Below are 89,684 nucleotides of genomic sequence, written 5' to 3'. Positions count from 1 at the left end.
TTCCGAACACGGAAGTCAAGCCCCTCATCGCCGATGGTACCTGGCCTACGGGCCCGGGAGAGTAGGTCGCTGCTGGATTCACGCCCCGCTTGCCGTAAACGGCGAGCGGGGCTTTTTCTTTTTACAGACCGCTCGGCCCTTATGCAGGCAGGTGCCCGTGGCCGGGCCTCGCTCTCGCCGCCACGGCCTGTCAGTACAGGCCGCTTGCGGCTCACAGCCCCTTGAGCTTAACGCTCGAGGGGCCCTTTCTTTTTTTATACCCTGAAAACAGTTATATTTGCTCCTATATGCGGCCGGTTAATTTGTTTTGTCTTCTACTTCTTTTTCTTCTTGTGGCTTGCAAGGAAGAAAAGGAATTTCTGACTGCGAATCCTGGCGAAATTGTTCTGGATGTCAGGGCCGATAATTATTCGTTGAACGGTAGGGTTCTCGGTAGAACTGCTTCCGATTTTTCTGATGACGATTTGCTGATTGAGCACTTTGACAAAGAACTGAAAAAGGCTCAAGAAAATTTGGGTGAAGAAGTCCTGCAGATGCTGACAGGTGTAGAGAATCCCGTAAAACGCCAGCAGATCTTTAATGATTATCCGTTAGTCAAAATACATTATGATAACAACGTTACCTATGATGTATTCTATAAATCTTATTCAACCATTTCATTCCATTTTCATTCGTTTCAATTAGCATTTGGATCGAATTATAAGGATATCTGCAAGTTGCATAAACCCCATGAGAGTTATGTGCTTTATTCTCATGTATGCAAGAAAATGATTGATGCAAGAATTTCGGATCGTATTTTCCGAACCAAACAGTTCCGAAGCATGCTTATGAATCATGAGATCACCAATGATGATTTAAGATGGTGTGCGGCTGCTGATACAGCACTCTCGCTGACTGTTTACAGAAAAGACGGAAAACTTGCCTACTTGATTAATTGGAATGAAAATGGACAACCCGATGGATATAGAATGGACTCCTTCCCCAACGATTTTTGTTTCTGCGAGTTTATGGGAAAAATGGCGGGTCGGAGGAATCGTGTGACCTTACGTGTTCTGGACGATATTTTACTGGAGGATTTTGCTCCGGTTATTAAGAAATTAAATCAATATGGTTACATGATTGAATTTAAATCGTTGTCCCATTGAACTTTAGGGCCGCTTTTTTTCTATCCTTACCTATATGAAATCGACGTTATCGTTTGTGCTGCAGTTGCCGCCATCGACGGCTTATGCAAAGCTTGAATCTGTTGTAGAGAATTTGCTTTCGGGCATCTGCATGATGCTTGATTCCGGAAAGGTGAAGTTTTCGCTTTTCATGGATGGCCCGACGATTGAGGTGGCGAACAAGGTTGCACGCCCGCTGATGTTTGGCAAGCTGCGCCACGCCATCGAAGAAGGTTCCCTTGAACTTTTGGGCGGCGGTTTTTACGATCCCATGCTTCCCTTGTTCCCTACGGAACTCCAGTCCATGCAGCTCAAGAAGCATGGCAAGCTCCTGTGGAAACATTTCGGCATTGAACCTTCCGGTTATTTCAATTCTTCCATGGTCTGGGAAATGGAGATGACTGAACTTTTGGCCAAGCATCGCTTTGAATATGCGCTTGTGCAAGAAGCTTCTCTCCAAGACGCCCTGGGCCGCACGACTCCGGTTTCAGGTTGGTATTCTATCGAAGACAAGGGCTCCTTTATGCGGGTGGTCCCGGTTTCGCAGAAGCTGTCCGATGCCATTGCTAACGATGACTTCCAGTGGGAACAGATTGCGGAACCCTATTGCCGTGAAGGCAAGTCTGCCGTGGTGGGCTTGAACATTCCTCCGCAGCCGGGTGACATTATTCCGTTCTTTGAACGCTTGATTGAATTTGTGGAAATGAACGAGATTTCCACCAAGACGGTTGCAAGTCTTGTGGCGGATCAAAGTTCCGAAGGCCGTGTCAGCTTCCTGTTGTCGTCGGGGAGTAAAATCGGTTTGCCTGCGGCCGCCAAGACCTGTCGCGAGCTCTTGATTAGAAGGCCCGAAGTCAACTTGTTGCACAAGATGTTCTTGTCGCAGTTCCACCGTGCAGCGGCATTCCTTAAGGGCCACGAACGGGATGACTTCTTCGAAATGCTTTTGCCAGCCATGTCGCCCATTTATTACCGCGACATGCAGGACTCTGAAGGCATGCGTACGCCCATGGTCCGTTGGTGGGGCTCCCGCTTTTTGTTGCAGGCGGCAAACCGTTTGACCGATCTTGTTTCCTTTGACGGAATCCGCTTGGATATCGCGGACTTCATGCTTGACGGTAGCAAGTGCATTTGGGCCGAGAACCATTCTTATTCCTTCTTGCTTGACTATGTGGCGGGCGGCATCTTGAATGTCCTGAACGCCAAGGAGGCCGAAAACTCGGTTCTTGGGGCCTGGCGAGATGACGGAAACCCTGCTGTGGGCTTTGTGGACTTCATGATTCCCAATGTGGAGTTGAAGGCCGAAAAGTTGGACCAAATTTTATCGGACCGCGAAGGGGTGCTTTCTGCTCCTTATGATTACCAGATCAAGCGTCACGATGCCGGTACGGACATAGCCCTGCTTTCGGAACAAAACGCGACGCTTGGAGCCGAGACTTATTCCCTCCATGTCGAAAAGAATTTCGGCCTTTCATCTACGGGTTCGGAGTTCTCGGTAGAGTACAAGCTTACGAACAATTCTCCTGCGACTATAAAGGGATTCTTCGGTACGCTTCTTGATACGGGGCTTCTTGCTTGCGGTTATACCAGTAAGGATATTCTGGTCGATGGAACTCCCTTGAAGTTTAACTTCCGCGATCCGCTCATTTTCCCGGACGCCTCGAAATTTGAAATTTCGGATATGGTGACCAGTTCCAGGATTGAACTGGTATTCGAGAAAAAGACTTCGCTGTTGATTTCTCCCATATTCGGAGCGTCTTCCCTTGCGGCACCTGAGGCCCTGCAGGGAATCCGCGTGTTCCCGTTCCAGAAGGTGAATCTTGAAAGCCAGTCCGAATGCACGATGCAGCTGACGGCCAAGATTTCCAAGAGGTAACCGATGAAACCAGACTTGATTGACATACAGGTGGAATCTCGCGGAAACGACGTGGAACTTTCCTTGTCCGGTTCCCTTGGCTTAGTCCAGCTTACGGCGGTTAAAGAAAAACTGGACATGCTGGTAGAAGGCCCTGGGTGTTTCTACTTCTTGAATTTGCAGAACGCCCATTTTACAAGCGACCGCTATCTTGATGTTTTCTTGGAACTGCTGAATCGGGTCAAGTCGCAGAAGTCCGCATTGATCTTGATTTTTGATTCAGCCGAACTCTACGATTATTTCTCGAAGTATCTGAACATATTCGAAGTCTACGAAAACCGCAAGGCCTACAAGAAATCGGGAACCAAGAAGCAGTTGCAGCAGATTGGACTGCACTACGGACTCCGCTCGGGTATTACGGTGAGTTCGGGTGTTGCGGTTGCGCTTATTTCTTTGATCCTGGGGTGGATGATTACCTTGTTCGTGATTATTTCTACCCAGGGACATGACTTGGCCGATAAACAGGCTCAGATTATTGCACTCCAGAACCAGAAGGATCGCTATATCAAGGAAATCGACAAATTGGAATCGTCGATTGGCCCTTTACGTAAGCTCGGCGTGGTGCAAGATACGACAAGGCTCAGTTCTTTCGGTTTAATCCAGGATTGGGTGAGTTACTTGGAATATCTAGAGAATACAAGGCGTGAAAAGTAACGTTCGCATATCCAAGCTGACCTTTGCCGTAGCCCTGGTGTTTTGCTTCGGGGCCTTGGGGCTTTTTGTGTCTTATTGGTTTGCGCGCCAGGCTGAAATCAGGCAGCTTGTTGAGCAGGAGGCGGCACTGCGTGCCGATCTTGAACAGTTGAGCGCTTGGGGCAAGTGGACCATTGACTATGTCAAGATCAGCCGCGCCCTTGATTACCTTTCGAAGGGTCGCTTGACTGAAGAACAGCGTGAAATGCTCACGGAGCAGATTTGGCAGATTTCCAGGTCCTATGCCACGGACCCCCTGCTTATTTTGGCGGTGGTGGCACAGGAAAGTCGCGGAAACCCCAATGCCCGTGGCCGTAAACAGTCGGGCGCTTATTCGGGTGCACTGGGGCTTATGCAAATCAAGCTTGAAACGGCCAAGAAGATGAGTGCCCATTTTGGCCTTCAAATCGAAACCGAAGAAGACTTGCTGAAACCTGAAATCAACGTGACTGTAGGAACGGCCTATTTGATTCGCCTGATTTCTAAGTATGGTAACTGGAAAGATGCCCTGATTGCATACAACTTAGGACATTCGGCGGTGGACCGCATGCTGGAATCGGGGAAACCGCTTCCGACCAAGTATTACGAACACGTGATTTCCAAATACCGCAAGCTGACGGAGCTGGAATTTAAAACAAGCGACCAACAGCCGGTATATGACGACCAATGGCAAATGGAATAGTGTCAAATTTGCTAAATTTGCACCATGTTCCGAATTTTGATAGTCCTTTTGATGGCGTCTTTTGTGCTTGCCGGCGAAATCCGGTATAGCTTGGAACAATTTGTCGAAGAAGGTTTGACGAATGACCCCCAGGTGGCAGAACTTAAATTTGGCACCGAGGCCAAGAAAGATCAGATCCGCAGGCTGAAATCCGAAGCTATTTTGCCGACTTTTTATGTGGGCATGATGGTGGGTCCCGCTCCCGGCTTGAAGAATGAATTGCAGGACGGCGATACGGTGGAAGTTTATGACTTTACCAAGATGGGCCCGTTTTGGGGTGTCCAGGCTCGATTTGTGCAACCCCTGAATTTGGGACAATATCGTGCCGGTAAAATGGCCCTGGAAGCTGATTTGCAGCAGAAGACCTTCGATATCGAAAATCAGGTCCATAAGAAAGACGTTGAACTGCAGACCTATTATTACAATTACCTTTTGGCCAAGGAAATGATCCGCATTGCGGGGGATGCCAAGTCGAAGGTGGATGAGGCTTACGAAAAGCTCGAAGAGGCCCTGGACGAAGACGACCCCAATGTGTCCCAGATGGATCTTTTGAACCTGAAGGCTAAAATGCATACCGTTAAGGAAGGCGTTTCTGAAGCCAATTTGGGAATGAAGCGCGTGATGCTGGCCATTCGTTTTTCGTTAAAGATGAACGAAAATGATACCTTTGTGGCTGAAGACTCGGTGCTGGTTCCGCGAACGGAACCCCTGCCCTCCTTGGATGAAGTCCGCAACTTGACCTTGAAATACAATCCGGAATTGCGTCAGCTTGCGGCTGGAATCCGTGCCCGTCGAATCCAGATGGATTTGGCCGAGGCGAAACTCGCTCCCGAATTCTTCGTAATGGGCGAAATTGAATACGTCAAGAGCTGGGCCGGTAACAGAAGCGTCTTGCAGAAGAACGCCTTTGCCGAAGACGCGGTGAACAAGCTCGATGGTGTTCTTGGCGTCGGCGTCCGCTACAATTTGAATTTCTGGAAAAACTGGGAAGGATACCGTTCTGCCCGCACGGACATGCGCGGTCTCCAGCTTAAGGAAGCCTACGCTTCGGAAGGCCTGATGGCCAAGGCCGAAGAACAGTATTATCTGGTGGTTGCAGCAAAAGAAAAGCTAGATGCCATGAAGGAAAGCCTGCGTGCATCTGAAGGTATTCTGAAGGGTGCGGCCATGCAGTACGATTTGGACAAGTCCAAGACGGGTGATTTGGTTTCGGCATATACGCAGAATATCACGATGCAGAAAGATTACTATTTTGCGGTATGCTCTTACAATGTGGAATTTGCTCAGCTGATTGCTAAGATAGGGATGTCGCTGAAGGATTTCCACTCGATTTATATGAATCAGTGAGTAAAAAGGAGAACAATATGCTCAAGAAAATTTTAATTGCTGTCGCCTGTGCCTCGTTGGTTGCCTTTGCGGCCGAGGACCCCGTGACAACGATCAAGAAGAAGGATGCTGAACTTCAGACACTTCTGAAAAAGTCTAGCCGAAATGCGAAGGAAACGGAACGTGTCAAGAGCTTGCTCAGCGATTCCTTTGACTTTGCCCTGCTTGCCAAGAAGACAATTTCTTCCAGCGATTGGAAGGCTCAGGATGCCACCGCCCAGGAAAAGTTCGTGACGGAATTCCAGCGCATGGTCCGTAACTCTAGCGCAAAGCGCCTGGAACTCTACCGCGCCGATTCTACCATCTATGAACCCGCCAAGATGAAGGGCGACAACGAAGCCCGCGTGGTAGCCCACCTTTGGAACAAGGGGAAGGAATCGGTTCTGGAATACAAGATGAGCCTGGTAGACGGCAAGTGGATGGCTTGGGACCTGGTCATCGACGATCTTTCTACTGCACGCAATTACAAGGATCAGTTCTCGCAAATTCTTAAGAACAAGAGCTTTGCGGAGTTGATCGATATCATCAGCAAAAAGGCTGACGAATCGGAGAAGTAATCGCTTTGATTTGGTTCTGGGGCGTACTTTGTGCTTTGGCGCTTGTCGCCCTGTTTTTCCCGTTTGTATTCTGGATGGATTTTACGGCGGGACTTGAAGGCGTGAAAGTTCAGATTCGCCTGTTCAAGAAAAACCTCTACACCTACAAGAAGAACTTTAAGAAAAAACAACCTTCTCAAGAAGAGGAGGTTGTTTCTGTCGATAAAGAAGAGGAGGAGGCCGAGGCTGTTGCACCGGCCCCCGCACCGAAGGTAGAGAAGTCTGAAGCTCCGAAACCTGAACCGGAGCCGGAACAAAAGGCTGAGCCGGAAAGCAAGCCGGAATCTGAGAATAAGCCGGCACCAGCAAAGAAACCGGAATCGGCTCCCGAAAAGCCGGTAGAAAAGAAGGATGAACCGAAGCCTGTAGAAAAAAGGGACGAGTTGAAACCTGCGGATAAGCCGGCAGAGAAAAAAGAAGAGCCTAAACCGTCGGAAGAAAAATCTTCTGATGCCGATGAGAAAGAAAAGCGCTCGCTGACGGATCAGGAATTCTGGACTCTACTCTTGACGCCGGAATTTGATTCGCGTGCCTGGTGGGCAGTGCGCCATGCGTTGTCTGCCTTGTTTAGGTTGTTCAGGATTCGCTTTATCGATTGCTTTGTAGAAGGAATTCGCTTGCAGGAATACGAAAACATGGGCTATGCGGCTGCATTGAACGGGTTCCTCAAGAGCTTCCCCTACATCGGGGCTTGGGACTTTCGTATGGATTGGACCCGCGACCATGAACCGAAGGCGGAAGGTCACATGCGGGTATCGGTGAATCTGTGCCGCACGTTGGGTTTGATTCTGGCAATCCTCTTTTATGGAGGCATTGTTGCCTTTACGTTCTGGCGTCGCAGGGCTCGTATCCTTAAGACGGGCGAACTCCCGGAACTTGGATTTATCCGCAACAAGATTGTGAAAATGATGTCGGAGGATGATTAATGCCTGCTTTGACTTTGGACAGACTGCTGGCCTCGATTGGTTTTGGCTCTCGCAAGGAAAGCCGTGCCCTTGTACGTATGGGTATGGTGGAACTGGACGGCAAGGTCCTTGACGACCCGTTTATGGAATTCAAGGTAAGGCCTGAGTTCATCACGGTGAACGGCGAAGAAGTACCTACTATCGAAAAGCTCTACATCATGATGGACAAGCCGCTGGATGTGGAATGCAGTCACAACGCCCGTGACCACCAGTCGGTGTTTGAACTGTTGCCGGACCGCTTTACGGCCATGGGAATTCAGACCGTGGGACGCCTGGATGCGGATTCGTCGGGCTTGTTGCTGTTCTCGAACCAGGGGGACTTTATCCACAAGGTGGAAAGCCCCAAGAAGGGTTACCTCAAGCAGTACCGCGTGACGCTTGCCAGGCCCTTTACCGAAGAACAGAAGGCCGAGCTGTTGCGTGGCGTGATGCTCAAAGACGAAAGAAGGCCGGTGCTTGCACGGGCCTTGGAGGTTGACGGGGATTCCGTCTTAATTTCGATTGGCGAGGGATTGTACCACCAGGTTCGCAGGATGTTTGCGGCTGTGGGCAATCATGTGGAAACGCTTAAGCGTGAAGCCATCGGCCCAGTGGTGCTGGACCAGACCCTGGGTAAGGGCGGATGGCGTTACTTGACGGAAGAAGAAGTGGCGTCGCTGACCTGAGTTTCCTCAGATTCAAGCTTTGCGTTCGCACCTTCCACCAAGGCTTCCAAGGAGTTGATCTTGTCCTTGATGTCGTTGCTGAACTTGAACGAGGGAACCATGCGTTCTTCGATCAAGACGGTTTCACCGGTGCGGGGATTGCGGGCCGGGCGAGCCTTGCGGGGCTTGCAGGCAAAGGTGCCGAAGCCACGAATCTCGATGGTGTTGCCTTCGATCAGCTTTTCGCCCAAAAGGTCGAGAAACTGCTCGATGACGGTCTTAATATCGTTACGCACAAATCCGGTGGACTTGGCGATCTCTTGAATCAGTGCTTGTTTAGTTATATTTGCCACGGCTTAAATATAGGTTTATCAATGAGTTAGCGTACCGGTCTGAATAAAATTAAACAATTTTTTCGGGCTCTAGTTGCGGACTATTTGTGGATAATTGTGGTTAAAATGTTGAAAAGTTTCAGGCTTAGAAATTTGGAAGTGTTTCCGAATACCATACTTAGCCCCATGGATGGGGTGACGGACGCCCCATTCCGTAGACTTTGCCGCGTTTTGTCGGGAAATCGCATGGGACTTCTGGTATCGGAGTTTGTTCCGACGGACGGTGATGCCGTTTTTTGCCTGGATGGCCACAAACAGCTGAAGTTTTTCCCCGAAGAAAGGCCTTTCGGGGTGCAGATATTTGGAAGGTTCCCTGACCGAATGGCCGCTGCCGCCAAAAAGATTGCCGAAAACCTGCACCCGGAGTTTATCGAGGTGAATGCTGGGTGCCCGGCGCCGAAGGTGGCGGGGAAGGGGAGCGGTTCTGGGCTCTTGCGCGATTTGCCGCGCCTGCAAGAGATCTTGCACGATGTCCGAGCCGCACTGGATGCTTCTAGCGTGGATATTCCCCTGACGCTCAAGTGTCGCATAGGCTGGGATGACGAAAGCATTAACGTAATGGAAACGCTGAAGATCGCCGAGGGCGAAGGCGTGGAAATGCTCACGGTGCATGGCCGTACCCGCTTGCAGGGGTACAATGGCCTTGCCAACTGGGAATGGATTGGCAAGGTCGCGGCCGCGGCCAAGATTCCTGTGATTGGCAACGGTGACGTGAACAGCGTGGCTGTGGCACGCGAACGATTGGAAACCTACGGCGTATCGGGAGTGTCCATAGGCCGCGGCGCCATGCACAACCCGTGGCTTTTCGGACAAATTGCCGATGCCTGGGAAGGCAAGCCCGCTCATGAAATTACTGCCGAAGAAGCCTTGGATGTGTTCCCGCTTTACTACAAATTCAAGCTCGAAGATGGCTCTACCGAAATGGGTGCCCTTGGTCGCTTGAAGCAGCTTGCCGCAAGACTTTGCAAGGGTTTTGATGACCCTGAAATGCAAGTGCGACAGACTTTGCTTACCGCGCAAACACCGCAAGAATTTTTCGAACGCCTCGAGGTGTTGAGAAATGGTGTTGTGAAATTTATGCGCTACGATCCGAACCGCTTGGTGAATCTAAACGGAGCCAAGGAAACCGAACTGAAGTTCGGGGACCAGTTTGTTGGTAGGTAAATATTTTTTTATCTAAAATTTTTTGGATAAACTGTTTTGTACAAAAACGTGTTTTTTATGATATATTCGCCAAATACAGAATAACTTGTATGGTGGATGTATGACGGCTGTTGCCTAATATAAAATGATTCTATGGAGTGAAATATAATTTATACGAAAAAAGAAAACTTGTAAATAAAATATTTGTTTGACAACAGAAAAAAAATAAGCTATTGTTAAAAAGCTTTTTAAGGGATAGGTCTATGGCAATAGTCAGCGTAAGAATGGAAGACGAAACAAAGAAAAAATTTGAAACATTCTGTGATTCCGTTGGAATCACTGTTTCAGCGGCAGTAAACATGTTCGTGAAAATGACAATCCGTGAAGATCGGTTGCCGTTTGACGTCAAGGGTCATTCATTTGAACCGCTGGGAAAAGTAATCCAGACAAAGGATGTTGGCTAGAAATTTTCTTGCTTAATCAATAAAGAAAGCCGCCCTGTGGGGCGGCTTTTCTTGTTTATCTCAAGAAAGCCCCTTCGACTTTGTATGAAAATCCGTTCTGATAAATGTAAAATTTTTACAAAAAATGGTAGATGAACTTTTAGGATGCTGAATGTAAGCTGTTTACTTTTGAATAATATTGTTTGTCTATTGTTGTACGCTGTCAATTACTTGTATTATGCATATTTCTTTTGATTTTTGTTTGAATAACTAATTGTTACTTTGTTGTGTAAATTTTGTGTTAAGTAAATGCTAGTTTACTTGTGTTTTTGTGTTTTTATTATTAATTTATGTGTGAAATTTAATACGAGGTAAAAATGTCTAAGACGCCAATTGCTAATGAAAATGATTTGATTCCGCTGAAAGATGAAATGCTTAAAGATTCTGGCTTGAAAAAAATTATCGAGAGTAGGGCGGAAAAGCTTAAAATAGAAGGAGAATTGTCAAAATTATCTTCTAATGATGTTGAACAAATTCTTCGTAGTAGTGCTACGGAAATAGAAAAATATCGAAAGAGTACAAGTACTCGATTGCCTTCTGATTTACTTGGCGAGTGGAAACGTGTGAGAAAGTATTTGGGAAAAAAATCCTTTGCACAGGAAAATCGTAAACCTCAGGAAATTTCGGCATCGCTAATTCCTATTAAGGGAATTAGCAAGAGGATGATTGAAGAACTTAGTGAATGCCGTATTTTTGATATTGTATCTTTATTGACGCGTTGTAAAACAAAACGACAGCGCGATAATATCGCAACAAAGTTGGATATTTCTGTAGATTACATTAATACGTGGGTTAAACAAGCGGATTTGTGGCGTATTGATGGTATGACTACGGATCTTGCCTACTTGCTTGCCCAAGCGGGTGTTCGTAGCATTCAAGATTTAGCTCGTTTGGATGCAGAAAAAACATTTGCTATTCTTAAAGGTCTTCAAAAAACGCAGCCTGATTTTATACTCTGTGATCTGAATACTCTAAGAAGTGTTATTGAGGCTGCTCAAGGTGCTGTTGCTATTGTTGCAAAGAACGGTGATGTTGAAGATTGTAATCCCTACGGTTTTGAAGACGATGCTCCTGAACATATATATGCTGATGAAAATCTGTCTAGTAATGAGTCTGTGAGCGGTGAAGAGCAATCTCTGGAATTAGATGAAGACTTGTTTGAATTGGATTGTGTTCTTCCGCTTCCTCGCTTAGTGAGCGGTAAGGTGTGTCTAAAAAGTGCTGAGGATGAGGGCGAAGGAATTCCGTTTACCGGTGTAAAGGTTGAAATTGATGGTGTGGTTAGTCCTGCAGAAGATAAAACTGAAGAAGTTGAAAATCCAAATTGTATTACTGATGCAACGGGTAAATTCATTATTACTCTTCCGGAACGTTATAGTTTTAAAGAAACTGTAAAAATTATAGTTTCTAATTCTCGTGGCCGACAAGAATTTATCAAAAATTCAACAGAGCTGATTAATTCCATGATAGAATCTAATATGGTTGCTTTGGTGCAAGAGATTCTGTCTAAATGGAAAATAGAACATCTCGTCACTGAAGAAAGTGCGTTGCGTAGTTCGTTAGAGCAAATCGTTGATGATAAAAAAGGTGATTTGGTCCTTTTTTATCAGAATACCAATTTCCCTGTAGAAACGGTTTGCGAGTCTTTGAAATCGTTGACAACGTATGTAAGTGATGGGAAGTCGTTTAGAAAGGGAATTCAAGAGATCTTTGAAGAAATTTTGAAAAAGGCGACGCTCGAAGCTAGGCTGGAAGGTGTTGATTCTTCAAAGGGCGATGACGGTTTTGTTGTTGTAAGGGAAGTGTTCTTTGAAAAAGAAGAAAAAATTGCCAAGGCTTTGCCGAGTGTAAAATTGATGGGTGATGATGAACATCCTGTAATGCTTTCGTCTGATACGGCTCCTTCGAGAATGTTTTCTTATAGTATGTTACAGCGGTTGATTGAGCCAGATTTGTCTATTGGAAAACGAGATTCTTTAAAAAAACCAGTTGATGTTGATGGCTTTAAAACGTCGCTTTATTCAGATCCCGACAAACTTCCTCAAATGTCGTCATTAGGGCTGGGGTATCAGTTGAATATGCACCAGGCTTGGGTACCTGATGGCTTTGCGCTGGGTGATTTGCTCTATTCCCTTATTTTGGCTCCGGGCGAAGAACAGCGTCTTGTTGTTCGAGAAAATACACAGAGTTATGAAATTACTGATACGGCAGAAGGAGTAGACTCTGTTAATGAAAGTTATCAAAATAGTCAAACGGATGATACTTCTGCTGCATACGAATATGGCGTACAGCAAATGATGGAAGCTGGCTCTAGTTATAAAGCTCAAAGTAGTAGTTGGGGTATAGGGGCTAGCGCTTCGGGAGGTTATGGCGGATTCTTTGGCTTAGGAATAAGTGGTAGCTACTCAAAAACGAAAAGTAGTGGATCTTCGAAAGCGCATCAGAATAATTCTCAAAACGAAGCTTCCTCTGCAGCGCAACGCTTTCAACAGTGCATTAAAACTGCGTCTAATCGAATTTCTCAGGCAAAACGTGTGAGTGTTAGCTCTGCTACGAGTGAACAGTCTGATTCTGTAGCAACAAAAATTATTGCGAATCATAACCATTCTCATGCAATGACGATTCAGTATTGGGAAGTTATGCGTCGGTATCGCTTGGAAACCGCTGTAGACAGTGTTGATTTGGTTCTTTTCGTTCCTTTGAAGATGATCAAATTCCTTGGGGATGAAAAAAATTTGATTTTCCCGGAAGAAGATATGGCATCTTTTAATAAAGCTCGCTTTAAGAAAAGATATTCCGTGCTTTTAAAACATGCAAATACTCTAGAGCGCGCTTTGCCGTATAAATATCGTTCTGGGTTGCGTTTGATTCAGTCGTATGCCGCTTGTCCCAAGTGGAAATTCGAAGCTGCGGAATCGGGCGCGAAGAATTTGACTCTGTCTTTTTATGGTAATTTCCTTTCGTTTGATGATTTGACCGCTACAATTGTATTGAAAAATGGTAAGGGATCTGTTGCTGGAGAAGTTGATTATCAGCGTCAAGAGTTAAGTACATGTTATGAAACTAGAGATGCGTTGAAGGATGGCATTAGACGGTATAGAAATTCTAGCGGGAATGTCTCTGTGAGATGTTCTTTCTCGCTCCCGCAAAATGTATCTGCAGAAGAGATTGCGTCTATTAATATTGGCTATTCTTGTGAGTCCCTAAATTATACATTGTATAAGAACTTCAACAACTTGTCTCCTTCGGAACAAGAAGCGTGGGAGAACTATGTTGACAAACAAATGGATTTTGCTAAGGATGATAATAAGAGTTCGCGAGATTTGAGGCGAATGGCTCATTATATGGAAGCTCTTCCTGAAGCGTTTAGGAATCCTAATGTTTATCTATCCTCCAGCAATTTGAAATCTCTTGGGCGGCCCTCTATAAGAGGCTTGAGCTTGAGCTTGGATGGAAAACCGCTTCAAACAGCGTTGTCTTCATCTACGCTCTCTTGGAATACGAGAATTACTGTATATAGTGATGAAAAAACTCTGAAAAGGTCTGAATTCCAGAAGATGGAAGAAACTTTGCATCATGTTGTGACGGGTACATTGAGGTATTCTCAGGCGGTTTGGGCCGCTCTTAGTAGTGATGAGCGAGCTATGATGCTTGATAAGTATACCGTTCAAATGAACTTCGGTAAGCTCGAGAAAAAAGCTGAGGGTGACGAAGAACCGAAAACGAATGGTTCTGGTAATAATGGCGTTGGAATTCCTCTACTTAATTGTGTGAATATTCGCAAACTACTTGGCTTCTACGGGAATTGTATGTTGTTGCCTTTTACATTCCCTGAAGAACTTGCGGAACAACTTGGCCGATCGGCTGCTGATGTTCAGGAACAGCTATATAGATTCCATACGAATAGTTTCCGAGCTCCGACGACAGTTATTTCTTTGCCGACTAAGGGTATGATTGGTGAGGCTGTCCTTGGCCAGACGAATGTAAGTGAAGTTATTGACTTGACTAGGTTCTGGAACTGGCAGGATTCTCCGATTGATAAGATGGAAATTGATTCTAGTTATCTTAATGGAAGTGATTATTTGGCGGGGAAAACGACAAAGGATATCTCTGCATTGGATTTACAGGGCGTAACTCCGACGACTCCGGTAACTGCGGCTGATTTGGTTACTGCTTTGGTTAATAAGCAAACTCCGAAATTTGATAATATTACGGGGCTTGATCAGTTGAAGGATATCGTAAATGGTGTGACAAATGCGTCTGCGACGGGTCGAGATAATATTATTAACAGAACTAGTGAAATGGCTACCGCTGCTTTGACGGCTGGTTTGGACCAGAAAAAGGCTGAGATAAATGCTCAGAAAGAAATTGAACTAGAAAAACTAAAGAACGGTTCTTCGGGTTCCTCTGGAGGAAACTCTGCAGGAGGCTCGGGCTCAAATAATTCTGGCAATGGAGGTGGTGCAGGATCCAGCGGTGGTTCTGGTTCTAATAATGGTTCTTCAGGCTCGTCCGGAGAAAGTTCTGCAGGAGGCTCGGGTTCGAATAATTCTGGCAGTGGAGGTGGTGCAGGGTCTAGCGGAGGTCTAGGAACTAGTGGTAGTGCAGAGAATTGTTCCAATTCTAATGATGATTCTGTTAGTGGATCGTCTAATGGAAATTCTGGCAACGGATCTTCAGCAAATAATGATGGAAGCTTTGGCAATGATTCTGGTTTAAATGATGGAGATGAATATGAAGAAGGTCCTTTGTGTGGAGATTTAATTTATGATTTTGAAACGGGTTTGGCCGTGGAAGATGTAGGTGATAAAGATTTGTGTGTTGAAAGTGATTCTTCGATTTTGCGCATTATTCAACAAGTGTGCGATAAAGTCTCGAAAAATCCTGACAGCAGTATAGATGATGTGGTTGCATCATTTTGTTAGAATAACAATGGCATTTATTTTATAAAAAAGGATTATGCAAAATGATAGAAATAGAAAAAATGAGGACTGAAGATAATGAATTCTTTGTATCTCTTACTCAAAAAGACCTCGCTTCTTTAGGGGACTCTGGAAAGATGATTTTTCCAGAGAATAGAATAAATAAAATAAAGCAATCGAATGCTAAGATTGATGTAGATCAGGATCCTTATATTGATGATAAGGGTAATAAATATTACGGAGTAGATTTTTATAAACAGTGTAAGGTTATAGAAAAAAAATATCTTGATGAAGATGGCAACTTAAATGTTTCCCCTAATCCTAATAAGGACTGCTTTGATTTCATAAAGGTTAGACCTCAATTGGGGCAGAAAAAAAATAGTGGGACTGTATGGGTTGATTGGGAAGACTATTATACTAAAAAAGAAACAGAAAAGAAATCAATATGCGTTCATTATTCTGTGGGGCATGCCAAAGGCAGTATTCGTACATTGTTTTTTGAAACGGAAAAGAAAAAACTGACTAAAAATGGAACAGCTTCAGAAAAAAAAGTTATGTATCGAGTTTCTTCTAATTATGTCATAGATAGTAATGGCAGAATATATGAATTATTTGATGATAAGTATTGGTCATCCCACCTTGGGTTTGGGGGGGACCAACTAAATAAGCAAACCATTCCTATTGATTTTGCTAGCTTAGGTTATTTGAATGAAGAGAATAGAGGAAAGAATTTCGATAAAGACGACATTTATGAAATGGAATTTTTTGGTGAAACATACACACTTTCTGATGAATATACTAAGAAAAAAAACTTTATTAAGCTTACTAAAGAACAAATAAAGTCTTTTCGTTTTCTAGTTCGGTATCTTATAAAAAAACATCCTGCGCTTTTGACAAATAATGAGTTGCTATGGCATACAGGACCTTTTTCTATGGATGATATCAAAAATGAAGCAAAAAGGCTAAAGGAAGCTTTGGCTTTTAAAGGTGTTTATACACATGCTAGTGTAAGACCATTTAGTAAATCAGATTACCCTCAAGATGTTATGAATTTGCTCAAGTATAATTATGAAAATAATAAAGAAGATGATTCAACTTTAACAGCATATATTGTTAGATATATAAAAATTGGTTCTCTTGTGCAATTTGTAAAAAATGTAATAGAAAAAATGCAGGATGTATATAAACAGAAAAATGGGTGATAAACTATGGTAGATTATCAAGAATTAGCGTCAAAGCTTATTGAACAGGAAACTTCCGAAGAGGTTCGTGCGCTAAAACTCAAGATTCTTCAGCGTATTGCTGAAGAATCTGAGGTGAAACCGACTCGTATTCCTGCTCCGATGAACATCACGGAAGTTGGTGGATATTATAATCTTCTAGCTAAGCTAGAGAAGGAAAAGACGGAAATGCAAATGAAAATGATAGCTTCGGCACTAGGGTTGCCTGTCTAGGCCGCATGGGCCGAGGTCGCAAAGCAGCAAAAAAAGGACTGGATGTCTTTTATGATGGAATAGGCTAGGCCTTCTGTTACGGGTCATTAAGGCTTGAAAACGGAGCTGTAAAGTTGTCGGTGGATGCTTAATTCCTTAACGAATCGATCGTTGCATACACAGAAAAGAAAGAAAAGTTGTTGTTTCTGTTCGATAGCGTTGAGTGCTGAAATGAGATGATTTTATAGTGTCACCGTGGATAAGTTTTGAGAAGCCCGGTACGGCAGATAGGAATAGGACGAATCGTCGGCGAAGATATGAAGGAACTGGAGGTGCCCAACCTCCCTGCGGTTATTAGTATATCTAATTTAACCGATAAAGCGACGCTATTGCGATTAATCTGCAATCACCCTAACAAAATATGCCTTAGTCGAATGATCTGGGTAACTTGGTTAACACTGAGAATCGAGACGCTTTCGTTATCGTTAAGGTAAGGCTAGACTTTGGTTTCGGTTTGTCCGATAGGTGCCGTGGAATTAACTACGCGCTGAAATCTGTTATGGGAAGATGAGATGCCGAGAGGCAAAGGATTAATTGTTCCGCGTAGACTGCAAGGTGGTAGGCTCGGAAGCAGCAATCCATTAAACAGTGCGTAATAGCAAACTTGCATAGCGTTGACGGCGTCGCGTGAAGACCTCACCCTGGAACAGAAAACCCGCCGAGGGGGAGGGGCGTTTATCGCCTCCTCCTTTTTTGTATAAAGAAAACCACCCGCTAGCGGGTGGGTCCTTTTTTTTGAATTATAAATCAAAAACCCACTCGCAAAAAAATTGCGGGTGGGTTCCTTTTATGGCTACTGTGCTAATTAGATGAACTCGGCTTTAGTTTTTAAGATGTATGTCAACTTGCCGGTGTTTCCTTCGTTTACGTTAGCTTCGCTATAGTAGGTATTGTCCCAAGTTACCATCATCCAGGGGTCAAGTCGATTTTCGTTGTCAAAAATGACATCGATTCCTGTCATGGGGGAGTAATAGGTGTCTTTTGTGTAACACAGATAAATGTATTCGCCCTTGGCACCTTCGTTTAGATTAACGTTAATGCGTGTATATGATGATGTTCTGCCTTGGTAGTTTATTGATTTTGAAGTCCAAGTCAGTGGGGTGTTGCTTTGAATGAGAATTATATTTGTAATCGGGGTTGCCGTACTAGAGTAACTATAGTTACAATAGATGTACTTTCCTCCGCAACCGGCATTTAAATCCTTGTCGATGAGTACTGCTGATGCGGGGACTAGTCTTAAGGCTTTTGCCCTTGTAGATTCTGAGGCCATGCGAATTTCTGATATGAATTCTCGATTGGCAACGGGGAGCGAAATGTTTATGCTGTTGTTTCCAGAGACGGAAACGTTAGTGGCGTATTTTTGCCATTTTGAAACGGAGTCAAGACTCTTGCATGCCCAGATAGAATATGTGCCACTCTTGACAGCTGAAGTGTAGAAATGACCGTTCTCGTCTGTCTTCAGGGTGATATCTTGTTTTCCGGCTGTGCACATATGTGATTGCCCGCTGCCGGCTTTAATTCTGATGGTGACGTCCTTAAGAAGGTTTCCGGTAGAAGCGTCTCTTACAATGCCTTGGAGAGAATATCCTCTTGAAGTTGTTATGGATTGGAGTGTGATTGTTGGCAAAATGCATCGTTTAGAACAACGCTGTGAAGTTAGGTTGATTGTTGTGCTGTTGCTTTGATATCCGTCTGCTTCGAAAGTTAATGAATAGGTATAACCTCGATCGAAAACGAGTTCAAATCGTCCATCCGATGATGTGTAGGCGGTCCTATAAACGGAAGTGTTGTTCTGTTTTTTCATGGTAACCTTTGCGTCGACAATGGGGTTGCCAGAAGTGTCTTTTACGTATCCGCTCAATGTATAGGAAAGACCGTCGTCGCCAACAAGGATGACTTCGACTTCGTCAAATGCTTGGGCGACAACTTTGACCTTCTGTGCGGTAATTTTCATTGTCCTAGCGGCTTTTAAAACGGCTGAGCGGAAGTCGAGGAAATTGCAGAATGGAGTGAGGTAGAATAGGGACTTGTAGAAAATGGTTGCGAGTTCTTCGGAATTGTTTTTTGTGGGCCAATTCTTTTGCATAATGTAAGCTGCATGAGATAAAATGCAACTACAGGTGTGAACTTCGGTAGACGTCATTTCTGAATATTTCGACGGATCGCCCATTGCTTTGGGGTTGTCGAAACGGCGGATTGATCCGATGGTTAATTCTTCGCCCATGGTGTCAAGAATGCCGTCTTGGATAAATTCGCCAAGAATGTCTGCAACGGCTTCGTTAATACCGCCAGATTCTCCTGTATAGCAGCTGCTTGCTTCCCAAATGCTGTTTTCTACGGCGTGTGTGAATTCGTGGGCAAGAACATCGACTGGGCGGGCAATGCTACTTCCGTTGCCGAGGCAGATTTCTACCCAGTTGGAATATCCGGAAGAGTAAAATGCATTCGTATAGGCACTGTTGCCGGGATGATAATTCACGACTATGTGAATGGGGAGACTGTTTCCGTCGGCGCTTCTTCTTCCAAAAACATTGACATAATAGTCAAATATTTTGATCATGTTGTTCATTGCGGTGATGGCGGCGGGATGTTGATTTCCGATAATGCTCGCGTCGTTGCCGGTTGCAAATATTTCTGCACCTACGCGGTCTCCATTTGCACTGCATTCGCGAACGGAAATGCCTCTTCTTACGTCGTATAATTTACGTGTTCCATTGTTTGCGTAAACAGGATAATTGATTCTTGTAGAAGCAAGAGACATTCCTGAGCATATGATTTCCTGACCGAAATCAATTTCGGTGGCGTAAGAATGTTCTATGGCGCCTGTTTTGGCGTTTACAAAGTAAACGTTTTGCGGTGTGCATATTTTCCAGCAAAGGATGCCTTTTTCTGAAGCGTTAACATAGTAGAAAAGGCCTTCAGAACTGAATTCTGCAGCTTTTTCTTTTTTCTGGATTGCTGCTACGGCGTCGTTTTCGGTGATTGTGGCTTTGCTTTCGTCTTGTATCGGCGTGTACAGACCGCTTAAAGATTCCATGTTTCCTTCACCGTCGGTGGATAAGACAAGCTGTCTACCAAAAACGGGAATGTCTCGGTGGTACTGTTGTAAACGGAAAAATTTTGTTTCGGGGCCCAGGTTGGTTGTTGAAACATTTTTTTCTTTGAATTCTTGTTCGGCGTTTTCAAACCCCATCAAGTTGTGAATGTTGTTCAAGGCGCTGATGGCTTTTTTTGATGTTGTAATCTTGGTGTCTACAATTTTGCCGTTAATGAAAGAGGGTCTCTTTTTCCCGTTCAGAACGACATCAAAAAGGCCGTCTTTGTTGATTTTCTCGGCGTTGAGTTTTTCTTCTGCAGCGGATTTTGCTTTAATGGTCGGTTTAATCTTGGTGAACTTTGGTGTTTCGAAAACGCCTTTCTGAACTCGAAGAATTTTTGATGTTGATTCGTTTGTATTTGCCATGTGATTATCCTTTTTAAGGGTGGTTTAATTTGTTGATACTAGTGTATGTTTTTTCAAACAAATTTGTATCATTTGCATGTAAATATATAATGAGAAATATGTATGTGACTTATAACATTTTACTTTGCTGTAATTTTTACATACAAACAAAATTAATTTGTGTGACCTTGTATGAATATTTCTTGAATGTCTGTCTAATAAAGCCTTTATAATGTAGTGAGATGTATTTTATTGTGTGATTCTTTTTGGGGTTGTCGAAATGAAAAGATTTTACAAAGGGATGCCTTGCCCCGATCGATTTTGTGATGCACAAAGAGCTTTGATTGGGTCTTTGTCGTAAAAGAGCCTTTTTACCCCCCAAATATTCCAATTTGGACTAATTTATAGCCTCTTTTGGGGGCTTTTTTTAGGTGCAATTGTTGCAATTCCCTAGGATTCTTATATATATTAATGTCAACTATTGTTCTTAAGAAGGGAAAAATATGAAGAACAAAATATTTGCCTATAAGGATGCGGTGGCATTCGAAAACGAGTTGTTCTTGTTTAGCAAGTGGTGCAAGGAACACGGCTCGCCTAAAATTTGCTTCCAAATTCACTCGACAATATTGGAACCGGAAAAATTGAAGCCCGTTTGGGACATTCTGGAGCGCATTTTCCCCGATGTCCCGTGGTTCGGCAATTCGACCAGTGGAAACATCGTTGACTGCGAACAGACGGTCGACATTTCGGTGTCTGCAATTATTTTCGAAAAGCCAACGACTAAGTTCTCTGTTTTCCAGTATGACTTTTCAAGGGAATCGGTCGGTGGCATTGCTAGCCAGATTGTGGCGGAGGCTGACCGGAATCCTTGGGTGAAGGCCGTTGAAATCTACCATTGCATTTCTCCCTTCTCGACAACGGCCCTTTGCGAGGGGCTCGATGGCTTGGCTCCGGATATCCAGGTCTTTGGCGGTATCGTTTGTTCGCCCGATATTACGAGCCCCAATTCCTGCGTATTCTCGTCGGTGGGCGGCTTCTCGAAATCTGCCTTGTTGGTGGTGTTCTATGGCGGTGCGGATCTTCATGTTGAATCCCGTAAGATTAGCGGTTGGAAACCTATCGGCCGTAACTTCCATGTGACCCGTTCAGAAGGCAATATCCTTTATGAATTGGGCGGTATTCCTGCCTACGAGGTATATAACAAGTACCTGAATATTAAGAACGACAGCAATTTCTTCTACAACGCCCTTGAATTCCCCATGCTTTATGAACATAACGGGGTTTCCATTGTGCGTGCTGCGGGCGCCAGCAATCCGGATGGGTCCCTTACCATGTCTTCGGATATTGACGAGGGGTCCATTGTCCGCTTGTCTTATGGTGAACCGCAGTTGATCGTGGAAAAGATTAAGGCCGAAAGTGAAAACTGCGAACAGTTCGCTCCCGAAGTGCAGCATATTTTCTCTTGTGCGGCACGTAAGGCTTTCTGGAGCCAGCGTGAACCGACCTACGAAATTTCACCCTTCAAGGGCTTGGCCTCCAGTACCGGATTCTTCTCCCATGGCGAATTCCTGCGTGAAAAGGGCCACTTGAACCAGCACAACATTACGCTTGTGTTCGCATCTATGCGCGAAGGTCCTGTGGTTAAGCACGAATATGGCAAAATCGAAGACATCCAGGAAGGCATGTCTACCCGTTTGCCGTTGGCTGCCCGTATGGCGACCTTCATTCGCGAGACTTCTTTTGAACTGGAACAGATTAATAGCAAGCTTCGCGTGATGAACGAACACCTGCAAGATGTGGCCACCACCGATAGTTTGACCGGCCTCGAAAACAGACTGGCTTTTGATGAACTTCTCAAGACGATTAGCCAGGAAGACCCCGACGCGGGTACTTGGACCATGGTCTTGATGGACGTGAATGGTCTTAAGTATGCGAACGATACCTTTGGCCACCAGGCTGGTGATGCGCTGATTGTGGCTGCTGGTAATGCGATTAAGGAGGCTTATGGCGCCTCGGGTAATTGCTTTAGAATCGGTGGCGATGAATTTGCCGTGGTGACGCGAGCTCCGCTGGATTCGATGTTCCTGCTGTATACCAATTTGCAGAAATGCATTGAAGAGTACAACAAGAACGCTTTGTATCATCTGTCGATTGCGGTGGGCGAAAGCCGCCTGCGCAGTGATTCCGGTGTCCGCAAGTCCATAAGCGACTGGAAAATGGAAGCCGACTTGAATATGTACCGCGACAAGGTGCGTTATCACAAGCCGGTCGAAAACAACGAAAATCAGAATCTCAAGGATTTGATTTCTTGCCTTATCTCGGTGGAAGAAGCCAAGGATTCCTATACGGCGCACCATTCCGACCGTGTGAAGGCCTTCTCTGAGCAAATCGCAAGGTTGCTGGGGCTTTCGGAAGGTTCCGTCTCGTTGATTACCCATGCTGCACACTTGCACGATATCGGCAAGATGGGCATTAGCGACAACGTGCTCGGTAAACCCGGTAAGCTTACGGACGATGAATTCTCGATTATCAAACAGCACCCGGTAATTGGTGCGAAGATCTTGATGCAGTCCAACTACACCCACGAACTGGTGCAGATCGTATTGCATCACCATGAACGTTATGACGGCAAGGGGTATCCTGAAGGTCTGAAGGGCGAAGATATTCCGATTGGTGCCCGAATCATCGCTATTGCGGACTCTGTCGATGCGATGACGAGTAAGCGCGTTTACCGCGATGCCTTGTCGCTGGATTACTGCCGCAAGGAAATCGAGAAGAATCTGGGCGTGATGTACGACCCCGCCATTGGTAAGGTTGTGCTGGAACACTGGAACGAGGTGGCTGACTTGCTGATGAAGCTGCAGAGTGGCCGTCCGAAGGTGGTTTAGCCCTGATTGATAAATGATTGTCAAAAACGCAGGCTCGGTGGAGTCTGCGCTTTTTAATTAGCCTATTCCCGTGACGGTAAACACGGAATTTTGAACTTTAAATCGGAGCTTTTATAGTTCCGTTGCAGTTTTGGTGTAAACAAAGTATATTTTTGCTATGAAAATCTATAAATTACTCCCTATCTGTTCTCTGCTTTTCTTTGCTGCCTGCGGCAACGATTCTTCTAGCGCCAGCAGCGATGACCCTGAATCTTCTTCCAGCGAAGAGTCTTTGGATAATTCAAGCTCGTCGTGGATTGCTTCGAGTTCTTCGAACTCTCGCAATGACGTGGATGTGTCTTCAAGTTCTCGTAAAGAGGAAAAGTCGTCTTCTTCTAAGGGTGAAGTGTCTTCAAGTTCGCAAAAGAGCGGGGCTCTCACCGACCCACTGAAAATTTTCAAGACGCGCAAGCCGAAGGCCGAAGTTTATACTTGCAAATCGTCTGAATTGAACTGGGAAGAAAAATTTGACCAGCAGGATTGGATTTGCTCCTTCAAGTACGACGGTGACGAAGGCTTTGTCTATGTGCAGAGTTCGCCCACCGATTGCGAAGCGCGCTTTAGCATGATTCCCGTGATGAGTGTGGATACGGCTGCTTTCTATGTCAATGGAGAATACGAAACCTTGAAAAATGTGACCTACGAATGGGGCGGAAACCACCACAACGATTCGTTCCGCTTTAGCTACAAAGGCAAGGTCTTCGAGTATTTCCATTCGTCCTATGGCTGGGGCGGCCGCAGCTGCCAGGAGATGGACTGCTTGAAGGTCTATGAATCCGACGGCGAAACTTTGATTGAAGATGGCTGCGGAACATTCAACGATAACATCAGCCAGTCGAGATCGCTGCCGGTTGTGTGCCGCTTTGCCAGTGTAGAAGATGGCTCATTCGACAGCTTTACGGATACCTTTGAAATCTGCATGGGTGATTTCCGAATTCCTGATCCGGCGGAATAATTTGGGAAGGGCGTATTGAACTTTGTTTGGGGGTATACTATGAAAACCTATAAGTTGCTGACGGTTTGCGCCTTGATGCTTTTGATGGCCTGTGGCGATGATTCTTCTGGCGGAAGCAATGCTGAAAATGGCGAGGAAAAACAGTCGGGAAAAGTGCTGACGGATCCGCTGGAAATTTTTGAAACGCGCGTTCCGAAAAAAGAAGCCTATACCTGCGACTGGTATGGCTCCCAGGTGGTCTTTGCCCAGCAGGATTGGATTTGCAGCTTTAAGTACGCCGACATGGACGGCTACGTCTATGTGCAGGGGACGCCTACCGGCTGTAACATCATCATGTCGCCCATGCCCGTGATTAGCGTGGATACCGCCGTTCTGTATGTCAACGGGAAATACGAGACCTTGTCGGATTTGACCTACGACTGGGGCGGCAACCACCATTTTGACAGTTTCCGCTTTACCTATGACGGCAAGGTCTATGAGTACAGTCGCTCTACCATCAGTTCTATAACGATTCACCCTTGCCATGAAATAGACTGCCTCAAGGTCTATGAATCTGATGGCGTAACGCTTGTGCTGGATGGCTGCGGACTGGCCCAGGACGATATCAGTAAGGCTCGCCAGTTGCCTATTGTATGCCGTTTTGCCGATGTAGAGACCGGTACGTTTGGCGATTTTACCGATACGTTTGAATTCTGCCCGGATGACTCCCGTTTGATGGGGCTTGCAGAATAGTTTTTCGGAATAAGGCGATGCGTTTGCGAAACTTTTTGTCGGTTCATTTTTTTGCCGTGCTGGTGGCGGCGCTTTGGGCATGTTCCAACAGCGACTCTTCTGTAGACCCGAATCGCCATGATGACCCCGACATAGTAGACCCTGATACGCTGCCGGTCTTTATTCAAGGCGATGCAGAATGGACGGGTTTTTACAAGGAAGATGGCTACGAGGCTTTCCGCAAGTTGGCGTATCCGTCTAAGACGGAACTGGGTACAAGTTATTTGGTGAAGTTCATCATCACCGATTTCAACTCGGATAGCGCCGTGGTTCATTTTATGAACACGAGGGCGTACCTGCTGCATTACGATTTTGCGAAGAAGGTGCTGCACGACCCGAGTCCGCTTGCGGAATTCGAAAACGAAGCCTACTATGACCCGGCGAAGAATACGGTCGCGGGAACGCTGGTGTATTACCCTTCGGTGGATTCCATGGTGGCGCTTACGTTCTTCCCGACGGACTGCATTGTGCCTTCCCAGGTGGCGGCGGTGCAGCAGCTGATTGAGAGCCGCATGCTGTTCCTTGCGCCCAAAGCATCCGAAGCCTCGAAGAACCGCCTGTTCTATATGCCGTCTGGGAGTGCCGCGGAGAAGGCTGCCGCCGAATATGATGCCGAATTTAAGAAGGCGGATGTTCCTGTGTACACGCACGCGCAGCTGTTCGGTGACATCGCGATGCAGATCATGAATACGGGAACGGCTTACGGGACGCTCCGCAAGTTGACCGCCGCCGAACTTGACACGGCGATTGTCTCTTCGCACGACATCTTGATTTTAGAGACGCTCCCGGCAGAGATTCCGCTGGTTGCCGCCACCATCAGCAAGGATGCGCAGACCCCGCTTTCGCATGTGAACCTTGCTGCAAAGGCACGCAAGACGCCGAACATCGCTTTCAACGGAAATGACCTGCCCGACAGTTTGCTTGCGCTCTGCGGAAAGTTGGTGAAGCTTGAGGTCAAGGCGAATTCCTATAAGGTGGGCGTTGCAACTCTTGAAGAGGCTCAGGAGTTCTGGAAAAAGAATGCGCGAACCCCCATCACTTTGACATACGATTTGTCCGATTCGGGGTTGGTTGACTTTGCCGATCTCAATTTCAATTCGTCTAAATCCGTGGGCGTGAAGGCGGCGAATTTGGCGGAACTTCACAAGTTGCTCCCAGACAATTCTCCCGATGGTTTTGCTGTGCCGTTCTACCATTATAGTCACTTTATGGATTACGCCCGGGTGACTGAGGAATTGTGTGAAAAATCCTTCAGCGATTGCGGCAAGGAAGGCCGTGCGTCAGGCGTTTGTAAGCAGGTGAAGAATGCCTGCGTGGAACAACTTGCCGAGCCTGCCGATGCGAGTGAGCCGAAGGGGGCATCGCTCCGCAGCTACATTGCCAACATGATTGCCCGCGATGACTTTGCCGTCGATACGCGCCTGCGCGAAGCGGTTCTCGACAATATCCGCTACATGTTCAAACATATTCCTGTGGACGATGATTTTGGCGATGCGCTCGATGCCAAGGTGCGTAAGCTTTATGGCGTTGCCGGAGTACGTTTGCGTTCCAGCACCAATTCCGAAGACTTGAGCGACTTTAACGGGGCAGGCCTTTACAAGTCCGTCAAGGCGACGACCCGCGAAAAGGATTTGCCGTCTGATGAAATTCGCAAGGTATGGGCATCTGTGTGGAGCTTCAAGGCCTTCGAAGAACGCGAACTCTGGAATATCGATCATATGTCGGTGCAGATGGCGGTGGCTGTTCACGAGGCTTTCCCCGACGAAGTGGCGAACGGCGTCATCATTACGCAGAACATCGCGGACTACTCTGTCGCAGGAATCTACGCGAATATCCAGGTTGGCGAAACCTCCATCACCAATCCTGAAGGCGGTGAACTGCCGGAGATTATTTCGATCATTCCGTCGACCAAGGGCGGCGTGCAGAGCGTGCTCCTGCAGCATTCGACGCTCAGTCCCGATTCGCTGATTCTTACCGACCGTGAAATATTCGAGCTTTACCAAATTGTCCAGAAGATTCAGAGATATTTCGCTAAACTCTACAATGAGTATCCCGATGCGTTTGCTCTGGATATTGAATTTAAGGTGATGGGCCCGGAACGCAAGCTTGTCTTTAAGCAGGTCCGCCCCTACATCATTTAAATTGAGAATCAGTTTGCAAAAAACGCAGGCTCAAACGAGTCTGCGTTTTCTAATGAGTCATCCAACCGCAAAGCGGCGGGATCCATACGTTTTATATCTGCGCTTGAAAATTAGCGCACGACCTTGCGGTCTTCGGCTGTCATTTCGAGGAACTGGGCGACGGTCATCTGACCCTTATCCCCTTCCTTACGCTTGTTGACGGAGATAACGCCTTCGGCCTGTTCCTTTTGGACTCCTACGGAGTCCCAACCGCAGCGGCTCGGCAATGCCCACGCAAGCGTGGTCGCTGCTTTCGCCTTGGGCGGTTGTCACCAACGAAAAAAACGTAGGCTCGAAGGAAGCCTACGTTTGCAAGTTTCATTTGTCTATTGACTAGCGGACGACTCTTCTATCGTCTTCGGTCATCTTCAAGAAGTCTGCGACCTTCATGTTGCCCTTGTCGCCTTCCTTACGCTTGTTGACGGAGATAACGCCTTCGGCCTGTTCCTTTTCGCCGACGATGATCTTGTACGGAATCTTCTGGAGCTCGCACTGGCGGATCTTGTAGCCGAGCTTTTCGTTGGATTCGTCAACTTCGACGCGGACGCCGGCGTTCACGAGTTCCTTTTCCACCTGCTTGGCGTAGTCAGCGAACTTTTCAGAAATCGGGAGCACGCGGGCCTGAACCGGAGCGAGCCACAACGGGAAATCGCCCATGAATTCTTCGATAAGAATACCGAGGAAGCGTTCGATGGAACCGACGGCTGCACGGTGCAGCATCACCGGAACATGCTTCTGGTTGTCCTTACCGACATATTCGGCACCAAGGCGCATCGGCAAGTTGAAGTCCACCTGGATGGTACCGCACTGCCAGTCACGACCGAGACTGTCCTTCAGCGTGAATTCGAGCTTCGGGCCATAGAAGGCGCCTTCACCCGGGTTCAGAATGTAGTCGAGGCCAGCGAGCTTCGTAGCGTCTTCGAGGGCTGCTTCAGCCTTGTCCCAAAGTTCATCGGAACCCACGCGCTTTTCCGGGCGGGTTGAGAACTTCACGACGATTTCGTCGAATCCGAAGTCGTGGTAGATTTCTTTCACGAGGGCGCAGAAATCAGCCACTTCGCTTGCAATCTGTTCTTCGGTACAGAAGATGTGGGCGTCGTCCTGCACAAAGCCACGCACGCGCATCAGGCCGTGCATCGTACCAGCAGGTTCGTAACGGTGGCACTTACCGAATTCGGCAAGGCGCATCGGAAGGTCACGCCAGCTGCGCAGACCCGTGTTGAAAATCTGAATGTGGCAGGGGCAGTTCATCGGCTTCACAGCCATTTCCACGTCGCCAGCGAGAGTCTTGAACATGTTCTCGTTGTACTTGTCGGCGTGGCCGGACTTGATCCACAAAGTCTTGTTCACGATTTCCGGAGTGATCACTTCGAGGTAGCCACGACGGTCGATCTTGCCGCGGATGTAGTCCTTGAGGGCGTTCACCATCTTGGTGCCCTTCGGGTGCCAGAACACCATGCCCGGAGAATGGTCTTCGATATGGTAGAGGTCCATTTCCTTACCGATCTTGCGGTGGTCGCGCTTTTCGGCTTCTTCGAGGAACTTCAAGTAAGTTTCGAGGCCTTCCTTGTCGGCAAAGCAGGTACCGTACACGCGGGTCAGCTGGTCGCTGTTCTGGTCGCCATGCCAGTAAGCACCGGCGAGGCTCAGCACCTTGAAAGCCTTGAGCTTGCCCGTAGAGGGCACGTGAGGACCGGCACAGAGGTCTTCCCAGTTCTTGCCCGGTTCGCCAGTCACGTAGAAGCTGAGGGTGCCGTCGCTGCCTTCGCGGGCGAGAGCGCGTTCAGCGTTATCCGTCTTGTACTTGTCGCCTTCGGTGCGCTTCAGGCCTTCGGCGGAGCTCACTTCGCAGCGGGTAAACGGACGGTCTTCCTTGATGATTTCCTTCATGCGCTTTTCGATGCGCTCGAAATCGGACTGCTGGATCGGTGTGGGAGTCATCAAATCGTAGTAGAAACCCTTGTCGATAGCCGGACCGTAGGCAAGCTTGGTGCCCGGGAACAGGTCGCAGATGGCTTCGGCCAGCACGTGGCTGCAGCTGTGGCGAAGCAGCATCAGAGCATCGGGGTCGTCGTTGCTCGGGGTGATGATGCGGATAGTGCCGCTTTCGGTGAGCGGGCGGGAAAGGTCCAGGACCTTGTCGCCGAGCTTGACGCCCAGAGCTTTGCGTGCGAGACCTTCAGAAATGCTCTTTGCAATTTCGAGGCCGGTGGTGCCCGATGCTACGGAACGTACGGAGCCATCGGGGAAGGTGAGTTCGATTTGAGACATAATAATTTCCTTTTTATGGGCGGTTCTCGCCCGGTTCCCCAGAAATACGACATCTGGCGGTGAGGCCAAATGTAGCTAAAGACTGAGGGCGTGGCAACCTTATTAGCTCAATAAGTCTTTTCCGATTTGCTGGAACTTTTTTTGTAGGAAAAGGGGAAAGCCTTCCCCTCGCTCCAGCCGCATCGTCATTCCGGCCTCCGAGCCGGAATCTCCTCGCGTCTTCCGCTACCCTTTCGCCTAGGGGCGTACCCCTAAAACCCCCGTTGCTGAAGATTTCTTCAACGCTTCGATTATCGGGCGGTACGTCTCCGGGCATTCAATCTGCATAATGGTTGTGACTTTGTTTCCGGCATCTTTGCTAGACGCTCCACAGAGGAACAATTTTTCGCGGGGCAATCCGTAATCCAGGAAAATATAGCGGTCGTGAAACTTGCGGTTGGGACGATCGATATTCAAAGAAACGTCGGGTCTTGCTTTCTCAAAATCAGCCTTTATTGCAGGAGTAATCTTTTCGTCGCCCCATTCCTCGCTGTAGATTGTCACACTTACACCATTCGCGATACCCCGTAACAAGTCCAAAGTCTTTACTCCCACGTAGTTATCGATAATCGTAATGGACTTTTTCGCTATGCCATAAATCTTCATGTAGGCGACATCGGCTTCGAGTTTTTGCCCGTCAAAAAATAAGAAATGCTTGTAGGTCGTGGGATCGATAAAGTTTTCCATAACTTTCTGCAAACTGAGATCCATTTGCCCCAAACGGTCTTGAACGTTGTGCAATTCTCCGGAAAGTTCTTTGATTCCGACAGAATGATCTGCGATATCCCTCGTATTTTGCACAGTCTGCATTGCGATTTCCGCAATACCCGCATTTCCTAGCAACTGCTGGTTATCCGCAATAATATAATCCTTCATTTTCTTGAACAGACGGATGAGGGCAATACTTTGACTTACTGCCAAATCACCTTTGAGGATAGAGATGAGCATATAAATGCCCTGCTCGGTAAATGCATAGGGGGCGTACCGTTGCCCGCCCCAACTTGAGGTGAAAATTTTGCACCTCAAGTTTTCCAATTCTTTACGGGATAGTTGAAACCGGAATTCCTCAGGAAAACGCTCAATGTTGTTTTTGACCTGCCTGTTGAAATCCTTCGTGCTATACCCGTAAATCTCCGCCAAGTCGGCATCGAGCATCACCTTGACCCCACGAATTGTGTAGATTCGTGATTTTAGCAGATTTTCGTCAATTAAAGAGAATTCGGGCTTGCCTGCACCTGTTGAAACGATCGTTTTGGATTTTCCCATAGATATTCCTATGGAACGCATGTCCACAAACTGAGCCTTGCTCAGTGCGGTTCTTCACCGCGGGCCCCTGTCGGGGGATATATAAAAGAGCCAGGATTTCTAGACTCAAGATAAATATACAAAAAACACCCCTTTTGTCTTCCCTGCTATACGAAACTTGGCGATTTATCGCCCTAGTTGAGTTATCCACTTTGTGGACGAATGACGGGGACCTCCTTTTTTTGCTACTATTCTTATATACATAGCTTTGGACCGAACGACCCAGAGCGACCGGAAATTTTGAGATTCGTCTCTTATTCTCGAACCTGAAACTACCACTTTCAATCAACACGAGAGTAAGGCGAGCGCTCACGTCCCAATTGGGGCGTGGGTCGTTTGTGCTTATTGTGTTGAAGGGTGTGGTAGCCCGCAGGTTCGATAAGCGCCGCGACTCCACGCCTTTTTTCTTTGGATAAAGCCGATTGGACTGAATAGGGACCTCTCGTAGATAAGGATGCCCCTATGGCTAGAATTGAAATTGTTCAATCGATTGACACTTCAAATTTTGAAGCGGCTAATGCCGAAGAATTGAAAAAGCAAATTGTCCATCATTTTGCCGAAAAGGGTTGTCCTCCTACCGTTGAAGTTATTTCTGATACTTCTGTTCGCATTGTTTTTGATACGGACGCTCTTGAAAAGGCTGAAACAAATTTTCAGAAAGCGTCGGCCTGTTGTTCTGAAGGTCGGTTTAATGCCGCTAAGGATTTGCTGCTGAAGGCGATTAAGGCTTGTCCCGGCTTTTCGGAGGCGCACCGTTTGTTGGGACAGATTCTTTATCAGCAGGGCGAAATTGATAAGGGCATGGATGAAGTTCTTGAAGCCCTCTTAATTGATCCCAAAAATATGTGGGCGCTCATCATGATGGGTAACATTCTTGCGAACGCCAAGAACAACGTTGAGGCTGCAGACAAGTATTACAAGAAGGTGTTGGATTATTATCCTGATAATGCTATAGCGCTAAATAATGTGGCGGGCACGCTTATCCGGAAGAATGACTATGATAATGCTATCCGCTATATGGAGCGGGCTTTAGAGTTGGACGATTCCTATACGAACAGCTATTATGGAATTGCTTTAGCGTATTATCAGAAAGATGAACTAGATAGGGCTTTTGATTATGCGAGTCGTGGCGCTGTAAAGGGTGTTAATCGAACTGAGGACCCCGGCGTACGACAGGAACTGCTGAAGTTGCTCTTGACTATAGCAAGGGATATCGTTGACTCTACGGATTATGAGTCTAAGGTCTTTGATGTTGCCAAGCAATTAGAATCAAATTTTGGTGTTACCATCAAGTTTGAAAAAGATGATGAGCAGGATACATTGGCTCATCTGGAATTTGCGGACTTCCATCATCGCAAGGAACATGTGGTCAAGTACAAGAGTGATGGCAATTATTGCCACTACATGCTGCACGAGTTGATGCATCTCGAAATGATGCTTTTTGCACAGAAGGTTGGAAAACTGCAAGCGATTGGCTTTAACCAGAAGAATTTTGACGAATTCCAGCGAGATTACAAACGCCATTTCGATGATGTGCGAAAGAAACTCGGATCTGTAAAAACTGAAGAATTGGCGAAGCACCTTTTCCAAGGAATGTCTTTGCAGGTTATGAATGCTCCGTTGGATCTCTTTGTTGAACAGAGAATATACGACAAGCCTGAATTTAGGCCGCTCCAGCTTCATTCATTGTTTGCTATGGAATCAAGTAACATTGATGCTGTAAAGCAGACTGCGAATGTGTCTGAATTTCCTCAGTTTGTTAAGGATACTAATAAACTGATGAACATGCTTCAGTCCTTGATGCTTCGCAAATTGTATGGTCTTGATTTCGTGAACTACTACAAGCCTTCTTCAAATATGTTGAGCAAGGCGAATGAGTACTTCAAGGTTTTTGAAAATGCGCTTTCTTCTTTTAATGCCGGCGATGAATATGCCGTTTTCGAAAAGATTGCGACTTCTGCCGGTTTGATAAAATACTTCACGCTTTCAGGCGTAGAGAAAAGTGAAATCAAGACCGAAGCAGACCGTCGGCAGGATGAATTCAACGAAACTCACAATCCCGCAAACGCAAATCCGATTATCACTATGATGATGTCTTCGTATATGGTCGGTGCGCTGGAATACTTTGAGGGCTTGCTTCCGGAAGATATTGAAAAGGTTGCTTTTGAATGCGCTATGGTCGGACAGAATGGAATTAGTCCGGCGCAAAAGAGCGGCTATAAACTGAACAATGTCCCTGGTAAGGACTTTGGTGGTTATGAGTTGCTGGCCTATTACTATGTAAGTTGGGCCATTTCCCACCCGGAAATGCTAGACAAATTGAAATTACCGTTTGATGATGCTTATGCTTTGGCAAGAAAACAGTTTGATGCCATGAGAGGTCGCTAATGAGTGATTTCGAGAGCATGAAGGCAAAGGTAAAACAATTTACTGTTGATCGCGATTGGGATCAGTTTCATAACGGGAAAGACTTGGCGATTGCCCTATCGGGTGAAGCAGGGGAATTGCTTAATGCTTTCCTTTGGAAAAAGCCCGAAGATGTAAAGATCGAAAAGGTGAAGGAAGAACTTGCCGATGTGTTCAATTACGCATTCCTGATTGCAGACAAGTACAATCTTGATATTGAAGAAATTATGGACGGAAAGCTGAAAATCAATGGCGAAAAATATCCCGTTGGTAAGGCTAAGGGGACTGCGAAGAAGTATAACGAATTGTAGGAAGGAAATATGCCTTATAATCGCGTAATTTATAATGCTGAACAATCTGATTTTTTTAAAGATGTTCTTCTCAACCGAGTTGCGGACAAAATGTTGGACGCCGCGGCAGCATTAAATGTTTTTCCTAATCAATCCGAAATAGCATCGTGGCGAAATAACGCTCCCAGAATAAAAGATTTGATTGAATTGTCTGGTATACAAAATACATATGTCACATTTGAATATCTTGTTCCTTATTATAAAAAACGCATTGACTGCGTGATATATGGTCGTGGGTTAGATAATAAAGGAAATGTTGTTCATATTGAATTAAAACAATGGTGCAATAAGGGTGTAACTCCTGCTCCATCGGAGGGCAATTTTAGCGTTATAGATGATGAAGTGTTAGATGAAGATGTTACATATTGGGTTAATGCTGTAACTGGTGGGGGAAATTATACTGTACCACATCCATCCCAACAGGTTCGTGGTTATGACAACTATTTAAAAGGGTTTGTCAAAGTATTAAGTGAAAAAGAACTTGGCTTGACTGGCGCAGCCTATTGTTACAATTACAAACGTAATGGGGCGTCTAATGCCGCTTTGTATGATTCCCGTTATAAAGATCTTTTGGCGCAATATCGCACTTATGCTGGTGATGAAGTTGAAGAATTGGCAGATTTGTTGAAATCGATATTGGGTAATGGAGACGGATTAAGCGTATTTAATAAAATGATTAATTCGCCAATTCATGCATCTAAGAAATTACTTGATTCTGCTGCCAATTTAATTCATAAAGGCGATACGGAAGCGTTTTCCCTTATTGATGATCAGATTGTTGCTCGTAATATCATTTTGGATAAGATTAAAAGATTAAAAACATTTGATAAAAAGGCTGTCATCCTAGTGAAAGGAGGTCCAGGAACGGGGAAAACTGTAATTGCTTTACACTTGCTGGCGTTGATAGCTGGAATGAAGGGCGAAAATATAGAAGTTCATTATGCGACAAAATCAAAGCCTTTGTTGGAAGGTGTAAAATTTAATTTGCCGAGGGGGTCCTCTGCTAAGCTGTTGTTCCATAACGTGACTCAATACATTCCTGCGATTTGTGAAGAAAATGGAATAGATGTCTTATTGGTCGATGAAGCTCACCGAATGACGAAGTCTGCAAATACTCAATTTACGAAGGCGGTCAATCGTACTGATTTGTTGCAGGTTGATACATTGATTCGTGCTGCCAAGATTACGGTGTTTTTTATAGATGATAAACAGGTCATTCGAGGCCTTGAAATTGGATCTACGGCATTAATTCGAGAATATGCGAAAAAATATAATGCTTTAATTGAAGAGGTCCAGCTGAAGTCGCAATTCCGGTGCAATGGTTCTGATAATTATTTGAATTGGTTGGAGCAGGTGCTATATAATGAACCTGTAAAGTCAAATTTTAGCATAGATGAATTTGATTTCAGAATATTTGAGACTCCTGAAGATTTGTATGCGAAGATTCTTGAAAAAAATTCTGTGACGGGAAAAAAGACGTCAAGACTTTGTGCGGGTTTTTGCTGGCCGTGGTCGAATACTTTAGACAAGGAAGGAAACTTGATTAAAGATGTCCGCATAGGCTCTTTTGCGATGCCTTGGGAAACGCATAATGACATAAAGAAAATTCCGACTGGTTATGTAAAATGGTATGAATGGGCTTATAAGCCAGAAGGCATTAAACAGGTTGGGTGTATTTATACTGCGCAAGGCTTCGAATTTGATTATATTGGAGTTATTGTAGGTCCTGATATATATTATAACAATTATACTGGACGAGTTGAAACTGATATGAAAAAATCCGAAGATCCTGTATTAAAGCGAAGCGGTGAAAGGGTTGATGAATACATCCGAAATATTTATCGAGTCTTGATGAGTCGTGGTATGAAAGGCTGCTATGTGTATTTCTGTGATAAACCATTGCGGCATTATGTTGAAACGATGCTGGAAAACGCTCAAATTTCGAGTAAGCCTATGATGATGGCCGCTGATAAAACAGTTGAATATCGGACATAAATTATTTGGGGACGAAATTTTAGACAGAGAATTTCGTTGTCTATGTCGTTTGTTGATAGCAGAAGAAACTTTGATGACGTTTTAACCGCCATGCTATTTCGATTATAGAATTCCCCTTGACTCATTCCCTATTTTTGTGTATATTTTAACCGAAGTCCGCTAATCCCCGTGACAGTCGACATAGACCTTCGGGTCCGTACGTGCATTCGCGACGGGGCGCATTCACCTTCTTGATGAAGCTGTTGGATAGCTGGTAGGAATACGACCTACTCGAGTGCGCAAGCCAAGGTTTGCGCCAGGTAATGCCAGGGAATACCCCTGCCAACGGAAACTCAAGATCATCCCATAAAACAGAAACAAACACCACAGTTGTCGCAAAATTTGCGACATCTCATCAACACGCAATATTTGCGTGTTGTAAAAACCATTTTTACAAGGAGTATTCATGTTCGATGAAATTTTCGGAAAGTTTAACGGTGGTCCAAACCGCAGTGGAAACAACGCTATTGGGGATTTTGCAAAAATCCTAGAAGAAAAGGACGCTGAAATCAAAAGGCTAAAAGATCTTATTCTGCGCTGCCCTAAATGCGGCGCCAAATTGCGTTATCCGAGAGGATAAAGGGAGGTCAAAATGAAGAAACAAGAAATTATCGTTTCAAATCCATTGGTTGCCCCCAAAATAGCGAACAAAATCGTGGTAATTCGTGATGTTCAAGTCATGATAGACCGTGATTTGGCAGAATTGTATGGAGTTGAGACAAAAGCTCTTAATCAAGCAGTCAAACGCAATATAGAGCGTTTTCCGGATTATTTTTGTTTTCAACTCGATAAAGACGAATCCCTTGAACTGGTCACAAATTGTGACCGGTTCAATATACTAAAACATTCGTCTGTTAATCCTTACGCCTTTACCGAGCAGGGCGTTGCAATGCTTTCTGCGGTACTTCATAGTGAAAGGGCTATCAAGGTCAGTATCGAAATAATGAGCGCATTCGTCCAGATGCGCCATTATCTGCGTCACAATATGGGCCTTGTCGGACGTTTAAATACTTTTGAAACCAAGGTTGATACAAAACTTGTTGAACACGACTTAAAATTCAAGAAGATTGACGAAAATTTCTCTAAAATATTCAATGAATTAGATTCTAATCCTAAAAAAGCTAAGGAGGGGGTGTTCTTCAAAGGGCAAATCTTTGATGCCTATGCATTCTTCCAAGACATTATTAAGACCGCAAAAAAAGAAATTATTCTTATTGACGGCTATGTAGATTTATCTGTTTTGGAGAGATTGTCTGTAAAGCAAAAGAATGTCTCGGTCAAGATTTATACGCACCCGAAAGCGGAATTGCGGCAGGCTGATGTTGAACAGTTCAATAAGCAGTATCCGACTGCATCTATGGACTATACGCAAAAGATGCATGACCGCTTTTTGATTGTTGACAACAAAGATCTTTATCTCATCGGAGCTTCACTGAAGGACTTGGGGAAACAATGTTTTGCCTTTAGCAAAATGGATGACCCTAAGACGTTAATTCCCGCTATTTGGAGGCATTTGAAATGACTTTTCTTAAGTCCACAGACTCGTAATAAACATCGGGCTGGCGTCTTCGGCTTTCTTGAAGCCACAGTGCTCATAGAAGGCGAGTTCTTCGTTGTAGGCGACCACGACAATGCGCAGATAATCCTTGTACTTTTCGTGAACCTTGTCAACGAGGACTTTCCCGATGCTTTGCCCCTGATATTCGGGGCGCACCAGCAGGTAATGCACGTAGGCGTTCATGATGCCGTCATCCATAGCGCAAATCATGCCGACGAGTTTGTCGCCGTCCCAGGCGGAGATGACGGTCTTGAAGTTCTTCATCGCGACAACGAGCTTGTCGGGGAAATGTCCCGAGGACCATTCGACAGAAAGGAACAGGTCCTTTAAATCTTGTTCCGAGAAATCGTGTATTTCCTTGTATTCGATACTCATATTTTTTTTGATAGGGAGATGCCCGGTCGTGCCGGGCATGACAGGGTGGGATTTATTCCTTCCGGCGATAAACGTTCGCCAAAATCGCACCGGAGATGTTGTGCCATACGGAGAAGATTGCGCCGGGCACAGTCGCCATGGCCAGCGAAGAGAATGCGGTCGCTGCTAAGCTTGTGGCGAGTCCGGAATTTTGCATGCCGATTTCAATGGAGAGCGCCTTCGTCTTGGGCGTAGAGAATTTCAGCAATTTGCCGAGGCCAAAACCGCAACCGTAACCGAGCAGGTTGTGGAGAATTACCACGGCGAATACGACCGCACCTGTCGAGAGAATCTTGGCGGCGTTATGCGAAACGACGGCAGCCACAATCATCGCAATCGCAATCACAGAAACGAGCGGCAAAACCTTCACAGCCTTTGCAGTCCACTTACCGAAAAACTTATTGATGACAAACCCGAGCGCAATCGGCACAATCACGACCTTCACGATAGAAAGGAACATCGCCATCACATCCACATTCACGGTCGTGCGCAAAAGCAAATACGTAATCGCCGGAGTCAGCACAGGAGCAAGCAACGTGTTCACGCTGGTCATACCCACGGAAAGCGCCACGTCGCCTTTCGAAAGGTAAGTGATGACGTTGCTGGAAGTGCCGCCCGGGCATGTGCCTACGAGAACAACGCCCGCCATCAATGCGGCGTCAAGCCCGAACGCCTTGGAAAGCAAAAATGCAAGGGCCGGCATCACGATAAACTGCGCTGCACACCCGATAGTGATTTCCTTGGGTCGCGCAAATACAAGTGCAAAGTCGGTCAGCTTGAGCGTAAGCCCCATGCCAAACATCACGACCATCAGCAGGTAATTCACCCACGAGAGTTCAATCCAGAGCGTTGATTTCGGGACAAACAGCGAGAGCGCCGCGATGGCCAAGACGACAACGGCCATCCATTTTCCAACGAATTCACTGATCTTTTCGAGAATGTGCATTTTAAAACCTTCTTATATTTCGATATTTTCTTCATCACCTACGATAAAAGCCTTCAATCGTTCTATGGTGTTTTCGAAGTCGTATCTGACAGAACATTCCCACACGGTGGCGACGCGGTAGCCTAGCAATGATAGTTTCCAGTTAGTCTTGATGTCGCGCGCGATATTGTTTGAGAATTTTTCGTTCCAGAATTCGGGATTGCTCTTGGGGCGGCTCGTGAACTTGCAACCATGCTGATGCCAAAAACAGCCGTTTATAAAGATCACGGCTCCGTATTTCAAGATGAATAGGTCTGGGGAACCAGGCAGGTCGTGGCGATGTAGCTTGTAACGGAATCCATCCTTGAAAAGAGCCTGCCGAACCATTATTTCCGGTTTCGTATCTTCCGAATGGACCGCTTGCATCATCTGCGAGCGGCTCATAGGTGTACGTTTTTTGGTACGGCGTTTCATTAGGATCCATGCCCTTGGGCGTATTGAAAGATAGCCTTTTTCGATTGGAAAAATTATTCGTTGTTGGAATAATTATAAATTTGTGAGGAATTTAGAGATGATGGAGGAAACGTGAAAAAATTTCTGTTTGTATTCGGTTTGGCGGCGCTCTTTGCTGCCTGTGGTGATTCGTCGTCGACATCGTCGGGTGATACTGGTTCTCTGAGTAGCGCCGGGGAACAAAACAATCTGTCTAGCAGTTCGGTGGAAGGTGACGGTTCTGTCTGCGGATTCTCCAAGGCTGACAATACCTGGAAATATTCTTTTTCCTCATGGGAATATGTCCATATCTATACGTGGGTGGATGAGTCCACGGTAGAATACAAGGAGTACCTCAACGACTACCACATGGATAGAAACGATACGACCTATACGGAAGTGAACCGCGACGAGTTCTATGAGAAGGTTTTGAAGGAGTGTCAGTCCTATAACGACATTGACGTTGAGTAATCAAAATTTCTACATTTACGCGCACTATGAGTGAAGCTATTAACAATGTGAAGCAGGCGTTTGACGCAGAACTTGCGCAGACCGACCTTACGAACCAAGAAGCCGTCAACAACCTTCGCGTGAAGTACCTGGGCAAGAAGGGGGCCGTGACCGACCTCATGAAGCAGATGGGTTCTCTTACCGCAGAAGAACGTCCGGCTTACGGCAAGCTCGTGAACGAACTTAAGGTCGCCGTCTCCGAAGCAATCGACAAGGCTATCGAGACCGCGAACCAGGCCGCCCTCCAGAAGAAGCTGGAAAGCGGATTTGTCGATGTGAGCCTCCCCGGTGCAGGCATCCCGGCCGGCTCTACGCACCCGCTTTACGACGTGCGCGAAGAAATCATCGACTTCTTCAGCCAGATGGGTTTCGAAGTGGACTTCGGTCGCGACATCGAGACGGACTGGTACAACTTCGAAGCTTTGAATACGCCGCCCGATCACCCGAGCCGCGACATGCAGGATACCTTCTACGTAGACGACAAGGTGATGTTGCGTACCCACACCTCCGGTACGCAGATCCACTACATGGAAACCCACAAGCCGCCGTTCCGCATGATTGCTCCGGGCCACGTGTTCCGCGTCGATAACGATGCGACCCACGCCCCCATGTTCCAGCAGTGCGAAGGCTTGGTGGTCGACGAAAACATCAGCTTTGCCGACCTCAAGGGTGTCTTGCAGGTGTTCATGAACAAGCTGTTCGGCGAAGGCGTCAAGACGCGCTTCCGCCCGAGCTTCTTCCCGTTCACGGAACCTTCTGCAGAAATGGACGTGAGCTGCGTGTTCTGCGGTGGCAAGGGCTGCCGTCGTTGCAAGGGCACCGGCTGGATGGAAATCGGCGGTTGCGGTTCTGTGGACCCGAACGTGTTCAAGAACTGCGGCATCGATTCCGAGAAGTACACGGGCTTTGCTTTCGGCTTCGGCCTCGACCGTATCGCCATGCTCCGTCATGCGATCCCGGAAATCGGCCTCTTGACCGCAAACGACCAGAGATTCCTCTCCCAGTTCTAGGTTAGACGAAAGGACGCCGCTTCGCGGCTACAGACGAGAGACGAAAGATATGAAAAAATGAGTCCGATTTCGTGAGAAGTCGAAGACTCCAAAAATTAGATTACGAACGAGCGGTCCTAAAAGGTCCGCTTTTCTGTATATAGGCTATTCTAAGTTGGAATAAAGTTGCGGATTTTTTTCTCTTGACTTTGTGATAAAAAACTATACATTTTAAACAAAACAAAGAAGGAGAAAATCATGAGCTTTGCAAAAAGTTATAAATTCACGATGATCGCACTTGCTTTGTGTGCGGTCGGTTTCATTGCCTGTTCGGATTCGGACAGTTCTAGTGACGCAAACGGTGAAGACAACGTGCTCTCTATCTGGGTTGGTGATATGCTAGCCAATGGCGAAACGCTGATTCTTGGCATGGGTGAAGGTCTTTACGAAATGAGTGTGGAGTCCAGCGGAGAATGGCGTTTTGAAAATGGGACGACTTTCATTGATTCGATTTATCCCGAATCAGGCTCGGGTGATGCGGTTGTAAAAATCCATGTAAAAAAGAATGATTCCGATGAGCGACTTAAGGGAGAATTGCGGGTTGTATACCCTAAGGATACGGATCTGAATACATCAATGGATGTATGGCAGGTGTATAGCGGTGATTATGGAGATAATATGAATGTAGATGATAATACTGTAGTAATGGCGTTTCTCGTTTGTGGCATGTTGGGGCCGGCTGGGATTGCTACAGATGATTGTGCGATAAATGCGCTTAATGGTCTTTTAGGGGCTGATGAGATGAAAAATCGATTGCTGGATTACCGCGATTGGAGAATTTATAAAACGACGGTAATTAAGTCACAGGTTTGGATGGCTGAAAATCTCAGGTATGATTCGGAAGGAGGTCATACTTATTGTTTCAATGATGATAAAGCAAATTGTCGAAAATACGGCCGACTCTATAACTATTATGCGGCAAAAAATGCTTGTCCAGACGGCTGGCATTTGCCGAGCAAAGCTGAATGGCTTACTTTAATAAATGAACTTGGGGGTGAAGCCGCTGCTGGCAAGGCGCTCAAATCTACCTCTGGATGGAAGAGCGAAGGTAACGGGAATGATGACTACAAATTCTCTGCGTTACCCGTAGGTTACTCGATTAAAGATACTTATTATAGCATGGACGAAGCAACTCAGTTTTGGGCATCGACAAGTTATGGAGGCAATACCTTTTACTTAGTTTCCCTAAATTTCGAAAATGATTCGGCTGCAGTGCGTCCTAGGAATGCTCGCTATGGACTCAGTGTTCGTTGTCTAAAGGATTAGTTTTTCAGAACAACAAAAATATTCCCTCGTTTGAGGGAATTTTTTATAATTATCAGCAAGATGTTCCAATTTGGAATAATACAGGGTGCAGTGAAATTGCGGTATTTTTTTTTCGCATGTTCTATTGACTTTGTTTTGAAAAGAAATATTTTATAGAGAAAAAAGTGGAATTACAAGAAGGAGATTCTGCCATGTCTATCAATACCCTCAAATTTTCTGTGGCGGTAGGTTTTGCCTGCGCTGCAACCTTGGGCCTTACAGCCTGCTCCAATTCAGAAGATTCTAGTCCTAGTGGCTCCTCCGCTAAGGAAACGGCGATTTCGGTCGAAGTCTTGGGAAAGACTGTCGGCGACACGCTGGTGTTCGACATGATGGACAGCACCTACGATTTCAAGATCGAAGCCGACGGAAAATGGCGCATCGAAGACAGGACCAGGTTTGTCCAGTCCATCAGTCAGGATTCGGGCGAAGGCAATGCCACCATACAGATGCGTTTAGCGAGAAACTACTTGGATCGCAGACATGTCGGCAGATTGCGCATCGTGTTTCCCGAAGACACCAGCCAGAACAAGACGATAACCATCGTGCAGAAGTATAAGGGCGACTACGATGACAACGCCGATGTTGATGTGGCGAACGATATTTATGTGGTCGGTTTCGGTTACAATGCCATTACCGGAGGTTATGCAAATATAGAGTCAATAGAAGCTGAAATCTTTGATACTGAGGAATTGATTAAGAAAAAATCTATTACGTATGGATCGAATAAATTCAGCTACAATACAACGAGTATCACTGGCTCTACGATTTCAGATATCAGTTTTAATTTGGCGACTACCGCAAATGTTGAAGGTAGCGTTGCTGGTTTCTCTGCGGAAATGAAGAGTTCCTTTGATATGAGTAAAGCGAAAAAGAATAACTATGAATATGCTTTGACTTATATCAATTATGAAACTCAAACTGTAAAAACAACAAAAGCTCTGAAGGAATTGAGAAAAAAGAAAAATATGAATGTTTTTGCGTATTACGCAATCAATGGATTGGGGGATGAAGACTCGGAGGAACCGGACTATCCGTCTACTAATGAGGGCTTTAGAGAATTGATTAGTGATTTTGGTTCTCATGTTGTAATGGAGGCCAGGCTTGGTGGGCGCATTCGTCAGGCGATGACGGCGGATGTGTCTAAGATTACCTCCTCTTATGATATGAACGTGTTTGCAAAAGCTGCTTATAAGGGTTTTGTTGATGCCGATGCTTCGGTAGATACAAAAATGGAGCAGAGCTTTGAAGAAAATCGTTCAAGTTTGGATATTCGTGTAGATATTCTTGGTGGCGATAAAAAGCTGGCTTCCAAATTAACTTCGAAGGATGTTGATCCTGAGTCTGTAGAAAAATGGAAAAAGTCTGTTACGGATGGTACCGATGCCGCCTTAATCGGTTTTTCTAATAAAGGTCTTAAGCCGCTATATGAATTGATTGATGAAAGTCTCGGTGATAAAGCTAAAGAAAGAAAGCAAAAACTTAAAGCCTATATGGAAAGTAAGCAATTTGCTTCTGATTTTGAACTCGGCTATGATTGTGGCACCGTGACTGAAATTGATGTCCCGAAGATTGAAGATAACGATACGAACACCTTAATTAAGGATATTTTCTTGAATGGACAGCTGGTGGCGAGGGCTACCTTGGAATTCGTGCCGCTTCTGAATATCAAGGAAAAGGTAAGGGTCGTTTATCCTGTAATCAACAACAAGGTGCGCTTTAATTTGGGCTTCTATATTGGCGACAAGGACCATAAGCCGGCTCGCGTCAGTTGGGATGGCACCGATGTTTCCATTGTTGAATACGAAAATATGGACTTCGGTGCAGCGAAGAAACTCTATATCCGTGGTGCATCTGTGACGAGTGTGCCGCCTGAAGGTACTGAACCTCATGCGGGAACAGTTGAAGATTCGTATCTGAAATCAACGATTTTTGTTAAGACTAAAGAGTCTCAAAACGGCTTTAGACCCGAAACAGATGGAAAAGATGTAAATCACAATTATCCGTTGGTTAAAATTTTTAACCATATTTGGCTGCGTGAAAATTATGCGAGTACGCTTGGTCGTTCTGGAAAATCATATGTAGCAGTTCCTGGTTATTTGAGTTATAAATGGGGGATGGCGGATGATGCAGATGTTGGTGCTGCCATTGATGTTATTTATTCTGGTAGAAAACTCGATCCTTTTGTTCCCAGCGGATGGAAGCTCCCTTCTAAAGAAGATTTCCTGGAGATAGAAAAAGCCTTGACTACGAATGGCGTTACCAATGTGGGGACTGCTATGGTGAGCAAGGGACTCTGTGATTCCAACGAAGATGGCTGCGGCTTGGTTGGATTTGCACTTCGTGCTGAAGATTATGGTTTCCTTGTAACAAATTCAAAGTCGTATGTAAAAATGCGCAAAAGTGGAACTGCCTTTGAATATGAAAGTGCTCCTGAAGCTTATGATGTTAGCGGACAAATCCGTTTCTACCAGGAATAAGATAACCTAGTGATAAATTTACCCGTATAACAAAAATTTCCCCCACTTGGGGGAATTATTCTTATTTTGTATTAGTGATGATTAGATTTGTTTTTGGGTTGTTTTTACTGCTTGCCTTGCTCGCTTGTTCCGATAGCGAGTCTGTGGGTGCTTCTGAAAATAATTCAGGAATTGCAAACATCACCTTGATTGCAAGTATCAACGGCATTGGCGATAACAGCTATAATGACCAGATATTGGCAGGACTATTCCGGTTTAATGAAGATAGCGAAGTACCTTTCCGCTTGGTGCAGCCGGAATCTGTGGACGAGGCGGATTCCCTTGTAAAGGCGTGGCTCAAGGAAAATGTCGACACCGATTCATCGATGCTGATTTTGGCTTCTTCCGAATATGTGGGGCTAGCGCGAAAACTTGATATTCGCTTTACGGGGGTAGGCAACAAGGTTCTGTTGTTTGAGGCCGATACGGCGGGACTTCCACAAGATGTCTATTCATTCTCGATTGACCGCTATGGCGCAAGTTACTTGTCGGGGGCGATTCTGGGCATAAACCCCTGCATGATTTTGGCGGCGGCACCCGGCTTTGCGAGCCTAGAAACATCGATTGATGGCTTTAGGAAGGGCTACAATGCGCATAAGACGATAGCAGATACTCTGGGAGTGGATTATCTTACCTATAATGAAAATGATGAAACTGCTTTTAACAACATTGAATTTGCCTACGTGGCCACTTTTTCAATAACGAATTATATTCTAGATGCGGATAGACCTTCGGCTATTTTTCCTTTGTTGGGGGGCGCTATCAAGGGCGTGCGTCGGGCCTTGATCGATTATCCGAATACGGGACACTTTATGATTGGGATGGATGTTGACCAAAGCGGCGTGTTGCCAAAGGTGCCGTTTACTTTGGTCATTGACATTAAGGGGATTGTTATTCGCTACCTGGAAGAATGGGCTTTGGGTAAGGATTGGCCTCGGTTCCGCTCTTTTGGCTTGGGTGACGGTGCCGCATCGATTGTGTTTAACAAGAATTTTGACGATACGAAAGAGTTCGAAGCCCGCTATAAAAAGTATTATGACGAAGCGGTTCGTGAGGAGGCTCGCCATGCAAAGAAGTAAGCCTGCTCTGCTTTTGATATGGGTGACGGTAGCAATACTTTGCCTTTGCGGCTGTTCTGATAATTCCGCTTCTGCCAAGGCCGATGCGAAAACGCGTAAAATCAGGGTCGCCGTCATGGCGAAATCCTCTGAAATGGCCCGCTGGAAACGTAGCGCCGAATGGGCTTTGGAAAATATGGAAAAAGCCCAAGGCGGGCTCGACCAGAAGGTGGAACTGCAACTGGAATTTAAAAACCAGGATGACGCCGATATTGACGAGTATATGGAAAAGGTGGCTCACGATACGGACTATGTGGCTGTTGTGGGCCCTACTCAATCGGACAAGGCGTACCGTATGGCGGAACTTTTGCAGAAAAGTGAGAAGCCGATTCTTTCGCCCAAGGCGTCGAATGTGGAATACCAGCGTTTTTTTGCCAACATGCCGAACTTGTGGAACTTGGTTGAAAACGACTTTATGCTGATAGAATCAGCTTTCTCGCATTTGGCTAGTTCTTTTGCGGCTATTTTTAAGAATGAACTGGAACTTACTCTTTTGGCTCCGTCGAGTGAATTGAATGGTGGACTCGTAAGTTCTTATGTCGACTGGATAGGCTTTATGGCCGAAGAATTCGGACTTAAAATTGACAGAATCTTTTTGTACAATGACGAAGCCGAACTGCGGATGCTTACGCAGACTTATTTGGAACGTAAGAAACCGTATAGCGTTTTGTTGTTTGAACCCTATGATGACAAAATGGCCTTAGCCTTTGATGATGAATTGTATCAACAGGATGTCGCTTCTCAAGGTGGCATCCGAGTGGTGTGTTCCAGTAATTTCGTTTCGGATTCTATCGTAAAAAATCTTCATTACGATTTTTACCGTGGCTTTGATTTGTATGCAAGACCCGAGTCCGGGTTTGCGCAAGCTTACCATGAACATTTTGGCGAAGACATTCTCAATGGCGAAGCGCATTTCGTAGATGCTCTGTATATTTTGGCGTATGCCGCGACTTATTCCGTTTCGTCGGGCTTGGAATTGAATGAATCGATTAGAGCTGTGCTCGGAGGAAGGGACGGTACCGGCGGCGATTGGATGATTGCCGGAATGCATGAAAATTTCATGTCGTTGCAGAATGGACGCTTGCCTGATCTGACGGGGGTGTCAAGTTCTTGGACTTTCCAGGATAGGGACAACAGTGTGAGCGGTTCAGTGTATCGCGGGTGGAATATTGCTGACCATAAATATGTCACGAACGATTTTACCAGTAACGACGATTCGAAGCATTCAATAAATCCAGAAGAAAATTGGTTGGACTTTTTCAAGGCCGTTGTGGATACGAGCTTTTTCGAATATGCAGACTCAAATATTTCTTATAATGACGTTTCGAAACATTGGGCGCTTTTGGTTGCAGCCTCATCGGGCTGGGCAAATTACCGGTTTCAGGCGGACATCTTTGCCATTTACCAGAAACTCAAGAAGATGGGTTACGACGATGACCATATTATCATGATTGCCGAAGATGACCTTGCAAATCATCGTCGTAACTTGTATCCGGGAGAACTCTTTATCCGTTTGGATGGAGACAACGTCTATGAAAAGGGTGTGGTTGATTACAAATTAAGTTACGTAACGGCGTCTGACCTAGGAAATATATTAAGGGGGAATTCAAGTGATAAGTTGTCAAAGGTCCTCCGTGCAAAGTCGACCGACAATGTTTTTGTCTTTTGGAGTGGTCATGGGATGCCGGGATACCTGAATTTTGGAAATGACAAAATCAGTTACGAACAGATTATTTCGCTGGTGAAACAGATCCCGCACCGCAAGGTGCTGGTGGCCGTAGAAGCCTGCTATAGCGGAGGTCTTGGGGAAACGGCGGAAAAGGCGGATATTCCTGGTATCGTTTTTCTAACAGCGGCGTCGCCTTATGAAACGAGTAAGGCGGATGAACGAAACGAAGAAATGGGCGTATACTTGACGAACCGTTTTACTCGAGGTTTTACGGAACTGCTTGATGAGACTCCCGACGCAACGCTGAGGGACATGTATGTCGAAATTGCAAGTAAGATTTCAGGTTCGCATGTGCAGTTGTACAATATGAGCCATTATGGAAATATCTACAAAGAAAAGCTGGATGAATTCTTTGTGATAAAGTAATTATCTGTATTTTTCTTCGGGATGAGCTTCGTAGTACGCATTCTTGTCGTCGTACATGCGCTGGTCGGCAAGGTGCATTGACTTGCGGACATCGGTTCCGCCATGGCAGGAGCCTATCGAAAAATGAATGTTGTGGGCCTTGGCGGCTTCGTGAATTTGTTCGATTCGCTTTTGCAACTCGGCTTCGGTAATTTTAGGAACCAACGCCATAAATTCGTCGCCGCCAGCGCGGAACACTTCGCCGTCGTGGAGTATTTCTTGCAAGAGATTGGCCGCTGTACGGAGCATTATGTCGCCTGCGTTATGGCTCTGTTCGTCGTTCACGCGTTTGAGACCATTCAAGTCGATGAACAGGACTGCATCCGGTATGGGTGTTTCGCCACTCACAATCTGGTCTATGCGGTTGTTCATCATGTTTCTATTCTTGATGCCGGTCAGCGAATCAATGGTGCTCATGATTTCAAGTTTGTTCATGAGCTTGTAAGACGCGATTTCAGAAGCCAAGAAGAAGGTGGTGAGCTCCAACGTCTTTTTAATCTTGATTGTGTTTTCGGCGTTGAAGTTGATTGCCCACATGTAGCCAAGCAATTTGTTGTCGAATCGCAGCGGGAACAGTACGACGGTCTCGACCATGGCCCCCGCAAGGGATTTCGCCCATATGGGGTTCTGTTCGGCCAATTTTGCCATGTCGTGAGGATCTTTGATAATGATGCAGGTGCTGCCAGCCAAGGTCGATGGCCATGTCAAGGTAATGTCGTAGAACCCTTCGATGTAATTCGTCATGGGGAGCAGTCGCGTTCCCTTTTTGAGCGCGTCGCCTAAAATGGTGCATGAACGTTTTTCGTCATCCACAAGCAAAATACAGCAGTGCTCGGAATCGCAAATTTCACGAATGTCTTCGGTGACTTCTCTAAAAGTCTTTTTGCGATCGTCTGATCCGCGAAGCCTAATGCATGCCTTCAATACGTTAGAAGCGATATCGCCCGAAAGATCGGTCATTGACGCAGTGTCCGCTTTAGGCGAAACATCGTAAACATAGATGCAGTAGCCGGTGTTTGGTGTATCTGATTCCAGCGGTATCAGGAACATGTTCAGCCAGAGACCCATGGTATAGAGGTCGACATAGGCGTGAAGCGGTTTCTTGTTGCGTATGCAACGGAAACAATAGTCTTCGAAATTCTGATTCTTGGGAAAACAGGCTTCGTAAGGGGATCCGGGCACAAAAGGGTGCCCCAGTGCGGCCATGTCAGCACAATGAGCCTGGTTGCCCGCAACGACGCGAATATTCCCGTATGTATCGTCCGGGAAAAATTCTACGGAGACAATGCAGGCTTTCGCCTCGTATTTTGACAACAAGGAGTCAAAGTTCATGGTTTATTTTTTCCTTCTTGTGGAAAAATATATACCAATTTGAAGGCGAAAATTAGCAGTGGGCAAAAAAAATACCCCCTTGAGGGGGTAAAACGTATTCCAGGTTGGAATAATTACTTGATTCGGAGGCGTGCGTATTCGTACAGGCCCAGCGAAAGTGCCACTGAGGCGTTGTAGGAGTGGGCTTCGGGCATCATGGGGATGCGGAGTACGGCGTCGCACTGCTTGCGAATGAACGGCGGAAGGCCCACGTCTTCGCCACCCACGGCAATCACGGCCTGGTCGCTGAATTCAAAGCCGGCGAGGTTGGTTTCGGTGTCGGCGTCGAGACCAAGAATCTGGTAGCCGGCGAGCTTGAGTTCACCGACGGCGGCTTCCAGGTTGTTGGGGCGGCAAATCTTCATTTTGTCGAGGGCGCCTGCGGCAGAGCGGGCCACGGCAGGCGTAATGCCACACATGCCCTTGGCCGGGAGCATCAGCAAGTCCACGCCCAAGGCCAGCGCGCTACGGATGCATGCACCCAGGTTGCGCGGGTCTTCGATGTTGGTGCCCACGGCAATCAGCTTGCGTTCGCCCTTCTGCTTGGCGGCAAAGTATTCTTCGCGGATGTCTTCCCAAACGAGGAGTTCCTTTTCGTTTAGCAAGGCCACCACGCCGTGGTGCTGCGTCGTGTAAGTGTTCAGGACTTTGGAATCCACCTGCTGCACATGCACGTGAAGGCGCTTGGCCAGCTTCTGCAATTCGTAGAGTTTGGGGTTGCCCGACTGGTGCATAAACAGCACGCGGTGAACTTGCATGGGGCTGCGTTCCAACAGGTCGGTCACTTCGCGGATGCCGCCGATTGCGGTTTGCGGTGCGTTATCCGGATCGCCGAAACTCACGCGGCGGTCGCCATCGGACTTGCGGCGTGCGAAACCTTCGCGGGGTTTAAAGTTATCGCGCGGCTTGAAACCGTCGCGGCGTTCAAAGCCTTCACGACGCTCGAAATTGTCACGGCGTTCAAAACCTTCACGCGGTTCGCGGTCCCTGAAGTTGTTGCGGATAATGCCGAATTCTGTTTCTTTTTTGTCAAAACTCATATTGTTACCTATGTTTAAATTCTATGGATTGCTTCGCTCCGCTCGCAATGACGTTTAAGGGCGCGCGCGACAAATAATAATCTGGTCCATCTTGATGTCGGTCAGCTTCTGTGCGAGCGGCTCGACGCTAATCTGCTTGGGCGTTGCAATCCCTGCCTTGTAGGCGTTGGGGTGCTTTGCCAAAAAGCGGTCGTAGTAACCCTTGCCGTGTCCGCAGCGTTCGCCCGTCAGGTTGAACTTGGTGCCGGGAACCAGGAATACGGTAAAGTCGTCATTGAAAGCGGGCAAGTCGCCGCGGGGTTCCATAATGCCGAACTTGCCTTTGATCAAATCTTTCTTGAGGCTTTGCACGTGGCAGAATTCCATGGTGGTGGGGCCGGTGCAGCGGGGGAGCAGAAGGCGGTCTTCGTCGGCCAGCTGCTCGATAATCGGCATGATGTTCGGTTCGCCAGTGAGCGGGTAGAAGGCGGCCACCTTGCGGGATTCCTTGTAGCCGGGAATGGCGTGGATTTCTTCCCAGGGGTTTCCGATGAGTTCTTCGCCTTCGCGTTTTTTGCGCAACATCTCAAAAAGCGGCCTGGAGCCGAAAATCAAGAGGAGTAAAAAAGATACAAGAAGAATGGATTCCATGGATGCCTACGAAAAGATAAGCGGTTCAAAAAAAACAAAAATAGGACGGAGCGAATCTTAGTCAGGGTCTCCGACGCGCTTTGCGCTGGGGAGGTTCTGCTGCAGGATTTCGGTCCAAAGGGAGCGCTGCCAGTTCATCAGGTGGGCTTCTTCGAAGCGGGTTTCCCAGGGCATGTCGCCAGGGGCCGCAAGCCAAATCAGCTGAGCCTTGTTGGCCAAAAGCGATGGGTCCAGCTCCAGTTCTTCGGCCTTCAAATCGCGCCAGGTCTTGAGCACCGAAAGCAGGTCGGAGTTGGGAACCACCGGCGGAGGCGGCGCCTTCGGCAGGCGTTCCGGCCAGTCGCTTTGGGGCGCACTGACGGCGGTCTGGAGCATGTTCACGAAGGAATCGAGACGCTCGTCGCGGAAATTGCGGGGGAGCTTCGGCAACTTTTCCAAGTTCACGTTGGGGAAGTTGGCCTCGGAGCGGCGTGCAATCGCCAGCATGAGTTCTACGGGCATCACCTTGTAAGGCGGGCGGTCCAGTTCCTGGGCTTCTCTTTCGCGCCATTCCCAGACGGCCTTCAAAATATTGAGTGCGCAAGGAGAAAGCGGTGCTGAGCCCGAGACGCGCCAGGGGTCCCTTTTGAGGGGAGCCGGATTCTTGGCGTGCTCAATCAAGGCGTCGCACTGTTCGGTGAGCCATTCCATGCGGCCTGCGGCTTGCAACTTTTCTACCAAGATGGCGCAAAGTTCGTGCAGGTAGAAGGTGTCGTGAATGGCATATTCGCACATTTCCAGCGGCAGCGGACGCGTGGTCCAGTCGGCGCGCTGGTTTTCTTTCTTGAGTTCGTCACCGAAGTATTCGCGAACCAGGTCGGCAAGGCCCAAGTGGTCTTCGCCCAGAATCTTGGCGGCCAGCATGGTGTCGAAAATGTGCTTCGGTGAAAATCCGTAAGTCTGCCACAGCAGTCGCAAATCGTAGTCGGCGCCGTGGAAAATCAAGGTCTGCATGGCCCGCGCCTTGAACAGGGGGGCAAGGTCCACACCGCAAAGGGGGTCCACAATGTAATGGTGCTCGCCAATGGTAATCTGGATCAGGCAAAGGCGAGTGGTATAATGGTACATGGAATCCGCTTCGGTATCGACGGCGGCCATGTCATAAAGCTCCAAGTCCGCCAGCAAATTCGCCAGGGATTCTTCGCTATCGACCAGTATGTATTTCTCGTCCTGTAACATTCGGGGTGAAATGTAATTAAAAATATGCTTTTTGTTTTGCGAATGCTCTGATTGGAGGGGGAAGAATCCCCCTGGTTCGCACTGCGCACGCGCAGTAGCTCTCCACCCCTTCGAACGGGCGCTCGCCGCCCCGTAACGCCCCGGCTTTGAATAGGGGAGGGATTGCGTTGCAGAAGAAAAGGGACTGCGGCTGCGCCAGTCCCCGAGCTTTGCTCGGCTGGCTTGCCGCCCTACGGGCTCGATGCTTCGCATCAAGCTCATAATTTGCCTCTACGCACTGCGTGCATGAGCCAAATTATGTCGCACCCTCTTCGAGGGTCCGGTCCCTCCCGTGAGAATACAAAAAAGCCCAGCATTTAGCTGGGCGTTTTGTATTCGAGCGGGAAAAGGGACTCGGACCCTCGACCCCGACCTTGGCAAGGTCGTGCTCTACCAACTGAGCTATTCCCGCGAGGTGGCACAATTATAGATAATTGTGCGAGGCGTGTCAAGGGGAAGGTGACGCAAAAAATGATTTTTTTTGCGGTTCCTAGTGGTGACCGTACCCGTTGGGGTTGTTCTTCTGCCAGTTCCAGGCGTCACGGCACATTTCTTCGATGCCGTACTGGGCCTTCCAACCAAGTTCCTTAAGTGCTTTTTCGGGGTTGCAGTAGCAGGTGGCGATGTCGCCTGCGCGGCGGGGCTTGATGCTGTAGGGCACCTTGATGCCGTTGACCTTTTCAAAGGCGTGTACCACGTCCAGCACGGAGTAGCCGTGACCGGTACCCAGGTTGTAGATGGCGAGGCCACACTTGTTTTCAATCGCCTTGAGGGCGCTCACGTGGCCCGAGGCGAGGTCGCAAACGTGAATGTAGTCGCGCACACCGGTGCCATCGGGGGTGTCGTAGTCGTTACCGAATACGCCCAGTTCCTTGCGGATGCCGACTGCGGTCTGGGTAATGTAAGGCATTAAGTTGTTCGGAATTCCGTTGGGGTCTTCGCCGATTTTGCCGCTCGGGTGTGCGCCGATGGGGTTAAAGTAGCGGAGCAAGACCACGTTCCATTCGGGATCGGCCTTCTGCACGTCGATGAGCACCTGTTCCAGCATGGACTTGGTTTGTCCGTAGGGGTTGGTGATAGCGCCTTTCGGGCAGTTCTCGGTAATGGGAATTTCGGCGGGGTTGCCGTACACGGTTGCCGAAGACGAGAAGATGAAGTTCTTGCAGCCGTTGTTGCGCATGGCGTTCAGCAACACGAAGGTTGCGTTCATGTTGTTTTCGTAGTATTCCAGCGGCTTGGCGACAGATTCGCCTACGGCCTTGAGGCCGGCAAAGTGGATGCAGGCGTCAAAGTGGTTTTCCTTGAAAATCTTGTCCATGGCGGCCGCGTCACGGGCGTCTGCCTTGATAAAGGGAATTTCTTGGCCGACGATTTCGGCAACTCGACGCAGGGATTCGTCGCAGGAGTTCACCAGGTTGTCTACAGCGACAACGGTATGACCTGCCTTGTACAATTCAATAATCGTGTGGCTGCCAATATAACCTGCGCCACCAATAACAGCAATCTTCATTAAAAAACCTCAATTTTTGGACTAAAAATACAAAAAAGGGGGTGAATGAACGCTTTTTTTCAAAAAAATGGGCAAAAATAGGGGCTTTTCTCTTGACGAACCCCCGTCAAAAATGTATATATGAAAATATGAATACTTGTTCATGTATTAAAAATTCTAAAAACGATGTTTCCCTGGATGTTCTGTTCGAACTTTCGGAATTCTTCAAGTTCTTTGGCGATACCACGCGTATCCGCATTATTCATTTGATGCTTTCGGGCGAAATTTCGGTGAATGATATCGCCGAAAAGTTGAACCTGGAACAGTCCGTGGTGAGCCACCAGCTGCGCATTCTGCGTACGGCGAACTTGGTGAAGCCGCGCCGCGAAGGTCGCAAGATGTTCTACTCGCTCGATGATGACCATATCGGTTTGATTTTCAATACGGGTTTGACACATATTCTGCACAAGAAGGGTAAATAACAAGGGCAAATAACATGTTAGAGCTTTCTGAAATTTTTGAAAAGTTTTTCTGGCAATTCGTGACGTTGTTTTCGGAAATGGCGCCGTTCCTGCTGCTCGGTTTTTTGTTGGCGGGCGTTATTCACGTCTGGATTCCGAATCACTTGTATGTGCCAAAGATTGCAAAGCCGACTTTTAAGTCGGTGCTGTGGGCGGCCTTGTTTGGCGTACCGCTTCCGATTTGTAGCTGCGGCGTGATTCCGACTTCCATTGCGCTCAGGCGCGAAGGCGCGAGCAAGGGCGCTAGCGTGAGCTTTTTGATTTCGACGCCTGCGACGGGTGTGGATTCTATCTTGGCGACTTATTCTTTGCTGGGTGGCCCCTTTGCGATTTTGCGCCCGATTGCGGCTTTTGTGACTGCCATGCTTGGCGGCATTTTCACCAATGCAATGACAAAGAACGAAGGCGATACGGGCGTGGCCGTTGTGGGTGAAGAACATCATTACGACCACGAACATCATGATCATTGCGAATGCGGTGAAGACCATTGCAGTTGCGGCGAAGATCACTGCGGTTGCGGTGAACGCGACGGACACGAGAAAAAGTCTTTTGCCCAGAAGCTTTGGGCGACGGTTGAATATGGCTTTGTAGACATGGTGGGTAACGTGAGCAAGTGGCTGACTATCGGCCTGTTGCTTGGCGCCTTAATTGCCGCTTTTGTGCCCGATGACTTCTTCTTGTTCTTGCATGAATACCCGTTGCTTTGCATGCTTGTGGTGCTTGTGCTTGCCATGCCCATGTACACTTGCGCTACGGGCTCTATTCCGCTGGCTTTGGCCCTTGTAGAAAAAGGCATTACGCCGGGGGCTGCCTTGGTGCTGTTGATGGCTGGCCCTGCGACCAGTATCGCGAGCATGTTGGTGGTGGGCAAGGCTTTCGGCAAGCGTACCTTGATTGCCTACCTCACCTCCATTGCTTTGGGTGCCATGTTCTTCGGCTTTGTCGTCGACACCTTCTTCATGGATTCCTTCTTGTCGTCCATGTTGCCCCATGCCTCTGCCGAATGCCATGGCCATGGTGCGCTGGGTGTGTTTGACTACATTTGCGCTGGGTTGCTTGCCCTATTCATGATTTACGCAAAGTTTACTCGCAAGGGCGGCCACTGCGGTTGTGGAGAATGCGGCTGCGGGGAATGTGGTTGTGGCGATCACGACTGCAACTGCGAAGACCATGATGATTGCGATTGTCATGAGCATCACGAGCACCATGAACATGTGACTAAGACTTACAGGGTTGTCGGCATGAACTGCAGCCACTGCAAGGCTTGCGTCGAAAAAGCTTCCATGCTTTTAGATGGCGTTGTCTCTGCCGAAGCGGATGTTGCCCAAAAGGAACTCCGCGTCGTATGGCACGACGATGATGACATCGACGAAACGGCTCTGAAAAAGTCTATTGAAGATGCCGGTTTCGAATTCGGCGGGCTGATATAATTACTTTGTGCGGCTAGCGAAAATCTCGAAATCTTCTGGCGTGGTCAGCTTGTCATTCAGGGTGTTGCCCTTGACAATGTAAACCGGCTCGCCGAAATATTCGAGAATGCTGGCTTCGTCGGTGGGAGTAAAGTTTAAAGGCTCTGCGGCAATACGGCCGTAGAGTTTTTTTAGTAGTGCCACGGGCGCTGCCTGCGGAGTCTGAGCGAGCCAAACGGTATTGCGGTCGATGGTATTTTCAACCTTGCCGTCTTTCGCAATCTTGATGGTATCTACCGCGGGCTTTGCGACAAGACAACTGCCTTTTTCCACAAGCGTCTTGCAGACATCGCGAATGATTTCTTCGCTAATGAAGGGACGGGCCACGTCGTGAACCAGAGCGTATTCGGCGTTGCTGGTCAAGGCGTTCACGCCATTTTCGACGGACTGCCAGCGCTCTGCACCACCTACCACAATTTTCATCTTGGTGCGGATGAGTTCGCGCAGTTCTTCGTTCCCGTTGTCGCTGAAAATCTCTTTTTCAAAGTGGTCCTTCCAGTCGGCGGGCACAGCCATCACGACTTCGGCAATTTCATCCATCTTCAGGAATGTCTCGAGGCAGTAACGGTAAACGGGCTTGCCGCCCAAAACCATGAGCTGCTTGGGAATGTTACCGCCCATGCGTTTGCCGAGTCCTCCGGCGGGGAGCACTGCCGCGAATTTTCCTTTCATGTCTGTCATTGCCAAATCCAGTCGTTACTTTAAAATTTAGTCACCTACGTGGCCGTTATGGAGTCTGTCCAGGTAGTCCTTGGTTTCCTTGGCGACAATTCCGCTCAAGAGAATCAAGGCAATCAAGTTCGGGAATGCCATGAGGCCGTTAAAGATGTCGGCACTAGTCCATACGGCGCTCACCGTGAGGTAGGGGCCGATAAAGATGGCGACGATGTAGGCCCAGCGGTAAATCAGGGTGGCCTTTTCGTTCTTGCCGCCCATCAGGTACTGCAGGCACTTTTCGGAATAGTAGGCCCAGCCAAGAATCGTGGTGAATGCGAAGAACACCAATGCGATGGCGAGGAAGTACGGGGCAATAATGGAACCTGCCGGAACGATGGCGAGACCGCGAGAGAAGGCTTCCATGGTAATGTTCACGCCCTCAAGACCAAGCTTCGGATCCCATGCGCCTGAAACCACGATGGCAAGGCCAGTCATGGAACAGATGATGATGGTATCGAAGAAGGTTCCGGTCATGCAAACGAGACCCTGACGAACCGGTTCCTTGGTTTTGGCGGCTGCGGCGGCAATCGGGGCGGAACCGAGGCCTGCTTCGTTACTGAAGATGCCGCGGGCGATACCCTTCTGCATGGCGATAAAGATGGTTCCCACGGCACCGCCGGTAATGGCGCTGGGGTTGAATGCAGCCTGCACAATCGTCTGGATGGCCAGCGGAATCTGGGCGAAGTTCAAAAGCAGCAAGAGCACGCAAGCGAGAATGTAGACAATCGCCATAATCGGGACAATGTAGGTCGAAACCTTGGCGATGCGCTTGAGGCCGCCAATGATAACGGTGGCGGCGAAGAGGGTCACCAAGAGGCCTGCGATGGCGGTAGTCCAAGAAACGGAATTGCCGCCCAGGTTAATGAATTCAGGTGCGTTCGGGGTGAGGCGGGCCATGGCGCTTGTAATACCGTTCACCTGCGTAATCGTTCCGATTCCCAAAATGCCGGCCAGGACTCCGAATACGGCGAAAATGACGGCGAGCCATTTCATGTTCCAGCCGAAGCGTTCCTTGATACCGGTTTCAATGTAGTAGAACGGGCCGCCCAAAACCTTGCCGTCTTTGCCGACGGTGCGGTACTTGACGGCGAGCAAGCCTTCGGAATACTTGGTGGCCATGCCGAGGAATGCTGCTACTTCCATCCAGAAGAGGGCTCCCGGGCCACCCGTACCGATAGCAGTTGCAACACCCACAATATTACCGGTACCGATGGTAGCGGCAAGTGCCGTGCAAAGGGCTCCAAAGCTCGAGACTTCGCCTTCGCCACCCTTTTCATTGTGGAGCATGTAGCGCAATGCGTTCGGCAAGTTCAGGACTTGCAGACAGCCGAGGCGGATAGTGAGCAGGAATCCTACAAAGAGGATGATGACAATCAGGGGGACTCCCCAAACGTAGCCGTCAATAGAGTCCAGAATGGAATTAAGGGTTTCCATAAAAAATCCCGTGAATAAGGGTGATATTTTTTTTAATGGGCTAAAAATAAAAAAATAAGATATTGTTGTTTGCCAATAGCGCTGAAGTGCTTGTTCAGATTTAAAAGTTCCTTTTTCAATTTGCTATTTTTTGACACGGAATGTAAAACTGAGCCCAACAGTTGATTCCTGTTTGGGCTGATTGTATTTATAAAGAGGAATCTATGTGCGAAAACTGCAACTCCGGTAAGTCTCCTGTACGCGTGCGCTTTGCTCCGAGCCCCACTGGCTATCTGCATGTGGGTGGTGCCCGTACGGCCATCTACAACTACTTCTTCGCCAAGCATATGGGCGGTACGTTCTATCTGCGTATCGAAGATACCGACCGTAAGCGCTACAACGAAACGGCGTTGCACGACTTGATGCGCGACCTCAAGTGGTTGGGCCTCCAGTGGGACGAAGGTCCGGGTTGCGAAGGCGACTGCGGTCCGTACTTCCAGAGCGAACGTCTGGACATTTACCACCGTGAAATCAAGAAGCTCTTGGATGCCGGCTGTGCCTACTACTGCTTCTGCACCGAAGAACGCCTGCAGGAAGTCCGCGCTGAACAAGAAAAGTCTCACGTGCCGGTGACCGGTTACGACCGCCACTGCCGTAACATTAGCCGCGAAGAAGCCGAAGCCCGCATCGCCGCCGGTGAAAAGGCCGTAATCCGCTTCAAGGTGCCCGAAACTGGCGTCACTGAATTCGACGACATGATCCGCGGTCACATCAGCTACCAGAACGAACTTTTGGACGACCTCGTGCTCATCAAGCGCGACGGTTACCCGACTTACCACTTTGCAAGCGTGGTGGACGACCACCTCATGGGTACCACCCACGTGCTCCGCGGCGACGAATGGATCAGCTCCACGCCGAAGCATGAACTCCTTTATAAGGCATTTGGCTGGCAACCGCCCGTATGGTGCCACTTGCCGGTGATTCTCGACAAGAACGGCGGTAAGCTTTCCAAGCGTAAGGGTGCTGCCTCCGTGGGCGACTTCCGCGACCTGGGCTACCTGCCCGAAACTCTCGTGAACTACCTCGCTCTCCTCGGCTGGAACCCGGGTGACGACCGCGAAGTCATGACCATCAAGGAAATGGTGGACAGCTTTACCCTCGAACGCATCAACCCGAAGTCCGCCAGCTTCGACGAAAAGAAGCTCCAGTGGATGAACGGCCAGCACATTCACCTGTGTGACGACGGCATGCTCAAGGGAATCATGAAGGAAGGCCTCGTTGCCAAGGGCATCGACCTCTCTAACGAACCGGAAGCCCGCCTCGACGAAATCGTGAAGCAGCTCAAGCCCCGTGCCCACTTTGTGCAGGACCTGGCCGACATGGCTGTGTACTTCTTCGTGGCTCCGACGACCTACGATGAAAAGGGTGCCAAGAAGCACTTCGGCGAAGGCTCCAAGGAAGTGGCCACTCTCGTGCGCGACATGCTCGCCTCTATCGAAGACTTCAAGACCCCGGTCATCGAGAAGGGTTTCTACGACCTGGCCGAACGTTGCGGCCACAAGGTGGGCGAACTCGTGGGTGCCCCGCGTCTCGCTGTCTCTGGCGTTACCGCAGGCCCAGGCCTCTGGGAAATGTTTGAACTCATCGGCAAGGAAGAAGTTCTCCGCCGTATTGACGTGGCTCTCCCGCTTATGAAGTAATGTGTGCGGCTACGCCGCAATGTGGAGTGTGAAATGACAAATGAGTAATTAATCACTTCACATTCCACATCTCACACCCCACATTTCACACCCCACATTTCACATTTCTCACTCTCTAATGCGTTCTCAATTCCCACATCGATTGTACACTCAGAGGCTGTTTTGCCGCCGTTGCCAGAAGGTGACGAGTCACGGCATTTTTGCCCGTGAGGCCTTTTCGACCTTTGGGGGAATGGATCCGCATATTCCGCTGTTATGCTGCTGCGATGCTTGCGGCACTGTATTTGTGGCGTTCTCGAATGAATTCGTTTTTTGCAATCGGGAATTTGTCAATCAGGATTATGCCAAGATTTACGGCTATAACCGCATCGTGGCGGGTAACTGGATTTATTTCAAGGGTACTCCCAAGCCCGGCATTGTCAAGAGCGTTTTCCAGTCGCCGGACAAGCAGATAATTGTCGTCAATTACGATGGCGGCCCGGATCAGAGAATCGAACGGCCTAAATTGGATATTGAAGACGAGGAATCCCCCGAAGGTTACCGCCTGCTGCCCATACAGAGTGCGCAGACTCTTTTAGGCGATTGTATCTACCATGCCATTCGCAACCAGTTTGGCGTTGCGGTCGGGTTGGTAAACGATGGTGAAAAAGACAAGCTGGTGGTACTTTTAAAAGACAGAACCCTTGTCTTTATTACGCTTCCGCCATTGGCGCAAAATTTGCCGAACGACAAGTTGTGTACCATTGTGCAGGGCAAGCTTGCCCAGGTGTTTCCGGATCACTACTCCAAAGTTACGGTCGAAGTGGGGCAGGGCATTGTTTACTTGAACGGCCTTGTTGAAAACCTTTCGATTCAGCGGGCTATGGAACGTTGCATCAACGCCTTGCCCAAGGTTCGCGGGTGTGTCGATTTTACCCGAGTCCTTGTATCGCCTTTTGTGACGGATTCTCTAATTAAAGCGACGGTGTACGAACAGATTGAGGCTCCGGGAATGCGCTTGTTCGATTGCAAGGTCGAAGTGCAAGACGGCAAAGTCCAACTGGAAGCCTCTTGCTACGAAAACGAGCGGCCGAAAGATTTGGAAAACCGCCTGGCCGAAATTCCCGGTGTCCGCGACTTGATTTGCCTGGTATCGGAAGTTTATGACCCCATAAATGTAGAGCTCTGTAAAAAGGTCGAAGCGGAAATTTCTGCCAGTACCTTTTTGCGTGGCGCCAACATTAGGGTGTCCTGCAACAGTCGACGGTTTTTGTTGGAAGGTTCTGTCCAATCCATATTACAGAAAGAACTTGCGTTTGCCACTGTGTTGAAAAACGTCAAGACGACATCTATTGAAAATAGATTAAGAATTGTATAGGAGGTGCCTATGGCTACCGGATACGAAAAAATCAATGCGATTAAAAGCAAATTGAAAGTCAAGCAGACTGTAAACGGCTTGGCAAAATTGATGAATTGCGGCCCGCGTACCATTTTTCGCCATTTGGAAGTGATTAGCGAAGAAAATTGCGGTCTTCGCAAGTTTAAGGAAAATGGAGAAACCTTCTACATTATCCAGACCGAAAAAGAGGCGAACTTCAACCAGGAAGTCGTAAAGCAGCTTGAAAAAATCAAGAAGAACTTGCCTGCAAATGCGGCTCCCGAAATCAAGACGGTGAAGCTCTTGGATAAGGTCATTAAGACCATGCAAACCACGAATCCCGAAGACTTTAAGCCCGAGGCCATTTCGACGGACCCGGACTATGTTCTGGATTATGGCCCCTTCAGCGATGACAAACTGCAAGATACCATGGTGAATCGCGTGCTCAAGGCCATTCACGAAGGCTTTGCTATCAAGATCCAGTATTGCCATGCCACGGACCATTCTGGAATTTCGGAAGAAATCAAGGAAGTGAATCCGGTCAAGGTGATTATGCGTGTGGATACCTTGTACCTGATTGCCGGCGAAGAAGACGAAAAGGGCAATCAGATTTTCAAGAATTACCTGTTTGAACAGATCAAGAACGTTCAAGAAACGAACCACGCCATGCCCAAGTTTATATTTGATGCGGCCATGCATTACAAGTATGCCTTTGGCAAGTACACGGGCACGGGCAAGCCGGAAGACATTTCCCTTGAAATCCGTAACAAGTGGCTGCAGACCCAGTTTGAACGTTCGCACTTCAATCCTGAAATTTCGAAGCGCTACGACAAGAACAAGAATATGATTGTGGACATGAAGCTCCGCATTACGCCGGATTTTAAGACTTGGCTGATGGGCGTTGCGGGTGATGTCCGCATTTTAAAGCCGGCCTCGCTTAAAGAAGACGTAAAACAGTTGCTGAAAAAGGCTCTCGAAGAGATGGATGCCTAAAATGGAATCGCATAATCTATCTGACTATAATTTTGAATTCCCCAAGGAACTGATTGCCAGCCGCACGGCGGGCAAGGGGAAGACCCGTATTTTGCATTGCCCCAAGGATGGCGGCGAACGCCATATTCTGAAGGCTCCTGAAATTGTCGACCTTTTTAAGCCGGGCGACTGCCTGGTGGTAAACAACACCAAGGTGATTCCGGCCCGCTTGTATGGCCACACCATGCACGGCGGCGAAGTTGAAACCCTCCTGGTGCAGGCTTTGATTCCTGCCGAAGACGGCTCTGCCCGTTACGAAGCCCAGGTGCGCCCCGGCAAGGCTTTCAAGATTGGTCGCGAACTCGAAATTGCTGGCATCAAGACCGTTGTCGAAGACATCAAGGAAGACGGTGCCCGCGTGCTCCGCTTTGCAGTGACTCCGGTGGAACTGGAAGCCGTGATGAACCGCGAAGGCCATGTGCCGCTGCCGCCCTACATCGACCGCCCCGATGACGAAGACGACAAGAAGGCCTACCAGACGATTTTTGCAAAGTATTCCGGTGCGGTGGCCGCCCCCACGGCGAGCCTGCACTTTAGCGAAGAAATGCTTGCAGCCCTAAAGGCGAAAGGCGTGTACGTAGCCGAAGTCACGTTGCATGTGGGGCCGGGAACGTTCCAGAACATCTCTGTCGAAGACTTTACGCAGCACAAGATGCACGGCGAGCATTACGAACTCACCGCCGAAAATGCCGACATCATCAACAAGGCGAAACGCGACGGTGGCCGCATCGTGACGGTGGGTACTACGAGCACCCGCGTCATCGAAACCATTGCCGATGCCAATGGGTTCCTGAAGCCGCAAAAGGGCGTGACCCACGCGTTCTTTTACCCTGGTTACCGCTACAAGATTGTGGACGGTCTCTTGACCAACTTCCACTGGCCCAAGAGCAGCCTCATCTTGCTCGTTTCCGCGTTCTATGGCCGTGAAAACACCCTCGAAGCCTACAAGATGGCCGTCGAGAACAAGATGAAGCTGTTCAGCTACGGTGACGGCATGCTGATTTTATAACGACCGTCCACCTTAATTTATGCACTGTCATGCCCGCGTAGGCGGGCTTTTCCTTTTTTATAGTTAAAAGTGCATTGTAAAAAATCCTTGACAAATTCATTTTTTTTCTAAATTTACATTATGCTTACAACAAATTCATATCCTATGAAAAACATCAAATTAACTGCAATTTTAACGATTCTTCTCCTTTCCGCATTCGTTTCGACGGCGTGGGCTCAGGAGGATCAGTGTCCTGCTCTTGATTCTCTTGATAGTTATTCTAAGTCTGATACTTTTTATGAAGGCTGCGGTTCCGAAATAAGCCCTTATCTAATCGATTCTCCTGCCGGCCTGGATACTCTGTCTAAACGTGTGAATAGTGGTGCTAGTAGTTACGAAGGCGTGTATTTCCAGCTTGCTGCTGATATCGAGTACTCGTATACCTCCACAACCGAGAACAACTACACCGCAATCGGAACTGAAGATAATCCATTTAAGGGCGTATTTAATGGCAATGGCCATTCTATCCGCGGCATCCGCATCAATAAGCCTGATGACGAACATCAAGGTTTGTTCGGTAAGCTTGGCGGAGAGGCCGCTGTCGAGAACGTTAGGCTTGCCAATGTAGAAATTACAGGAGGTTCCAATACCGGCGGCATAGCAGGTGAAAACGCCGGTGTAGTCAGTGGTTGTACCGTGGACTCCATTGTAATTAAAAGTACTATGGACTATGCTGTGCATTTGGGCGGCATTGCCGGTTATAACGCGGGCTCGGTCTCGGGTTGTATCAGTTCCGCTACGATTACAGCGGGCAATTACGGTGATTACTTCGGCGGCATTGTCGGTTATAACGAAGGTTCCGTTTCTGGCTGCACGAGTTCCGCAACGATTGCTGGCAGAGCAGACGACTGTGGTGGTGTAGTAGGATATAACGGTAAGAATGGCTCCATCAGTGAGAACCTCGCTATCGGAGCCACTATTCCTCAAGCAACATTCTCCGGTGTTATAGGTACCGGTGGGGGATCTTGGAGTAATAACTACTATATGGCTTGTACTTATAATGGCGTGGAAAACAGTACTAATGTCGGCACTAACAATGGTGATATAACGTACAACAACAGTGCTGTCAGCATCCATACCGTTACCCTCGAAGATGGCATCTCTATCGCAAGTCCTGAAAAACCTGCATACATAGACAAAGATCAAAATAAGTATTACGCTGCGGGTTCAGAAATTACGCTCTCGTCTACTCAGCCAGGCGAAAATGGTTTCAGTTTTACCGCAAATGGCGTTAGAATCCCCAGTAAATTCAAGATGATTGCAGAGAATATCAAGGTATCTGTTATATATGGCGACTACTGGGGTATTGAGGGCGGAGCAGACGGCTCTGAAGGCAAACCCTATATTATCTCCACGGTCGATGACTTGAAAACCTTGGCCATGTTTATCAATGTCGGCGAGAACTACGATGGTAAGTATTTCAATCTTGGTGCCGATATCGAGTTCACTCGCGAAAAGTGGGATGCTGCCTCCTCCAGTACTGAAAACAATTTCTCTGCAATCGGAACAGAAGATAATCCATTCAAGGGCATATTTAATGGCAAAGGCCATACGATTCGTGGTATCCGCATCTATAAGCCTGGTCTCCACAATCATGGTCTTTTCGGTGCACTTGGCGAAGGCGCGGTTGTCGATAGCACCAAACTTGCTGATGTTATCATTACAGGATATGCGAATGTCGGTGGCATCGCGGGTTATAATAGCCATGGCGAAATTCGCAACTGTACTGTAGACTCTGTTTTACTCAAAGGTGTTATGGGAAATTTGGGCGGCATCGTGGGTTATAACGTATATGGTACAGTTTCGGGCTGCACCAGTTCTGCAACGCTTGTATCCACGGACAAAGACAATCACTGCTATGGCGGCATTGTCGGTAATAACTACTACGGTACGATTTCTGGCTGCATGAGTTCCGCAACGCTTGTATGTGAGGATAAAGAATGTACTGATTACGGCGGCATCGCGGGCTATAATCATGGCAATCTGAACGACAATGCCGTTATCGGCGCGACTATTCCGGCTGTCAAATACAGCGGAGCCGTCGTCGGTCAAAACTACAATGGTTCCTTGCTGAATAACTACTACGCGACTTGCACAGTGGCTGGAGTAGAGAACGCTACCGACGTCGGTGTCGGCAACGTTGGCTTTGAAGCTTCTCCCCACGATGTGACGGATGGCAACGGCGCAATCAGCGTTAGCGTCACGGCCCCGACTGCCGTAGAGAATCTTGTCTATGACGGTTCGTCGCACAATCTTGTAACGGGCGGCGAAACCAACTACGGTACGATGTATTACAGCTTGGACGGAAAGGCCTACAGCGCCGAAATCCCTGCGGTATCTGGCGCAAATGCTTACACCGTCTATTATAAGGTGATGAAAGAAGAAAAGTGGACTGTGTTTGACGTGCAGACTCTTGAAGTCTCGATCGCCAAGGCCTCGCTCACCGTTACCGTTAATGCCGATACCATCACTTACGGTGATCAAACTCCGATTGAATTTGACTACACAATAGAGGGGCTGATTGATGGTGACCAACTAAACGATGTGACAACATCTTGCGGAGATGATGCAATTTCCGAATTTCTCGCTGTAGGAAAATACGATATTTCTGTTAGCGTCAAGGCAAGCTCCAATCCGAACTACAACGTGACTGAGGTTGGCAACAAGTTGACGGTACAAAAAAAGCTAATCACGGTAACTGGCGTAACGGCGAAAAACCGCGACTATAATGGTGAGAAGAATGTCGATCTCGATGGCAGCAAGATGACGATGGAAGGCTATGTTGAAAATAGCGATGTATCCGTTGATTTGAGCGATGCTACAGGCACGATGGAGGACGCGAACGTAGGCAAGGACAAAGCTGTCACCGTCACCGGAATCAAACTAAGTGGCGCTGATGCCGGGAACTATGTCGTCAAGTATCCCCAAAGTTTGATTGTGACGATTACCCAAGCGACGCCTACGGTTACGGCTCCCGCACCCATTGCAAACCTTGTCTATACCGGCTCGGCACAGCCTCTCGTAACGGCGGGCGAAACTGATTTCGGAACGTTGCTCTATAGCCTAGACGATAAGGACTACAGCGCCGAAATCCCAGCAACATCTGATGCAAGCACCTATACGGTCTATTACAAGGTTGCAGAAGGCGACAACTGGAATGGCATTGATGCAAAGAAGGTTGAAGTCTCGATTGCACAGGTTCCGCTTACAGTCACCGCCAAGGACAAGTCCATCGTCTATGGCGACGACCCTGCAAATGACGGCGTGGAATACAGCGGCTTTATCGGTGATGAAACCGCAAGTGTCCTGGGCGGCAAGCTCACGTATAGTTACGACTACAAGAAACTCGACAATGTCGGCAAATATACGATTACGCCGAGCGGATTGACCGCCAGCAACTACGAGATTACTTTTGTGCCGGGCACGCTGAAGGTTGGCAAGGCCGATGTCTCTGTGACTGCTCCGGTAGCTAAGGAAAATCTCGTCTATAGCGGCAAATCTCAGGAACTTGTTTCTGCAGGTTCTACCGATTACGGCACGCTGCTCTACAGCCTAGACGGTAAGGACTACAGCGACAAAATTCCTGTAGCAACAGATGCAAAGACTTATACGGTCTATTACAAGGTTGCAGGAAGTGACAACTGGAATGCGTTCGATGCGAAGAAAGTTGAAGTGAAAATTGCCGAGAGTAAGCATTCGACTGCCATCGGGCGCGTTGATGCCCGCACTGGCGAGTTCAAGATGCTGCGCAACTACGACCTGAAGGGCCGCAATGTGCAGGGCAAGGTGAAAGCCCCCGGCGCTTACTACGGCAAAAAGGTTTTAAACAAGTAATTTTTCTGGAATCCAGAACCAACTAGGTCTGAATTCCAGTTCGTAACAAGCTTCGTAGATGGCCTTGCCCAATACATAGGGCGAGGCCTCTTCTTTTAATTGAGCTACGGGAATGCCGCTTTCTTCGCTGTAGCCCAGCAAGAAGGCTTCGGCGGCAGTCTGTTCAAAATCTTTGTCGTTGCGGACGGCGCTGGCATAGGCGAAGCTGCGGAGCATGCCGGCTATGTCGGCGGCGGGGGAGCGCAGGCGGCGCCTGTATTCCAGAGTGCGGGTGGGCTCGCCTTCGAAATCCAGCACGATGAACTTGCCGTCTTTGTAAAGCAACTGCCCCAGGTGATAATCCCCGTGAATGCGCTGCGGTGTCAGAACGTTGGATTTCGTGATTTCTTGCCCCTGCTGCAATTTAATACATTCCACCCTTTCTACTAAATCTTCGCGCCCGTTCGCTTTCAACAGCCTGATAAGCTTGTCGTAGGGAACTTCTTCGGCTTGGGGCGCTGTTCCTTCTAGATCTTTAAGCGCCTTGTGCATTGTGGCGGTGGTACGCCCCAGCTGCCTGGCTGCGCTCTTGTAGAATTCCGCATCGCCGTTTTGAACGTCGGTGAAAATTTCCCAGGCGTTTCTGGCATCGGGAATGTGTTCTTCCAGAATTCCGAGGGTGCGCGTTTCACCGGATTTTGTGTAGCTGAAATCCCCGTAAAATTCCGGGGCGATTTTGGGGAAGCCCTGTGCCGTTTTTTGGCTCAGGTGTTCCATGATTTCGGCTTCGGGGTGCTCGCCGACTTGCAGACGGCGGTATAGCTTGAAAAAGAATTCACCCTTGGAGTAGAATGCCGAGTTGCTCTGTTCGGCGTTCAGGGGCTTGGCTCGTATCAGAGCTTCTTTAGGGAGTTTTTTGCCAAAATATTCGGCCAGTACAGAGCCTATTTTGCATTCGTCTTCGATGACGGCGTAAAAGTCGTTTTCGTCTTTATCAAAACAGACTTCGACAATAGAAATCTTCGTGTCGCCGGTAGGGAGGGTGTCGTATTCCTTGATAGAATTGACCTTGCGGCCCTTGCCCATGAACCAGCGTTGTTGCGTGATAGAATCCCAGTTGCTCATGCTAGGAATCTAGAAAAATCATTTCCTTGTCGGCAAAGCCGAAAAATACCCCTGGCTTCTTAATGTCGCTAGAATTTTGAGCTGTGTTTCGAGAGGTTCTTTCAGGAGCCCTTCTAGCACAAAGTCGGGAATTCTTTTTTGGGGCTTGAATTCTTTGGGAATGTCCTTGTAGTCGCTGAGTTGCCAGTTGACAAGCAGCTTGGGCAAAAACTGGTCCCAAGGAAAAATGTCGCCTGGTTTGAGGTAGAAACGTGCCGGCTTCTTGCCGTCTTTGGCTTCCATTAAAAGGGAACCGTCGCGAAAGCAACTAAAAAGCACAGCCTGCCTTTCCTCATTGGAGGTGGCTGGCTGTGCAGAAATGATTAACACCATTCGCAATGTGCGAATCCCTATGCGGCGAGTTCCCTTTGAATCTGGGAATACTGATAACTCGAGATCGATGTGATCTTGAGAATCAGCTCGCGAGTGATGCCGGCTTTGATTAGAGCCTTGGCGTACTGGAGTCTGTTTGTGTTCGACATATTTTACCTCACACGTTAAGACGTATTCGTTTCTTACTATAAAGATACAATATATTTTTGACATTTCAATGTCAAAAATGAAGTCTTTTTTTGGACTAATTTGGGTATGTTGAGCCTAAATTGTTGATAGACCGTGAGTTAGATTATTTCCTTTAAGACAGGAAATTTTTCACGATATTCTTCTTGCGGAGCGGACTCAATTCGGGCGTAAATAACGCCTTCTTCTTGGCCTGTAGATGCCATGATATCGCCTTTGGGGTTGACTATCATAGAGTTACCGCCATTTAAAGCGTTGCCGGTGCAGTTGACGGCGGCAATATACACCTGATCTTCGATGGCGCGGGCTTGCAACAGGGTTTTCCAGTGCGTGATTCGTGCGGCGGGCCAAGCTGCTTGAACGGTAATCAGTCTTGCTCCTGCTTTTACGGCGTCACGGTAAAGTTCGGGAAAGCGTAAATCGAAACAGATGGTCGCTGCGACATTCCAATTCGATATTTTAAACAAATTAACTTTTTCGCCTGCGCTGAATTTTCCCTGTTCCATAAAGAAGGGGCGGCGCTTGTCGTAGTGGGCGAACTCTTGCGGTTGGGCGGGCTGGTAAATGCTGCTGTGGTTCAACAGTTGCTTACCAGATTTTGCGATACCGGCTCCCATGACGGTGCAACCGGTTTTGTTTGCAAGCTCGTATAAAAATTTTGCAGTTTCGCCGGAGTCCTTGGTCGAAAAATCTTCGGCGGCACTTTCGGGGTGCAAGGGCAAATAGCCCGTGGCGAACATTTCCGGTAAAATGATTACTCCGGGGACGGGATCGTCCTGATTCTTATGGATTTGGGCGGTTAAATCGGAAACTTTGGCAAAATTTTTTGCCTTGTTATTGGGAAAAACGTCCATTTGCACAAGATATAGGTCGAGCATGGGGAAAAAATACATTTTTGGGGGGTGACACAAATGTTTATTTTTCTTAACTTTCATGTTAACAAAAATTACCAAAACACAAGGATGGACTCCATGAAAAAAACAATCCTCTCTAAAACCCTTCTTTTGGCTTCGGCCGTTGCTATGTCTGCTTTCTGCGGATGCGCTGCATTCTCTTCTACCAACGTAGAGAAGATGAACGATATCAGCCACAAGGAAACGACTCAGATCCGCGCTTACGGTGGACTTAAGGCCGTGGTTCTTGGCCCTGTGTTCTTCAAGCAGGACGGTCCTTGCTCCGAAGTCGACTTCGTCAAGTTCGTAAGCTCCAAGAAGCCCGAAGCCAAGGATATCTACCGTGTCCGTATGGAATTCCACCAGGAAAAGAACGGCATGGTCGAAAAGCAGTACTGTAAGTATTCTGGCCTGGCTTTGGACTACGTGGCCATTTCTCCGGATGAAACCGCCAAGTGGGCTTCTGTCTATGAACCGAGCCTGGCTGTGGAAAAGGATGACAAGGCTCCGGCCCTGGTACCTGATGGCATCATCATGAAGCCCGCTGCATCTGAAGCTGCTCCGCAGGACGCTGCTCCGGCTCAGACGGATGGCTACGCAAACTACTAATATCGTTAAAAAACTAACAATGGACTAAAATTCCTTTATTCAAAAGAGGCCCGCTCAGGGCGGGCGACTCTTTTGGGTGGGGAATTTTTTTAAAACAATATGAAGAAAATTCTTTTTGCCTTTGTTTTTTGCCTTATGGCAAGTAATGCCGCCTTTGCGGACATTTGGGATGATGCCGATATGGCGTCGTCGGACGATTGGGATACTCCGGCGGAGTATAATGGGCCTTCTATTCAAGAAAAGAAGCAGAAGGTAAAGGAAGATGCCGCTGTAGCGCGCAAGGCTGCTGCCGAACGCAAGGCAAAAGAAGAAGCCGATCGTAAAGTTAAAGAAGAGGCTGACCGCAAAGCCAAGCTAGAAGCGGAACGCAAGGCGAAGGAAGAAGCCGAGCGTAAGGCCAAGCTGGAAGCGGAACGCAAGGCGAAGGAAGAAGCTGAGCGCAAAGCCAAGCTAGAAGCAGAACGCAAGGCGAAGGAAGAGGCTGACCGCAAGGCCAAGCTGGAAGCGGAACGCAAGGCGAAGGAAGAGGCCGACCGCAAGGCCAAGCTGGAAGCGGAACGCAAGGCGAAGGAAGAGGCTGACCGCAAGGCCAAGCTGGAAGCGGAACGCAAGGCGAAGGAAGAGGCTGACCGCAAAGCCAAACTAGAAGCAGAACGCAAGGCAAAACAAGAAGCAGACCGCAAGGCGAAAGAAGAAGAGAACAAGCGCAAGGCTGCCGAGGCAGAAAAGAAAGACGCTCAGGCAAAAGCTGCTGCACAAAGTGCTGCAGAAAAGAAATCTGAACAAAATAAGGAACCTTCTGGCGGAACAAAGATTCATTGGGTTCCAATCTCTATCGGAGCCGCTGTTTCTGTGGCAGGTGGCGTCATGACTTACGTCTTTGATTCCAAGGCGAAAGACGTTACCAGAAAGGAACCGGCGAATAAAGCTGAATACGAAAAGAATCACGATGATGCGGGCAAGTACCAGACCTACAGAAATATTTCTATGGGTATCGCTGCTGCGGGTCTTGTTTGCGTGGGTATTTCCATCGTATTTTAGGAGTTTATATGAAAAAGTCCCTGATTGCCTCTCTAGGCATTTTGTTTAGCCTTGTGGCTTGTACCGATTACCAGGGGGAATACGAAGACAAGTACGAAGCCCTGGTCTCTGAACCGATAGAAATATTGGATTCCAGTGCAAAGGAAACGATTATTGACGCCCGTGACAATCAGGTTTACGAAGTTGTTCAAATTGGAACGCAGAAGTGGCTTGCGCGAAATCTTAATTATAATGACGGAAAGGGCAAATGCCCGTCCGAAAAGAGCTCGCTGTGTGAAAAATACGGCCGATTGTACAATGCCTCTAGCATTATAAAGGTTCATAAGAGCGATAAGGCCAACGGCGATCAGGAAATTTACGATAGCCTTAGAGCCTTGTGCCCTGATGGCTGGCACGTTCCGTTTAAGAGTGAATGGAAAGTCTTGAAGGACTATGTCGCTTCCCATAGCAAGAAGGGGGAAGTCGGTAAGAACCTGAAATCAACAGATGGATGGCTCAAGGCCGATTCGATGGTGGAAGTTTCTAAGGACGATATCCGTTTCGCAGTCGCTTCTGGAAACGATCCCTATGGATTTAAGGCGCTCCCTGCGGGTATTTGTCGTGGCTCTGATTGCAGTACTCACGATAACGCCTATTTCTGGGGGATTGCCGATACGGTTCGGGAATCCTTTGCGACAATGCTCATGGGCTACGTGCTGTCCTTCGAAAATGACGACTTTGTTAAAGACGGTGACATTAATTATTTGAATAACCCAAGAGTTTCTGTGCGTTGCATCGAGGGTGACCGCCATGAGGCCTATTTTGATTCCTCTTCTTTAAGGAATGCGAAAAACGTGATAGAAGAAGATTCTTCTAGTAGTTCAGAGGAATCTTCTGAAGAAGTAGAACCTTCTGAAGATTCCGAAAAAACATCCGACGGTGAAGAAGTCTCTAAAGACTCTACTATCAAATCTTCAAGTAGCGAGGCTCCGTCTTCTGCCAGCGTCGCAAAATCTTCGACCAGCGTCGCCTCCTCTGCAAGTGTCGTTAAGTCTTCGAGTAGCATTGCGGCATCTTCTTCTAGCGTGGTGAAGTCTTCGAGCAGTGCCGTAGTTAAGGGTAAATACGATTGTTCTTTGTACAATTGCGTGACTACGGAATACCTGAACCAGGACATGCTTGCTGCGGGTGATTATGGTGAGTATTTGGACACGCGTGATGATCAGGTTTATAGGACGATTGAAATCGGAACGCAAACTTGGATGGCACAGAACTTGAATTATTCGACCATCAATAGTAAATGCTATGCGGGGGATACAGCGAACTGTAAACAGTATGGGCGCCTTTACCTACAGAGTGACGCTATTGTGGTCTGTCCGACTGGCTGGCATTTGCCTAGCGAAGCGGAATGGGAAGTGTTGAATAAATATGTGGATTCGAAAAATGGTACAGATGGTGTTGGAAACAGTTTGAAATCATTAACATGGACTTATGGCGAAAGCGGAACGGACCAATTTGGTTTTTCTGGAATTGCAAGTCATTTCTTTGGAAATGTCGTTTTTTGCGGATCTTCGACGCATGGCTTATACTGGACTGCAGATGAAAATGAGTACCGTTGCCTCTTAAGTGATAATAGCATATTATATGATTATACTGATTCCTATGCAAGTACGTATGGAATGTCTGTTCGCTGCTTAAAGGGCGATGCTCAAACCTCGCCTAAATCTAGCAGTTCCTCTGCTGTTGCGCCGAAGTCGAGTAGTAGTGTGTTGTCCTCGGAGTATGATTGCACGAAATATAAATGTGTGACTACGGAATACTTGAACCAAGAAATGTTGGCTGCAGGAAAATATGGCGAGTATTTAGACATGCGTGACACGACTGTGTATAGGACTATTAAAATTGGATCCCAGGTATGGATGGCTCAAAACTTGAATTACAAAATGAAGGTGAGCTATTGCTTGAACGATACGGCATCATATTGCGCTAAGTATGGACGTTTGTATGAATATGATTCAGCAAGTAAAGCTTGTCCTTCAGGCTGGCGCTTGCCATCGAATGCTGATTGGGAAGATTTGTATGCTGCTGTAGGATCGTCATATAAGGCTCTATGGAGTACATCGTTCTATTCTGGAACAGATGAATTTGGCTTTGGTGGTGTTCCGACGAGTGTGTTGGACGGAAACTATTCTTCTAAGGGGTATGTGAAGGCCGATGCAGGCTTTTGGTGGTCTTCTACCTCGTATATTTCGAACTATAATAGGACCTTTGAATTGTATAAAGAATCGGTTTATTTTGGCTATTATGGTTTAAAGAGCCGTTTAGCAGTTCGTTGCATAATGAAATAATTTGTTTAAAGGAATAGTTTTTTCTAATTTAAGAAATATGAGAATTCGTTCCCTGTTCTTTTTTGTCCTGCTTTTTGCGACATTCCTGTTTGCCGCCACCCCGACCTTGATTGTGGGTGTGGTTTTGGAATCTGAAACTGATTTGCCGGTTAAGGATGCGACCATTACCTATTTGTCGGGAAAGAAGTTGGGCGAGACAGGCTCCGATGGCCGTTTTGAACTGACGGTTGATTCCAGGAACGCGATTCTGTTATTCAAGAAAGACGGTTTTGACAGCGTACAGATCGAATTGCAGGATTTTGCAGATCTTTATGACATGGTCATTACCATGCAAACTACGTCCGACGTGCGCAACTTGGGTACAAGCACCGTGATTGGCGGTGGTGGCGACAAGGTGCAGTGGAGCTTTGAACGCAAGGTGAACCTGGATAAGCTGGAAGATGCGGCCGGCATGCGTTTTGACGTGACGGAACACTTGAGCCAGATGCCGGGCATTTCTGGTCAGAAAGACTTTAGCAGCGCCCTTTATTACGAAGGTTCCCGTGCAGGCGACGTGGCTTACCATCTGGGTCAGCTTCGCGTGCCGAACATGCGCCACCTGGATGTGGGCTTCCCCGGAAACCTTTCTGTGATTAATCCCCATATCTTGAGCGGTATTGAAATTCATGACCATTACGGAGAAGGCCCTATCGGTCAGGGACTTGCCACTTCGGTACAGTATATTCCTGAACAGACCAAGGGCGAATGGGGGCTTCGCGGAACGGCCGGTATCACGCTGCAAGAAGTGACTCTTGATGCTCCCTGGCTGTTCTGGGATAGCTTCCGCTTTGCCTTCCGCAGGCTTGACCCGGAAATGCTCAAGAACATGGGCGAAAAGTTCTTTACGGAATTCAGGAAGCGCGGCGGCGAATGTGTAGATAACTGCAAGGTGAAGTCTGCTGACGAGTTCGACCTGGAAGCTTACGATGTCTATGCGCAGTTCAATGGTTCTGACTCCAGCGGAAATACCTGGGCGCTTCGTACCTTGTACAGCTCCGATGAATACAGCATTCATCAGGATACCTCCAAGGCCGTTGACGAGGTGAACTCCATTGACATTATCGAAGGCAAGCAGCAGTATTTGGTGGTTGGCGCCGAATACAATGCCCGGAACGGTCTTTCGGCTCATGCCGGCATTGTGCGGGAAGTTCTCGGTGACACGCTCCGCGATACTACCGGTTTCCGCAGCAAGGCGAATTCCAAAGATGCCGCCACCTTCATTGACGGCTATGAACAGACCCATACGACTTTGACCGGTGGACTTGAAAAGAAGCAGAAAGGTCAAATCTTGGGTGCCAAGCTGAGCAATGCGTTGCTCTATGAACATCATCTTATAGAACGAAAGTACCAGGATTTTGGCGGTACGGAAAAGGATGATTTCAATGCGGGCGTATGGTCTGGCGTGAGCCGCATGAACTGGCAGAGCAGTTATTCCCAGAAGATTCTTTCTTTGGGAGCCATTGCCGATGTGAATGAGGGCAAGGCCGCTCCGACCGCATCTCTTGATTTTGACCAGAATCTTTCCAAGGTCGATACCGCCTTCTGGAGACTTTTGGCCAATGCCGCTTACCGCAGTGACTGGAAACCTTATTACGATGACGGCGAACTGACGGGTCGCTTGGAATCGGGCGTGTCCGGTAAGCTTGGCCTGGGTTACAACTCTAGGTACCTGGTTGCTCAGGGTTCCGGCTTTGGCCGCTACTACCCGGATCCGCTTTTGCCGATGCCCAAGGCCTATGCCCAGTACAACGACGTGACTCCGGTGGATTATGCCTGGGTGGCCGGTGTTTCGGGTACGGTGGAACTCAAGACTTCTCACCATTTCTCCATGGCGTCCAATATCAGTTCCGTTTACGGTGAATACGAACTGGAAGGCGGCAAGTCGCTCCCGTGGGAAGCCAATTCCCGTTTGGATATTCTGTCTCACCTTCGTTATTACCCGCGTAAGGACTCCATTATCTCGGTGATTATTACGCACCATGCTGCGTTGCATCGTCCGCTGTATTACTACGAGATTACGCCCTCCGATATCAAGGACCATTCTAACGGAACTCGCCGCCTGAGGGACTTGAACCAGTTTACGGATATGTTCCGTACCGATGCCCGCGTGAACCTTGACCTTGTTGGCCAGAAACCGTTCTCGTGGAAGGCTCGCTTCTTTGTGGAACTGGACAACATCTTTGCCAATCTCGATGTGGATGCCCTTAAGTTCTTGGGCGGTGAAAACGCTCGTGAACGCTCCTGGGTGACCCGCGATAACAATGGCAATTCTACCGACGGCTATGACCTGGTTCCCTTCATGGCGAAGGGCATGGGACTTTATCCGCAGTTTGGCGTAGAAATTACGTTCTAGAGTTGATTCCGATTCAGGAATGGCGTCATTGCGAGGAGCTGTGCGACGAAGCAATCCACATAGAATCTTGTATGCGCTTTTTTTCGCTTTATTCGCTAGTGCCCTAGCGTTCTCGCACGAGACGGATTCCCTGTTTGTGCCGCCGAAGCCCGAGAAGCCCCTGCGTTATTGTTCTTCGGTAAAGAAGTGGATTGAATTTGCCACCCATGATTCCAACATGGTAGAAATTACTCGCCTCAAAGGCGTGCGTATGGACTTGCGCTACGCGACTTTTGAGAATGTGACGGGGCATGACCTGTATTGCGGCGTGCAACGCGCCTTTGTGCATAAGGATGCGGCAGCCAAGCTCCGCAAGGCCGTAAAGATTATGGAGCGTGAAATGCCGGGTTCGGAGCTGGTGATATTCGATGCCTCGCGGCCGTTGTATGCGCAGGAGGCTTTGCGGAAGACGGTACGCGGGACGCCCTATTCGGCTTACGTGTCTTCGCCGGCCACGGGCGGGCTCCATAACTTTGGCTTGGCGCTGGATTTGGGCATTACCGATGCCGATGGCAACTTGCTTGACATGGGCACGGACTTTGATTCCTTTGAACGCTGCGCGGGCGAAGTCGGCGAAGCGGAAGCTTTGAAGAGCGGCCGCTTGACGCAGGAACAGGTGGATAACCGTAACAAGCTCCGCAAGATTATGAAGGGAGCGGGCTGGGTGCCGCTGGGCAGCGAATGGTGGCACTTTAATGCGTACCCCAGCAAATACGTCCGCGAAAATTACCCGAAGTTCCCTTTATAGCGGGCTATTCAATTTCCACTTTAATATCTACGTTCTGCACCCAGGGCTTGGCGCCGTTGATGATGGGGTGCAGGATTTTGCGTACAGGCGCTAGGTCCTGGGTCTTGATGTAAAGCTTGGCCCAGTGGGTGTTTTGGACCACGGGGACAAAGGCATCGACGGGGCCGAGTACCATGAGCTTCTTGTCGGCGCGGAGGAGCGATTCCAAACGTTCCATGGTATGGCGTAACAAATCTTCGTCGCGACTTCCGCAGCTGATTTCGACGAGCTTGCAGAAGGGCGGGTAGAAGGCAGCGCGCCGGTCTTCCATTTCTTTATTGGCAAACCCGTTGTAATCGTGATTCACGGCGAACTGCATAATGGGTTCGCTGGGCTTGAGTGTCTGAATCAGCACTTGCCCCTCGCCGCCGGCACGACCCGCGCGCCCTGCAGTTTGACTCAGCAACTGGAAAAGTCTTTCGGTGGAGCGGAAGTCGGGAATACCGAGACCGCTATCGGCGCCAACGACCCCGACTAATTGCACGCCCGGAAAGTCGTGGCCCTTGGCTACCATCTGCGTTCCAATCAGGATATTGTATTCGCGATTGCGGAAGGCGTCCAGAATCTTTTCGCTGGCGCCTACATTCTGCGTAGTATCGCGGTCCATGCGGATGACTTTCGCATTCGGAATCCACTCGTTGATTTCTTCTTCCAGCATCTCGATGGCGCCGCCCACAAACTCGTAGGTTTCGGCGCCGCAGGCGCTACACGGTGTGTTCACCGGGTAAAGGGCGGCGCAGTAGTGGCACATGAGGGAGCGGTATTGCTTGTGGTACACCAGCGGAATGTGGCAGTGCTTGCAGTAAAGCGTTTCGCCGCATTCAGTACACACGCGCATCTTCGAAAAGCCGCGGCGGTTCATGAGGATAATCGCCTGATCGCCGCGTTCGATGCAATCGGTGAGTGCTTCGCGCAATGCGGGCGAAAGCAAGATTCCCTTTTGCTGGCGCATCTTGCTCATGTCCACAATGTCTACTTTGGGGAGCGGCGCCTGGGTGGCGCGTTCCTTGAGTGTCACCGTCTTTAAATTGTTTGCCTTCGCGTTGTTGAAGGTTTCGAGGCTGGGCGTTGCGCTGCCGAGTACCACCAGGGCGCCGTACTTGTACGCCAGATGGAATGCCATTTCGCGGGTGTGGTAACGCGGTGCCGGGTCTTGCTGCTTGAAAGAGGTGTCGTGTTCTTCGTCGAGAATCACCAGGTCAAAATCGAAGGGGGCGAGAATGGCGCTGCGGGTGCCGAGAACCACTTGCGTGTCGCCTTTCAAAATCGAGACGTAGCCTTCGCGCTTCTTGGGCGCAGAAAGCGCCGAGTGCAAAACCACAGTGGGAACTTGCAGAAAGTCTTCGAAGCGCTTGCGGGTTTGCGGCGTGAGTCCGATTTCAGGCACCAGGATTAAAACTTTCTTGTGGCGCTTCAAGGCTTCGCGGGCCAGCTCCTGGTAAACGCGGGTCTTGCCAGAACCGGTAACGCCGTGAAGCAATACGCCGCGGAATCCGTCTTTGTCCAGTTCCTCGCAGAGCGTGTTGAATGCGTTAGTTTGTTCTAAAGTCAGCTGAGGCGCGTTCGGGGGCGTTGCGGGGGTGTCCCCTGCAGAGGGGGTAGCGGTAGCCCCTTGGGGCTTAAGCGAGGGGGAGGCTTCCCCCTTTTCAAAGGCAAGCGCGGCCAGGTACTTCTCGAAGTCGGCGGGCCAGAAGACGAACAGCGCCTTCATGGGTGTGCTAATGTAATACCGCGCCGTCCATTCCAGTGTTTCCATGTAGCGTTCGCTGAACCGGTAGCCGGACTGGTGGGGGTATGCGGGGCGCACGTCAAACTTGGGGCGGTCCTGGTGGACTTTGGAGACCACGGCGAGGGCCGGCTTTTTACGGGTGGCAAACTGAACCCAGACAACGTCTCCGCGGCAGAGGCTTACTCCGGCGGGCACTCCGTAGGTGTATACATCGGGGGCCATGGGGATGTACACTTCGCAAAAATCCGTCAGCGCGGCGGATTTGAGCTTCTGGTGGACCTCTTCGGGTGCAATAAGTTTTGGAATTCGTTTTGTCACGGGCTAAAAGATAGTTAATACCGCAAAAAGCGCCTATTTTGCAATCTTTTTTGTTTCAAAAAACTTTTTTTGTTAGATTATAGTATGCAAATCCCCTTTGGGACTTGCCATACTATTGGAGATCTCTATGAGCTTATTTGACGCCTTTAAACCGAAGTGGCAAAATTCCAACCCCGAAAAGCGACTGGAAGCTATCGCTGAATTGGGTGCGGACAACCAGGACGTCCTGGAACGCATTGCCGAATCCGATACCGATGCCTCTGTAAGGATGGCTGCCGTTAAGAAGTTGACGATTATTGCTTCTTTAAAGAAGATTTCGGAAAATGATTCCGACGAAGACGTGAAGCGTACGGCAAAGACTCGCTATTTGGAAGAAGTGGTCAAGAAGCTTAAAAACGAGGCCCAACCGAGTGCCGTGGATCTAGCTTATCTGCAAGATGTTAAGGACACTCATTATGCCGAAGACCTGCTCAAGGGTGTCAACACCGCAGGCCTCGTTCGTGCCGAACTTGTGAAGATTTGTACCAAGCAGTCGATTCTCGCCCTGGCCGCTAACCGCGACCTGGACGAAGACATCGCTATGTCTGCTGCACGCAAGGTGACCTCCGACTCCTTGCTCCAGGATATTGCAAAGAACTCCAGACAGCCCGAAGTTCGCAAGGCTGCAAGTGAAAGAATCCGCGCAAGGAAAGACGCTGAAGACAACGGTAAAAAGGCGGCCGAACTCTTGGCAAGCAAGCGCGATGCTCTTGTACAGCAAGCTCATTTCTTGGCAGCACAGAAGGATCCCCTGTCTGTCAAGTCCCAGTTTGAATCTCTGATGGAAGAAGCCGCAAAGCTTGGCATGGGCGACAAGCAGGCGACCATTGACGAAGTTTACGCAAGCTTCAAGAAGTTCTGCGACGAAGCCGATGCCGCACGCATCGCTGCCGAAAAGGCCGAAGCCGAAAAGCAGGCTAAGATTGCTTCGCTCACTGCAGTGCTCGAAGAACTTGAAACCTTGATTTCTGAAAACAAGGTGGCCGACAACGCCGAACGCGTGGACGCCATTCTTGCCGAATGTGCCGAAGGCAAGTCCCTGATGGATGCCGCCTGGACCAAGCGCTACAACAATGCCTCCTTCAAGGTGCAGGACTTGCGCAAGGTGAAGGAAGTGGTGGTGGACGTGCCCGAAGCGACCGACGAATCGGTGCGACCGGAACTGCTGGAACGCCTTAAGGCCCTTGCAGATTCTGACGCTAACGACATGACCAAGAAGCATTTGCATGCCATCGTTCGCGAATGGGAAAAGCTTCCGCTGTTGGAAGGCGAAGACCCCATGCTGCAGAGCTACAATGCGCTCCGCAATACGCTTTCGATCAAGATTACCGCTTACGAAGAAGATTCCCAGAAGCGCTTCGAAGAAAATTCTGCAAAGCTCAAGGCCATTATCGAAAAGGTGAAGGCCCTTGACGAAAACGAAGACTTCCGCGACTTGAACAAGAAGGTTCGCGAATTCTACCAGCAGTGGAAAGAAATCGTGGGCGAGAACAAGTTCAAGTATCACGACCTGTGGCAGGAATACAAGGCTGCAACGTCCCGTTTCCAGGAAATGCAGCAGTGGGAAAACTGGCATAACGAAAAGGACCGCGACGACCTGCTCCTTGAAATGGATGCCCTTACCAAGGAAGAAGGTAGCCAGGCTGTTCTTGCCAAGCTCAAGGATATTACGAACCGCTGGAAAGAAATCGGACCTATCTCTGCAGCCAAGTTGCAGGAATACCGCGACCACTTCCAGAGCAACTACGAAAAGATCAAGGAAAACTGCGCCGCCTTTATCGAAGAGATGACTGCGGAACGCCAGAAGAACTTGGCCGACAAGGAAGCCCTTTGCGCCAAGATCGAAGAACTTGTCAAGAACGCCGAAATGTTCTGGAAGGACAAGTACAAGGCCATGCAGGAAATCCAGGAACAGTGGAAGGCCATCGGCATGGTTCCCAAGGAAAGCGTGGCTGCTCTTACCGAACGCTTTAAGGCTGCAACAGCTGCCTACTATGCACAGCATAAGGAAAACCTGAAGGCCGAAGACGAAAACCGCGAAGCCAACTACGAAAAGAAAGTTGCCCTTTGCATGGAAGCCGAAGCCCTCAAGGAATCCAGCGACTGGAATGCTACTTCGAACAAATTAAAACAGCTCCAGGAATCTTGGAAGGCCGTGGGTCCTGTGCCCAAGAGCAAGTCCGACGAAATCTGGAACCGTTTCCGTACCGCTTGCGACAGCTTCTTCGAAAAGAAGCGCGCCCACTTCGAAGAAATGGACGCCTCGAAGCAGAAGAATCTGGAAGCGAAGACTGCTATTTGCGAAAAACTGGAAGCCATGGAAGCTGCCGGCCAGGGTTCTCTTGATGAACTGAAGGCTACGGACGCCGAATGGAAGGCTGCCGGTATGGTTCCGAAGGAAGCTATCGAAGCGATCAGCAACCGTTACAACACGATTTACAACAAGATTCTCGAACGCTTGGCTCATGCCGATTCCTCCTTGGCCGAAGGCCTTGATGCCATCAAGGAAAAGAAGAATGCCATGATCGAAAAGGTTCGCCAGTTTGCCGAAAGCGCAGGCTCCAACCAGCTTGCAGACGCTGTTCGCGAACTCCAGAAGGAATGGCGCGAACTTGGATTCTGCGGCATCGAGGACATGGATCTTTACAAGAAGTTCCGTGAAGCTTGCGATGACTTCTTTACCCGTCGTCGCGACCAGCTGGACATTCAGGAACAGGCTCGCCAGAACAACTTGCAGAAGAAGCTGTTGCTCTGCGAACAGGCCGAAGACTTGCTCACCGACTTGAACGAACAGACGGTTGGCGCTTCCATGAACAAGGTGAAGCACTTGCGTCGTTTGTGGAAGGAAGTGGGTGCCGTGCCTCGCGAACATTCCGAAAAGACCTGGCAGCGCTTCAACACCGCTTGCGACAAGGTGTTTGCCTTTGGCCGCAAGGATAAGGAAGAAGCCCCTGCAGCAGCTGCTCCGGCAGAAGCGTAAGCTTGATGAAGTCCCGGATTCGCTCCGGGGCCTTCGTTTCATTTGATTTTATCGCGGGCATGCCCCGCGATTTTTTTATTTTTGGGCTATCATGCAATTCCCTCCTTGGACAAGTATCGATGATGCTGCGCGTCTGCTTCATGACGGGCAGGTGGTAGCGATTCCGACCGAGACCGTTTACGGACTCGCCGGAAATGCCTATGAGCCGAAGGCGCTGGCGCAGATTTTCGCCATCAAGGAACGCCCGACTTTTGACCCCTTGATTGTCCACATTTGCGATGTGGCCCAGCTGGCCGATATTGCAAAGGACATTCCGGACGCGGCTTACGCCCTGGCGAAAGCCTATTGGCCGGGCCCCATGACCATGATTCTGCCCAAGAAGGACTGTATTCCTGATTTGTGTACCAGCGGCCTCCCGTCGGTGGCGGTGAGGTTCCCCTCGCACCCGGTGGCGCAAGAGATTATCCGCAAGGCGGGCGTGCCTCTGGCGGCTCCCAGCGCGAACTTGTTTAAGCATGTGAGCCCGACGACGGCGGAACATGTGGCGGCCCAGCTGGCTGACCGCGGCCTCGCCGGCATCGTAGATGGCGGCCCCTGCAACGTGGGCGTGGAAAGTACCATTGTTTCGCTGGTGGGCGAGCCGACAGTCTTAAGGCCGGGTGCTGTGACGCCCGAGATGATTGCTAAAGTCGTAGGTGACGTGAAGGTGAAGGAATCTACCTCAAAGCCGGGGCAAGCCATGGCGGCGCCGGGGCAGTGCGATACGCACTACCGCCCGCAGGTTCCGCTCCTCTACGGTGAAATCCCTGTCGGCTTCAAGCTTCCGGAACACTGCGTGCGGATTGCCTTCGGCAATACCCCCGGCGTGATTCCGGCGACGCTGAACCTGTCTGAATCCGGCGACATGCTGGAAGCTACGGCCAAGCTTTACGCCTACATGCACGACCTGGATGACCCCAAGTACGAGTTGATTCTAGTAGACCCCATTCCCAATGTGGGCGTGGGGATGGCTTTGAATGACCGCTTGAAGCGTGCCAGTATAAAGCTTTAGTCTTTCTTTTTCAGGATTTCGCGGAGCTCGTTTGCAGCTCGCTGCAAGTCGTCGTTGATGATGACGTATTCGTACTTGCCCTTGGTCTTTGCAAATTCCATTTCTTTCTTGGCGTTGTGCAGGCGGAGCTGGATGACTTCTTCGGAGTCGGTGCCGCGGCCGCGCAGGCGCTTTTCGAGTTCTTCTTCGCTGGGGGGCAAAATCAGGATGCCCGTAGCGTCGGGGTAGACCTTGTCAAAGTTCACCTTGCCGAAAACGTCCAAGTCAAAAATCACGCGGTTGCCTTCGGCGAGGGTCTGTTCCACAAAGCTCTTGGGCGTGCCGTAGTAATTGCCGTGGACTTCGTTCCATTCGATCAGGCCGTCTTCCTTGATGAGCTTTTCGAATTCTTCCTTGGTCTTGAAGAAATAGTGCACACCGTCGATTTCGCCTTCGCGGGGTTTGCGGGTGGTGGCAGAAATGGAATACTTGATGTCCGGAAAATCCTTGATGACCAGATCCTTGAGGGTGGTCTTGCCTGCGCCACTGGCGGCACTCATAACGAATAATTTGTTCTTCATAATTACTTCTTCTTGTCTTCAATGTAGAGCGGACGCTGCTTGACTTCGTCGTAGATGCGACCGATGTATTCGCCCATGATGCCGATGCACATCAGCTGCACGCCACCGAAGAATACGATGGCGGTCATGAGGGATGCCCAGCCGGGAACTGTCGTGGCGGGGCTGAGGAATTTTTCGAGAATGGACCAGATGAAAACTCCGAGCCCGACGACCGTCGCAAAAATGCCTGCATAGAAGCTGAGCTTGAGCGGGGCGGAGCTGAAACCGGTAATGCCGTCCAGGGCGAGGCGCACCATCTTCTTGAGCGGGTACTTGGATGTGCCTGCGGTGCGTTCGGCACGGTCATACTTGACGCCGATCTTCTTGAAGCCTACCCAGCAGACGAGACCGCGCAAGAAGCGGCTGCGTTCCGGCAAATTCGTGAGCTGATTGACCACGCAGCGGTCCATCAGGCGGAAGTCGCCGGTGTCAGGCGGAATGTCGATGCTGGTGAGCTTGCCGATCAGTCGGTAGAATGCAAATGCCGTGAAACGCTTGAACAGCGTTTCGCCCTTGCGCTTGTTGCGCTGGGCATAAACGACCTGGTAGCCTTCACGCCATTTTTCCAACATTTCGTGAATCAAGCTGGGCGGATCCTGCAAGTCACCGTCGATAATCACTACGGCGTCGCCGGTAGAGTGGTCGAGGCCCGCGCTGAAGGCTGCCTGGTGACCGAAATTGCGGCTGAAGTTGATAATCTTGTTGTTCGGGTTGCTCGGCAACAGGGATTCCACGATTTCGCGGGTCCTGTCCTTGGAGCCATCGTTCACAAAGATGAGTTCGTGTTCCACATCCTTGAGTTCTTCTTCGAGAACCCGGTAAGTTTCGGCGACGATTTCTTCTTCGTTAAAAACAGGAATGATTACAGATAACAGCATGATCTACCTAGGGAATAAGCGCGGGGTTGATAATATCGACGTGGTCGCAGTCCTTGTCTTCAAGGGAGTTTGTTATGATGGCGAGGGTCTGAGCCTTTTCGACGCTGACTTCGGCTGTCTTTAAATTGCCGAGGTTAAAGCGACCGCTGTCGAAAAGAACTTTGCCGTCGGCGATAATCTGCAATTGAACACCGTCGCTGCAGAGGGATTCTTCGTCGAGGCCGTAGCCCATCTTGAAGGTCTTGTACTTGCCTTCGATATTGAATACCGTTTCGGAGGAGGCGTGGGTTCCGAAGCCTTCGCTGTAGAACTTGCCGCCCACCTTGAAGGTGTTGCCTTCGAGAGAGCTGTTCTTGTGGAGCTTGCCCCAAGCCTGCTTGTGGCTTGTGTAAGGAACTTCGGTAAGGGGGACTGCGCCAGTTCCCTTGTGGAAATAGAACTTGGGGATATCCGCCATGACCTTTCCGGTTTCGCGGTTCTTCACGATGTATTCTATTTGGTTGTAACCCGGCAACAGGCGGTCGCTGGCGATGCTTCCGCTGACGGTTCCGGTGACGTAGGGGGCGCTGGCCAGGGTGTCGTTGTTGAAAAGGATGGTGTAGTCCCAGAGACTGGCCACGGTAGATTTTTCGTTCAGGTTGAACCGGTAGAAAAGGGTTTGCTTGGTGGAATCGTCAGAGAAACTCTTTAATTCGGGTTCGCTTACCTCGATAATATTCTGCGGATTGAATTCCTTGCGTCCGTTAAACTTGGCGATTTGCACCCAGTAGTTGTTGGTAATCAGGATGTTCTTGACACCTTCCAGGTCCATATCCCGTTCAAAGACGTCGCAGGTAGTGGCAATGCGGTGTTCCACGGCTTTCTTGTGGTACGTGTGGCTGTCCCAGCAGTCGAGGCCGCGAATGTAGTAGACTTCGCCCTTGTACTTATCGACAAGCTTCTTGAGGGCGGGGGTACTCATTTGGCGGGCGCGGTCGTAGTGGATAGAGGAAATTCCGTACCCGATGAAGTGCCAGGGGCGCCCGTAGATAAACATCCGTTCTTTTCGGGGCTGTTCTGCAAGCCACCCCAGAATTTCGTGTTCTTCTATGGTGAGGTGGTTGCGGTTGTACATGATGTTCTTGTTGAAGTCTTCTTTGTAATGGAATGTCCAGCCGGTAAAGATCAGGGCGGTTCCCAGAGTCACAAGGAGGGCCGTAATGGCATTCTGCTTGGCATCTTTCCCGTTCATGGATTCAATCAGTTTCTCTACCAGGTGGGCGATGGGCAGCGATGCCACGAATGCCATGGAGGGCAGCATCACCAGGCTGTAGCGCTGGTTAATTTGAATGCTGAAGTCTCCCGAAACGTTTTCGAGAATCATGTAGGTCTGAATATGGTACAGAAGCAGGAACGCCAGGATTTCGATGTAGAAATAATCCTTTTTCTTGATGCCGACAATGGCGCGCAACAGCAGGTAGAGGGCGCCAGCCACAAACAGGTAGTTGAAGTAGGTGAGGAAGGGATTTTCAAGTTCCCCGTTCTTGGTGAGGGGCTTGGTCATTTCTTCCCAGTTGCGGGCCAAGTCTTCAAAGAAGTGCCCGTGGGCTTCAAATTCACCGCCCTGGAATCCAAAACCCTGGAAGTAGCTGATGGTCAAAAGTGCGGGAACCGAGAACAGCGAAAGGGTGGCAAAGAATACCGGGGCCTTGGCGCTCTTGCTGTCCAAAAGCTTGGGAAGGGCGAACAGGATGAAGGCGAACAGGCAGAAGGCGGTTTCTTGCCTGGTCTGGGCAAAGAAGGCCAGAGAAAGCGCGAGGAGCGCCCAGTGCTTGACGGTATTGCGGTCGTAGGCCCACTTGAAAATCAGGAGCGAAAGGGCGGAAAGGAAGATGTAGAGGGGTTCCACCGACATGGCGCGGAACTGGAAAAGCACCGTGGGCTGCAATGCCGTGAGTAGGGCGGCAAAGAATGCCAGCAGGGGTTGCCTGGTCCATGCCACGATGGCAAGGAACATCAGGAGCATGGCTAGCGGCAGCATCAGGAGTTCCATGTGGAAAATCCAGTGCAGGTCGTTACCCAGGAGCGGCATGCCCAGCAGATATAGGAAGGCGAGACCCTTGGTCTTGAAGCTGTTGGAGGTGGCGACGCATTTCAGCTTGCCGTTCTCGAAGAAACCTTGGTTGCAGGTACCCGATTCATGGTTGTAGTACATGTTCTGGGCTACCGACATGAATACGCTTTCGTCGCTTTGTACGCGGTGGCGGGCTTCGATCTGGGTGGCTGCAAAAATGGTGATGATTGCGGCAAAGACCAGCATCAAAATGGAAATGCTCTTTTCCGGGAGAATACCCTTGATCCATTCCCTAAAATCCTTGCTTAAGGAGTAGAAAAGAACGATTGCCACTACAAGCTGCGTTAAGAAAAGGGGAAGCGGCAGGTGCAAATCCAAATACTTGATTGTATCCTTGTGGCCTACGTTGGGGCCCAGGTAAATAAGAAATGGAATGGCGAGTGCGACAATAAGTCCGATAATGGTGCCCGGATGGGCGAGATTCTTCAAAAGTCCGGTAAAGAAAGCTTTCATTTTATAAATATAAATAATGAAGGCGCCCAAGGGCGCCTGGTTCTTTGTGAATTATTCAGTTTTCAATTTTGTGTGAGCTTTATTTCTTTTTTTTGCTCGATTTCTTGGAAGACTTTTTAGAAGACTTCTTGCTGGTTTTCTTGGCGGCCTTCTTGGTGGTCTTCTTGGAAGACTTCTTTGCTGCGGGCTTGGGTTCCGGTTCCGGGGCAGGTTCTGCTTCCGGTTCGGGTTCCGGTTCTGCAGCGCTTTCGGCTTCCGGTTCGGCAGCGGCTTCTGTAGCGGCAGGTTCTTCGGTTACCGGCTCGGTGGTTTCAGGTTCGCTAGCAGCGGAATCGCTAGAAGGTTCGGATGCGGTTTCTTCCGTTGCGCCGTAGCCATAGCCCATGTCGGGCGTAGTGGTGTCGGGTTCGGGAGAGTAGGCTCCGCCGGAGTAGTCGAAGGAGGATTCTTGGGTTTCTGCCGGTTGCTCGGTAGGTGTTCCTGCGGAGAAGCTAGAGGTGTCGTAACCCCACTGTTCTTCGGCCTTGGTTTCGTTTCCGCCGCCAATGTTGATGCCCACGGAAAGGACGAGGCCGACACGGCCGGAAGAAACTCGGAACTTGGTGTCCACATCCTTGAAGGATTTCAGGACGGAGGTGTAGTCGTAAATGACTTCGAAACCGATGTGGTAGGGGAAGATGGCTCCGATGCCGCCGCTGACGGTAAAGTTGAGGGGCTGTTCCCACCAGTTTCCGTTGCCGGTCAGGGGCATCTGGGTTCCTGCTCTTGCCACTATATAGGGAGAGACGGTACGGCCTTTGAGCGGATCATAGGTGATAACGCCCCAAAGGGGAAGCATGGCCGGGGTAATGATTGTGTCGCCCTTTTGCTGGGCGGATTTTACACCGAGGCCAAAACCGTAACGAATGGGAATGTAGGGTGAGAACAAAACTTCAGAACCGCCCATGAATTCAATGTCGGAATCCATTTTGCCGTTATTATTATTTCCGGCTTTCTCATGATTGATATTGACCTTGGTGGGGAAAAGCAGTTCGAAGAAGGGGCGGATTTCAAGGGAGTTGGCTGTTCCAACGAGACCCGCCAAGGCGAAGAAACAAGCTTTGTAAATATTTTTTAGCATTATAAGATACCTTTGTTTTTCCTGTCCCAAAAATAGATATAAAATGACTAATTATTCCCATGGTTTTGGTAAAACATTTTTCACTAATATAAGGAGATTATAAGGTGTTTTACAGATGTTTACCTTGTGAGGGTGCTAAAAAAAAACTAAATTTGGGTCGCTTATTTTATGGGCGGCTCATCGCCTAGAATTATAAAGAGAGGTTAAAAAGTGGAAGATAGGCTGGTTACGAAAGCGGCTGACAACGTTCGAATCCTTTCCGCTGCCATGGTGCAGAAGGCAAAATCCGGTCACCCGGGTGGAGCCATGGGTGCCGCAGACGCAATTTCGCTTCTTTTCGCAGAATTTCTGCGTTTCGACCCCGAAAATCCGTATTGGGAAGCCCGTGACCGCTTCTTCATGGACCCCGGCCACATGTCCGCTCTCCTTTATGGTGAACTTGCCTTGCTGGGCAAGCTCAACATGGACGACCTCAAGAATTTCCGCCAGCTGGGTTCCCGCACTCCGGGTCACCCCGAAGTAGAAGTTGCCCTCGGCATCGAAAACTCCTCGGGCCCGCTGGGTATCGGTCATGCCGTTGCCCTCGGTAACGCCATCGCCGAACGCTTCATGGTTGAACGCTTTGGTGACATCCTGCAGCACAAGGTGGTCTGCCTCGTGTCTGACGGCGGTCTCGAAGAAGAAATCGCCTACGGCGTGGGCCGCATTGCCGGTCACCTCAAGCTTTCGAACCTCATTTTCTTCTACGATGCCAACCAGGTGCAGCTGTCCTGCAAGGTTGAAGACGTGATGAGCCACGACTTCAAGAAGCAGTACGAATCCTGGGGTTTCCGCGTGATTGACGTGGCCGATGGTCACGACATCGCCGCCCTCCGCAAGGCTTTCAAGGAAGCCTGGGCCGAAACCGAAAAGCCGACCATCGTGATCGGTCACACCACCATGGCCAAGGGCGCCATTGCCGAAGACGGCAAGTCCTTCGAAGGTGCTGTCTCTACTCACGGCCAGCCGCTCAACGCTGCCGGCGCTTCTACCGATGCAACCGTGAAGAACCTCGGTGGCGATCCGGCCGATGCATTCAAGATTTTTGACGACGTGAAGGCTGCTTTCGAAGCCCGCAAGGAAGAACTCCGCAAGGAAGTCGCCGAATGGAAGAAGGCCAAGGCTGCCTGGGACGCTGCAAATGCTGAAAAGGCTGCCACTCTCAAGGAATGGCTCTCGGGCAAGGCTCCGAAGATCGACCTTTCTGGCCTCGAACTCAAGGAAGGCGTCGCTACCCGCGTGACTTCCGGTACCGTGCTCGGCTACCTCGCCGACAACGTGAAGAACTGCATCTGCAGCTCTGCTGACCTTTCTAACTCCGACAACACCCAGGCCTTCCTCAACAAGACCGGCATCTTCCGCGCAGGCGACTTCAAGGGCGCCTTCGTTCAGGTGGGTGTTGCCGAACTGACCATGGGCGCCATCTGCTGCGGTATCGCACTGCACGGCGGCCTCTATCCGATTTGTGCAACATTCTTCGTGTTCAGCGACTTCATGAAGCCGGCTCTCCGTATGGCAGCCCTCATGAAGCTCCCGGTCAAGTTCATGTACACGCATGACAGCTTCCGCGTGGGTGAAGACGGCCCGACGCACCAGCCGATCGAACACGAAACCCAGATCCGTTTGCTCGAAGGTCTCAAGCGCGAAGACGGCAAGTCCGAAATGCTGGTGCTCCGCCCGGCCGATGCCTTCGAAACCGTGACCGCCTGGGAAATGGCTTTTGAAAACAACGACCGCCCGACCGCGATCATCCTTACCCGCCAGAACGTGAAGACGCTCCCCGGCGAAAAGCGCTACGAAGCTTCCAAGGCATGCCGCAAGGGCGCCTACATCGTGAGCGACAATTGTGGCTCCGCACGCCCGGACCTGACCTTCGTGTCTAACGGTTCCGACGTGCTCCTGACTCACGACGCTGCCGAAATTCTCCGTGGCGAAGGCCTCAAGGTCCGCGTGGTCTCTATGATCAGCCCGGCCCTCTTCATGGCTCAGGACAAGGCCTACCGCGATTCCATCATCGTTCCTTGGACTCCGGTGTTTGCAAAGTCCAGCGGTCTCCCGCTTCTGTTCGCCCAGATCGTGGGCGGCTTCGGCAAGGTCTCCGGCCTCGAACGCTTCGGCGCTTCTGCTCCGGCAGGCGTGCTCGAAAAGGAATTCGGTTACACTCCGGAAGCCGTCGTGGCTGCCGCCAAGGAATACCTGGCCGAATTTAAGGCTAACGTCGCCGAATTCAAGAAGTTCAACTAAGGTAAACCATGATTTGCCCATTCTGCAAGAAAGATAACGATAAGGTGGTGGACAGCCGCGTCAGCGGTTCGTCTATCCGTCGCCGTCGTGAATGCTGCGAATGTGGCCGTCGCTTTACCACCCGTGAGTACATCGAAGTGCAGCCGCTGACCGTAATTAAGCGCAGCGGCGAGCATGAACCTTTCCAGCGCGAAAAGCTTTTGCGCGGAATCATGAACTCCTGCAAAAAGCGCCCTGTCTCGGTTGCCGAAAT

68 protein-coding genes, 1 tRNA gene and 1 other annotated feature (1 of these 70 only partly in view) are annotated in these 89,684 nt (G+C 48.7%); of the genes, 44 read left to right on the top strand and 25 right to left on the bottom strand.

Annotated features, from left to right (window positions below; translation table 11 throughout):
• The first annotated feature begins 332 nt into the window (after positions 1-332).
• Genes ACJMNB_RS03625 through ACJMNB_RS03590 form a run of 8 tightly spaced genes read left to right on the top strand, consistent with a single transcriptional unit; the run spans position 333 to position 8,104 of the window.
• Entirely contained in the window at positions 333-1,145 is an 813-nt protein-coding gene (locus ACJMNB_RS03625; RefSeq protein ID WP_405339092.1) for a hypothetical protein, read from the top strand.
• A gap of 34 nt (positions 1,146-1,179) precedes the next feature.
• The gene (locus ACJMNB_RS03620; RefSeq protein ID WP_405339090.1) at positions 1,180-3,039 is read left to right on the top strand and encodes an alpha-amylase/4-alpha-glucanotransferase domain-containing protein; all 1,860 of its coding nucleotides are present in this window, start codon (positions 1,180-1,182) and stop codon (positions 3,037-3,039) included.
• Between the two features lie 3 nt (positions 3,040-3,042).
• Positions 3,043-3,732 (top strand): hypothetical protein, encoded by a 690-nt coding sequence (locus tag ACJMNB_RS03615; RefSeq protein WP_405339088.1) that lies wholly within the window; start codon positions 3,043-3,045, stop codon positions 3,730-3,732.
• Positions 3,722-4,453, top strand: a complete 732-nt coding sequence (locus ACJMNB_RS03610) for a lytic transglycosylase domain-containing protein (RefSeq protein WP_405339086.1) — start codon at positions 3,722-3,724, stop codon at positions 4,451-4,453. The genes ACJMNB_RS03615 and ACJMNB_RS03610 overlap by 11 nt, the downstream gene beginning before the upstream one ends.
• Positions 4,454-4,477: 24 nt before the next feature.
• On the top strand, positions 4,478-5,839 hold the full coding sequence (locus tag ACJMNB_RS03605; protein WP_405339084.1) for a TolC family protein: 1,362 nt from the start codon (positions 4,478-4,480) through the stop codon (positions 5,837-5,839).
• A gap of 17 nt (positions 5,840-5,856) precedes the next feature.
• Entirely contained in the window at positions 5,857-6,435 is a 579-nt protein-coding gene (locus ACJMNB_RS03600) for a phospholipid-binding protein MlaC (protein WP_405339082.1), read from the top strand.
• Positions 6,436-6,440: 5 nt separating this feature from the next.
• Positions 6,441-7,400 (top strand): SPOR domain-containing protein, encoded by a 960-nt coding sequence (locus tag ACJMNB_RS03595; protein WP_405339080.1) that lies wholly within the window; start codon positions 6,441-6,443, stop codon positions 7,398-7,400.
• Positions 7,400-8,104: a pseudouridine synthase gene (locus tag ACJMNB_RS03590; protein ID WP_405339078.1), complete on the top strand. Its 705-nt coding sequence runs from the start codon at positions 7,400-7,402 to the stop codon at positions 8,102-8,104. The genes ACJMNB_RS03595 and ACJMNB_RS03590 overlap by 1 nt, the downstream gene beginning before the upstream one ends.
• On the opposite strand, the gene ACJMNB_RS03585 is transcribed toward ACJMNB_RS03590, so the two are convergent.
• A complete protein-coding gene (locus tag ACJMNB_RS03585) occupies positions 8,068-8,436 on the bottom strand; it encodes an HU family DNA-binding protein (protein WP_405339076.1) in 369 nt (122 codons plus the stop codon). The genes ACJMNB_RS03590 and ACJMNB_RS03585 overlap by 37 nt on opposite strands.
• A gap of 105 nt (positions 8,437-8,541) precedes the next feature.
• Between ACJMNB_RS03585 and ACJMNB_RS03580 the strand changes: the two genes are divergently transcribed.
• From ACJMNB_RS03580 to ACJMNB_RS03560, 5 genes are all read left to right on the top strand, one after another.
• Complete coding sequence (locus ACJMNB_RS03580; RefSeq protein WP_405339074.1) at positions 8,542-9,639, top strand: tRNA dihydrouridine synthase; 1,098 nt, start codon at positions 8,542-8,544, stop codon at positions 9,637-9,639.
• A gap of 242 nt (positions 9,640-9,881) precedes the next feature.
• Positions 9,882-10,082, top strand: coding sequence for a type II toxin-antitoxin system RelB/DinJ family antitoxin (locus tag ACJMNB_RS03575; RefSeq protein WP_405339072.1), 201 nt, complete (start codon positions 9,882-9,884; stop codon positions 10,080-10,082).
• Positions 10,083-10,438: 356 nt separating this feature from the next.
• Positions 10,439-15,046: a DUF4332 domain-containing protein gene (locus ACJMNB_RS03570; protein WP_405339070.1), complete on the top strand. Its 4,608-nt coding sequence runs from the start codon at positions 10,439-10,441 to the stop codon at positions 15,044-15,046.
• A gap of 41 nt (positions 15,047-15,087) precedes the next feature.
• Positions 15,088-16,245 carry an N-acetylmuramoyl-L-alanine amidase gene (locus tag ACJMNB_RS03565; protein WP_405339068.1) on the top strand — a complete coding sequence of 386 codons (1,158 nt, stop codon included), beginning with the start codon at positions 15,088-15,090 and terminating at the stop codon, positions 16,243-16,245.
• Positions 16,246-16,251: 6 nt separating this feature from the next.
• Positions 16,252-16,497, top strand: coding sequence for a hypothetical protein (locus ACJMNB_RS03560; protein WP_300192024.1), 246 nt, complete (start codon positions 16,252-16,254; stop codon positions 16,495-16,497).
• 579 nt (positions 16,498-17,076) lie between these two features.
• Positions 17,077-17,150 (top strand) — a sequence feature (23S ribosomal RNA rRNA prediction is too short).
• Positions 17,151-17,341: 191 nt separating this feature from the next.
• On the opposite strand, the gene ACJMNB_RS03555 is transcribed toward ACJMNB_RS03560, so the two are convergent.
• Positions 17,342-19,999, bottom strand: a complete 2,658-nt coding sequence (locus ACJMNB_RS03555) for a M4 family metallopeptidase (RefSeq protein WP_405339066.1) — start codon at positions 19,997-19,999, stop codon at positions 17,342-17,344.
• 482 nt (positions 20,000-20,481) lie between these two features.
• Here ACJMNB_RS03555 and ACJMNB_RS03550 point away from each other — a divergent pair, with 482 nt between their 5' ends.
• From ACJMNB_RS03550 to ACJMNB_RS03535, 4 genes are all read left to right on the top strand, one after another.
• Entirely contained in the window at positions 20,482-22,866 is a 2,385-nt protein-coding gene (locus tag ACJMNB_RS03550; RefSeq protein WP_405339064.1) for an HD domain-containing phosphohydrolase, read from the top strand.
• A 157-nt stretch (positions 22,867-23,023) separates the two neighbouring features.
• Positions 23,024-23,860, top strand: a complete 837-nt coding sequence (locus tag ACJMNB_RS03545; RefSeq protein ID WP_405339062.1) for a hypothetical protein — start codon at positions 23,024-23,026, stop codon at positions 23,858-23,860.
• A 39-nt stretch (positions 23,861-23,899) separates the two neighbouring features.
• Positions 23,900-24,592, top strand: a complete 693-nt coding sequence (locus ACJMNB_RS03540) for a hypothetical protein (protein ID WP_405339060.1) — start codon at positions 23,900-23,902, stop codon at positions 24,590-24,592.
• A gap of 23 nt (positions 24,593-24,615) precedes the next feature.
• Positions 24,616-26,772, top strand: a complete 2,157-nt coding sequence (locus ACJMNB_RS03535) for a PEP/pyruvate-binding domain-containing protein (RefSeq protein ID WP_405339058.1) — start codon at positions 24,616-24,618, stop codon at positions 26,770-26,772.
• Between the two features lie 110 nt (positions 26,773-26,882).
• Here ACJMNB_RS03535 and ACJMNB_RS03530 read toward each other — a convergent pair whose 3' ends face one another.
• The 3 genes from ACJMNB_RS03530 to ACJMNB_RS03520 form a co-directional block, all read right to left on the bottom strand.
• Positions 26,883-27,038: a hypothetical protein gene (locus tag ACJMNB_RS03530; RefSeq protein ID WP_405339056.1), complete on the bottom strand. Its 156-nt coding sequence runs from the start codon at positions 27,036-27,038 to the stop codon at positions 26,883-26,885.
• A 106-nt stretch (positions 27,039-27,144) separates the two neighbouring features.
• Positions 27,145-29,082, bottom strand: a complete 1,938-nt coding sequence (gene thrS, locus ACJMNB_RS03525) for a threonine--tRNA ligase (protein WP_405339054.1) — start codon at positions 29,080-29,082, stop codon at positions 27,145-27,147.
• A gap of 237 nt (positions 29,083-29,319) precedes the next feature.
• On the bottom strand, positions 29,320-30,387 hold the full coding sequence (locus ACJMNB_RS03520; RefSeq protein WP_405339052.1) for an ORF6N domain-containing protein: 1,068 nt from the start codon (positions 30,385-30,387) through the stop codon (positions 29,320-29,322).
• Between the two features lie 501 nt (positions 30,388-30,888).
• On the opposite strand from ACJMNB_RS03520, the gene ACJMNB_RS03515 reads away from it, so the two are divergent.
• From ACJMNB_RS03515 to ACJMNB_RS03495, 5 genes are all read left to right on the top strand, one after another.
• A complete protein-coding gene (locus ACJMNB_RS03515; RefSeq protein WP_405339050.1) occupies positions 30,889-32,814 on the top strand; it encodes a tetratricopeptide repeat protein in 1,926 nt (641 codons plus the stop codon).
• Positions 32,814-33,143 carry a nucleotide pyrophosphohydrolase gene (locus tag ACJMNB_RS03510; RefSeq protein WP_405339048.1) on the top strand — a complete coding sequence of 110 codons (330 nt, stop codon included), beginning with the start codon at positions 32,814-32,816 and terminating at the stop codon, positions 33,141-33,143. Before ACJMNB_RS03515 ends, ACJMNB_RS03510 begins: the two co-directional genes overlap by 1 nt.
• Before the next feature lie 9 nt (positions 33,144-33,152).
• A complete protein-coding gene (locus ACJMNB_RS03505; RefSeq protein WP_405339046.1) occupies positions 33,153-35,177 on the top strand; it encodes a DUF2075 domain-containing protein in 2,025 nt (674 codons plus the stop codon).
• A gap of 445 nt (positions 35,178-35,622) precedes the next feature.
• Entirely contained in the window at positions 35,623-35,796 is a 174-nt protein-coding gene (locus ACJMNB_RS03500) for a hypothetical protein (protein WP_405339044.1), read from the top strand.
• 12 nt (positions 35,797-35,808) lie between these two features.
• On the top strand, positions 35,809-36,738 hold the full coding sequence (locus ACJMNB_RS03495) for an ORF6N domain-containing protein (RefSeq protein ID WP_405339042.1): 930 nt from the start codon (positions 35,809-35,811) through the stop codon (positions 36,736-36,738).
• A gap of 6 nt (positions 36,739-36,744) precedes the next feature.
• On the opposite strand, the gene ACJMNB_RS03490 is transcribed toward ACJMNB_RS03495, so the two are convergent.
• Genes ACJMNB_RS03490 through ACJMNB_RS03480 form a run of 3 tightly spaced genes read right to left on the bottom strand, consistent with a single transcriptional unit; the run spans position 36,745 to position 38,587 of the window.
• Complete coding sequence (locus ACJMNB_RS03490) at positions 36,745-37,149, bottom strand: GNAT family N-acetyltransferase (protein WP_405339040.1); 405 nt, start codon at positions 37,147-37,149, stop codon at positions 36,745-36,747.
• Positions 37,150-37,201: 52 nt separating this feature from the next.
• Entirely contained in the window at positions 37,202-38,134 is a 933-nt protein-coding gene (locus ACJMNB_RS03485; protein ID WP_405339038.1) for a bile acid:sodium symporter family protein, read from the bottom strand.
• A gap of 12 nt (positions 38,135-38,146) precedes the next feature.
• Positions 38,147-38,587, bottom strand: coding sequence for a very short patch repair endonuclease (locus ACJMNB_RS03480; RefSeq protein WP_405339036.1), 441 nt, complete (start codon positions 38,585-38,587; stop codon positions 38,147-38,149).
• A 111-nt stretch (positions 38,588-38,698) separates the two neighbouring features.
• On the opposite strand from ACJMNB_RS03480, the gene ACJMNB_RS03475 reads away from it, so the two are divergent.
• The 6 genes from ACJMNB_RS03475 (at position 38,699) to ACJMNB_RS03450 (ending at position 47,201) form a co-directional block, all read left to right on the top strand.
• Positions 38,699-39,076 carry a hypothetical protein gene (locus ACJMNB_RS03475; RefSeq protein ID WP_405339034.1) on the top strand — a complete coding sequence of 126 codons (378 nt, stop codon included), beginning with the start codon at positions 38,699-38,701 and terminating at the stop codon, positions 39,074-39,076.
• Positions 39,077-39,102: 26 nt separating this feature from the next.
• Complete coding sequence (gene pheS / locus ACJMNB_RS03470) at positions 39,103-40,125, top strand: phenylalanine--tRNA ligase subunit alpha (RefSeq protein ID WP_405339032.1); 1,023 nt, start codon at positions 39,103-39,105, stop codon at positions 40,123-40,125.
• A gap of 237 nt (positions 40,126-40,362) precedes the next feature.
• The gene (locus ACJMNB_RS03465; RefSeq protein ID WP_405339030.1) at positions 40,363-41,430 is read left to right on the top strand and encodes an FISUMP domain-containing protein; all 1,068 of its coding nucleotides are present in this window, start codon (positions 40,363-40,365) and stop codon (positions 41,428-41,430) included.
• A gap of 191 nt (positions 41,431-41,621) precedes the next feature.
• Entirely contained in the window at positions 41,622-43,949 is a 2,328-nt protein-coding gene (locus tag ACJMNB_RS03460; protein WP_405339028.1) for an MAC/perforin domain-containing protein, read from the top strand.
• 77 nt (positions 43,950-44,026) lie between these two features.
• Positions 44,027-45,067: a hypothetical protein gene (locus ACJMNB_RS03455; protein WP_405339026.1), complete on the top strand. Its 1,041-nt coding sequence runs from the start codon at positions 44,027-44,029 to the stop codon at positions 45,065-45,067.
• Complete coding sequence (locus ACJMNB_RS03450) at positions 45,054-47,201, top strand: C13 family peptidase (protein WP_405339024.1); 2,148 nt, start codon at positions 45,054-45,056, stop codon at positions 47,199-47,201. The genes ACJMNB_RS03455 and ACJMNB_RS03450 overlap by 14 nt, the downstream gene beginning before the upstream one ends.
• Here ACJMNB_RS03450 and ACJMNB_RS03445 read toward each other — a convergent pair whose 3' ends face one another.
• The 6 genes from ACJMNB_RS03445 to galE all read right to left on the bottom strand — a co-directional run bounded on the left by ACJMNB_RS03445 (position 47,202) and on the right by galE (position 53,048).
• The gene (locus ACJMNB_RS03445) at positions 47,202-48,572 is read right to left on the bottom strand and encodes a diguanylate cyclase domain-containing protein (protein ID WP_405339022.1); all 1,371 of its coding nucleotides are present in this window, start codon (positions 48,570-48,572) and stop codon (positions 47,202-47,204) included.
• A gap of 113 nt (positions 48,573-48,685) precedes the next feature.
• Positions 48,686-49,651, bottom strand: a complete 966-nt coding sequence (locus ACJMNB_RS03440; protein WP_405339020.1) for a TrmH family RNA methyltransferase — start codon at positions 49,649-49,651, stop codon at positions 48,686-48,688.
• Between the two features lie 54 nt (positions 49,652-49,705).
• Positions 49,706-50,281, bottom strand: a complete 576-nt coding sequence (locus tag ACJMNB_RS03435; protein ID WP_405339018.1) for a 5-formyltetrahydrofolate cyclo-ligase — start codon at positions 50,279-50,281, stop codon at positions 49,706-49,708.
• A 57-nt stretch (positions 50,282-50,338) separates the two neighbouring features.
• Positions 50,339-51,499, bottom strand: a complete 1,161-nt coding sequence (locus ACJMNB_RS03430) for a ribonuclease D (protein WP_405339016.1) — start codon at positions 51,497-51,499, stop codon at positions 50,339-50,341.
• Between the two features lie 378 nt (positions 51,500-51,877).
• Positions 51,878-51,950 (bottom strand) — tRNA-Gly (locus ACJMNB_RS03425).
• Positions 51,951-52,028: 78 nt separating this feature from the next.
• On the bottom strand, positions 52,029-53,048 hold the full coding sequence (gene galE / locus ACJMNB_RS03420; RefSeq protein WP_405339014.1) for a UDP-glucose 4-epimerase GalE: 1,020 nt from the start codon (positions 53,046-53,048) through the stop codon (positions 52,029-52,031).
• 128 nt (positions 53,049-53,176) lie between these two features.
• Between galE and ACJMNB_RS03415 the strand changes: the two genes are divergently transcribed.
• A complete protein-coding gene (locus ACJMNB_RS03415) occupies positions 53,177-53,509 on the top strand; it encodes an ArsR/SmtB family transcription factor (RefSeq protein ID WP_405339012.1) in 333 nt (110 codons plus the stop codon).
• 14 nt (positions 53,510-53,523) lie between these two features.
• Positions 53,524-54,978, top strand: coding sequence for an SO_0444 family Cu/Zn efflux transporter (locus tag ACJMNB_RS03410; RefSeq protein ID WP_405339010.1), 1,455 nt, complete (start codon positions 53,524-53,526; stop codon positions 54,976-54,978).
• Here ACJMNB_RS03410 and ispD read toward each other — a convergent pair whose 3' ends face one another.
• Both ispD and ACJMNB_RS03400 read right to left on the bottom strand, forming a co-directional pair.
• On the bottom strand, positions 54,979-55,698 hold the full coding sequence (ispD, locus tag ACJMNB_RS03405) for a 2-C-methyl-D-erythritol 4-phosphate cytidylyltransferase (protein ID WP_405339008.1): 720 nt from the start codon (positions 55,696-55,698) through the stop codon (positions 54,979-54,981). It abuts the gene before it with no gap.
• Positions 55,699-55,725: 27 nt separating this feature from the next.
• Positions 55,726-57,168, bottom strand: a complete 1,443-nt coding sequence (locus ACJMNB_RS03400) for an alanine/glycine:cation symporter family protein (RefSeq protein WP_405339006.1) — start codon at positions 57,166-57,168, stop codon at positions 55,726-55,728.
• 203 nt (positions 57,169-57,371) lie between these two features.
• Here ACJMNB_RS03400 and gltX point away from each other — a divergent pair, with 203 nt between their 5' ends.
• From gltX to ACJMNB_RS03375, 5 genes are all read left to right on the top strand, one after another.
• On the top strand, positions 57,372-58,847 hold the full coding sequence (gltX, locus tag ACJMNB_RS03395) for a glutamate--tRNA ligase (protein ID WP_405339004.1): 1,476 nt from the start codon (positions 57,372-57,374) through the stop codon (positions 58,845-58,847).
• Between the two features lie 232 nt (positions 58,848-59,079).
• Positions 59,080-60,204 (top strand): BON domain-containing protein, encoded by a 1,125-nt coding sequence (locus ACJMNB_RS03390; protein ID WP_405339002.1) that lies wholly within the window; start codon positions 59,080-59,082, stop codon positions 60,202-60,204.
• Positions 60,205-60,213: 9 nt separating this feature from the next.
• Positions 60,214-61,197 (top strand): WYL domain-containing protein, encoded by a 984-nt coding sequence (locus tag ACJMNB_RS03385; protein WP_405339000.1) that lies wholly within the window; start codon positions 60,214-60,216, stop codon positions 61,195-61,197.
• Between the two features lies 1 nt (position 61,198).
• Positions 61,199-62,245, top strand: a complete 1,047-nt coding sequence (gene queA / locus ACJMNB_RS03380) for a tRNA preQ1(34) S-adenosylmethionine ribosyltransferase-isomerase QueA (protein WP_405338998.1) — start codon at positions 61,199-61,201, stop codon at positions 62,243-62,245.
• 144 nt (positions 62,246-62,389) lie between these two features.
• On the top strand, positions 62,390-66,118 hold the full coding sequence (locus ACJMNB_RS03375; protein WP_405338996.1) for an MBG domain-containing protein: 3,729 nt from the start codon (positions 62,390-62,392) through the stop codon (positions 66,116-66,118).
• Here the strand turns inward: ACJMNB_RS03375 and ACJMNB_RS03370 are convergent.
• From ACJMNB_RS03370 to ACJMNB_RS03355, 4 genes are all read right to left on the bottom strand, one after another.
• Complete coding sequence (locus ACJMNB_RS03370; RefSeq protein WP_405338994.1) at positions 66,107-67,222, bottom strand: phosphotransferase; 1,116 nt, start codon at positions 67,220-67,222, stop codon at positions 66,107-66,109. The two genes, ACJMNB_RS03375 and ACJMNB_RS03370, sit on opposite strands and share 12 nt — an antisense overlap.
• Before the next feature lie 18 nt (positions 67,223-67,240).
• Positions 67,241-67,594 (bottom strand): hypothetical protein, encoded by a 354-nt coding sequence (locus ACJMNB_RS03365; protein WP_405338992.1) that lies wholly within the window; start codon positions 67,592-67,594, stop codon positions 67,241-67,243.
• A gap of 17 nt (positions 67,595-67,611) precedes the next feature.
• Positions 67,612-67,743 (bottom strand): hypothetical protein, encoded by a 132-nt coding sequence (locus ACJMNB_RS03360; RefSeq protein WP_405338990.1) that lies wholly within the window; start codon positions 67,741-67,743, stop codon positions 67,612-67,614.
• A gap of 138 nt (positions 67,744-67,881) precedes the next feature.
• A complete protein-coding gene (locus tag ACJMNB_RS03355; RefSeq protein ID WP_405338988.1) occupies positions 67,882-68,634 on the bottom strand; it encodes a nitrilase-related carbon-nitrogen hydrolase in 753 nt (250 codons plus the stop codon).
• A gap of 117 nt (positions 68,635-68,751) precedes the next feature.
• Between ACJMNB_RS03355 and ACJMNB_RS03350 the strand changes: the two genes are divergently transcribed.
• The 5 genes from ACJMNB_RS03350 (at position 68,752) to ACJMNB_RS03330 (ending at position 75,829) form a co-directional block, all read left to right on the top strand.
• Positions 68,752-69,282, top strand: a complete 531-nt coding sequence (locus tag ACJMNB_RS03350; protein WP_405338986.1) for a hypothetical protein — start codon at positions 68,752-68,754, stop codon at positions 69,280-69,282.
• Positions 69,283-69,417: 135 nt separating this feature from the next.
• Positions 69,418-70,323, top strand: a complete 906-nt coding sequence (locus ACJMNB_RS03345; RefSeq protein WP_405338984.1) for a cell envelope integrity protein TolA — start codon at positions 69,418-69,420, stop codon at positions 70,321-70,323.
• 8 nt (positions 70,324-70,331) lie between these two features.
• Positions 70,332-72,650 carry an FISUMP domain-containing protein gene (locus ACJMNB_RS03340; RefSeq protein ID WP_405338982.1) on the top strand — a complete coding sequence of 773 codons (2,319 nt, stop codon included), beginning with the start codon at positions 70,332-70,334 and terminating at the stop codon, positions 72,648-72,650.
• 37 nt (positions 72,651-72,687) lie between these two features.
• Complete coding sequence (locus ACJMNB_RS03335) at positions 72,688-75,042, top strand: hypothetical protein (protein ID WP_405338980.1); 2,355 nt, start codon at positions 72,688-72,690, stop codon at positions 75,040-75,042.
• Positions 75,043-75,082: 40 nt separating this feature from the next.
• Positions 75,083-75,829 (top strand): M15 family metallopeptidase, encoded by a 747-nt coding sequence (locus ACJMNB_RS03330; protein WP_405338978.1) that lies wholly within the window; start codon positions 75,083-75,085, stop codon positions 75,827-75,829.
• Between the two features lie 4 nt (positions 75,830-75,833).
• Here the strand turns inward: ACJMNB_RS03330 and priA are convergent, their stop codons facing one another.
• A complete protein-coding gene (priA, locus tag ACJMNB_RS03325) occupies positions 75,834-77,915 on the bottom strand; it encodes a primosomal protein N' (protein WP_405338976.1) in 2,082 nt (693 codons plus the stop codon).
• 127 nt (positions 77,916-78,042) lie between these two features.
• On the opposite strand from priA, the gene ACJMNB_RS03320 reads away from it, so the two are divergent.
• Both ACJMNB_RS03320 and ACJMNB_RS03315 read left to right on the top strand, forming a co-directional pair.
• A complete protein-coding gene (locus ACJMNB_RS03320; protein ID WP_405338974.1) occupies positions 78,043-80,934 on the top strand; it encodes a DUF349 domain-containing protein in 2,892 nt (963 codons plus the stop codon).
• A gap of 91 nt (positions 80,935-81,025) precedes the next feature.
• A complete protein-coding gene (locus tag ACJMNB_RS03315) occupies positions 81,026-81,985 on the top strand; it encodes an L-threonylcarbamoyladenylate synthase (protein ID WP_405338969.1) in 960 nt (319 codons plus the stop codon).
• Here ACJMNB_RS03315 and gmk read toward each other — a convergent pair.
• The 4 genes from gmk to ACJMNB_RS03295 all read right to left on the bottom strand — a co-directional run bounded on the left by gmk (position 81,982) and on the right by ACJMNB_RS03295 (position 87,148).
• On the bottom strand, positions 81,982-82,545 hold the full coding sequence (gmk, locus tag ACJMNB_RS03310) for a guanylate kinase (protein WP_405338967.1): 564 nt from the start codon (positions 82,543-82,545) through the stop codon (positions 81,982-81,984). The two genes, ACJMNB_RS03315 and gmk, sit on opposite strands and share 4 nt — an antisense overlap.
• Positions 82,546-82,547: 2 nt before the next feature.
• Positions 82,548-83,462, bottom strand: a complete 915-nt coding sequence (locus ACJMNB_RS03305; RefSeq protein ID WP_405338965.1) for a glycosyltransferase family 2 protein — start codon at positions 83,460-83,462, stop codon at positions 82,548-82,550.
• 7 nt (positions 83,463-83,469) lie between these two features.
• The gene (locus ACJMNB_RS03300; RefSeq protein WP_405338963.1) at positions 83,470-86,028 is read right to left on the bottom strand and encodes an NPCBM/NEW2 domain-containing protein; all 2,559 of its coding nucleotides are present in this window, start codon (positions 86,026-86,028) and stop codon (positions 83,470-83,472) included.
• Positions 86,029-86,107: 79 nt separating this feature from the next.
• A complete protein-coding gene (locus ACJMNB_RS03295) occupies positions 86,108-87,148 on the bottom strand; it encodes a hypothetical protein (protein ID WP_405338961.1) in 1,041 nt (346 codons plus the stop codon).
• 210 nt (positions 87,149-87,358) lie between these two features.
• Here ACJMNB_RS03295 and ACJMNB_RS03290 point away from each other — a divergent pair, with 210 nt between their 5' ends.
• Both ACJMNB_RS03290 and nrdR read left to right on the top strand, forming a co-directional pair.
• Positions 87,359-89,431, top strand: coding sequence for a transketolase family protein (locus ACJMNB_RS03290; protein WP_405338959.1), 2,073 nt, complete (start codon positions 87,359-87,361; stop codon positions 89,429-89,431).
• 8 nt (positions 89,432-89,439) lie between these two features.
• Positions 89,440-89,684, top strand: the 5' portion of a protein-coding gene (gene nrdR, locus ACJMNB_RS03285; protein ID WP_173556478.1) for a transcriptional regulator NrdR. It continues 199 nt past the right edge of the window; the window shows 245 of its 444 coding nt (coding positions 1-245); it begins with the start codon at positions 89,440-89,442; its stop codon lies off the right edge, out of view.

The sequence above is a fragment of the Fibrobacter sp. genome, assembly GCF_045131395.1.
Lineage (GTDB): Bacteria > Fibrobacterota > Fibrobacteria > Fibrobacterales > Fibrobacteraceae > Fibrobacter.
The sequence above is the reverse complement of the archived record's forward strand: the minus strand, read 5'-3'. Positions and strand labels throughout refer to the sequence as shown.

Bases quoted from the DNA above. Each gene is read 5' to 3' on its own strand.
- ACJMNB_RS03620 (WP_405339090.1), top strand. From the start codon at position 1,180: ATGAAATCGACGTTATCGTTTGTGCTGCAGTTGCCGCCATCGACGGCT.
- ACJMNB_RS03615 (WP_405339088.1), top strand. From the start codon at position 3,043: ATGAAACCAGACTTGATTGACATACAGGTGGAATCTCGCGGAAACGAC.
- ACJMNB_RS03605 (WP_405339084.1), top strand. From the start codon at position 4,478: ATGTTCCGAATTTTGATAGTCCTTTTGATGGCGTCTTTTGTGCTTGCC.
- ACJMNB_RS03600 (WP_405339082.1), top strand. From the start codon at position 5,857: ATGCTCAAGAAAATTTTAATTGCTGTCGCCTGTGCCTCGTTGGTTGCC.
- ACJMNB_RS03590 (WP_405339078.1), top strand. From the start codon at position 7,400: ATGCCTGCTTTGACTTTGGACAGACTGCTGGCCTCGATTGGTTTTGGC.
- ACJMNB_RS03580 (WP_405339074.1), top strand. From the start codon at position 8,542: ATGTTGAAAAGTTTCAGGCTTAGAAATTTGGAAGTGTTTCCGAATACC.
- ACJMNB_RS03575 (WP_405339072.1), top strand. From the start codon at position 9,882: ATGGCAATAGTCAGCGTAAGAATGGAAGACGAAACAAAGAAAAAATTT.
- ACJMNB_RS03570 (WP_405339070.1), top strand. From the start codon at position 10,439: ATGTCTAAGACGCCAATTGCTAATGAAAATGATTTGATTCCGCTGAAA.
- ACJMNB_RS03565 (WP_405339068.1), top strand. From the start codon at position 15,088: ATGATAGAAATAGAAAAAATGAGGACTGAAGATAATGAATTCTTTGTA.
- ACJMNB_RS03560 (WP_300192024.1), top strand. From the start codon at position 16,252: ATGGTAGATTATCAAGAATTAGCGTCAAAGCTTATTGAACAGGAAACT.
- ACJMNB_RS03555 (WP_405339066.1), bottom strand. From the start codon at position 19,999: ATGGCAAATACAAACGAATCAACATCAAAAATTCTTCGAGTTCAGAAA.
- ACJMNB_RS03550 (WP_405339064.1), top strand. From the start codon at position 20,482: ATGAAGAACAAAATATTTGCCTATAAGGATGCGGTGGCATTCGAAAAC.
- ACJMNB_RS03545 (WP_405339062.1), top strand. From the start codon at position 23,024: ATGAAAATCTATAAATTACTCCCTATCTGTTCTCTGCTTTTCTTTGCT.
- ACJMNB_RS03540 (WP_405339060.1), top strand. From the start codon at position 23,900: ATGAAAACCTATAAGTTGCTGACGGTTTGCGCCTTGATGCTTTTGATG.
- thrS (WP_405339054.1), bottom strand. From the start codon at position 29,082: ATGTCTCAAATCGAACTCACCTTCCCCGATGGCTCCGTACGTTCCGTA.
- ACJMNB_RS03520 (WP_405339052.1), bottom strand. From the start codon at position 30,387: ATGGGAAAATCCAAAACGATCGTTTCAACAGGTGCAGGCAAGCCCGAA.
- ACJMNB_RS03515 (WP_405339050.1), top strand. From the start codon at position 30,889: ATGGCTAGAATTGAAATTGTTCAATCGATTGACACTTCAAATTTTGAA.
- ACJMNB_RS03510 (WP_405339048.1), top strand. From the start codon at position 32,814: ATGAGTGATTTCGAGAGCATGAAGGCAAAGGTAAAACAATTTACTGTT.
- ACJMNB_RS03505 (WP_405339046.1), top strand. From the start codon at position 33,153: ATGCCTTATAATCGCGTAATTTATAATGCTGAACAATCTGATTTTTTT.
- ACJMNB_RS03500 (WP_405339044.1), top strand. From the start codon at position 35,623: ATGTTCGATGAAATTTTCGGAAAGTTTAACGGTGGTCCAAACCGCAGT.
- ACJMNB_RS03495 (WP_405339042.1), top strand. From the start codon at position 35,809: ATGAAGAAACAAGAAATTATCGTTTCAAATCCATTGGTTGCCCCCAAA.
- ACJMNB_RS03490 (WP_405339040.1), bottom strand. From the start codon at position 37,149: ATGAGTATCGAATACAAGGAAATACACGATTTCTCGGAACAAGATTTA.
- ACJMNB_RS03485 (WP_405339038.1), bottom strand. From the start codon at position 38,134: ATGCACATTCTCGAAAAGATCAGTGAATTCGTTGGAAAATGGATGGCC.
- ACJMNB_RS03480 (WP_405339036.1), bottom strand. From the start codon at position 38,587: ATGAAACGCCGTACCAAAAAACGTACACCTATGAGCCGCTCGCAGATG.
- pheS (WP_405339032.1), top strand. From the start codon at position 39,103: ATGAGTGAAGCTATTAACAATGTGAAGCAGGCGTTTGACGCAGAACTT.
- ACJMNB_RS03465 (WP_405339030.1), top strand. From the start codon at position 40,363: ATGAGCTTTGCAAAAAGTTATAAATTCACGATGATCGCACTTGCTTTG.
- ACJMNB_RS03460 (WP_405339028.1), top strand. From the start codon at position 41,622: ATGTCTATCAATACCCTCAAATTTTCTGTGGCGGTAGGTTTTGCCTGC.
- ACJMNB_RS03455 (WP_405339026.1), top strand. From the start codon at position 44,027: ATGATTAGATTTGTTTTTGGGTTGTTTTTACTGCTTGCCTTGCTCGCT.
- ACJMNB_RS03450 (WP_405339024.1), top strand. From the start codon at position 45,054: ATGCAAAGAAGTAAGCCTGCTCTGCTTTTGATATGGGTGACGGTAGCA.
- ACJMNB_RS03445 (WP_405339022.1), bottom strand. From the start codon at position 48,572: ATGAACTTTGACTCCTTGTTGTCAAAATACGAGGCGAAAGCCTGCATT.
- ACJMNB_RS03440 (WP_405339020.1), bottom strand. From the start codon at position 49,651: ATGAGTTTTGACAAAAAAGAAACAGAATTCGGCATTATCCGCAACAAC.
- ACJMNB_RS03435 (WP_405339018.1), bottom strand. From the start codon at position 50,281: ATGGAATCCATTCTTCTTGTATCTTTTTTACTCCTCTTGATTTTCGGC.
- ACJMNB_RS03430 (WP_405339016.1), bottom strand. From the start codon at position 51,499: ATGTTACAGGACGAGAAATACATACTGGTCGATAGCGAAGAATCCCTG.
- galE (WP_405339014.1), bottom strand. From the start codon at position 53,048: ATGAAGATTGCTGTTATTGGTGGCGCAGGTTATATTGGCAGCCACACG.
- ACJMNB_RS03415 (WP_405339012.1), top strand. From the start codon at position 53,177: ATGAATACTTGTTCATGTATTAAAAATTCTAAAAACGATGTTTCCCTG.
- ACJMNB_RS03410 (WP_405339010.1), top strand. From the start codon at position 53,524: ATGTTAGAGCTTTCTGAAATTTTTGAAAAGTTTTTCTGGCAATTCGTG.
- ispD (WP_405339008.1), bottom strand. From the start codon at position 55,698: ATGACAGACATGAAAGGAAAATTCGCGGCAGTGCTCCCCGCCGGAGGA.
- ACJMNB_RS03400 (WP_405339006.1), bottom strand. From the start codon at position 57,168: ATGGAAACCCTTAATTCCATTCTGGACTCTATTGACGGCTACGTTTGG.
- gltX (WP_405339004.1), top strand. From the start codon at position 57,372: ATGTGCGAAAACTGCAACTCCGGTAAGTCTCCTGTACGCGTGCGCTTT.
- ACJMNB_RS03390 (WP_405339002.1), top strand. From the start codon at position 59,080: ATGGATCCGCATATTCCGCTGTTATGCTGCTGCGATGCTTGCGGCACT.
- ACJMNB_RS03385 (WP_405339000.1), top strand. From the start codon at position 60,214: ATGGCTACCGGATACGAAAAAATCAATGCGATTAAAAGCAAATTGAAA.
- queA (WP_405338998.1), top strand. From the start codon at position 61,199: ATGGAATCGCATAATCTATCTGACTATAATTTTGAATTCCCCAAGGAA.
- ACJMNB_RS03375 (WP_405338996.1), top strand. From the start codon at position 62,390: ATGAAAAACATCAAATTAACTGCAATTTTAACGATTCTTCTCCTTTCC.
- ACJMNB_RS03370 (WP_405338994.1), bottom strand. From the start codon at position 67,222: ATGAGCAACTGGGATTCTATCACGCAACAACGCTGGTTCATGGGCAAG.
- ACJMNB_RS03365 (WP_405338992.1), bottom strand. From the start codon at position 67,594: ATGGTGTTAATCATTTCTGCACAGCCAGCCACCTCCAATGAGGAAAGG.
- ACJMNB_RS03360 (WP_405338990.1), bottom strand. From the start codon at position 67,743: ATGTCGAACACAAACAGACTCCAGTACGCCAAGGCTCTAATCAAAGCC.
- ACJMNB_RS03355 (WP_405338988.1), bottom strand. From the start codon at position 68,634: ATGGACGTTTTTCCCAATAACAAGGCAAAAAATTTTGCCAAAGTTTCC.
- ACJMNB_RS03350 (WP_405338986.1), top strand. From the start codon at position 68,752: ATGAAAAAAACAATCCTCTCTAAAACCCTTCTTTTGGCTTCGGCCGTT.
- ACJMNB_RS03345 (WP_405338984.1), top strand. From the start codon at position 69,418: ATGGCAAGTAATGCCGCCTTTGCGGACATTTGGGATGATGCCGATATG.
- ACJMNB_RS03340 (WP_405338982.1), top strand. From the start codon at position 70,332: ATGAAAAAGTCCCTGATTGCCTCTCTAGGCATTTTGTTTAGCCTTGTG.
- ACJMNB_RS03335 (WP_405338980.1), top strand. From the start codon at position 72,688: ATGAGAATTCGTTCCCTGTTCTTTTTTGTCCTGCTTTTTGCGACATTC.
- ACJMNB_RS03320 (WP_405338974.1), top strand. From the start codon at position 78,043: ATGAGCTTATTTGACGCCTTTAAACCGAAGTGGCAAAATTCCAACCCC.
- ACJMNB_RS03315 (WP_405338969.1), top strand. From the start codon at position 81,026: ATGCAATTCCCTCCTTGGACAAGTATCGATGATGCTGCGCGTCTGCTT.
- gmk (WP_405338967.1), bottom strand. From the start codon at position 82,545: ATGAAGAACAAATTATTCGTTATGAGTGCCGCCAGTGGCGCAGGCAAG.
- ACJMNB_RS03305 (WP_405338965.1), bottom strand. From the start codon at position 83,462: ATGCTGTTATCTGTAATCATTCCTGTTTTTAACGAAGAAGAAATCGTC.
- ACJMNB_RS03300 (WP_405338963.1), bottom strand. From the start codon at position 86,028: ATGAAAGCTTTCTTTACCGGACTTTTGAAGAATCTCGCCCATCCGGGC.
- ACJMNB_RS03295 (WP_405338961.1), bottom strand. From the start codon at position 87,148: ATGCTAAAAAATATTTACAAAGCTTGTTTCTTCGCCTTGGCGGGTCTC.